Here is a 109579-nt window from a genome sequence, read left to right on the forward strand (position 1 = left end):
GTTGATAGGCCGGATCTGGAAGCACGGTAACGTGTGGAGGTGACCGGTACTAATAGGCCGAGGGCTTGTCCTCAGTTGCTCGCGTCCACTGTGTTGGTTCTGAAACCACGAACAGCCCCATGTGCCACACATGGTTCGGTTGTCAGTTTCATAGTGTTTCGGTGGTCATAGCGTGAGGGAAACGCCCGGTTACATTCCGAACCCGGAAGCTAAGCCTTACAGCGCCGATGGTACTGCAGGGGGGACCCTGTGGGAGAGTAGGACACCGCCGAACAATTCTTGAGAAAACCCCCGTACCGTTTATTCGGTACGGGGGTTTTCTGCGTTCGGCTACTGTGGCCGTCATGAACTACGTAATCCGCTCCATACGTGCCGACGAGTGGCCCGCCGCGAAGGAACTGCGGCTGGCCGCGCTGCAGGACCCCGTCGCGCACCTCGCCTTTCTGGAGACCTACGAGGAGGCCGCGGCCCGGCCTGATTCGTTTTGGCAGGAGCGGGCTGCCGGAGCCTGTGAAGGGGCCGACAAGGCGCAGACGATCATCGCCGAGGGGCCGGACGGGCGGTGGGTCGGGACGGTGACCGTGCTTCTGGAGGAGCCGGGGACGACCGACTGGGCCGGGTTTCCGGTGGAGCGGAAGCAGGGGCATGTCGTCGGTGTGTTCGTACGGCCCGAGGAGCGGGGCAGCGGGCTGACCGAGGTGCTCTTCGATGCCGCCCTGGAGTGGGCCTGGGGGCGGGGTGCCGAGCGGGCGCGGCTCATCGTGCATGAGGACAACGGGCGGGCGTCGCGGTTCTACCGCAAGGTGGGATTCGTGCCGAGTGGCCTTGTCGTGCCGCTGGAGGCGAAGCCGGACGAGAAGGAGCTGGAGTTCGTCTTCGAGCGGCCGTAGCGTGCGGGCCGGTTGACCGGTCGGCCTATACCGGCAGTTCGTCGTGCGGCCAGCGGGAGCGGGCCTGTTCCCGAGACCGGAGCAGGGCCAGGGTCGGCATACCCCGGTCCGCTCCGGTGGCCAGCAGCTCCGGGAGCTGGGGAAGCGGAGCCACGGCGGCGACGTCGTCCAGGACGAGCGTCAGTGGTGGGTCGAGGCGACCGGAGGATGACCGTTCGGCCATGCGCCGGCCGCGCTCGACCACGCTTGCGGCGAGGGCCGTCAGGAGTGGCATGGCGCCCGGATTGGCTCGGGGGTCCTCGATGGACTCACCCACTAGATAAAGCGTGCCCCCTTCATGGACGAAGGAATCCAAGGCGAGGGCATCAGTTCGGTTTGGAGTGCAGGCCTCTCGGACGTTGACGGTGTGGAGGGCGGAGAGGGCCCTGGTGGTCAACTCCTGGGCCATGTCACGGCGTTCGGGGTGGGCCGTGAGGGCTGCTTCGAGTTCGCCTGCCGCGCCTGGGGCCGCCTTCGGGTTCGTACGGAGGATGCGTACGGCGTCCTGGACCTGGGTGCCCTGGGACCAGCGGTGGACGTGGCGGATGGTGCGGCCGTCGATGGCAGCGGCGTGGAGGTAGCTGCGCAGGAGCGTTTCGGCTACCGCCGCGAGGGCCTGGTCCAGTGTGGAGGTCGGGCGGACCGGGGCGAGGAGGGCGGCCGCTCGGTCCATTGCTGTTTTCTTGTCCTCGCAGCCCGCTGTGGGGGACCAGTGGAGGCGGGCCGGGGTGTCGCAGAGGTGGGTGGGGTCGTAGAGGTGGATCGGGCCCAGTTTGGCTCTGGCGTCTTTGGTTTCCTGCCAGAGGGCCGGGTTCGAGGTGACTACCAGGGTGGGGCCTTCCGCGTCGCGCACTGCTCGGGTGGCGGTTTGTTGGCGGCTTTCCCTTGGGGCCACGAGGATCTTTTCCCACCCGCTCACCGGTTCGGCGAGCAGCGGGCCGTGGGACCCCGTCTCCGGCACCGCCCCCTCGCTGCGTCCCGTCGCCCCCGCCACCGTCGTCGGTCGGCCCGCGTCGGGACGTACCGCCTGCGGCCGGTACCCGCCCTGCCAGGCCCCCGGCGCCTGCCCCTCCGTCCGCGGCGCAGGCACCTCGCCCTGGGCGGGCGCCGGACCGGGGCCAGTGCCGGCGGCGCCGGCGGCTGCGGCCTCAGTGGCCGAGCCCCACGTGCTCGCGGCTCCAGCGGCGGCGGCTCCGGCAGTGGAGCCCCAAGCCTCCGCCGGCCCACTGCCAGCGGATCCCTCAGACCCCACCGGGTCCCCCGCACCCCCGGTCTTCCCGGCACGCCGCCCCGCCCGGACCGCGCGCCATCTCGCCACCGTCCCCAGGACGAACACGGTGAGGACGACCAGCACCATGCACTGGCCGATGAACAGGCCCCAGAACAGCCCGTAGCCCGAGAGCTGGTCCGTCGGGGTGTCCGGCCAGGCGCCGGGGATGTCGTGGGGCTTGGCGATCAGGTGGCGCATGGCGAGGGGGGTGCGGGTGAAGGTGACCCCGGACGGCCAGGTGCCGTGGGCGAACAACGCTGCCAGGCCCGTCGCCGTCCAGACCAGCAGCGTCATGCCGAGGAGGAAGGCGAGTATGCCGATCAGCAGGCCGTCGGGGATGCCTCCCTGGCTGCCTCGGCCTTCCCGGATGTCCCGGTGCCCGCGGTGGTCGTCCGGTCTCACGTTGCCTGCTCCCTTACGCCACCGTCGATTCGGAGTCGCCCAGGTGTTGCTCCACGAAGGCCGCCGCCCGCTCCTCCGCCTCCAGTTCGGCGGCGCGCAGAGCGTCGTCGGCGAGGTGGTCGCTCGACGATTCGGTCATCGCGCGGTCGGTGAAGACCAGGGGGCGTTCGGTCTCGGTGACCAGGTGTTTGACGACCTGGACGTTGCCGTTGACGTCCCACACCGCGATGCCGGGAGTCAGGGTCGGGATGATCTCCACCGCCCAGCGGGGGAGGCCCAGGACGCGGCCCGTCGCTCTCGCCTCGTCGGCCTTCTGGGCGTAGATCGTCCGTGTCGAGGCCATCTTGAGGATCGCGGCCGCCTCCTTTGCCGCCGCTCCGTCCACGACGTCCGACAGGTGGTGGACCACGGCCACGAAGGACAGACCCAGCCGGCGGCCGAACTTCAGCAGGCGCTGGAACAGCTGGGCCACGAACGGGCTGTTGATGATGTGCCAGGCCTCCTCGACCAGGAAGATGCGCTTCTTCCGGTCGGGGCGGATCCAGGTGTGCTCCAGCCAGACGCCGACGATCGCCATCAGGATCGGCATGGCGATGGAGTTGCGGTCGATGTGGGACAAATCGAACACAATGAGCGGCGCGTCGAGGTCGATGCCGACCGTCGTCGGGCCGTCGAACATGCCGCGCAGGTCACCGTCGACCAGACGGTCCAGCACCAGCGCCACGTCCAGGCCCCACGCCCGTACGTCGTCTATGGCGACGTTCATCGCCTCGGCCGACTCCGGCTCTGGGTGTCGTAGCTGCTCGACGATGTCGGTCAGGACCGGTTGGCGTTCGATGATGGTCTCGTTGACGTAGGCGTGCGCGACCTTCAGGGCGAAGCCGGAGCGCTCGTCGAGGCCGTGGCCCATCGCGACCTCGATGATGGTCCTCAGGAGCGCCAGCTGGCCCGTCGTCGTGATCGCGGGGTCGAGCGGGTTGAGGCGGATGCCGTGGTCCAGGGCCGCCGTCGGGTCCAGGCGGATCGGCGTTATCCCCAGCTCCTGGGCGATGAGGTTCCATTCGCCGACCCCGTCCTCGCCCTGGGCGTCCAGGACGACGACCTGGCGGTCGCGGAAGCGCAGTTGCCGTAGGACGTAGGTCTTCTCCAGGGCCGACTTGCCGTTGCCGGACTCGCCGAGGACCAGCCAGTGCGGGGCCGGGAGCTGCTGGCCGTACAGCTGGAAGGGGTCGTAGATGTAGCCCTTCCCGGAGTACACCTCGCGGCCGATGATGACGCCCGAGTCGCCGAGGCCGGGGGCGGCGGTCGGGAGGTAGACCGCCTGGGCCTGGCCCGTCGACGTGCGCACCGGCAGCCGGGTTGTCTCGACCTTCCCGAAGAGGAAGGACGTGAAGGCGTCGGTGAGGACGGACAGCGGGTCCCGCATCAGGTCCTACCTCCGAATGCCGGTGGCGAAGGGGAGTGTGTTGACGAATGCCCGGTGGTGCTCGCGGTCGCACCATTCCAGCTTCAGATACGACTTTCCGGCGGACGCCCGGATGGTCCGCTTGTCGCGGGCCAGGGCCTCGGGGGTACGGGAGGAGACGGTGATGTAGCCGACGAGGTTGACGCCGGCGGCTCCGCTGGCGAGGTCCTCGCCGCGCTGGTCGAGGCGGTTGTGGGCGGCGACGTCGCGGGGGTCGACGGTGCGGTTCATCTTGGCGGCGCGGCTGGCCTCGGCCTCGTCGTTGGTCTTCTCGGTCAGCATGCGCTCGATGGCGACCTCGGTGGGTTCGAGGTCCATCGTGACGGCGACCGTGCGGATGACGTCCGGGGTGTGGACGAGCAGGGGCGCCAGGAAGTTGACGCCCACCGGGGTCATCGGCCACTCCTTCACCCAGGCGGTGGCGTGGCACCAGGGGGCGCGGGTGGCGGACTCCCGGGTCTTGGCCTGGAGGAAATTGGGCTCCACGGCGTCCAGTTCGGCCGGCCAGGCGTTGCGCTTCGTCATCGCCTGGATGTGGTCGATCGGGTGGTCCGGGTCGTACATGGAGTGGATGAGGGAGGCCAGACGGCCCTGGCCCAGGGGCTGGCGGACGCGGATGTCCGCCTCCTGCAGGCGGGAGCAGATGTCGGTCAGCTCGCGTGCCATGACGACCGCGAGACCGGAGTCCCGGTCGACCTTGCCACCGTGCGGGCGGGCCGCGCGGGCCATCGCCATGGCCTCGGCGGCCAGTTCGCGGGTGTAGTGCATGCAGGCGACCAGGTAGGCGCGGTGCTGCTCGCTGCTCGTCGAGACCATCGACTGGAGTTGGTCGTACGACTGCTGCAGCCAGCCCGGGGCCCGGTCGTCGCCGCGTACGGCGACGTCCTTGGCGTGGGCGTCCGGGTCGGCGGGGAGGGTGCGGGCGAGCATCTGGAGCCGGGTCACGAAGCCGTCGCCGTTCGCGACGTGCTTGAGGAGGGTGCCGAAGCGGTCGACGAGGGCTTCCTGGTCCTCGGAGTCGCGCAGGCCGACGCCCGGGCCCTCGATCTCGATGGCCGCTGTGACGGTCCGGCGGTCGGCGTGGAGCAGTACGGCGATCTCGTCGGGGCCGAAGGGGGCGGCCAGCCAGGTGATGCGGCCGATGCCGGGCGGGGGGCCGACCTCGACCTCGCGGCCGTCCAGGTGTGTGCCGGCCTCCATGGCGCCGGAGCGGTAGGTCGTGCCCTGGCGGAGGGTGCGCTTGTAGCTGCGGTTGATCTCGAACCACTTGTAGAAGGTCCGGTGCTTGTACGGCACGTAGACCGCGGCCAGCGCGAGCAGCGGGAAGCCCATGAGCAGCACGATGCGCGCGGACAGGACGGGGACGAGAAGTCCGCACATCATGCCGAGGAACGCGCCCGTGATGATCAGCGCGATCTCGCCGGTCTCGCGGTTGCGGCCGACGATCGCGTTCGGCCGGGCGCGGCCGATCAGATATGTACGGCGGGGCGTGACCGGATGGGACACATGGGACTCGGTCGTCAACGCCCGTCACCTCCTGAACGAGTGCTGCTGTTGCGGGTGTTGCTGGCGTGGGGGGTGTTCACGGGGCTGCTCGAACGGGGTGCGGGTGCGGCGGAGGGGACAGATCCGCCGCCCCCGTTCGAGGAGCGCGAACTGTGCGCGGCGACGCCGCCGGAGGCGGGGTTCGAGGGGCGGGGAGAGCTCGACTGGCCTGAGCCGCCGTTGTTGTCCGCGCGGGAGCTGTGCGTCTTGATGCCCTGGGCGACGAGGGTCGCCGGGGAGCTGATCACGGCGGCGGCCTTGCTTTCGGCGCCGCGCATGATGCGGTTGTTGCGGGTGTTCGCGATTTCGTCGCCGAAGCCGGGGACGAAGCGGTAGATCATCGCCGAGGCGAAGATCGCGAGCAGGATGATGGCGAGGCCGGAGACCACGGCGGCGAGGGAGTCGGGGCCCTCTTCCGTGGCGAGGGCGCCGGCGAGGCCGAGGACGATGACGATCACGGGTTTGACCAGGATGACCGCGATCATGATGCCGGCCCAGCGGCGGACGTGGCCCCACAGGTCCTTGTCGACGAGGCCGGCGTAGACGACGACGCCGAGCAGGGCGCCGACGTACAGCAGTACGGCCCGCAGATACAGCTCCAGGTAGAGGACGCCCGCGGCGAGGATGGAGATCAGCGACACGAGGATCAGCATGATCGGGCCGCCGCCGATGTCGTTGCCCTTCTCGAGGGCCTCGGAGAACGTGCCGAAGAACGTGTCCGTCTGGTCGCCGGTGGCCTTCGCGAGGACGTCGCTGACGGCGTCGGTCGCGGAGACGACGGTGTAGAGGATGAGCGGTGTGAAGGCCGACGCCAGCACGGTCAGCCAGAGGAACCCGATGGCTTCCGACAGGGCCGTCGCGAACGGGACGCCCCGGACGGCCCTCTTGGCCACGGCGAGCAGCCAGAGGAGCAGCGTGAGGATCGCCGACGCCGCGAAGACCACGGCGTAGTGCTTCAGGAACGTGAGGTTCGTGAAGTCGACGGTCGCCGTCTCCTTCACGGCCTTGCTGAGCATGTCGACGGTCCAGGAGGCGGCGTCGGCACAGCCCTTGGCGAGGGAGGAGAGGGGGTCGAGGGTGGAGGTGGGGTCGGTCAGGGAGGGGCCGCCGGAGCGGGGGCCGGATCCGCCGTTGTCTTTTTCGCAGTAGTCCTTGGCGGGGCCGTGGATCAGGTCGCAGGGGTCGTTGCTCGCCGACGGGGTGGGCGTGGGCGCGGCGAAGGCGCGGGTGGCCATGAGGACGGCTGTCGTCTGTACAGCCGTGACGACAGCAGCCAGCTTGAGGGCGCGGCGGTTAGCGGGCATACGTGAACCCTCCGTACTCCTCGACGGCCTTCGCCATCTCGTCGGCGCTGGAGGCCCTGTCATCGCCGGGAACGGGCGCGGGGCCGTCCTTCTGAGAGTGAGTCACGATCTTCCAGTCACCGTCGGTCCATTCGAGCTTCATCGTGATGGTGAACCAGCTGTTGGTGACGGGGTTTGTCGAGTTCTCCCCGGCCAGGCCGAGGAGGCCGCTGCACCAGACCTCAACAGTTGCGTCGTTGGCGGTGGACTCGGTGATCTTGGTGCCGATCGGGCTCGTACGGGATACAAACGTGTACCCCGCCGGTGTCGAGCCGTCGTCGTTCAGGCCGACGTTCTTGTTGAATGCGGTGGTGTACGCCTGATCCAGCGTCGTCTCGAACTCGGAGACGCGGGAGGGCGTGATGATGGTCTGCAGGATGGCGTCACGCTTGAGCTTGTTGAACATGTCGGCGGAGCCCAACGCCACCGCATAGTTGGCGGCTGCACTCTCCGCCCCCTGCTGATCATGCGCAAACCCCGCCGGAATCCCCCCGTTCTTCCCCTGCACCGGCCGAGCCCCGCTCGCTGCCGTGGCCGCAGATTTCGGCTGGTTCTCGTCGCCCCCCGCGGAAGCGGAGCCGTCGCCTCCACGGTTCGCGAAGGCGATCGCTGCGATGAGGAGGGCCACCACGCCGACCACGGTGACCAGGCTCCGGGACGACGAGCGGCCGCCTCGCCGCGCGCCCCCGTACACGTCACCGCTGCTCTCGGGCAGCCGTGTGCGGGTCTGACCTGAGCCTCCGTAACCGCCGGAGGCATCCCGCTCGTCTCCGAGACTCATGCCGCGTACGCCCCCTCGACGTCGGACGAAAACACGTTGGAGTACGACGGTAGCCGTGCTGGTTCCCGCATGGGCGCGGTGTGGTGACTCGACATCAGGGAAACGCAACCTCAGCCGGTGGGCACGACGGGTGGGTGGGGGACGGGGAGACCGGGCGTGCCCGGGGCGGACGGAGGAGAGGGAACGGTCAAACGGCCATGCCGTACACGATGGTGAACAGCGTGCCCAGTGAGCCGATGATGAAGACGCCGGTCAGCCCCGCGATGATGAGGCCCTTGCCCTGTTCCGCGCTGAAGGTGTCGCGCAGGGCCGTCGCACCGATGCGCTGCTTCGCCGCGCCCCAGATGGCGATGCCGAGGCAGATCAGGATGGCCACCGCCATCACGACCTCGATCATCACCTTCGCCTCGTTGCCCAGGCTGCCGAAGGGGCCCCAGTCCGGAGCGATCCCGCCGATGATGGTGTTGATGTCGCCCTTATCGGCCGCAAAAAGCATGTAAGTCACCGCCCCTGTTGGGTAGTTCCGCAGTCCCCTGCGCTGCGCAGAGGTCAGGCCTCATTCTCGCCGACATTGTCGCCGTCGTATGTCGACTTGGCGTCATTGATGGGCGGGATTCGTACGAATACCTCGTACGGTCACTCTGTGTATCACGGCAGGTCACGCCGGGCAATGAGGCCTGAGCGGAACCTGTCGTGCGGTTGCGTCGTTAGGCCTCTTCACGCCGGGTGCCGCTTCTGACGGCCGGTCGGGTGAGCTGGGCGGGTGACGGTTCGTGTCGTTGTTCTCAGGGTGAAGGCTACCCGGCGCGGCCCGTGGGCCTCACGGCCTGTCGAGCGGGTCTGGTGACGGAGGGTCAGCCGATGGGGGCGGCCTCCGGCGCGCAGGCAGTCCTCCACGCTCATTCCGGCGGGCGGTTGGATGCGCGGTAGCGGATCGACTTCGTCGGCGATCTCTTCCCCGAACAGTCCGACGGTGAGCAGGTCGTCGATCCGTCGAACGGCCGTAGCGCCACGCGCGGGGTCGGGACCACGACCCTGAGGTAGGAAATCAAACCGGGACCGGGAGTCTCGGCGGTGTCGGAGAACGTGGAGCCGCTACGCGCGTACGCCGTCAGAAGATGGTCGATTTCGTAGAAGCGCTGCCCTGGCGGAAGTACCTGCCTCATAGTTCTCCAAGGGTTCATCAGGGCTCGGGAGGAGAGGTCAGTGAGCCTCTGGCCCGATTACCAGGGCAGTGGCTCCGGCCGCCGGTACCACCACCAGCCCAGCTGTCGCTGTCGCGCCTTCGCCCCGAGCAGGAGCCCGGCCAGCTCGCCCCCCTTGTCTTCCACGGTGAGCCCGGCATAGGCACTGTCCAATCGATGAAGCACACTCCACAGCTCACCTGCGATCGCTTCCGCAAGCCGAGGCGCGACACGTTCCAGGCCATCCCTCGCCTCGAGTCTGTCCCGGTACAGATCGGGAGGGCACCAGCCAGAGCCTGCCCATCCCGATGCCATGTGAGCCACCAGTTTCTCCCACGCTCCCAGGCGGGTCCACGCATCCCAGCCCGGGGCGCCCGAGACCGATTCCTGCGCCGAAAGCCGCTCGCGGAAGGTGTCGGTGAGCGGGGTGGGGATCTTCAGCTCCCCGACCACTTCCGCGATCCGCATGACGTGGGCTCCGGGCAGCCGCTGGAGCGGTTTCTCCACGGCATCGACGCGATACACGGGTTCTTCGTCGTCGGAGACGACTACCCGCGCCCGGGTGAAGCGCCCGTCAGGAGAGGCCACCCAGTAGGCGCTCGGAAGTTCTTCAGCAGCCGAGAAGAACACCAATTGTCCGATCAGAGCGGCAAGTTCCTTTGCCAGGGCCTCCTCTTTCGGCGGGTTCGAGACGAACTCCTGGGCATAGAGATCCAAGGCCCATGACAGGTCGCCGTGAAGTGCTGTGTATTCGCAGGACACGGCCGCGCCCCAGTTCCTTTGATCGGGATCACCGAATGCGTCGACCACGTCCACGTCGTGGACGGCGATATGAAAGGCCGTTGCCAGTGCGGCACGGAGCTTGGAGGGCGTCGCCGCGCCGGTGACGAGCAGGTTGTACATCATGGTGTGATCCCGTTGTAGATCTTCAGGGCCTTTTGCACGGCCTCCGGATGGTTGACGAACTTCGGGTCTCTCGTGAGCTGTGGTGCAGCCGAGAGGTCGCCCTTCGCTCGGGTCACTTGCTTCAGGGCCGCGTACTCGATCCTGTCGAGCTGCACAATGCCCGGCCCGCTGTCGGGGAACATCGTGCCGTTCTCCTCGACTCCGTAGGAACGTCCATCGACTTCGTAGCGGCTTGTTGAGGTGTTGAAATTGGCTCTTCCCGCAGCGATTTCCTCGATGTCTCGGGCCACTTCCTGCTCGCGACCGCGCATTATGACGCTGTTCCGTTCCTTGACCATGCCGCTGCCCGACCCCGAGACCGTGTGCCGGGAATTGGGGAAGCGCAACTGCTTGCCCCTGGCAGGTCCTTCGATATTGTCGCCAGCCTGCCATGGCCCCTTCCCCGGGACCGAGTCTGACGTCCCTCGGTTGGACTCTGACGGCACGCCGTCGCCGCCGATACCGCCCCCGTTCGAGGCACCCACCCCCATGAGGACGAGCCCGGCAGTGCCAAGGAGGCCGGCGTTGAGGACGGCCTCGGCGGTGAGGGCGCCAACCGCTCCGCGTCCAGGCCGAACCGGAGGACCGCCTCCAGCAGCCCGAACCCGGCCCCCAGGGCCGCGCCCACCACCACGAAGTCGGTCAGACCCCATTGGCGGCGAACCTTCAGGCTCAAACCAGCCAGCAGCAGCGGGGTGGCCTTGAGTAACTCCTCCACCCAGGGGGCCACCGTGTAGCTGGTGGTGTTCACGACCATCACCAGCGATTGCCCCGACTGCTCCGCGTAGAGGCGGGTGTAGGCGAGCTGGATCAACGCCGTCGCCACACCGCATCCGTACACGCCCGCCGCGAGGGCCAGCAACACGGTCGACAGGCGGACCGAGCGCGCCGGCCAGGAAATCGCGAACAGTTGCAGCACGCCCCAGAGGGCGGCCATCGCCATCATCAACGTCACGCCAGGCCCCCGATGCGCCGGAACCGCAGTTCGATTCGCGATGGTGACGGCGATGCTGGGCAGCCAGCTGGCGGTGCAGCAAGCGGGTTGTGAGACTTGCGGGATGGCGGCAAGAAGCATGTAAGGGCGCCCTGGCCGCGATCCCTGGCACTCCCGACGGAGGCCGCTGCCCTGGCAAGGGCGGTGGCGGCCCGCTCTGAGGAAGCTGGGCCGCGTCCATGGGCGTGGAGTACGGCTCGGTGCCTGGCCATTGGGCGCTAAGTCTCACCTTGGGCGGCAAAGTGCCTGGAATTCAAGGCTCTCCATTGAGACTGAACAGCCACGAGACGGTGGACCGCAGCCGCCGTACACCATGTCCGTGGACGCGACCGACGCCGGGCACGTCAATCCACGAAGTGGTCGAACTCGCCTGCCTGGACGCCGAGGACGAAGGCGTCCCACTTGCGGCGGTTGGTGGTGACCACGTTGTCCGGGTCGCTGGTCTCGCGGATGTAGACGGGCGCCTCGCCGTCGTCGCCCTCGCCGAAGGCGATCTCGATCCAGGGGCCGGGGCCGGTGGCGTCGGGTGGGGCGGCTCGTTCCCAGGTGAGGTTCGGGGGGATGTCAGGCATGGTGGGGGTCCTTCTTGAGGGTGGTGAGGAGGGCGGAGAAGGCGGCCGGGGTGGCCTTGAGTATCGCGCCGGTCGGGTCGCTGCTTTCGGTCAGGCGGATCGTTTCGGTGGCGGAGGCGACGTGGACGCAGGACTCGCCTTCGCCGCAGTACGAGGACTTCTGCCAGGGGGTGGTGGTCATGTTTGCCTCTCAGAGGGACCGGATGATGCTCTGAATCAGAGCGCGTGATTCCAGCTCGATCAGGCTGAGGGCCGTCAGGCGATCCAGGACCTTCCGGTACTTGTCGAGTTGAGCCTTCGCGTCCAGCAGGACGATGCCGTGCGACTGGTCGAGCTGGACGGTGTCCAGCTGCGGTACGGCTCCGTGGACGTAGTAGATGGGCTGGCCGGCTCCGGGGTAACCGCCTGCGTCGAACGGGATGACGTGGATCGAGATGTTGGGGTGCTCGCTCATCTTGAGCAGGTGCTTCAGCTGCTGTCTGGCGACGTCACGTCCGCCGAACCTCATGTGCAGGGCGGCCTCGTGGATGATCGCCCGGTATGGGACGGGGTCCTTCCGGAAGAGCACTGCCTGGCGCTTGAGCCGGAAGGAGGCGCGGTGCTCCACCTCGGGGGGTGAGAGTTCGGGCACGACCTGACGGAACACCTCACGAGCGTGGTCCAGCGTCTGGAGAAGGCCCGGGATGCCCGACGTGTGGGCGGTGCGCAGGGCGGTGCCGTGATACTCGAGTTCGGCGAGGTCGAGCAGCCCCGTGGGCAGGATCTCGCGGTACTCCTCCCACCAGCCCCGCTTGCGATCGGGCGTCATGGCGGCGAGTGCCTCGACGAGTTCCTCGTCCGGGCAGTCGTAGTGGCACGCGATGGTGCGGAGTCGGTCGGGACTCACGCCGTGGCGGCCGGCCTCGATGTTGCTGACCTGGTTCTGCTTGATTCCGAGAAGCTGCGCGGCCTGTGTCGAGGTGAGACCCGCGCGCTCACGCAGCTTGCGCAGCTCGGCAGTTACGGCTGCCGCCGGATCCCGGGGTGTGGCGCTACGCACACCTCACGCCGTGTCACCGGCACTCGGCCCACAGCAGCTTGCCTCCCTTCGAGCCACCCAGGCCCCGGGGCACAGAGACGCCGTAGTCGTCCGCGCAGGCCCGCACGAGGTGCAGGCCACGTCCGGTTTCCGCGTCATGCGGCGGTACGGCGACGGGTGCGGCGTCGGCCCCGCCGCACCCGAGATCCCACCCCTGCTGCTGGTCGTCTGCCAGGACCGGGCCACGGCCGAGTGGGCAGCCCGGCCCGTGCCCATCGGGCCCGCCCAGTGGCCCGCCCTCACCCTCCGTCCGCTCGTGGCGGGCCCGCACAACATGCCCGTGATCACCGATCCGGACGAGGCCCGCGTCGACCTGGCGCTGACCACGTTGTCCGCGATCACCCACGCGAAGGAACCGGTCGTCGATGGGATACTGAAGGCACTGTCCGCCGCTCTGCGGGACGTACCCGAAGCCGTCGCCGACCCCATCATCGAATTCACCGCACAAGGCATCGGCGGCAACCGCCGGGCCGCAGAACTCTGAAGGAATCTGGTGGCTGTGGACCTCTCCTTCTACAAGTCCTGGCTCTCGGAAGAAATCCGGGACGAAGGTCGTGAACAGGGCCGTGAACAGGGTCGTGCCGAGGGTCGTGCCGAGAGCCGTGCCGCGGACATCCTGCTGTTGCTGGACCGCCGTGGCATCGACGTCTCGGACGCCGACCGCGAGCGCATCACGTCCTGAGTTGATCTGGACACCCTGGGCCGATGGTTCGAGCGAGCCATCACGGACGAGTAGTCCGGTACACCAAGCGATCCGGATGAAATCCAGATGAAAAACGTGAACGGGTCGTGGCTGGGTGCCGCGGCCCGTTTCCGTGCAGCCCGACCGCCGTCAGCGCGGCCTGAGGCCGTGCAGCAGGTGATGTACCAGGTCCTCCACGCCCGCCAGTGCCGCCTCCGGCGTCAGCCAGCCCGCGGCGATGAAGCCGGCCACCCCATGGAGGGCGGCGCCTGTGACGAGGTTGAGGGCCTCGGGGTCGCCCTCGATGATCTCGCCGCGTTTCTGGGCGTCGGCGAGGACGCGTTCGAGGCTTCCGACCGTACGGTCTACGGCTGCTGCCATCTGCTCGGAGGCGTCAGGGTCGTGCTTGCGGGCGTACATGAGCTCCAGGAGCTCGGCGTTGTCGATGGCGAAGGTGAGGTAGGCCCGGGCCAGGGCGGTGAGGCGGGGCTCCAGGGGGAGTGCCGGGTCCTCGGCCGCGGTCAGTGTCTGGGCGAGCCGTTCGTATCCGGCCAGGGCCAGGGCGTTGAGCAGGGCCTGCTTGTCCTTGAAGTGCCGGCCGGGGGCGGCGTGGCTGACGCCGATCTCGCGGGCCAGTTCGCGCAGCGAGAGGGAGGCGGCGCCCTTCTCACGCAGGGTGCGTTCCGCGGCGGCCAGCAATGCGGCGCGCAGGTCTCCGTGGTGGTAGGGGCGGCTCTCAGGACTCGCGGGCATGAGCACCATCGTAGCTTGATGTTGGCGGTGCCATCTTTGTTGGCGCCGCCATCATTGTTGTCATTGACAGCATTGTTGGCGTCGCCTACATTCGGGTTGCATGGCTGACAACACGAAGCAGAAGAGCAAGACATGGGACGCGACCCGCCTCCCCGACCTCGCCGGCCGCACGGCCGTCGTCACCGGCGCCAACAGCGGCATCGGCCTCAGGGCCGCGGACGCGCTGGCCCGCGCGGGGGCGCACGTCGTGTTCGCCGTGCGGGACGTGGAGCGGGGCCGGGCGGCAGTGGCGACGGTCAACGGCAGCACCGAGGTGCGGCGCCTGGACCTGGCGGATCTGTCGTCCGTACGGGAGTTCGCGGACGCCTGGCAGGGGCGGCCCCTGGACCTGCTGATCAACAACGCGGGCGTGATGATGCTGCCGCGGCAGCGGACGGTGGACGGCTTCGAGATGCAGTTCGGCACGAATCATCTGGGCCACTTCGCCCTGACGAACCTGCTGCTGCCGTACGTCACCGACCGGGTGGTGACGGTGTCGTCCGGCGCCCACCGCTGGGGCAACGCGCGGATCCGCTTCGAGGACCTGAACTGGACGTCCGGCTACGACCCGAACCGCGCCTACGCCCAGTCCAAGCTGGCGAACCTGCTCTTCACCCTGGAACTCCAGCGCCGCCTGACGGCCTCCGGCTCCGGCGTCCGCGCCCTGGCCGCCCACCCCGGCTATGCCGCCACCAACCTGCAGAGCCATGCGGGCAGTGCGGTCATGCGCGGGCTCATGAAGATCGGCAACAGGTTCTTCGCCCAGGACGACAGCGCGGGTGCCCTGCCGACGCTGTACGCCGCGACCCAGGATCTGCCCGGCGCGAGCTACGTCGGCCCGGACGGGTTGGGCGAGATGCGGGGTGCGCCGACGCTGGTGGGGCGGTCGGCGGCGGCCAGTGACGCGGGGGTGGCGCGGCGGTTGTGGACGGTGTCGGAGGAACTGACGGGGGTGAGCTGGCCGTTGGAGCAGGTGGGCATCGGGTGACCCCGGCCCGGGCTCAATCGGCGGACAGCGCCTCCCGCAGGGCCTTCGCGGTGGCAGCCGGGTCGTAGTCCTCCGGGAGGCCCTCGACGAGGATGATGTCGCCCTCGATGTGCCGAGAGCGCAGGGGCGCGATCTCCTGGTAGGCGGGCGAGTCCCACCACGCCCTCGCCTCCGCGATGCCGGGGAAGCCGATCACCACGACGTGCCCGGGCCACCTGCCCTCCTTCGTCTCGTGCGGCGTGGCGTGCACGAGGAAGCGGCCGCCGTGCGGTTCGAAGGTGGCGGGGATGCGCTCGATGTACTCGGCGATGTCCGGGTGCGGGGCGGCGTCCCGGAGGTGGGCGATGGCGTAGGCGGGCATGACGTCCTTCCGTTCGTTTCGTTCGGTCGGGTCCTTGCGCTCACGATCGTGGCACGCGGTTTCGCCGGGATCGATGACCTGCCGGGTAATGCGATGCCGGGAACTTAACTGGGCGAAAGTGGTCGAACTCGCCTGCCTGTGCGCCGCGTACACGGTTTTCTCACCTTCGTCGGTCACAGTGGCCCCCGATGCCTCCGATGAAGCCCGCCTCGCGCCTGTCCCCCTACGCCGTCGCGCTGCTCCTCGCCCTCCCGTCGGCCTCCGTCGCGGCCGCGGACGGTGCCGGGCCTTTCGGAGTGACCGTCGTCGCGGCGGCGACGCCGCAGAGCGCGCGGGTCGGGCCCCTGTTCGCGGCCGATCGTCGGGACCGTCTGCGCGGCAGTCACTTCTGTACCGCTTCCGTCGTCCACAGCCGGCACCGGAACATCATCGTCACCGCCGCCCACTGCCTGACGGGAGGGACGGAAGAGCTCGTGTTCGTGCCCGGGTACCGGGACGGCGTGGCGCCGTACGGGATGTGGAGGGTCGGGAAGTGGTATCTGCCGGACGGGTGGGTCGAGGGGCGGGACGAGGACAGTGACGTGGCGTTCGGGGTGGTGGGGGACCGGGGAGGGGAGGGGATCGAGGATGTCGTCGGGGGGAATCGGTTCGTTGCCGGCATGGCCACCGGGGCCACCGCGGTGACCGTCACCGGGTATCCCAACTCCGGCGAAGCGCCGGTCAGGTGCAGCGACAAGCCCCGTCCTCACAGCCGTACGCAACAACGCATCTCGTGCCCCGGGTTCAGCAGCGGCACGAGCGGGAGTCCTTGGGTGAACGGGGACGGGCAGGTCGTCGGGGTGCTGGGCGGGCACGAGAGCGGCGGGACCACGGCCGACGTGTCGTACAGCGTGGTGTTCGGGTCGGAGGCGGCGGCGCTGTACTGCGAGAGCGCCGGTTGCGGCGAGTCCCAGGGGGGAAGCTCCTAGACTGGCGCGGGCGGACTCCCGGTGGGCGAGGGGCGGTTGACGGTGCGTAAGGCATGGATCGTGGCGGGTGCCGCTGTCGCGGCGGGCCTCAGCTTCGTGATGCTGCTCGTCGTCGGGGTCTACCTCGTTGCCGGGAACCTCGCGGGCGGGCTCGGTGGAGCGGCCAAGTCGCTGGCCAAGGGGGCCGTGCCGGCCGCGTACCGGGACCTCGTGCAGAAGTGGGGCAACCTGTGCCCGGCCATCAACCCCGCGCTGCTCGCCGCCCAGCTGTACCAGGAGAGCGGGTTCAACCCGAGGGCGCAGAGCGCGGCGGCGGCCCAGGGGATAGCGCAGTTCATCCCGGGGACGTGGGCCACGCACGGCATCGACGGAGACGGGGACGGCGACCGGGATGTGTGGGACCCGAACGACGCGATTCCCTCAGCCGCGAAGTACGACTGCACACTCGCCTCGTATGTGAAGGACGTGCCGGGCGACCCCACCAGGAACATGCTCGCGTCCTACAACGCCGGTGCCTATGCGGTCATCAAGTACGGGGGCGTCCCGCCGTACAAGGAGACCCAGAACTACGTGAAGACCATCACGACGCTGGAGGAGAGCTTCGCCGCGCCCGTCAACCGGGTGGATCCCAGCAAGCAGGCAGCCGGGGCCATTTACTACGCCCAGAAGAAGCTGGGCACGCCCTACCTGTGGGGTGGGGAGGGGACCGCCGAGGACGGTGGGCGGTTCGACTGTTCGGGGTTGACGCAGGCCGCGTACGAGAGTGTCGGGATCACGCTGCCGCGCGTCGCGAACGACCAGTACAACGCGGGGCCGCATCCGGCCAGGGACGAGCTGCTGCCCGGCGATCTGGTGTTCTTCTCGAAGGACCTCAGCAACTCCCGGGCCATCCACCATGTCGGGATTTATGTGGGTGGCGGGTACATGATCGATGCACCGAGAACGGGTGCTGTGATCCGGTTCGACCCGATCGACACCGGGGAGTACTTCGGAGCCACCCGGGTCACCGAAGATGGCGCGAAAGCGCTGCCCACGACGGTGTAGACGGAGCGTGAACCCTCCCCCTGAGCTGCGGCGATGGGTCTCTCTTCGGTAACGTCTGAGTGATCATTCAGTGGAGTGTGGAACGTATTCACGGGGGCCGTGCGTTCCTGGTGTCGTAGCCGGATCTACAACCACGGGGATCTACAACCACGGGGGTGGGCGGAGCGGCGTACGCAAGATCGCGCCGAAGAGACGATGAAGGGGCCGCGGCATCATGGCTGGACTCGCAGCATCCGGGTCGAACCCCGACGTCGAGCTGCTTTACGACATCAATGGCCTGGCCAAGGATGCCCCGCGCTGGTTCGACCGGGTCATGGAGTACGTGGGTGAGTACGGCGTGCTGCTCGCCATGATCCTGCTCGTGGTGTGGTGCTGGTGGTCCGTGCGGCGGCGGGGCGCGGAGGACGCCGCCTCCTCGGTGGCCGCGCTCGTGTGGACGCCGCTGGCCGCCGCGATCGCGGTGCTGGTGAACGTGCCGATACGAGGGTTCGTCGAGCGGCCCCGGCCCTTCAGAGATCACCAGGGGCTTGAAGTCCTGGTGAGCGGCAAGACCGACTTCTCGTTCGTGAGTGATCACGCGACGATCGCCATGGCCCTGGGGGTCGGGTTGTTCGTCGCGAACCGGAAGTTCGGGCTGATCGGGATCGGGCTCGCCCTGCTCGAAGGGTTCTGCCGGGTCTACATGGGCGTGCACTATCCGACCGACGTGGTCGGCGGGTTCGCGCTCGGCACCGCCGTCGCGCTGCTGCTGTCGCCGCTGGCCATGGCCCTGCTCACGCCCGTGATGTCCGCCGTCGAGCGGTCGCCGAGAGGCGGGTGGCTGATCAAGTCGCGGGGACGGTCCCGGGTGGGTGGGCAGGACGCGTTGATTCCGGGGGCTCGGAAGGAGACCGCGGGGGCTGAGGAGCGGGACCTGGCCGCGTAGCCCTCTGGAGGGCTACGGCTACGGCGGTCGGCGGTCTCGGCGGTCTGCGGCTTCGGCGGTCTGCGGCTCGGCGATCTGCGGTTTCGGGCGTCTGCGGTTTCGGACGGCTACAGCGCCTGCGGGTACGTGAAGAACCTCTCCGGGTCGTACTGCTTCTTCAGCCTCGTCAGGCGCGTCGCCGCATCCCCGTAGTACGCCTTGCGCCAGTCGCTCAGGCCAGGGTCGGAGTAGTTCTGGTACGCGGCGCCCGAGGCGTACGGCCGCATCGCGTCGTGGGCCGACTTCAGCCACGCCTGGGCCGCGGAGCCCGTCGTGCCGGCGCGCCAGGAGCCGATGTACTGGGCCAGCATGCGGGAACGGCGGTGCACGAAGGCCGTCGCGGTGGGGGAGACGCGGTTCACGGCTCCGCCGAGGGCGGTGAGGGCGATGCTGCCGGAGCCGCCGCGCACCGACTGGACCTGCTTCATCAGGGTCTGGATGCCTGCCGAGGAGAGCGAGCGGTCGAAGAAGTCCGACTTCGCGGCGTACGTCTCCCGGCCGAGCGCGCCCTGCGGGGAGCGGCCCGGGGTGGAGCCGGGGAGGTGGCACTGGGCGTCGGTCGAGAAGGAGGAGCAGCCCGCGTAGAGCTCCATCGACTCCTCGTACGAGCGGCGCCTGAGAGTGACGTTGCTCGCGGGGCCCGGGCCGCCGGGGCGGTCGGCCAGGCGGTCCACCGCGTTCTGGAGCTCGCGGTAGGTGCCCAGGGAGAACGCGGCGACGGAGATGGTGGGGGTGCCGCCGACGTGGTTCGCCAGGTGCAGGGACGACCAGATCTCGTCGGGCTGGGCCGGGCCCCACTCCTGCCACGCCTTGATCAGCGCGGCGGCCTTCGACCAGGGCCAGGTCATGTACGCCGTTACGGCCTGAGGGGCGGGGTGGGTCTTGAAGTGCAGTTCCGTCACGACGCCGAAATTGCCGTTGCCGGCGCCGCGCAGGGCCCAGAAGAGGTCCTTGTTGGTGGTGGCGTCGGCGGTGAGCTGCTTGCCGTCCGCGGTGATCAGGGTGGCCTGGGTGAGGCTGTCGCAGGTCAGGCCGTAGGCGCGGGAGGTCACGCCGTGGCCGCCGCCGAGGGTGAGGCCGGAGACGCCGACGGTGGGGCAGGAGCCGGCGGGGATGGTGACGCCCTTGGCGGCCAGGGCTCGGTAGACGTCTATGAGTTTGGCGCCGGCGCCTATCACCGCGGTGTTGCCCGAGGACCGGATGCGGTTGAGCTTGGAGACGTCGATGATCAGGCGGTTGTCGCCGGAGGACCAGCCGCCGTAGGAGTGGCCGCCGTTGCGGATGGCGACGTGGAGGTTGTGGGCTCGGGCGTAGGCGAGGGTGGTGCGGATGTCGTCGGGGTGGGCGACGTAGGCGACTGCGGCGGGCTTCAGGGCGTCGAAGCGGGTGTTGTAGAGCTGGTGGGCCGACTTCCAGGCGGCGTCGCCGGGGCGGATGAGGGGGCCGTCGAGGTCCCTTGCCAGGGCGGTCCAGTTGGCGGCGGCGGACTTGCTGGTGGCGGTGATTTCGGTGCGGGTGGCAGTGGTTGCTGTGCCTGTGCCCGTGCCCGTGGCTGTGTCCGTGCTGCCCTTGCAGGCGGTTGTTGCCAGGGCGGTGAGGGCTGCTGCTGCGCCGCCGCCGATGAAGGTACGCCGTTCCATGTCGCCTCCTGGGTTCGTGGAGGGAGACGGGGGTGCGGCGGGCGGGGTTCCATGGTGGCGGTGGTCTGTGGGGTGCGGGTGCGGAGGGTTCTCGCCCCCGCCGCCCCTACCCGTCCCATCCCCAGGGGCTCCGCCCCTTCGACCCCGCCAGGGGGCTCCGCCCCCTGGACCCCCGTCGGCCCCGAAAAGGCCTCGTCCTCAAACGCCGGACGGGCTGGATGGCGCGGGCCGGCGTTGAAGGGTGGCCGCTCATGACGGCTCTGTCCCCGGGGGTCGCCTGTTTAGCAACCAATGGTTGCGCATGCTGAGGGGGCGGTCTAAGGTGATGTGCAACCAAAGGTTGCGAAAGGGTGATGTGGATGGAGTACGGCAGCATCGAGCGGGAGATCTACATCGAAGCCACGCCCGAGGTGGTCTACGAGGTCGTCAGCAAGCCGGAGCACCTGCGGGAGTGGTGGCCGGACGAAGCGGAGCTCAAGCCGGTGCCGGGGGCCACCGGGGTCATCTCGTTCGGAGACGGGGCGGCGTCGGACGTGAAGGTCGTGCCGGTCACCGTGGTCGAGGCCGATCCGCCCCGTCGGTTCTCCTTCCGGTGGGTGTACGACGAGGGCGAGGCGGCCACCGTGGGCAACTCGCTGCTCGTCACCTTCGACCTGGTCCCTTCGGGCGCGGGCACGCTGCTGCGCTTCTCCGAGGCGGGGTTCCGGGAGAAGGGCTGGGAGGCCGCCGTGCTGGAGGAGCAGTACCGCGAGCACGTCACCGGGTGGGACTACTTCCTGCCCCGCCTCGTCACGTACATCGCCCGGCTGGTGTCGACGCCATGAGTGTCACCGTCGACGACGAGCTCTGGTCGGCGGTGGGGGACCCCATCCGGCGGCGGATGCTCGACCTGCTGCTGGCCGGAGGGGGCGGGACGGCGACCACGCTGAGCGAGCAGCTGCCGGTGACCCGGCAGGCGGTCGCCAAGCACCTCGGCGTACTCGGCCGGGTCGGGCTGGTCCACGTCACGCCGTCCGGACGCGAGCGCCTCTACCGGGTCGACGAGGCCCAGCTCGCCCGGGCCGTGGCGCAGCTGTCGTCGGTCGGGGCCGCCTGGGACGCCCGGCTCCAGCGCATCAAGCGGATCGCCGAGGCGATTCAGCGCAGGCAGAAGGACTGAACCGAGACACGAGAGAGAGGCATTGCCATGGTGGACATCCTGCACAGGATCGGAGCCACGGCGTCCCCCGAGGACGTCTACGCGGCCCTGACCACGATCGAAGGACTGTCGAGCTGGTGGACGCGGGACACGGACGGCGACGCGAACGTCGGAGGGGTGATCCGGTTCCGCTTCGAGCCCGGCGGGTTCGACATGAAGGTGCTGGAGGCGCAGCCGGCCGAGCGCGTGCGGTGGGAGGTCGTCGACGGGCCCGAGGAGTGGATCGGTACGCGGATTCGGTTCGAGCTCAAGCAGGAGGACGGCTTCACGATCGTGCTGTTCCGGCATGAGGGCTGGAAGGAGCCGGTGGAGTTCATGTACCACTGCAGCACCAAGTGGGCGACCTTCCTGATGAGCCTCAAGAAGCTGGTCGAAACGGGCAAGGGCGAGCCGGCGCCGGACGACGTCCGGATCAGCAACTGGCACTGACCCCGGTCCGGCCTCCGATCGACGACGAGCTCAACTCCCCGTGTGCGCCTGCGCATCCGCCCGCGCCAGACTCCGCGCGCGTCTTGCCGGGCCCCGCCAGCCGCAGGTGCAGCGGGCTGTGCAGAACGGCCCCTTCTCCACCGTCGTCGTGCGGTGCTCGTCGGGGCCGTGGTGTTTTCGGGGTCCCGCTGATCCGTCCTGCTGCGCCACGCTGACAACGTTACCCAGGGCAAGTAAGCGCAACGCCTCCGGGCGGCGTGACGGGGGCACCTACCCGTCGTTAACCGGAACGACAGGGGGCCCGTGACGGACGTACCGGCTGGGGGTAGGCAGGCGATGACGGAGCGGCAGCAGCACAGGCGGAGGCATGGGGCGGGCGTTGCGGCTGGGCTCTTGTGTATCTGTCTGGCAGGCAGCGGGTGTGCGCAGCGCGGGGCCGCGGTGGAGGATGCGCGGGGAGGCGATGCCGTGGATGTGGTGCAGCGGGCTGCCGACGCGCTCGTCGCCGCGCGCAGCTCCAAGGCCCGTACGTCCATGGAAATGGCCACCGGCGGCACCCGCGTCACCATCCGCGGCGAGGGCGTGTACGACTTCCGCAGGCGCGTGGGGCGGCTGAGGGTGTTGTTGCCGCAGGACCCCGCCGGCGCCACCGCGCATCGGCCGATCATGGAGCTGCTCGCCCCTGGGGCGCTGTACATGAAGAACCGCGGTGCCGGTGTGCCCGCCGACAAATGGGTGCGTGTCGATACGCGGTCGCTGTCGGACGGGAACCTCGTCACCGGCGGCGCCACCGATCCGTTCGCCGCGGCCGAGGTGCTGCGCGGCGCGCGGACTGCGACATATGTGGGGAAGAACGAGGTCGCCGGTGCGCCGGTGCGGCATTACCGGGGGACGGCCGACCTCGGGGCCGCCGCTCAGGACGCGTCCGGCGGGAACAAGGAAGCCCTGGCGGCAGCGGCGAAAGGGTTCGCCACGGAGCAGGTGCCGTTCGATGTGTATCTCGACGACGCCGGCCGGATCCGGAAGGTGCGGCATCGGTTCAGCTTCGTCAACGGGCAGCAGAGCGATGCCGTCGCCGTGGCCTCGACGACCTTGCTGTACGACTTCGGGGCCCCCGTCGACGTACGGCTGCCGGACGACGACGACATCTTCGCCGGCAAGATCGCCGAGGAGTGAGGGTCGGCGTATGCGTGCGTGACGGGCGTCAAGAACTAGCCCGTCCGTGCCATGCGCGGTGTGTAGGCCGCTCCCTACTCTAGGAAGTCGGTAACGGCAGAGAAGAGGTGATGCACGTGGCTCCGGTCGGCGGTACGGCAGTTCAGGACCACGTCGCCCTCGCCGAGATCGAGCTGTGCGGAGAGCTGATCATCGCGGCCTCGGCCGCCCGCGAGGACCGGCTCAGTCTGGAGAGCATCGACGAGGTGCTGAGAGTGGCGGAGGAGCGGGACGCCGAGCGGGAGTGAGTCTTCTCTCTCAGGTCCCCCGGGCAGGCCCGCCGAGTCTCCCGGTTGCCGTCGGTCTGCCCGTCCCGGCCTCCCGGGACTCCGTCAGGTTCGCAGCAGGCGGCCGATCGCCTTCGTCGCCTCCTCGACCTTCGCGTCGATCTCCGCGCCGCCCTTGAGGGCCGCGTCGGCCACGCAGTGGCGGAGGTGTTCCTCCAGGAGCTGGAGGGCGAAGGACTGCAGGGCCTTGGTGGAGGCGGAGACCTGCGTGAGTATGTCGATGCAGTAGACGTCCTCGTCGACCATGCGCTGCAGGCCCCGGATCTGGCCCTCGATGCGGCGCAGGCGCTTGAGGTGTTCGTCCTTCTGCTTGTGGTAGCCGTGGACGCCCCGGTCGTGGTCCGTCACGATGTCCGTGACGGCCGGTTCCACACCCTCTTCGGCGGCGGAGGGCGCACCCGCGCCGGCCTCGGTGGTCGTCATCGCGTCCTCCAGACGTAAACCGCTTCACATACCCCTACTGGGTATATCGTACCGAACTTTGCTGGGTATAGGGCCTGTGGCCGATGCCGCGGAGGGCCGTTGGACTGGACCACCGGGCAGCCCCCGTGCCGACCACTGTGCCCGATGGGCGACACTGGAGGACGGCCCATTAGCCGTGGCCGGATGATGCGCCTAGCATCAGCCTGACCGAAACCGATGCATCCTGAGGACCCCACGTGCGATTTCGTCTGACCCCCCGGGAGACGAGCTTCTACGACATGTTCGCCGCATCCGCGGACAACATCGTCACGGGCTCGAAACTCCTGATGGAACTGCTCGGGGCGGACACCGCCGGCCGGGCCGAGATCGCAGAACGGATGCGGGCCGCGGAACACGCAGGTGACGACGCCACGCACGCGATCTTCCACCAGCTGAACTCCTCGTTCATCACGCCGTTCGACCGCGAGGACATCTACTCCCTCGCCTCGTCCCTCGACGACATCATGGACTTCATGGAGGAGGCCGTCGACCTGGTCGTCCTCTACAACGTCGAGGAACTGCCCAAGGGCGTCGAGCAGCAGATCGAGGTGCTGGCGCGCGCGGCCGAGCTGACGGCCGAGGCGATGCCGAACCTGCGCACGATGGACAACCTCACCGAGTACTGGATCGAGGTCAACCGGCTCGAGAACCAGGCCGACCAGATACACCGCAAGCTCCTCGCCCACCTCTTCAACGGCAAGTACGACGCCATCGAGGTCCTCAAGCTCAAGCAGATCGTCGATGTGCTGGAGGAAGCGGCGGACGCGTTCGAGCACGTGGCGAACACCGTGGAGACCATCGCGGTCAAGGAGTCCTGAGGCCCGTCCATGGACACCTTCGCTCTGGTCGTGACCATCGCGGTCGCGCTCTTCTTCACGTACACCAACGGCTTCCACGACTCCGCGAACGCGATCGCCACGTCCGTGTCGACGCGGGCACTGACGCCGCGGGCCGCGCTGGCGATGGCCGCGGTGATGAATCTCGGCGGTGCCTTTCTCGGGTCCGGCGTCGCCAAGACCGTCAGTGAGGGCCTGATTCAGACACCCGAGGGCTCGAAGGGGATGGGCATCCTCTTCGCCGCTCTGGTGGGTGCGATCACCTGGAACCTCGTCACCTGGTACTTCGGCCTGCCCTCGTCCTCCTCGCATGCGCTGTTCGGCGGCATGGTGGGGGCGGCGCTCGCGGGTGGTACGACGGTGTACTGGGACGGGGTGCTGGAGAAGGTCGTCATCCCGATGTTCGTGTCGCCGCTCGTCGGGCTGTGTGCGGGCTATCTGGTGATGACGGCGATCATGTGGATCTTCCGTCGGGCCAATCCGCACAAGGCCAAGCGGGGCTTCCGTATCGCGCAGACCGTGTCGGCTGCCGGGATGGCGCTCGGGCACGGTCTTCAGGACGCGCAGAAGACGATGGGCATCGTGGTGATGGCGCTGGTCATCGCCGACGTCGAGGATTACGGCGATCCGATTCCGGTGTGGGTCAAGATCGTGTGTGCGGTGATGCTGTCGTTGGGGACGTATGCGGGTGGCTGGCGGATCATGCGGACGCTCGGGCGGAAGATCATCGAGCTGGATCCGCCGCAGGGGTTCGCTGCGGAGACGACCGGTGCGTCGATCATGTTCACCACGGCGTTTCTCTTCAAGGCGCCGATCTCCACGACGCATGTGATCACCTCGGCGATCATGGGTGTCGGGGCGACCAAGCGGGTGAATGCCGTGCGGTGGGGCGTGGCCAAGAACATCGTGCTCGGCTGGTTCATCACGATGCCGGCGGCTGCGGTGGTCGCGGCGTGCGCGTTCGGGGTCGTGCAGCTGGCGTTCCTGTAGGGGGTGACGGCGGTCCGCGGGTGCCGGGAGGTTTTGTCGCCCCCGCCGCCCCTACCCGTCCCATCCTGAAGGGGCTCCGCCCCTTCCACCCCGCCAGGGGGCTCCGCCCCCTGGACCCCCGTCGGCCCCGAAGGGGCCTCGTCCTCAAACGCCGGACGGGCTGAAATGCCTGGACCGGCGTTGAGGGTGCAGCCTCTTGCGGGTGGGTGGGGGGATTGGGACGGCTTTGCTCGTCCTCGAACGCCGGACGGGCTGTAAGTCGCGGCCGGCGCCGAGAGGCGGGCGTGGGCGCTGGGCGCACCCCCACCGAATCCGTACAGGCGCCGCAGGCATCAACGCGCACCCGGACCGAACCCGCACAGGCTGCCGTCGGGCTTCCGGGTCAACCGCTGGAGGCTGCCGCTGGGCTTCCGGTTCAACCGTCGGAGGCTGCCGCTGGGCCTCCGGTCCAACCGTCGGAGGTCGCCGCCGGGCTCCCGGCCCAACCGCCGGAGGCCGCCGTGCAGACACGGGCCCGCCCCCCGGGAGCCGGGGGGCGGGCCCTTTATCTGCCTCGCGGTGGCACCGCCATGCAGCACCGCGAGGGGTTTGGGGGTCAGCCGAAGCGGCCCGAGATGTAGTCCTCCGTGGCCTGGACCGACGGGTTGGAGAAGATGCGCTCCGTGTCGTCGATCTCGATCAGCTTGCCGGGCTGGCCCACGGCGGCGAGGTTGAAGAACGCCGTGCGGTCGGAGACGCGGGCCGCCTGCTGCATGTTGTGCGTCACGATGACGATCGTGAAGCGTTCCTTCAGCTCGCCGATCAGGTCCTCGATCGCCAGGGTGGAGATGGGGTCCAGGGCCGAGCAGGGCTCGTCCATGAGGAGGACCTTCGGTTCCACCGCGATCGCCCTTGCGATGCAGAGGCGCTGCTGCTGGCCGCCGGAGAGGCCCGAGCCCGGCTTGTTCAGACGGTCCTTGACCTCGTTCCAGAGGTTCGCGCCCCTCAGCGACTTCTCGACGACGTCCTGCAGCGCGCTCTTCTTGTAGTTGCCGTTCAGACGGAGGCCCGCCGCGACGTTGTCGAAGATCGACATCGTGGGGAACGGGTTCGGGCGCTGGAAGACCATGCCGATCTCACGGCGGACCGACACCGGGTCTATGCCCGCGCCGTACAGGTCCTCGTCGTCCAGCATCACCTTGCCCTCGACGCGGCCACCCGGCGTGACCTCGTGCATACGGTTCAGGGTGCGCAGGAACGTCGACTTGCCGCAGCCCGAGGGACCGATGAAGGCCGTCACCGAGCGGGGCTCGACCGTCATCGAGATGTCTTCGATCGCCTTGTGGGAGCCGTAGTAGGCGGTCAGACCGCTTACGTCGATTCGCTTGGCCATGTCTACTTCACTTCCAGAATCTTCGGTCGCTGTATGTGCCCCGCCCGGCGGAGCCGGAAATTGTCGCCTCAGCGACCGGTCTTCGGGGCCTTCCAGCGGGCGATCCCGCGGGCCACCAGGTTGAGGATCATCACGAAGGCGATCAGTGTCAGCGACGCCGCCCACGCGCGGTCGTACGCCGGGGCCTCGCCCGAACCGTACTGCTGGTAGATGTACAGCGGGAGCGACGCCTGCGCACCTTCGAAGGGGTTGGCGTTGATGAACTTGCTGCCGAACACCAGCAGCAGCACGGGCGCGGTCTCACCGGCGATGCGCGCGACGGACAGCATGATGCCGGTGGTGATGCCGCCGAGCGAGGTCGGCAGGACCACCTTCAGGATGGTGCGCCACTTGGGCACGCCGAGCGCCAGGGAGGCCTCGCGCAGCTCGTTCGGGACGAGCTTGAGCATCTCCTCGGTGGAGCGGACGACGACCGGCATCATCAGGATCGCGAGGGCGAGCGAGCCGGCGAAGCCGAAGGGCTGCATGTCGAACATCAGCATGAGGCTGAGGATGAACAGGCCGGCGACGATCGACGGAATGCCGGTCATGACGTCGACGAAGAAGGTGACGGCCCGGGCGAGGCTGCCGCGCCCGTACTCCACCAGGTAGATCGCGGTGAGCACGCCGATCGGCGCGGCGATCAGCGTGGCGAGGCCGACCTGCTCCAGCGTGCCGAGGATGGCGTGGTAGATGCCGCCGCCCGGCTCCGAGTCGGCGACCACGCCCATCGAGTGGCTCAGGAAGTAGCCGTCGAGGACCTTCACACCGCGCTGGACGGTCGACCACACCAGGGAGGCCAGCGGCACCACGGCGAGCACGAAGGCGACCCACACCAGCGCGGTGACCACGCGGTCCTTGGCCTGGCGGCGGTTCTCGACCCGGGCGGCGATGACATACGTGCCGAAGATGTAGAGAAGCGCGGCGATCAGTGCCCACTGGATGCTGCTGTGCAGACCGGCGGCGGCGCTGATGCCGAGTCCGAGCGCGACGGATCCGGCGGCGATGGCCCACGGAGCCCACTTGGGCAGGCGGGCGCCGCGCAGGGTGCTCGGGCCCTTCGGGGTGATGGTTGCGGTGCTCATGCGTTGGCCCCCGAGTACTCCTTGCGGCGGGCGATGATCGCGCGGGCCGCGCCGTTGACGATCAGGGTGATGACGAACAGGACCAGACCGGAGGCGATCAGCGCGTCACGGCCGAACTCGGTGGCCTCGCTGAACTTGCTGGCGATGTTCTGGGCGAAGGTGCCGCCGCCCGGGTCGAGCAGGCTGGCGTGGATCTGGAAGTCGGGGGAGAGCACGGTGGCGACGGCCATGGTCTCGCCGAGGGCGCGGCCGAGGCCGAGCATCGAGGCGGAGATCACGCCCGAGCGGCCGAAGGGGAGGACCGCCATGCGGATCACTTCCCAGCGGGTGGCGCCGAGGGCCAGCGCCGCCTCCTCGTGCATCTGCGGCACCTGGCGGAAGACCTCACGGCTCACGTTGGTGATGATCGGCAGGATCATGATCGCGAGCAGGATGCCGACCGTGAGCATGGAGCGGGCGGCGCCGCCCTGCCACTCGAAGATGCCGGTCCAGCCGAGGTAGTCGTTCAGCCAGCCGAACAGGCCGTTCAGGTGCGGCACCAGGATCAGGGCGCCCCACAGGCCGTAGACGATGGACGGCACGGCGGCGAGCAGGTCGATCACATAGGCGATCGGGCCGCTCAGCCGGCGCGGGGCGTAGTGGGTGAGGAACAGCGCGATGGCGACCGCGACCGGGACCGCGATGACCATGGCGATGATCGAGGACACGACCGTGCCGAAGGCCAGGACCGCGATGCCGAAGACCGGCGGGTTGACGCCGGTGTTCCACTCGAAGGTGGTCAGGAAGTTGCCGTCGTCCTTGCTGATGGCCAGGGCGGCGCGGTAGGTGAGGAAGCCGGCGATCGCGGCCATGATCACCAGCAGCAGAATGCCCGACCCACGAGAGAGACCGAGGAAGATGCGGTCTCCGGGCCGGGTGGCGCCACGGGCCGCGCGCTTCTGCTCGCCTGTGGACGGCTGGGGGAGGGGGGGAGGCGTGTCAGTTATCTGTGTTGTGTCCATCGGGTTCTCCGGTCTGCGGAGCAGTACGCCGGGTACGGCTCCTGGCGGCGGTGCACCGGACGGTGCGGTCCGGTCCCGCGGGGAGACCGGACCGCACTCTCAGATCAGCTCAGGCTCTCGACGGTGGTACGGACCTTGGCGATGATGTCGTCGGGCATCGGCGCGTAGTCGTTCTCGGCGAGGATCTTCTGGCCGTCCTCGGAGGCGGCGTAGCGCAGGAACGCCTTGACCGCGGGCAGGGTCTCGGCCTTGTTGCCCTTGTCGCAGACGATCTCGTACGTCACCAGGACCATCGGGTAGGCACCCTCGGCCTTGGTGTTGTAGTTGAGCTTCAGGGCGAGGTCACTGCCGGTGCCCACGACCTTGGCGTCCGCGATGGCCTTGGTGGCGTTGTCGACGGTGGCCTCGACCGGGGCGGAGGCACCGGTGTTGATCTGGGCGGCCTTGATGCCGTCCTTGGCGTACGACAGCTCGAAGTAGCCGATCGCGCCGGCGGTCTGCTTGACCTGCGCGGCCACGCCGGAGGACTGCGGAGCGGACTGGCCGCCCTTGGCCTGCCAGGCCTTGCCGCCCTCGTAGGGGAAGTCGCTCTTGGCGGTGGCGATCAGGTACTTGGTGAAGTTGTCCGTGGTGCCGGACTCGTCGGAGCGGTGGAAGGCCTGGATCTTCAGGTTGGGCAGCTTGGCGTCGGGGTTCAGCTTCGCGATCGCCGGGTCGTTCCAGTTCTTGATCTTGTCGTTGAAGATCTTGGCGATCGTCGGGGCGTCGAGGACGAGGCTGTCCACACCCGGGACGTTGTAGCCGAGAGCGATCGGGCCGCCGACCATCGGCAGGTCGATGCCCTGGCCGCCGGAGCAGACCTTCTTGGAGGCCTCGACCTCTTCGGGCTTCAGCGCCGAGTCCGAACCGGCCCAGGGGATCTGGCCCTGCGTGAACGCGGTGACACCGGCACCGGAACCGCCGGCCTTGTAGTTGATCTCCACCTTGCAGGCGGACGAGAACTGCTTGACCCACGCGTCGACCGCGTTCTTCTGCGCGGAGGAGCCGTCGGAGAGCAGCTGGCCGGAGGCGTCGTCACACTTGATGTTGCTGGCGTTGGCGGGGGCGGAAGCGTCGCCGCCGTTGCTGTTGCCGGTGTCGTCCGAGCCGCACGCCGTGAGGGCCAGGGCGCCGGAGACGGCGAGAGCGCCGAGAGCGAGTGCCCGCCGGTTCTTGCGCTGAAGCTTCACTTGAGGGAGTTCCTTCCGAGAGCCGCCGTCCTGAATTCGGCGGCGTGCGAAGACTGGGTGATGCGACCACGTCCCCCCGGGGCGCGGTCCGTCATCGTGCAAGGCTGAAATTAGGCAGAACAGGTGAAGGCGCCGATGGACGTAAATGAACGCGGGGTGAACCCCTGGGGACGGTGCGGTGAGGTAACGGAACGCTCACGTTGAGGACACGGGTGTATTCCGAGAATTTGTGCGGGTTGCTTCGGGCTATGCCGGGCGGAGCGACTCCAGCAACGCGTCCACGAGGGAGCGGTCCCTCGGCTGGGTCAGGCGGCTCCGGGCGGCCGTGGGGGAGAGCCACAGCAGGCGGTCCACCTCGGTGCCCGGGGTGAAGGTGCCGGATCCCGCCTCGGCCGCCCAGTAGCGGACCTCCTTGGGGCGGCCGTTCGCCAGGTACCGCAGCGTGGGGAGCCGGGCGCCGGGCCGAGCGGAGTGCCCCGTCTCCTCCGCCACCTCGCGCAGGGCGCCGGCGAGAGCGTCCTCTCCGCGTTTCAGCTTGCCCTTCGGGTGGGACCAGTCGTCGTACTTCGGTCGGTGGATCAGGCATATCTCCAGCTCACCGTCTACCGGTGAGCGGCGCCACAGGACACAGCCGGCCGCATGGACGGTGAGGTCGTTCGCTTGAGTCACCGGGTGTGCCTCCTTCGGGAGTGCCCAAGGGGTGCTTGGGTGCCTGAGGGCGCCTGGGGTGTCTAAGGGGTGCCTACCGTCCGCATCTGCCAGGACTGCTGGAACGCGAACCGCGCCGCCTCCACCTCGTGCCGCTGGTCGGCGTGCAGCACGCCGAGGGCGTACGCCGTCGCCGGGGCGATGCGCGGGGTGCGGGCCGCCTGGGCCGCGGCCGCGGCCGCCTCCGAGGCGTCGCGGTGCCGGTTCAGGGCCTGGCCGGACGCCAGCAGCCGTACGTCCACCGGGTGGTCGTCGCCGTACAGGACCTCGCGCGCATAGCGGTGCAGGCGCAGCAGCAGGCGGACCTGGTGCCAGGGGGCGTCCTGCGGATGCGGGGCCGGGTCCGGGGACAGGCCGTGGATCAGGGCCTCCGCGTTGTAGGGGTGGCCGGCGGTGAGCAGCGGCAGCGCCGTCACGGCGTCGGTGAGCCGCTCCTCGGCGGCCGCCGCGAGGGGGCGCAGGTCGGCGGTGGCCGCGGCGGGGGTGAGGGGGACCTCGCTGGCCAGTACGGCGATGGTGTCGGCCACGGCGTGAAAGCGGCTGCTGCCGAGGGCCTGGAGCGCGCTGGAGTGGGCTCGGGTCCGGGCGAGGGTGAGCTGGCGTTCCAGCAGGGCGCCCGCTTTGGCCGCGCCCACGGTGAGGTTGCCGCGCTCGAGGGTGGCCGCGGGGTGGGCCGCCGGGCCGGTGCTACCGGGTGCCGCTTTCTGCGGGACGGGCGTCACCCCGGCGGCACGAGTGCCCGCGGCTACGCCCGTACGGCTGCCCGCGGCTGCCGCGGCCGAGCCACTGCCCGCGCCCGCACCGGACACGCCACCCGAACCTGATCCGGCACCCGCGCCCGATCCGGCACCCGCACCGGACAGGCCCCCTGCCCCCGCACCCGGCAGGCCCGCCGCCCCGGGCTGCGTCGGCAGTGCGGTCGCCCCCGACAGGCGGTGGAGTGCCAGGAGCAGGCGTTCCAGACGGGCCGCGTAGGCGTGTTCCAGGGCCAGCGTTCCGGAGAGCCAGGCCAGTTCCGGGCGGATGGACTCCGACCAGTCGGCGTCCAGCAGGGGGCGGAACGTGTGCAGGCTGGCGCTGATGCGGCGGGCCGAGCGGCGTAGCGCGCGGGCCGCGTCGACGGACTCCTCCGAGCCGCCCGCCGCACCCGCACCGGTCTCCCGGTGCAGACGCAGGGCTCGGAGGAACTCCGTGGCCTGGGTGCGCAGGTAGCCCGCGAGGGCATCCCCCGTGATCACCCCGGCCGTGGGGTCCGTCGGATCAAGGTGTTGCTGTGCCACGCCGGCGCCTCCGGGCGTCTATGAGCATCTCCTGGACGTTGCGCAGGGGCTGGCCGTCCCCGTCCGTCGCATGCCGGGTCCACTCACCGTCCGGCCCGAGGTGCCAGGACGCGGTGGTGTCCGACATACCGGTCTCCATGAGCCGGTTCAGCGCGGCACGGTGGGCCGGGTCGGTGACCCTGACCAGGGCCTCTATACGGCGGTCGAGGTTGCGGTGCATCATGTCGGCGCTGCCGATCCACACCTCGGGTTCGCCGCCGTTGCCGAAGGCGAAGACCCGGGAGTGTTCGAGGAAGCGGCCGAGGACCGAGCGGACGCGGATGTTCTCCGACAGTCCCGCCACACCCGGGCGGACCGCGCAGATGCCGCGCACCCAGATGTCGACCGGCACGCCCGCCTGGGACGCGCGGTAGCAGGCGTCGATGAGCGCCTCGTCGACGATCGAGTTCACCTTGATGCGGACATAGGCGGGACGTCCGGCACGGTGGTGCTGGACCTCCTTGTTGATCCGCGAGACCAGGCCGTCGCGCAGGGACTTGGGGGCCACCAGAAGGCGGCGGTACGTCTCCCGGCGGGAGTAGCCGGAGAGGCGGTTGAACAGGTCCGAGAGGTCCGCGCCCACCTGCGGGTCGGCCGTCAGCAGCCCCAGGTCCTCGTAGAGCCGCGCCGTCTTCGGGTGGTAGTTGCCGGTGCCGACGTGGCTGTAGCGCCGTAGCGTCTCGCCCTCCTGGCGGACCACCAGCGACAGCTTGCAGTGGGTCTTCAGACCGACGAGGCCGTAGACCACGTGGCAGCCGGCCTCCTCCAGCTTGCGCGCCCACTTGATGTTGGCGTGCTCGTCGAAGCGGGCCTTGATCTCGACCAGGACGAGGACCTGCTTGCCGGCCTCGGCCGCGTCGATGAGCGCGTTGACTATGGGCGAGTCGCCGGAGGTCCGGTACAGGGTCTGCTTGATCGCGAGGACGTCCGGGTCGTCGGCCGCCTGCTCCAGGAACGCCTGCACGGACGTGGAGAAGGAGTCGTACGGGTGGTGGAGGAGGACGTCCCGGTTGCGCAGGGCCGCGAAGATGTCCGGCGCGGACGCCGACTCGACCTCGGCGAGATCGCGATGGGTGCCCGCGACGAACTTCGGGTACTTCAGCTCGGGCCGGTCGATGGAGGCGATGCGGAACAGGCCCGTGAGGTCCAGGGGGCCGGTCAGCGGGTACACCTCGGCCTCGCTGATCTTCAGCTCGCGCACCAGCAGGTCCAGGACCTCCTGGTTGATGTTCTCCTCGACCTCCAGGCGCACCGGCGGCCCGAAGCGGCGCCGCATGAGCTCCTTCTCCAGGGCCTGGAGCAGGTTCTCGGCGTCGTCCTCCTCGACCTCCAGGTCCTCGTTGCGGGTGACCCGGAAGGCGTGGTGCTCCAGGACCTCCATGCCCGGGAACAACTCCTCCAGGTGGGCCGCGATGACGTCCTCCAGCGGGACGAACCGGCCGGGAGAGGCCTCCAGGAAGCGGGAGAGCAGCGGCGGCACCTTGACGCGGGCGAAGTGCGGGGTGCCGGTGACGGGATTGCGTACGCGCACGGCCAGGTTCAGGGACAGGCCGGAGATGTACGGGAAGGGGTGCGCCGGGTCGACCGCCAGCGGGGTCAGCACCGGGAAGATCTGGTGCCGGAACAGGGTGAAGAGGCGGGCCTGCTCCTTCTCCGTCAGCTCGTTCCAGCGGACCAGGTGGATGCCCTCCTCCGCGAGCGCGGGGGCGACGTCCTCGTGGTAGCAGGCGGCGTGCCGGGCCATCAGCTCGCGGGAGCGGGCCCAGATCATCTCCAGGACCTCGCGCGGCTGCAGGCCGGACGCGGACCGGGTGGCGACACCGGTCGCGATACGGCGCTTCAGACCGGCCACCCGGACCATGAAGAACTCGTCCAGGTTGCTGGCGAAGATCGCCAGGAAGTTCGCCCGCTCCAGGAGCGGGGTGTTCGGGTCCTCGGCGAGTTCGAGGACGCGCTCGTTGAACGCGAGCCAGCTGCGCTCCCGGTCCAGGAACCGGCCCTGGGGCAGCTGGACTCCGTCGATCTCGGAGACCTCGTAGGCGTCGAGGTCGGCGTCGATGTCGGGTTCCAGTTCGGAGACGACCGCCGCCGAGGTGACCGTGTGCGGGCGGTGCGCCGCTATGGAGCCCACGGAGGGCTGCGCGTGCTGGACCGTGGCCTGGGCGTTTGTGGACTGGCTCATATGCCCATTGTTCCGCGCGTCGAGGCTTACAGGCGCGTCGGAGAGCGCGGGTGGGAGCGTGGCGGGGAGGCGTCGTGCGTCCCCGTTCCTCGCGCTCCCCCCGGGGGGCGGCGAAGGCTCTGGCACGGCGGTGGTCATTGGCCGAGGGTCGCAAGTCCGTCTGAACCAATGGTTACGGAGACATGGCGTGCGGGATAGCGGGGAGCGGCTCACGGGCGTCCACGTCTCCCGCCGAGTGCCCCGGGCATATGCCCGAGCCGCACGTCCCTCCCCCCGTGGAGGGACGTGCGGTGGTCTTGAGGGGGCGGTGGCCTTTTACGGCGTACGGCGGCGCAGCACCCAGAAGGCGGCGGCCGTCGCGGCGGCGGCCACGGCGAGAAGGATGCCGGTCTCGACGTACTGGAGCGGCCAGAAGTGGGACCGGGGGTGGAAGGTCGCGCTGGTGGACAGCGGGGTGTCCTCCCCGGGGTGCCGGCCCCAGACGGCGTCCCAGTGCGTCTGCCAGGCCGACCGGGGCAGCTCGAACTGGCCCTTCTCGGTGCGGGTGACCGTCGGCCAGAGGTCCTCGCGGTAACGGTCCAGCGTGCCGTAGAGGACGAGGGCGGCCGCGAGGCCCACCCCGGCGGCGGGCAGCGCCCGGCGCAGCAGCAGCCCGGCGAGTGCGCCGAGGGCGAGCCCGGCGAGGGCGTAGGCGATGGTCACCGGGCCGGTGCCGGCGAACTGGTCGGGTCCGTACCAGTCCCCGACGAGGTTCGGGTTGTCGTCCCCGCGGGCCCAGATGTTCAGCAGCAGGACGGTGCCGGTACCGGCCGTGAGCAGGGCGGCCGGCACGGCGAGCTTGGTGGCCAGCCAGCGGACCGGGGTGACCGACTGGGTCCAGGCGAGCCGGGCGGTGCCGTTCTCCAGCTCGCGCCCGATGAGCGCGCCGCCCGCCCAGGCGGCCACGGGGAAGATCACGTAGCACAGGGCCGTGGTGACGAGGGCGATCCCGTTGGCGTACGTCTCGTCGGCGGTGATCGCCTCGATCGCCGAGCACGAGGGGAGGTCGTCCGTCGGCGGTTCGGCGCATCCGCCGTAGGCCGGGCGGGCCTCGTCCCCGATCGCGTACATCCAGATCAGGAGGGCCGTGGCGGCGATCAGAGCCAGTCCCCAGAAGATCAGGGCCGTGCGGTGCGTCCGCAGGACGACCCACACCAGCCCGCGCGGGCCGCGCGGGACGCGTGTGGCAGGGGCGGCGGTCATGGAGAGAGTGGTCATACGGCGGCTCCGGTACGGCGGCTCAGCAGCCGGAAGGCGATCAGGACCGCCAGGGCCGCGACGGCGAGGACGATGCCGCTCTCCACGAGCTGGAGGGGCCAGAAGTGGGAGGACGGGTGGTAGTCGCGGTAGAACCCGACGATGTCGTGCTCGGCGAGGCACTTGGTGTCGTCTACGCAGATGGGGTCCGCGACCCGGGCTCCGGTGGAGGTGAGGGCGCCCTCGCCGACGACCATGCCGATGTACGGCGGGTACACGTCCTTGTCCGTGAGTGTCTCGACCGGCCACAGGTACGGGCGCCACGCGGCGAGCCCGTACATCAGGGCCAGCAGGCCGACGACCGCCGTGCCGAGCGCGGGCAGGGCCCGGCGCTGGAGCAGGCCCGCGAGGACGCCGACGGCGAGGCCGAGGAGGGCGTAGGCGGTGGCGAGGGTGCCGTTGGCCACGTAGATGTTGCTCTCGTGCCACTCCCAGGTGCCCATGGCCCGCCACAGGTCGCGGTTCGCCGTCCACGTCAGGCGGTGCAGCAGGGTGAGCAGGGCGACCCCGCAGCCGAGCAGGGCGGCCGGGACGGCGAGCTTGGCGGCCAGCCAGCGGGCCGGGGAGACCGACTGGGTCCAGGCGAGGGCGGCCGTGCCGCTCTCCAGTTCCCGGCCGATCAGCGAGGCGCCCGCCCAGGCGGCGGCGAGGAGCGGCGCAAGGTTGACGAGGCCGGAACCGACGGCGACGGCGACGCCGTACCGCCCGTACAGGGAGCCGGTGTAGTCGCACAGGTTCGGGCTCTCCCGGTCGCAGCCCATCGCCCGGTACTCGGCCCACGCGGCGTCCGCCCCCGGACCGTAAGCCCACAGCAGCACTCCCGCACCGACGGCCACCAGCAGCACCCAGAACCACAGCGCCCAGCGGTGCAGCCGCAGCATCGCCCAGAGCAGTCCGCGGGGCCCCCGGGAGGGCGCGGCGACGGCAGCGGACCTCTCGACGGTCACGGCGGTCATACGGCGGCCTCCTGCGCGGTGTCGCAGCGCAGTTCCGGCGCCTCGGGGGCGCGCAGGTGGGCGAGGACCAGCTCCTCCAGGGTCGGGGCGGTGCTCTGCCAGCCGTCGCCGAGAGGGCCGCTCGGCCGTACGAGCGCGGTGAGCTGACGGCCCGTCGTGCGGGACTCGACCACTGTGTGCGGGTCCAGGGACGCGTCCGCCCGGCCCGTGACGAGCCGGTGGGCGTCGAGCAGGTCGTCCAGGGGGCCCGCGAGCCGGACGCGGCCGGCGCCGAGCAGCAGGAGGTGGTCGCAGGCGCCGTCCAGTTCGGCGACGACGTGCGAGGACATGACAGCCGTGGTGCCGCGGTCGGCCGCGTCGGCCATGAGCGTGGCCATCAGCTGGTGCCGGGCGAGCGGGTCGAGGTCGGCCATCGGCTCGTCCAGGAGCAGGACTTCGGGGCGCTTGCCGAGGGCGAGGGCGAGCGCGACGCGGGTGCGCTGGCCGCCGGAGAGCGTGCGGACCTTGGCGCCCGGGTCGAGGTCGCCCTCGGCGACGATCCGCTCGGCGACGGCGGCGTCCCAGCGGCGGGGGTTGAGTTCCCGCCCCAGTCGCAGGGTGGCGGCGACGGTGAGCTGGGGGTGCAGGGGCTTGTCCTGGGCGACGTACGCGAGTCGCTCGCGCGCGGCCGCAGGGGCCTGGCCGAGGACGGTGATCGTGCCGTCGGTGGGGCGCAGCAGTCCGGCGGCGAGGGAGAGCAGCGTCGACTTGCCGGCGCCGTTCGGGCCGACGACGGCGCAGATCCGGCCTGCCGGGAGCCGGAAGGCGCAGCCGTCCAGCGCCTGCTTGCGGCGCCGCCCGAAGCTCTTGCTCAGCGCGGCCGCCTCGATGGCGGTCTCGGTCATGCGTCGTCCCCCTTGAAGTGCGTGTCCAGTACGGAAGTGAAGAGAGCGTCCACGTCGTCGCGGTCCAGCCCGGCCTCGCGCGCCCGAACGGCCCATGCGTCCAGTTCGGTGCGCAGGGGCGAGTCGGCCGGGGCGGTGCCCAGTCCGCGCCGTACGAACGTGCCGAGTCCCCGCCGCGCCTCGACCAGGCCCTCGCGCTCCAGTTCGCGGTAGGCCTTGAGGACGGTGTTGGGGTTGATGGCGGTGGCCTCGACGACCTCACGGGCCGTGGGGAGTTTGTCGCCCGGCTCCAGCAGGCCGAGGCGCAGGGCCTGTTTGGTCTGCTGGACGATCTGCACGTAGGTGGCGACGCCGGAGCGCCGGTCGATGCGGTACTCGACCATCCGTTCCACCACCCTTTCACTAATTGAGTAGTGAAAGGGTGGTGGAAGGAGATCAGGAAGTCAAGCGGGGAGGGGCGGGAGGCGCGGGAGGTGTACGCGGAGGTGTACGAGAGGGGGAGGAGCGCGCGATCATGCCGGACATGAGGGTGGTAGCCGTCGACGTGGGTTCCGTGCGGACCGGCTCCTTCGCCTGGGCGGCCGTCGATGTGCCGGATGACGGACCGGTGCCGGAGGCGCTCGCGGGCTGTGGGAGCGACCCGGCCACGGCAGCTCGGGCTGTCACCGGGGCGCTGACCGGGGGCGGGAGTGCGGTGCTCGCACTGGAGGCGCCGATGGCGGTGCCCGTGCCGGGCGACTGGACGCTGCTGGGCAAGGGGCGTGCCGGGGAGGGGAACCGGCCGTGGTCCGCGAGCGCGGGGGCCGGGGCGCTGGGGACGGGGCTCGTGCAGGGCGCGTGGATGCTGTCCGAGCTGGGCCGGGCGGTGCCGGGGGTGGCGGTCACGACGCAGTTGTCGCGTTGGGCAGGCGGTGCTGCCGCGCCCCGAAGGGGCGCGGGGCGGTATCCAACATGCGGCTTCCGCCGCGCGGGCGCGACCGGCCACAACGAACCCGCGGACGCGCGACGGCGCATCGCGGCACTTCAGCGGAGCGCTCCGCTGCTGCTCGTGGAGGCGTTCGTGTCGGGGGCCGGGAAGCCGGTGCCAACCGTCCTCGGCCAGCACGCCGCCGACGCCGAGGCTGCGGCCCGAGCGGTGGCGGAGCGACTGGCGGGCGGCGGCGAGACCGATGTGCTGTGCGCACCGCACCGGGCGTTCAACCTGCTGGCGGCCGGGGCGATGTGGGCGGGGCTTGAGATCGCCGGCGACGAACTCGGGATGGACGTGCTGGTGGTGCGGGCCCGACCGGTCGGCAGAGCGTAGCGCTCAGGGGGCGCCGCGATCGGCCGTCGGGCGTCTGCGGGTGCATTGCGGCCGGTCGCGCCCACGCGGCGGAGCCGCATGTCCCGATACGGCCCCGCGCCCCCTATGGGCGCTCCCGGACCCGGCGTTCTCAGGTCTCCGTGCGGTACATCAAGTCCGTCTCGTACGTCACGAACCCCAGCCGCTCGTACACCGACACCGCCGCCTTGTTGTCGGCATCGACGTACAGCATCGCCGTAGGCAGTCCCTGCGCCGCCAGGTGCCGCAGCCCGATCGTCGTCAGGGCCTTGCCCAGGCCGCCGCCCTGGGTGCCCGGGCGGACGCCGAGGACGTACACCTCGCCGAGCCCCTCCGCCGCGTGGACCTTCGTCCAGTGGAAGCCGACGAGTTCGCCGTCCCGTTCCGCCAGGAAGAACCCCGCCGGGTCGAACCACGGCTCGGACTTGCGGTCGTCGAGGTCGCGCTGGGTGAGGGAGCCCTGCTCGGGGTGGTGGGCGAAGGCCTCGGCGTTCACCGCGAGCCAGGCGGCGTCGTCCTGGCCGGGCACGTAGGTGCGGACCGTCACGCCCTGGGGGAGTACGGGGTCCGCCAGCTGAAGGTCCGCCAGTGAGCGGCGCATCTGGCGCAGTTCGCGGAAGAGGGTGAGGCCGAGCACCTGGGAGAGGTGCCGGGCGGCGGCGTGGCCCCCGTGGGCCCACACCCGCAGCCGCTTGCCGGACGCGGCGAGGAGGGCGGAGCCCAGCGCGCGGCCGTGGCCGTGGCCGCGGTGCGAGGGGTGGACCACCAGCTCGGCGGCCGGGGCCTCCACCGGGTCGGTGTCCTCCAGCTGGGCGTAGCCGACGAGTTCGCCGGCGATGGTGAGCAGCAGATGCGAGACGCCCTCGCGCGCGCCGCCGCGCAGTTGCAGCCGGCCCTGCTCGGACACCGCCTGCTGCCCGTCGTTCCGGGCGGCCTCCGCCAGCAGTTCGAGTACGGCCTCGGTCTGCTCCGGGGAGAGCGCGGAGTGGGTCTCGATGGAACGGGAGGGGAGAGGGGGTGCGGTGTCGTCGCTGGTCATGCGTACGAGGGTAAGGGGAGCGCCCGGCAATGTGGCGGCAAAGGGCCAGGCAAAGGGAAACCAGAAAGTAACCGTGAACCCTCTGTCGCGCTACGCGCGTTGACTCTAGGCTGCGGCCCGACGGGGCCATGTCACTTTCGAGCCACAGGGGGGCTTATGCCAGCCGAGTCGCAGGCGCGCCAGCGCCGCAGACGCCGTACTCACCTTCTCCTCGCCGGAGCCGCCGGTCTCGCCACCGCGGGCGCGCTGGCCGCGGCGCTCCCCGCGACGGCGACGGCGGAGGAGAGCTCCGCCCGGCACGGCGGCGGATACACCTACAGCCGCTACCAGGACGTCCAGCTGCTGTCCTTCAACGACCTGCACGGCAACCTGGAGCCGCCGGCCGGTTCCTCCGGACGGGTCACCGAGCTCCAGGCGGACGGCACGACGAAGACCATCGACGCCGGCGGTGTGGAGTACCTGGCCACCCATCTGCGTAAGGCCCGCGAAGGCAAGAAGTACTCCATCACCGCCGCCGGCGGTGACATGGTCGGCGCCTCCCCGCTGATCTCGGGCCTCTTCCACGACGAGCCCACCATCGAGGCGCTGAACAAGCTCGACCTGGACGTCACCTCGGTCGGCAACCACGAGTTCGACGAGGGCGCCAGGGAACTGGGCCGCCTGCAGAAGGGCGGCTGCCACCCGACGGCCGGCTGCTACGTCGAGGGCGAGGAGTTCGAGGGCGCCGACTTCCCGTACCTCGCCGCGAACGTCCTCGACGAGAAGACGAACAGGCCGATCCTCAAGCCCTACTGGGTGTGGAAGAAGAAGGACGTCAAGGTCGGCTTCATCGGCGTGACCCTGGAGGACACTCCGGGCGTCGTCTCCGCCGACGGCGTCAAGGGCCTGAAGTTCAAGGACGAGGTCGAGACGATCAACAAGTACGCGCGCGTGCTCCAGGCACAGGGCGTGAAGTCGATCGTGGCGCTCATCCACGAGGGCGGTCTGCCCGCCTCCGGCGCGTACAACTACAACTGCGACTCCCCTGGCGCGGGCGACGGCATCTCCGGCCCGATCGTCGACATCGCCAAGAACATCACGCCGCAGGTGGACGCGCTGGTCACCGGCCACACCCACGCGGCGTACGTCTGCACGATCCCCGACCCGTCGGGCAAGCCCCGCATGGTCACCTCGGCCGCGTCCTTCGGCCGCCTCTACACGGACACGACGCTGACGTACGACCGCTTCACCGGCGACATCGCCCGTACGGCCGTGAAGTCGGCGAACCACGTGGTCACCCGGGACGTCGCCAAGGCGCCCGACATGACCGAGCTGATCAGCAAGTGGAACACCCTCGCGGCGCCGATCGGCAACCGCGCCATCGGGTACATCTCCGCGGACATCCCCAACGCCGGTACCGAGTCCCCGATGGGTGACCTGATCGCGGACGCGCAGCTCGCGCACGGCAAGGAGCTGGACCCGGAGACGGACCTGGCGCTGATGAACCCGGGCGGCATCCGGGCACCGCTGACCTATGCGGCCAAGGGCAGCGAGGGTGACGGTGTGGTGACGTACGCCGAGGGCTTCACCGTGCAGCCGTTCTCCAACACGGTGAACCTCCAGGACTTCACCGGCGCGCAGCTGATCCAGGTCCTCAAGGAGCAGGTGAGCGGGACGAACGCCGCCGCGCCGAAGATCCTGCAGGTCTCGTCCGGTCTGACGTACACCCTGGATCTGACGAAGACGGGCGCCGACCGGGTGGTGACCGACTCGGTCAGGCTGAACGGCGAGGCGATCAACCCGACGGCCACCTACCGCGTCGCGACGAACAGCTTCCTCGCGGGCGGCGGCGACGGCTTCCCGACGCTGGGTCAGGGCACCAACGACCTGGTCGGCTCCGACGACTTGGCGGCGCTGGAGAAGTACCTGACGGCCAACTCCTCGGCCACGAACCCGATCACGCCGCCGGCGGCGAACCGGATCACGGTCGTGCGCTAGACAGCACGCACGCGTCACGCGCGGGCGGGGCGGGGTCGGTACGCACGGTCGGCCGGATCGACGCGTACCGACCCCTCGCCGGACTCCGGCCGCATTGGTGCAATCGCAGTCCCCTCCTCCTACGGAACGCGTATCCCGGCCTGGTCACCGGGGCGTTTCGGTCGAAACCCCGGCACCGACAGGCGTGTTCGCGGGCACCATGAGTGACCCGCCGACAGCGTTTGGTCAAGGCGACCGGAGTCTGAACGGCGGCTTGGGGGAGGGGGGAACACATGCTGCTGCCCGACAACCCGATTTCGGGGCCGGACGGAGATCATTTCGGATTCAGCACCCATGCCAAGGTGCTCTGCGACGCCATCGCGACCGCGGAGGGCCTGCCGTTGACCATCGGGGTCTTCGGGCCCTGGGGGATGGGCAAGTCGAGTTTCATGAAGGTCTGCGAGGGTCTGCTGAAGGCCCGCGACATCCGGACCGTCTGGTTCAACCCCTGGAAGTACGACCAGAAGGACGAGATCTGGCACGCGCTCATCCAGACCGTACTCACCGAGATCGCCCAGGACCTCGACAGCCGGCGGGAGTCCGGCGAGGAGACACTGCAGGAGCGGCTCAGCGCAGCCCTGGAGACGGTGAAGCGGCTGAGCCAGGCAGCGGCCTGGCTGCTCGCGCGCAGGACGGCGGGCCCCCTCACGGCGGGTTTCCTGGCCCCCGAGGACGTCGACGCCGTCCAGAGCGCGCTCACCGCACCGGGCGTGGAGACGTATCTGCACGTCAACCGCTTTGAACAGGACTTCAAGAGCGTCGTCAGCACATACGCCGACGGCGGTCGGCTCGTCCTGTTCATCGACGACCTGGACCGCTGCCACGAGGACGCGGCGATCACCGTGCTCGACTCCCTGAAACTCTTCATGGGCGAGGGCTCGTGTGTCTTCGTCCTCGCCATGGACTATCAGGTCGTCGCGGACGCGGCGGCCAGACGGTTCGACAGCGAACGCACGGACGGCGCGCGCGGACGTCAGTACCTGGAGAAGCTGATCCACTTTCCGTTCCACCTGCCCGTGATCCCGTTCGAGTCACTGCAACTGCACCTTCAGGACGAGGTCACGGACCCGGCGCTGACGGGCTCACGCGAGCTCTGGGAGCTCATCGAGGTCGCCTTCACGGCCAACCCGCGACGCGTGCGCCGCTTCGTCAACGGCCTGAACCACACGGCCCTGACGCTGCACGAGCACAACGACCCGCCCGGGCGGGAGCGGCTGCTGCACGCGGGCACCCTCCTCGCGTTCCAGATCATGCACCCCGACTTCTACTCCGCCCTGCAGCGCGATCCCGGCGTCTGGGCGCGGTTCGACGAGGCCGAGTTCGCCAAGACCGAACTCGGTGGGCAGGACGCGGAGCTCGCCAGAAGGAACCCTGGGGTACGGCGGCTGATCGCGGCGGTCTCGTCGCGGCGCACGGGTTTCGACTTCCCCCCGCCGCCGACGGCCACCGTGATCAGACTGCTGACCGAGGTGTTGACGGTCGCCGGCGGATCGGCCGCGGCCGAGGGGGTGGCCCGTGGCGCGTGACACCGAATCCGACGTCGGGTATGCGGTCGGCCTGGACCTGGGAGACGGGGAGAGCTCCCTGTGTTGGCTGCCGACGCACGGCCGGAGCAAAGCGCGGGTCTACACCAGGGGAACCGACGGCGCCGCCATCGTGACGGCCCTGGGGCGCGAGCGCCTGGACCAGGGCGGATACCGGTACGTCATCGGCGAAGCGGCCGTGATGGCGCAGAACGTCCTGCACTTCAGCGTCAACTTCAAGTCCCGGCCGGACCCGCAGGACCTGGCCGTCCCGGAAGCCGTCCAGTTCGCCCAGATCCTCCTCACCGAGTTCTTGTCCCGGCACCCCGAGGTCAGGGGGGACTGCGTGGTGTACGTCGGTCACCCCACGGGCTGGGACGACGTATCGGTGGCGACGTACGCACGGCACTTTTCGTCGATGAACGTTCCCGTGCGGCTCGTGGCGGAGTCCCAGTCAGCGCTCGTGCACGTCAGGGACCGAAGAGGCGGACGGCGGGAGGAACGCCGGCTCGACCGGGTCCTGGTCGTCGACATCGGCTCCTCCACGACCGACTTCACGTTCGTGGAGGACCTGATCCCGAGGAACCTTCCGGTGGGCTCCGATCTGGGTTGTGCCGTGATCGACCGGGAGCTTGCCAGGATGGTGCGGGAGGCGTTCGCGGGGGACGAAAAGTTCACCAGGGCTCTGGGCCGGGACGATTCGGGGGAGCAGATGCTGCTGCTCGCATGCCGCCGGGCGAAGGAAGCACAGTTCACCGGGACGGATGTCCGTCTCCAGGATCTCCAGGTCGGCTGTGACCCCCGGTTCAGCCCCTTCCTGGGCCCCACTTTGGGCTGGCTCAGGGGCGTGGACGTTCCAGGGCGCGTCGTGCGTGGGCCGGGCGGCTGGGCCGAGGCCTTCGCGGACGTGCTGACGGAGGTGCGGGGCCTGCTCGGCGCGACCCAGCCCGAGCTGGTGGTGATCACCGGAGGCGGATCGCGTATGCCCGTGGCACGCCGGCTGTGTCTCGACGCGTTCCCGGAGGCCACCGTCGAGAGCGACACCGACCCTTCCCAGTCCGTGACCCGGGGGCTCGCCAGCGTCGGGCGGCACCGAGTCAACGTGGCACGGTTCCGGCACGACATCCATGCGCTCAAGGACCGGCCGGACTTCGAGGAGAAGATCCGCGCCGGCCTGCTCGACGCGTTCGACCAGGCAAGGAACACCCTTCTGACCCGCCTGCTGGAAAGGGCCGATGACGGCAACGCCGATGCCGAGGACGAACAGGACATCGACGCACTCATCCGAAGGCTCACCGGGATGGACCAGGTGCTCGCTCGCCTGCGCGTACGCCTCAACGCCGAACTCACTCCCATGGCCCTGGAAATCTGCCGCAAATACGACATCAGGGATGACCAGTTCATGCTGGAGCTCGTCCTGCCCGGGGTCATCGGCACCGCCATCAGCGCGCGGATCCGTCCCATGTGGCGCACGTTGCGCGGTGCCCAGTCCGTGCTCAAGACGATCGGAAGCATGGGAGGGCTCGGCCTCTACGCGTTGAGGTTTGCGACCAAGAACGCGAAGCATGTCGCGCAGCTGGGCGCGATGGGAGCCATCGCCGGCGGCGTGCTGGCTCTCCCGAAGGCGACGGAGATGGCCGCCCGCAGACTCATCCGTACGACACTGGAGAACGCGCAGCTCGATCCCACCGAGGTGGCCAGCGTGGTCACCCACGTGGCCGAGCAGATCACCGAGCAGATGGACCGCCGCGCCCAGGAGGTCGAGCGCTTCGTCTCCGACACGACCCAGCCCTGAGGCTGGGCCGTAGTGACGTGAGTCGCAGACTCCTGGTACAGGTTGCGAGTGAGGGGCGTGTGCATGATCGGATGGATCGATGCGTACCCCCCACCGCATAACCACGCAGCCCTACACAAACCCCTACGAGGAGCTCGCCGCACTGGACGACGGTCCGCTGGACGAGTTCCTCCACGAGGACATACCGGAAGAGCGGGACGAGGCGGCGGCCCAGGACGATCCCTGGGCCCCGCCCAATCACCGCCGGGGCAGCCGCCACCGTCGCCGCGGTCGCTTCGCGGGGCTCCCCCTCGCGCTGAAGGCGGTCGTCGGCCTCGTCGTGCTCGCCGCCTTCCTCACCCTCGCCGACCGCTGGGCCCTGCTGTACGCCGAACGCAGAGCGGCGGACACCCTCAAGGACCGCATGCATCTGGCGGCGGCCCCCGAAGTCGAGATCGACGGCTTCCCCTTCCTCACCCAACTCGCCGACGAGCGGCTGGACTCGGTCAAGGTGACCGTCCCCGACGTGGCCGCCGACCGGGTCTCGCTCGCGCAGGTCACGGCGACGGCACGGAACGTACGACTGGACACCGACGGCCTCGCCTCGGTGCGCGGCGCCGACGTGCCCGAACTGGAGGGCGACGTCCTGCTCTCCTTCGCCGATCTGAACCGTGAACTCGGCGCGTCCCAGGTGACGTTCACGGGCGAGGGCCACGACCGGGTCCGGGCGCGCGGCACCCTGCCGGTCGCCGGACACGACCTCCGCCTGCGCGCCGAGGCCCAGATCGTGCGCGAGGGCGACCGCGGCATCGCCACGCACATCGGCGGAATGCGCCTGGACGTCGGCGACCTGGCCACGTACCGCCCGGGCGTCCGCGCCTCCGAGGGCCTGCACCTCAGCCGCCGCTCGGTGGCCCGTCTCGCCCAGGAGAGCCGCAAGGCGAAGGCGCTGCTGTCGATCCCGTCGGTCGTACGGCGTCTCGGGGTCCCCGACTCCGTCGTGCGCGAGGCCCTGCGCAACGAGTCCAAGCTCACCGAACTGACGGGCACCCCGCGCTTCGCCCACCGCGCCATGAAGCTCAACCTCATCGACCTGGCCCTGGACCACCCCGGGCTGCTCAAGCGCCTCGGCTTCGACCCCGCCCTCCTCGACGCCCTGCCCCGCCTCACCCGCCCGGTCCTCGCCGACCAGCTCTCCCTCGGCTTCCGCCTGCCCGAGCCGCCGAGCGGACAGCTGCGGCTCAGGGACGTGCGGGTGGAGAAGGACGGGATCAGGGTGCGGCTGGAGGGGGCGGGGCTGGCGGTCGGCCGGAAATAGAGGGAGGACGCGCGGCGTCAGGCGACCCGGTGGACGCGCTGCGTGTCGAGCTCGTAGCGGGCGCCGACGATGGCCAGCCTGCCCTCGTTCACCTTGGCGGCGAGGTCGGGCTCCGCGGCCAGGCGGGCGCGGACGGCCCGTACGTTGGCGTCGATGGTGGAGTCGACGCGGGCGTCGCCCTCCTTGGTGCGGTCGATGTTCGGCGCGATCTGGTCGGCGATGTACTGGATGTGCGCCGGCAGCGGCTCGCCGGTCAGGTCCGCCTGGACCGCGGCCTTCACGGCGCCGCACGACTGGTGCCCGAGCACCAGGACCAGCGGGATGTCCAGTTCGAGCACACCGTAGGCGACGCTGCCGAGCACGGCCTCGTCCAGGACCTCACCGGCGGAGCGCACGGTCATGAGGTCACCGAGGCCCTGGTCGAAGACCAGCTCCGGAGGCACGCGGGAGTCGATGCAGCCGAGGACGACGGCGAACGGGTGCTGACCCGACGTCAGGCTCTGCCGCACGGCGGGCGACTCGTCCGGGTGCCGCTCCCGGTAGGTGCGCCAGCGCAGGTTGCCCGCGGCGAGTTCACGCAGGGCTTCCTCGGGAGTGCCGGGCCGATGACGCAGCGGGGCGGCCGGAGCGGCGGAGGCGGGGGTGGCGGCGAGGGTGGCCGCGGCGCCCAGGGCCGCCGCCCCCGTCAGCCCGGTGCGAAGGAGTGCGCGCCGGGCGAAGGTGGATATGGCCGGCTTGGAGCCGGCACCTCTGTCGGAGTTCACGGGGTGGAACGTATGCCCGAATCCGGTAGAGAACGCTTGCGTTACCGATTCATGGCCGGGCGCGGGAGACTTCTGGGCTGACATTGGTCCGCCCTTGACGATCTCCCGCGCCTTTCTTGACCTTTCAAGGAGTTGGAGGGGTATCGGGGAGTCGTAGGCGTCGTCAGGAGGCCGTGGGCGTCCAGCCCCCGAGCCAGTCGCCGACCTCCTGCCCGGCGGCCTCAGCGTCGGTCAGCTGCGGCCGCTCGCTGCTCGCGCCGCCCGCACCCGCGCCGCTGTTCCTGTACTCGGCGAACCGGTCGTCCTTCCAGGAGAAGCCGCCCATGTCGGACCACGGGGTGGCCTTGATCGCGGCGCTCAGGGTCGTGTTGCGGACCGTGGTCTGCGGGTCGAGGGACGCGTCACCGCCGGCGTGCCAGTTGCGGCCGAGGAAGAAGGAACGGTCGGACACGTCGCCGTTGACCGTGGAGTTGGCGATCAGGATGCCCTTGCGGTTCGCGGCGGTCGACGGGGCGGTGACGTACCCCGCCGACGTGCCGGCCCAGCGCTTCTTCAGCGTGATGACGGACCGGTCGATCACCGCGGTCGCGCGGCCGAAGATGAAGTCGACGTTGCCGACGACGTAGGAGTTCGTCATGTAGACGCGGCCGAGCCTGTCCTTGGACGCGGTGTCCACGAGCAGGGTGTCCTGGTCGCCGCCGACGATGACGCCGTCGAGGAAGACCTTGTCGGCGGCAGTGCGCAGGGCGACGGCCTGGTGGCCGTTCAGGCTCTGGTTGGCCTTCTCGTCGAAGTCGTTGTTGATCGTCAGGTTGCGGGCCTGGAAGTCGTCGGCCTCGACGGCGACGGTGGCGCTGCCGCCCGTGCCGTAGGTGCCGCCGCCCGGCTTGGGCGTGCCGGCCGCGTTGTTGTGGACGATCACCGTGTCCCTACGGCTGCCGCCCGTGCCCTGGATGGTGACGTGCGGCCTGTCGGAGGGGACCTTGACCGTCTCCCGGTACGTGCCCGGCTTGACGGCGATCACGACGCGCGAGGCGTTGTTCGCCGGTACGGCGTTCACGGCGGCCTGCACGGTCGTGTACTGCCCGCTGCCGTCCTTGGCGACGGTGAGGGTGGTGGCGGCGGCCTTCGTCGTGCCGGAGGCGGTGGCCGTCGTACCTATGGAACTCCGCGGACCCGACCCGGACTTGAGCAGCGCCGGCACATCGGCGGCCTTGTCGAGCGTGTACGAGTAGTAGCTCCTCGGGTCGAAGGCCGTACCGCCGCTCTCGTTGCGCCCGCTGGTCCCGGAGAAGACGCTGCCGCGCTGGACGAGCGTCGCGGTGCTGTCCTTGATGACAGGGTTGTTGACGCCCTGGAAGTACGAGTTCTCCAGCACCATCTTCGTCTTGCCGCGCGAGTAGTTGCCGTACGACGACTTGATGTCCGTGTTGGGGACATCCTCGAGGAAGTTGTTGTAGAGGTGCGCATGGGCGGCGTTGTCGGTGGACGGGTTGCGCTGCTCGGTCTCCCGCACCCAGGTGTGGTGGACGGTGATGTCGGTGACGACGTTGTCCGTCCACCCGATACCGAAGGCCTTGTTGTCGTTGCTCAGCTTGTTCCAGGACACGGTCACGTACGTGCTGTCCTTGCGGACGTCGATGAGCCCGTCGGCCATGTGCCGCAGATCGTTGTGATCGATCCAGACATGATGGGCACCGTCCATCTGGATGGCGTCGAAGTCGTGGTCCTTGTCGTTCCAGATGCCCTGGTAGGTGTCCCGGATGGTGAGGTTCCGGATGATCACGTTGTGGACGCCGGAGCCGAGGAAGAACCCACCGCCGACGATCTGCCCGGAGGTCCCGGACCCGACGATGGTCTTGTTGCTCTGAACCTTGATCTCCTTCCCGACGGGGGAGATGTCGATGGTCCCGGCCACGACGATGACGTACGGCTCGGCGGCCGTGGCGTACTTCTCCAGATCGGCCTGCGTCTTCACGGTGACGATCTGTCCGTCCCGGCCGCCGTACGTGCCGTTCTGGCCGAGGGCGTTGACGGAGGCGAACCCGTCGGCGGTGGCGGTCGCCCAGGCGGGGGCGGCGGAGGTCGCGGCGGCGGCCCTTTGCTGGGTGCCTTCGCCGAGGAGGCCGAGATCCGTGCCGTAGGCCAGAGTTCCGGCGGCGGTCAGGGCCAGCGGGACCCCGACGGCCAGGGCCTTGCGGCTTCTGCGGTGGCGGGCCTTGCTGTGCTGCTCGCTCATACGGTGATCCGTTCCGTGCGGGGAATGGTCTGACGACCGGTCGCCGCACGGAACGGGAAGGTTGCCGCCCTCAGGGCCCTGTCCGCAGCCTTGTGGTGCCTCGGCCGAACGTCAGAGGGCGACCAGGTCGATGACGTTGATCACGACGTGGCGGTTGGACACGACGTCGCTGATGGTTACCCCGGCATCGTCCCCGTCCGAGACAGCAAGAACCCTGACGACGGCCAAGTACTCGTCTTCGGGGCAACCCCGTGGGCGTCCTTCCTGGCCGGGATCAAGAGCTAGGCGCCGCGGTCACGTCGTCGTCCGCCGCCGGGGCGTTGCGGTTCTGCCGGCTCAGGTGGACGGCGTGGAGCAGGGTGCCGACCGCTGCGGCGCCGCTCAGCAGGGAGCCGAAGGCCGCGATCAGGGAGCCGGCGCCGTCGCCACCGCCCGGGGGCACCGCGACGACAGTGTGGGTCACGACGGTCCCCGGGGTCGGGAGTTCGCTCGGGCCTGTGGGCGTATAGGGCGGCCCGGTCGGTGGGGCGGTCCATCCAGCGGTCGGTTCCTCGGTCGCTCCGTCGCCCCCTCCGTCGGTCGGCTCCGGAGTCCCTCCCTGGCCGGGGTCCGTAGGTTCCGTCGGCTCCACGGTGTACCAACTGGTCGAGGCGGACCCTCCCGAGCGCGGCCCCTCATCCGACCCTGACACCACAGCCAGGACGAGGAGCGAGACAGTACCGGCCGTGAACACGAGGCCCAGGGTGATCCACAGGGCGATCTTCGGTAGCGAGTTCTTCAACATGGCTCCCCCTCGTCTCAAGCGTAGGGGGAAGTGACCGGGAAGTGGATCTCCTTCCCGGCCGCTTTGGGTGAGCAACTCCGCCAAGCCGCAGTCGAATTGGGGCCGCGCCTACTGCTGCGGCTCCGCGGGCGGAGGCGTGGGCGCCCCCGGCAGCCGTACCGTCGCCACCGTGCCGCCGCCCTCCGCGCGGGCCAGCGTGACCTCCCCGCCCGCCTGCGCGACCGTACGGGCGACGATCGACAGGCCCAGCCCCGAGCCCGGCAGGGCCCGTGCGCTCGGTGAGCGCCAGAAGCGGTCGAAGACGTGGGGGAGTTCGTCTGCGGGGATGCCGGGGCCGTGGTCGCGGACGGTGAGGACGCCGTCGGCGAGTCGCACCTCGATCGTGCCGCCCTCCGGGCTGAACTTCACCGCGTTGTCGAGGACGTTGACCACCGCGCGCTCCAGGGCCGCCGGTTCCGCGCGGACGTACCAGGGCTGCAGGTCGGCGTTGATCGTCAGCTCGGGGCCACGCAGCCGTGCCCGGCGCAGTGCGGCCTCGACGGTCTCCTCCAGCGAGATCACCTGGACGCGCTCACCGCGCTGGCCCTCCGAGCGGGACAGTTCCTGCAAGTCGCCGATGAGGGAGGCCAGTTCGGTCACCTGGGCCTTCACCGAGGCGAGGAGGGCCTTGCGGTCCGCCTCGGGGATCGGGCGGCCCGTCTCCTCGCTGCGGGTGAGCAGTTCGATGTTGGTGCGCAACGACGTCAGCGGCGTCCGGAGTTCATGGCCCGCGTCCGCGATGAGCTGTTGCTGGAGTTCGCGGGAGCTGGCCAGGGCCGACGTCATGGAGTTGAAGGAGCGGGACAGGCGGGCCACCTCGTCCTCGGAGTCGTCCTCGACGGGGATGCGGATGTTCAGGTCCTCCGTGCGGGCCACGTGCTCCACGGCGTCGGTGAGCTTGTCGACGGGGCGGAGACCGGCGCGGGCCACCGCGAGACCGGCGGCTCCGGCGCCGATCACTCCGACGCCGGAGACGAGGAGGAGGATCAGGGCGAGGTCGTTCAGGGTCGAATGGGTGTTCTTGAGCGGGATCGCGATGAGGAGGGCCGTGTCGGGATACAGCTGCGGCGGTCCGGCCGGGCCCTCGACGATCAGCGGCACGGTGAGCACACGTACGGCATTGCCGTTCGTGTCGGTGCCGTTGCGCTTCACCCCGTCGAGGGTCTTCGTGTCGAAGGGGGTCCCGGGATTCGCGTTCTTGACCACCTCCTCGTCGGCGCCGGTGACCTTCACCGTGCCCGCCGAGTTCGCGGAGACGCAGGGTGTCCCGTCCGCCTTGACCAGCTGGAGGTAGTTGGGCTGCGTCCGCAGCTCGCGCTCGCTGTTGCCGGTCTGGTCGGTCGGCACGGTCTGCGGGCAGGCCTGGAGCAGCCTCACGACCTGGCTGTACGGCTGCGGCTCCGACGCCAGCCTCTTGAGGTCGGCGTCGACCTGGTCGTACAGCTTCCCCTGCACGATGAACCAACAGGTCACCGAAACCGCGGCCACCGCGAACGCCACCGCCGCCGCCACCAGCAGCGCCAGCCGCGACCGGATCGGCAGCGACCGGAACCGGCGCAGAACCTTGCTCACTCGGCCCCGCCCTGCCGCAGCACATACCCCACGCCCCGCACCGTGTGCACGAGCCGCGGCTCGCCGCCCGCCTCGGTCTTGCGGCGCAGGTACATGACGTACACATCGAGGGAGTTGGACGAGGGCTCGAAGTCGAAGCCCCAGACCGCCTTCAGGATCTGCTCACGCGTCAGCACCTGGCGCGGGTGCGCCATGAACATCTCCAGCAGCGTGAACTCCGTACGGGTCAGCTCCACCGGCCGCCCGCCCCGCGTGACCTCCCGCGTCGCCAGGTTCATGCGCAGGTCCGCGAAGGCCAGCGCCTCGTCGTCCTGCGCCGGGCCCGCACCGGCCGCCGCCGCGTACGAGCTGCGCCGCAGCAGGGCCCGGACCCGGGCGAACAGTTCGTCCAGTTCGAAGGGCTTGACCAGGTAGTCGTCCGCCCCCGCGTCCAGCCCCGTCACCCGGTCGCCCACCGTGTCGCGGGCCGTCAGCATCAGGATCGGCGTCGTGTCGCCCGCGCCGCGGATACGGCGGGCCGCGGTCAGGCCGTCCATGCGGGGCATCTGGATGTCGAGGACCACCAGGTCGGGCCGGTAGGCCGTCGCCTTCTCCAGGGCGTCGGCGCCGTCGACCGCGACCTCGGTGTCGTACCCCTCGAAGGCGAGGCTGCGCTGAAGTGCTTCGCGCACCGCCGGCTCGTCGTCGACGATCAGGATGCGCTGGGGGTCACGGTCGCCATCGGCGGGGCTCATGGGCTCGGGATCCTCGGGTGTGATGGGGACAGGGGGCTGAGCGGCTCGACGCCTCAACGCCTTCAGCCTCGCATGACTCTCGGCCTTCTCGGGCTTCTCGGCCTGCTCGGCGTTCGCGGCATTCTCAGCCCCGTACGGTACGGCGGCGGCCGCGGGCCGCGGCGGTCCTGCGGCCGGTGCCGAGCCCGGCGGTGGTCGCCAGTTCCGGAGCCCGCGAGGGCGGGGCCGTCGGCGGGTGCAGGGCGCCGGCGACCGCGAGGGCCAGGGCGAAGTCGGCCGCGCCGAAGCCAGTCGTGGTGTGCTCAACCTGCTGGATCATGACGTACTCCTACGGCTCGGGCTTCGGTGAAGTCAGTGCTGCCGTGAAGTCAGTTCTGCGAACCCGACCGCAGCTTCGCCAGGTCGGACTTGACGGTGTTGATCGGGATGGCGAAGCCGAGGCCCACGCTGCCCGCGTCGGACGAACCCGAGCCGGCGGCCGAGTACATCGCGGAGTTGATGCCGATGATGTTGCCGTTCATGTCGATCAGCGCGCCGCCGGAGTTGCCGGGGTTCAGGGACGCGTCGGTCTGGATCGCCTTGTACGTCGTCGTCGACGAACCGGTGTCGCCGTTGAACTGCTGACCGCCGAACTCGAACGGCCATCCGCCGTCCGGCTGCTGTTGCTGCTGCCCCTCGTTCGTCGAGACGGTCACGTCCCGGTCGAGGGCGGAGACGATGCCGCTGGTGACCGTGCCGGTCAGGCCCTCGGGGGAGCCGATCGCCACGACCTCGTCGCCGACCTGGACGCCGTCGGAGTTGCCGAGCGTGGCCGGCGTCAGCCCGGAGGCGTCGTGCAGCTTGATCAGCGCGAGGTCCTTGCTGCTGTCGGTGCCGACGACCTCGGCGGTGTACTGCTTGCCGTCGCTGGTCCTCACCTTGACCGACGAGGCACCGGCCACCACGTGGTTGTTGGTGACGATCTCGCCGTCGCTGGTGATGATCACGCCGGAACCGGTGGAGGACCCGGCGTTGGACTGGGCGTTGATCTCGACGATGCTCGGGCTGACCGCCTTGGCCACCCCGGACACCGTGCCCTTCTGACTGGACGGGACGACGTTGGTGGTGGTGGAGCCGGCTGCGGCGACGGTGTCGTTGCCGGTCAGCTCCTGGATGCCGTACGCCGTCCCGCCCCCGATCGCCGCGGCGACGATCGCCACGGCGGCGAGCAGAGCGACGGGACCGCGATTGCGGCGCCGTGCCTTCGGCGCCTGGGCCACGGGCTCGGCGAGGAGAGCGGTGGGGGCTCCGCCGCCGCCCGCCCGGACCGTCGGCTCGTGCGCCGGCGGGGGCGGCCACTCGGGGTTCACCGGGGAGGAGGAGGCGTGCTGCTGGGCGCCCTGGTAGGGGTTCGCGTACTGCTCGTACTCGCCGTCGCGGCGGAAGCTCTCGGTCATGCCACTGAGCTTGTCGCCCGACCATGAGAGCTCCCTGAGTGCTCCCTGAGAAGCCCGGCAGAACCTCGTATGCCCGATATAAAGCCCCCCACTGGGAAAGCCAACGGGACTGCGACGCCCCTGGGGGCGCGGGGAACTGCGCGAGAAATTACAGACGACCGGCAGCCGCGAAAGGACAGAACCACCCGAGCTGTCAGGCGCACCCGCAAGACCGTCGGACGACAAGCCGCGACGGAAACACCTTCAGCCGCTCACGCCGCGACCCCGCCACCCGCAACCCGTCATCGAGCACCAGATCCACCGCGGCCCGAGCCATGGCCGACCGGTCGGACGCGACAGTGGTCAGCGGAGGATCCGCCAACGCCGCTTCCTTGATGTCGTCGAACCCGGCGACGGCCAACTCCCCCGGCACATCCAGGCGAAGCTCCCGCGCCGCCCGCAGCACACCGATGGCCTGGTCGTCGGTGGAACAGAAGATCGCCGGCGGCCGGCCGGGGCCGGAGAGAATGCCGAGCGCCACCTGATACGCGTCGTAGCGGTTGTACGGCGCCTCGAACAGCCGCCCCTCCGTCGGGATCCCGGCCTCGGCCATCGCCCGCCGCCAGCCCTCGACGTGATCGGAGACCGGGTCGCCGACCGCCGGCGTCTCCGCGGTGCCGCCCATACAGGCGACGTACGCGTAGCCGTGCTCCAGGAGGTGGCGTACGGCGAGCTGGGCGCCGCCCAGGTCGTCCGTGACGACGGCGACGTCGTCTATGGCTTCCGGTCGCTCGTGCAGCAGCACCACCCGGGCGTCCCAGGCCTCGATCTCGGCGGCGGCCAGGTCGTTCAGGGCGTGGGAGACGAGGATGAGCCCCGACACCCGCATGCCGAGGAAGGCCCGCAGATAGTGGACCTCGCGCTCGCCGACGTAGTCGGAGTTGCCGACGAGGACCATTTTCCCGCGCTCGGCCGCGGCCCACTCGACCGCGTGCGCCATCTCCCCGAAGAAGGGCTGGCGCGCGTCCGGGACGATCAGGCCTATGAGATCCGTGCGCCGCGAGGCCATCGCCTGGGCGACCCGGTCGGGCCGGTACCCCAGTTCCTTGATCGCGGCGAGGACACGCTCGCGCGTGGCCGGGGCGACCGGCCGGGGTCCGTTGTTGATGACGTAGCTGACGACGGCAGTGGAGGTCCCTGCCAGCCGCGCCACGTCATCCCGAGTCACCTTGGCCACGCGCGGAGTCTACGCGGATGGACCCGCTCTGGGCAGGGCGTGAAGGAGCTTCCCTGTCGCCCGGCTGTCACTCCGCTGTGCGAACGCGACGCCGGTGAGCCCTGTCGGAACGGCCGCGCCTTCCTTTCTATGCCTCGGCCCGCATCTCGACGCCGTCGAGGGCGGCCGTCTCGTCCGGATCTTCCGATTTCGGCCGGTCGGCCTTGGCCTTGGCCTCCTCGGCGGCCCGGTCGACCTTCTCCGGAGTAACGAATCGATAACCGACGTTCCGGACGGTCCCGATGAGCGACTCGTGCTCGGGGCCGAGCTTGGCGCGCAGCCGTCGTACGTGGACGTCGACGGTCCGTGTGCCACCGAAGTAGTCGTAGCCCCAGACCTCCTGGAGGAGCTGCGCGCGCGTGAAGACGCGGCCCGGGTGCTGGGCGAGGTACTTCAGGAGCTCGAACTCCTTGAAGGTCAGGTCGAGGACCCGGCCCTTGAGCTTGGCGCTGTACGTCGCCTCGTCGACCGACAGGTCGCCGTTGCGGATCTCCATGGGGGAGTCGTCGGCGACGATCTGCTGACGGCCCATGGCGAGCCGGAGACGGGCCTCGACCTCCGCCGGGCCGGCGGTGTCGAGGAGTACGTCGTCGATGCCCCAGTCGGCGGTGACGGCGGCGAGGCCGCCCTCGGTCACGACGAGGACGAGGGGGCAGCCGGGGCCGGTGGAGCGCAGCAGCTGGCAGAGGCTGCGGACCTGAGGAAGGTCGCGCCGGCCGTCGATGAGGATGACGTCGGCGCCCGGGGTGTCGACGAGGGCGGGTCCTTCCGCCGGTGCCACGCGCACGTTGTGCAGCAGCAGGCCGAGGGCCGGGAGCACCTCCGTCGACGGCTGGAGGGCGTTGGTCAGGAGCAGCAGAGAACTCATACGTCTGGTTCCTCCTCGGTCCCTGCGAGGACATGTGCGGTACGGAACTGCTCTGCGATCCCGAAGGCCCGTACACCTGCGGTTTCCCGCGTCGTATACAACGCTTCCGAAAGCACAAAAGGACCCGGGGGCTACGCTGCCCGAGTCCTCTGCCCAGCAGAATAGCCCACATGAGCAACGGTCCGGCAGGTCATGTGGCACGATCGACGATTCGTCCGAACTCTGAGACATCCAGACGTACACCTTTGCGGACGTTTCTGCACACGGACGACGGCGTGACGATCGATTCCGTATACGACCCGGGTGCGGTCGTATACGACTCCTCCCGTCCATCTGCCGGTGACCTGGCGTTCGTCGTCGCCCACGGCTTCACGGGGGACGTGGACCGGCCACATGTGCGACGGGTGGCGGAGGCCTTCACGCGGCACGGGGCCGTCGTCACCTTCTCCTTCCGGGGGCACGGCGCGTCCGGCGGGCGGTCGACGGTCGGGGACCGCGAGGTGCTCGACCTGGCGGCCGCGGTGCGGTGGGCCCGCGAACTCGGGCACGCGCGCGTGGTGACCGTCGGGTTCTCCATGGGCGGCTCGGTGGCGCTGCGGCATGCGGCGCTGTACGGCGAGAACCGCAGGGACGGTGGGGAGACGGAGGAGTGCGGGGCACATACGGACGCGGTGGTGTCCGTGAGTGCGCCGGCGCGCTGGTACTACCGGGGTACGCCCCCCATGCGCCGTCTGCACTGGCTGGTGACCCGGCCCGAGGGACGTCTGGTGAGCCGCTACGGATTCCGTACCCGGATCCACCACCGTCAGTGGAACCCGGTACCGATGTCCCCGGTGGAGTCGGTCCCGCTCATCGCGCCGGCCCCGTTGCTGATCGTGCACGGCGACCGGGACGGCTACTTTCCGCTCGACCACCCGCGCACGCTGGCCGAGGCGGCGGGTGACCACGGTGAACTGTGGCTGGAGCCGGGCATGGGGCATGCCGAGCACGCGGCCACCGACGAGCTGCTGGACCGCATCGGGGCCTGGGCCGGCGCGTAAGGCCCTGTCGTCACATTCCCGCCTGCCCGGCGGCGTCTGGCACGCACGCTCGCCGCGTTGCCGAACCGCCCACGTGGCTCCGCCACGAGGGCGCTCCGGCGCCTTGCTATCGCACGCACCAGACGCCGTCGGGCCCGCCCTGCGGGCGGACGACGGGAATGTGACGACAGGGCCTAACCTGGCGGAGTACACAGCCGATCGATTGAGGGACCGGATGCCAAAGGTCACGGTGCGCTACTGGGCCGCCGCGAAGGCCGCGGCCGGGATCGCCGAGGAGCCGTTCGACGCCGCCACGCTCGCCGAGGCGCTCGACGCTGCGCGGGAGCGACACCCCGGGGAACTGACGCGCGTACTGCGGCGATGCTCGTTCCTCGTCGACGGTGACCCCGTGGGCACCCGCGCACATGAGACGGTACGGCTGGCCGACGGCGGCACGGTCGAGGTGCTCCCGCCGTTCGCAGGAGGGTGACGATGACCGACCAGCCGTATCAGGGACACCAGGGTCAGGGATACGACGGGTACGACCCGTATCAGCAGTCCGCGCCGACACCGGCACCGCAGGCGTGGCCCGGGCAGCAGCCGCACGACGATCAGCAGGCCGCCCAGCAGTACACGCAGCAGTGGCAGGGGCAGACCTGGGAGACGCAGGTGCAGCCCCCGGTGCCGTCGGCCTCGGCGGCGGAGACCTCGTATCTGCCGTCGCAGGGGGCGGGGGCGGCGTATGCGGGGTACCAGGGCGGCGAGTCGTCCGGGTACCGGACGGGGGGCTGGGACGGTGTGGCGCAGGGCCGGCAGGCCCAGACCCAGCAGGCCCAGGCCCAGGCCCAGGCCCAGGCCCAGGGCCATGCCCAGTTCCAGGCACCCGCACAGCCGCGGAGCCACACGCAGACTCCCGCCCCCCAGCCCGAGGCGGAAGCAGAGCCGGGCGACGGCCCCGCCTACGGCCCCGCGACCGTTTCCGGCAACGCCCGGATCACGGACGCCCAGCGGGCCCGGCTGGAGGGCCGTTCGCCGATCATCGAGCCGGGGATGCAGCCGGCCGCCCTCACGGCACTGCTGGGGCTGCTGCTCTCGGCGACGGCGGCGGTCGGGTCGTACGCCCTCCTGGTACCCCTCGTCGCCCTGCAGGCGGTGACCGCGGCGGGCTGGTTCCGGCTGAACGGCATGTGGCCCGCCCGGCAGGGCATCGCGCTGGCCTTCGCGGGCGCGCTGACGGCGGACGTGGCGCTGCTGGCGGCCGACGGTGCGCCGGCGGCGATCCTCGGGACGCTGGGTGTGTGGGTGCTGCTGGCGCTGGTTCTGCAGCTCCGTTCGCACGCCGAACCGGACGAGCGGATGTACGGCCTGATGGCGACGGTCGCCTCGGCGGCGCTGTCGGTCCTCGCGGCCGGGTACCTCGCGGCCGACGCGGATGCGGTGACCGTGGGTGCGTTGGCGGTCGCGGTCGCCGTCCTGGCGCGGGCGCTGCCGCTGCCGACGCCGGCGTCTGTGGTGGTCGCGTTGCTTGCGGCGGCCGGGGCGGGGGTCGCGGGGGGCGCGATGACCGGGGTGGGGGCCGGTGGGGCGCTGCTCGGGGCGGGGGCGGCTGTGTGCGCCCTGATCGGGCACCGGGTGGCCGCCTACGACTATCCGTCGAGGTTCGTCCACTTCACGGCGGGGGTCGCCCTGCCGCTGTCGGCTGCGGCGCCGGCGGTGTACGTGCTGGGGCGGGCGCTGCTCTGAGACAACCGGGGGTTTTGCATCGCCCCAAGGGGCGCGGGGAACTGCGCGACCGGCCCCCGACAGCCGTTGGTCGCGCAACCCGCACCAGCACCAAGGCGCGCCGAGCAAGCCGGCCTGTCACAGGTGATCGACAATCTGCCGGTCTTTCCCCCACCGCAGGGTTACCCTCGCGCTGGACGGCCACCCGGTCGTCCTGACCGTCGTGACCGTGACGGTCGTCTTCGATGACCGCCCAGGTGGGGGGAACACCACAACATGCGCGCCCTGCGGATACTGCTGATCGTCGCCGTCATACTCGGCGGCCTCTTCGTGCTGGCCGACCGGCTCGCCGTCGGGTTCGCCGAGGACGAGGCGGCCGGCAAGCTCCAGGCCAACGAGAACCTCGCCGCCGCCCCGGACGTGTCGATCAAGGGCTTCCCCTTCCTGACCCAGGTCGTCAGCGGCACGCTGGACGACGTCGAGGTCGGCATCAAGGACTACGAGGCGACCGCCGGCACCGACGGCAGGACGATCCGGATCGACGACCTCAAGGCGAACATGAAGGGCGTCGAGTTCTCCGGCGACTACAGCTCCGCCACCGCGGCCACCGCGACCGGCACCGCGTCCATCACCTACGCCGAGCTGCTGAAGACCGCCAAGTCCGAGCCCACCCAGGTCGCCCCCGGCGTCACCGCCAACGTCATCGGCCTCTCCGACGGCGGCAACGGCAAGATCAAGGTCGCCGTCGAGGGCACCGTCCTCGGCAAGAAGCTGCCCGAGCCGGTCTACGTCCTCAGCTCCGTCACCGCCCAGGGATCCACCGTGAAGGTGCACGCCGACACCCTGCCCGAGTTCGGTGGGGCCGCCATCGCCGAGGCCCGGGTCCGTGCGATCACCGACTTCGAGCAGAAGATCGACGGCCTCCCCGGCGGCATCCAGCTGGACAAGGTCCAGGCGGCGAAGAGCGGCGTCGAGATCACGGTGAAGGGTTCGAACGTCCGCCTCGCCGGGTAGTACGGGGTCCGGAACGATCCGTATGGAGCGCATGAGAGCCCTACGGATCGCCGTCGGATCGCCGTCGGACCGCCGTGTCCGACTGGCGAGACGGCACCGTCCGCACCGTAGATGGGACCGTGACTGCATGGGCCCGCGGGCCGTGCGGATACGCCCTCCCGGGTGATTCATTCCCACATCCCGGACGATCGCGTCTCGATATATGACACCCCGGTGACACGCCCGCCTGTCCGTCCCTACGATCGAGCCCATGAAGCGACAGGCGGATCTCACGAAGCGGCGGGCAGTAGACCTGTGCCGCGTTGCCGCCATGCTCTGTCGCCCCTTCTGAGCGGAAGCTTCGACTTCTGCGTTTCCCCCCGCCCTGACCAGGGCACAGGTGCGCCGTCTCGGCACGAGCGCGCGCACCTCACGCACTCGCACGTCCCGCCGCCGCAACTGCCCCGGAGGAGAGAAGAGCATGAGCCGCAGCGACGTCCTCGTTGACGCCGACTGGGTCCAGGAGAACCTGGACAACCCCAACATCGCGATCGTGGAGGTGGACGAAGACACGTCCGCCTACGAGAAGAACCACATCCGCAACGCGATCCGCATCGACTGGACGAAGGACCTGCAGGACCCGGTCCGCCGTGACTTCATCGACCAGGAGGGCTTCGAGAAGCTCCTGTCGGCGAAGGGCATCGCCAACGACACGCTGGTGATCCTCTACGGCGGCAACAACAACTGGTTCGCGTCCTACGCCTACTGGTACTTCAAGCTCTACGGCCACGAGAACGTCAAGCTTCTCGACGGCGGCCGCAAGAAGTGGGAGCTGGACGCCCGCGAGCTGGTCGAGGAGGTGCCCGAGCGCCCGACGACCGAGTACAAGGCGAAGGCCCAGGACACCTCCATCCGTGCCTTCCGTGACGACGTCGTCGCCGCGATCGGCTCGAACAACCTGGTCGACGTCCGTTCGCCCGACGAGTTCAGCGGGAAGCTCCTGGCACCCGCCCACCTGCCGCAGGAGCAGTCGCAGCGTCCGGGTCACGTCCCGACCGCCCGCAACATCCCGTGGTCGAAGAACGCCAACGACGACGGCACCTTCAAGTCGGACGACGAGCTCAAGGAGCTCTACGCCGAGGAGCAGGTGGACCTGTCCAAGGACACCATCGCCTACTGCCGTATCGGTGAGCGCTCCGCGCTGACGTGGTTCGTGCTGCACGAGCTGCTCGGTGTGGAGAACGTCAAGAACTACGACGGCTCCTGGACCGAGTACGGCTCCCTCGTCGGCGTTCCGATCGAGCTCGGCGCCAACAAGTAAGACCCAACCCGCTCGTAACCCCCGACCGGCCTTCCTTCCGGTCAGACCCCTCTTGGAGAAAGACATGTGTGGAGCGAAGGCCGGCGGCCCCGACGCCTCGACGATCAAGCCCGGTGAGACCACGATCCAGGGTCAGGTGACCCGCGACGGCGAGCCGGTGACGGGCTACGTCCGTCTGCTCGACTCGACCGGCGAGTTCACCGCGGAGGTCCCCACCTCCGCCACGGGCCAGTTCCGCTTCTACGCGGCCGAGGGCACCTGGACCGTACGCGCCCTGGTTCCCGGCGCCACCGCCGACCGCACGGTCGTCGTCGCCGAGAAGGGCGCCCTCGCCGAGGTCGCGATCGCGGTCTGAGCGACCCAGCAGCCGAAGGGCCGCACCCCACGGGTTGGACACCCGGGGTGCGGCCCTTTGCCGTGCCCGGGCGCCCCGGCAGGAGGGACCTACTCTGGACGTATGTACGCACGGCGACGTCACATCTACTTCGCCATGATGGGGACGTGCATCGCGCTCTTCGTCCTGGCCTGGGGTGTCGTGCGCCTCTGGTCGGTCCCGGTGGCCGTGGGAATGTGCGTCGTCGCCATGGTCATCCCGCCGCTCGCCGCGATGGTCGCCAACCGGCGGGGGCCGGAGGACCGCTGGTGGGACGACCCGTCCGGCGACCCGCAGTCCGACGAGTGGTGGGACGAGCTGGACGGCAAGAAGCGCCCCCACTAGAGGGATTGCTCCCCTGAGGACGCCGGTGTCCTCGACCGAGGAGTCACCGGTGAAGAAGGGCAGGCCGCCCGGGCGCCCTCGGCGTCGCCGACACCGAGAGGCGGCTCACCCGTCCCGGCCGTCTCAGTAGACGAGCGCCTGCGTCTCGTCCCCCAGCGCCTCCTGCACGAACACCTGCGCGCCCGCGATCCGTACGCCCTCGATGACGTCCTTCTCCGTGATGTCCCGGCGGGCCGCGCACTGCGTGCACAGGGTCACGCGTCCGCCCGCCAGCAGCGAGTCGAGCAGGTCGGGCAGCGGGGCGGCGTGCGGCAGCTCGAATTCGGCGGCGCGGCCCGGCAGGGCGAACCAGGCGGACTCGCCCGTCAGCCACAGGGACACCTCGACGCCGCTGGCCACGGCCACCGCGGCCACCGTGAAGGCCTGGGAGCAGCGTTCGGGGGCGTCGGCCCCCGCCGTCACCTTGATCACGAGCTTCTTCGCCATGGCCGAATCGTAATCAACTCCTTTGCGGCTCCGCGCAACCCCGAGCCTTGGCCATGAGTCTCCTGTGCGCGCGTCATACGGAACGCGCGCTTCACTTTCGTGGGGGACCTCTTGGAAGTACCCGAAGAAGTCGATGTCGATGGTGATGTGGAAGTCGACACACCGCGCCCGCGCCGCCGTGGGCGTACGGCGCTGCTCATCGCCGCCGCCGCGGTGCTCGGTGTCCTGGCAGGCACCTGTACCGGCTACCTGATCCAGGCCGACCGCGAGCCGACGAAGCTGCCGCCGCTGTCCCAGCCCGTGATCGGCCGGGCCGAGGGAGAGCCCGAGCTGCTGTCGGCCGCCCGGGACCGCCGGGTGAAGACGGACGGCGACCTGCGGAAGCTGCTGGTGGAGCGGCCCAAGGGAGCGAAGGACACCGACAACGAAGCCGGCTCCGACGGCTGGGTCGGTCTCGCCGAGTACGCGGATCTCTACCGCGGGCCGTCCGGCACCTTCAGCAGGCTCGCCAGTGACGAGTTCCGCCGGGCGGCCACGGTCTCGTGGAAGGTCGGCGAGACATACATCGCCGAGTCGTTCCTGGTGCAGTTCCACCAGGAGGACAAGCTGTCGGCCGCCGGATGGGCCGAGAACGGCACCCACTGGGCCGAGAAGGAGGACGACACCCGCAGCTGGCACCTCCCGGGCACCGGAGAGGACAACGGGACGGTGTTCGTCCACGACACCCCCGAGCGCAAGCCCGGCTACCTCCCGCTGTACTCGGCCGAGGCGTACGCCTGGCGCGGTGACATCTGCATGGAGATCCGGATCTGGGACAGCAAGCCGATTCCCAAGGCCAAGATCATGAACCTGGCCCGGCAGCAGATGGAGAAGCTGTGAGCGACCACAAGGAGGCCACCGACAACAAGCCGGTGCGTCGTCGCCGTATCGCCGCCGTCGCCGGAACCGCACTGCTGGCCGCCGCCCTCGTCGCGGGTGTCGGCCACACCGTCGTGACCGTGCGGAACGCCGACCGCGACCCGGGCAAGCCGACCTGGGAGCAGCCGAAGGTCGCCAAGGAGGAGGCCGCGGGCGAGCCGAAGGCGGGATCGCTGAGCGCCCTCTTCGTGCCGTTCGACGCCACCGGCTACAAGCGCGGCCCCGACATCGGGCGGCATGGCGCCGACGTCGAGTTCGACGAGCAGCAGGCCGTCGCCGTGCGCAAGGAGCCGTTGAAGGACCTGCCCCGCTCCACGCGCAAGGTCTTGGAGAAGGAGGTCGACAAGCAGCGCGTCGAGGGCATGGCGATGCGCAGTTACCTGCTCCTCGACGGTTACGCGTTCGACGAGCAGGCCCCTTTCACGGCCCAGGTCACGCTGACGCGGATGGCCAACCGTGACGCCGTACGCAGGCTCTCGACGTCGTTCAACTCCTTCTTCGCGGCCAACGACCTCTTCCGCAAGGGGCCGACGGTCAAGGGGCACAAGGAGGCGCGGTGCTTCCTGACACCCGAGGCCGACGACGAGCAGGACCTGGACCGCCTGTTCTGCTCGGCATACGTCGGTGACGTGCTGGTCAGCGTCAGCGCCAGCGGCCCGAGCCCGCTGGACACCAAGGCCGTGGCCACCTTCCTGACCGCACAACTCGACCGCATCGACGACCCGGGGCAGGCCGTATGACCGAGCAGACCGAGACCCAGGCAGAGAGCCGGGCGGAGACCCCGCCACCGGCGGTGTCGGACGCCCCCGCCCCACCCCCCGCCCGGAAGAACCGCCGTGTCCTGCGTGCCGTCGGCCGCTGGACCGCCGCGGTCACCGTCTTCGGCGTGCTCGGTGCCGGTACGGCATACGGGATCACGCGGATGGAGCGGACGGACGTCCCCGGCCTCGCCACCGAGTCCGACGGGCGCTGGGCCTACCCGGAGCTCACCCGGCCGCCGCTGCCCGCCGGCCGCCCGGCACCGCTCGCGGTGGACAACCATGCCAATGCCCACTACGCGGATCTGCGCGCACTGCTGCTCCCGGCGCCCGAGCGGGCCACCGAGGACAAGGCGCTGCGCGGCGACGACGGCTGGCTCGCCACGAAGGACTTCCTGGCGGTGTACGCGACGGGCAAGGACCGCAGCGAGGCCGGCCAGAGGCTGACCGACTTCGGTCTGCGGCACGTCGCGGCCCGCGGCTGGACCACCCCGGACGGCACCCGTACCGGTGTCTACCTGCTCCAGTTCGACACCGGTGAGGTCGCCGACGTGATCTTCGATGACTTCACCGAGTACGACGCCCCGGTGTACGCGCTGCGGGGCGCCGCCGAGGCGGAGTACGACAAGGGGTTCCCGGCCGCCGCCTCGCTGGAGGGCGTGCGCCGCTTCGCCTACGACGAGTCGAAGCCGTACGGGCCCGAGCAGGTCCGGCAGGCCTACATCGTCTGCGGGGACGTGGTGGCCCTGGTCGTGCAGTCCCGCAAGGGCACCGCCGCGGCCGTCCCCTTCCAGCAGACGGTGATGTCGCAGAGCCTGCTCCTGGGCTGAGCCACCTGGGGGACCCCCCGAGGGCACACCTCACACGGAGGACCGGGTCCCGGCCGCGTAAGCTGGGGCCCGGCCCTGTGCAGTACCCGCATACCCCGCTCAACCGAGGAGCACCCCGTGGAGATCTTCTTCGAAACCCTGCTGGTCCTGGTCTGCGTCGGCGTGCTCGCCTTCGCGGGGCTGACCGTGAAGAAGCTGTACCAGGGCCAGCGCTGACCGACCACGTCCAGGAACTTCCGCTGATGATCGAGATCCCGTCCGACCTCCACAAGGACCTCGTCCCCCTCGCCTTTCTGCTCGGCAACTGGGCCGGCGCGGGTGTGCACGACTTCCCCGGCTCCGAGAAGTGCAACTTCGGTCAGGAGGTCGCCTTCACGCACGACGGCCGGGACTTCCTGGAGTACCGGTCCCACACCTGGGTGCTGGACAACGACGGCAACAAGGTCAGGCCGCTGGAGTCCGAGCACGGCTTCTGGCGCATCGATGCCCAGCGCAAGGTCGAGGTGACGATGACCCGCGACGACGGCGTCATCGAGATCTGGTACGGCGAGCTGGCCGACAAGAAGCCGCAGATCGACCTGGTCACCGACGCGGTGGCCCGCACGGCCGCCTCCCAGCCCTACACCGGCGGCAAGCGGCTGTACGGCTACGTCAAGAGCGACCTGATGTGGGTCGGCGAGAAGCAGACCCCCGAGGTCGAGCTGCGCCCCTACATGTCGGCGCACCTGAAGAAGGTCGTCACCCCGGAGGAGGTCGAGCGCTGGGCCAAGGCCCTGCCGGACGACCTGCCGGACGACGGGATCGCTTTCTTCAAGTAGGCCTTCTCCAAGTAGGCCTACTTCGAGCAGGCAGCCGTTCGAGTAGTTCTAGACTCGTCGGTGTGGTGAGCACCGACTGGAAGAGCGACCTCAGGCAGCGCGGCTACCGGCTGACGCCGCAGCGGCAACTCGTGCTCGAAGCCGTGGACACCCTTGAGCACGCGACCCCCGACGACATCCTCGTGGAAGTGAGGAAGACGGCGTCGGGGGTCAACATTTCCACCGTGTACCGGACCCTGGAGCTTCTGGAGGAGCTCGGGCTGGTCAGCCATGCCCATCTCGGGCACGGAGCGCCGACGTATCACCTGGCGGACCGGCACCACCACATCCACCTCGTGTGCCGTGACTGCTCGAACGTGATCGAGGCCGATGTGTCGGTGGCCGCCGAGTTCACGGCGAAGCTGCGTGCGACCTTCGGGTTCGACACGGACATGAAGCACTTCGCGATCTTCGGCCGGTGCAAGGACTGTGCACGGAAAGTCACGAACGGCAAGACTTCAACTACCGAGTCGTAGGCTTAGCGTATGAAGAGCCCTCTGCTGTCCCTGCCCGGCGCCGTACCCGCCGAGGGCGTGGACGAAGGCGTCGCCGCCCACTACGGCGATCTGTTCCGCGAGCAGCGTGCCCTCGCCGAGGGCACCGGATTCGTCGACCTCTCGCACCGCGGAGTCGTCACCGTCTCCGGCGAGGACCGGCTGAGCTGGCTGCATCTGCTGCTCACCCAGCACGTCAGCGACCTGCCGACGGGCGAGGCCACCGAGGCCCTGATCCTCTCCGCGCACGGCCACATCGAGCACGCGCTGTACCTGGTGGACGACGGCGCGACGGTCTGGGCCCACGTCGAGCCCGGCACCCAGGACGCGCTGATCGCCTACCTGGAGTCGATGAAGTTCTTCTACCGGGTGGAAGTCGCCGACCGGACGGCCGAGTTCGCGGTCGTGCACCTGCCCGCCGGCTCCATCGCCGAGGTGCCGGAGGGCGTCGCCGTACGCGAGACGCCGTACGGCCGCGACCTGTTCCTCCCGCGGGCGGACCTGGAGTCCTACGCCGGGAAGGCGGGCCCGGCGGCCGGGCTCCTGGCGTACGAATCCCTCCGCGTCGAGCACCACCGCCCGCGCCTCGGCTTCGAGACCGACCACCGCACCATCCCGCACGAGCTGGGCTGGATCGGCACCGCCGTGCATCTGCAGAAGGGCTGTTACCGCGGCCAGGAGACGGTGGCGCGGGTCCAGAACCTGGGCAAGCCTCCGCGCCGCCTGGTCTTTCTCCACCTCGACGGCAGCGAGGTCCATCTCCCCCCGCACGGCACGGAGATCCGGCTGGCCGACGAGAGCCCCGACGGCCGCAAGATCGGCTTCATCACGACATCCGTCCGCCACCACGAACTCGGCCCGGTCGCCCTCGCCCTGGTGAAGCGGAACGTGCCGGTGGACGCACGGCTGGTGGCGGGGGACACGGCGGCGGCCCAGGAAGTCGTCGTGGAGGCCTAGATCTCCAGCAGCACGGTGAACGGGCCGTCGTTCGTCAGCGAGACCCGCATCTTCGCGCCGAACCGGCCCGTCGCCACGGTCGCGCCCAGAGCCCGGAGCTGGGCGACGACCTCGTCGACGAGGGGCTCGGCGATGTCGCCGGGCGCGGCGGCGTTCCAGGTGGGGCGGCGGCCCTTGCGCGCATCGCCGTAGAGGGTGAACTGGCTGATGACGAGGAGCGGGGCGTCGATGTCGCTGCAGGACTTCTCGTCGTGCAGCATGCGGATCGACCAGAGTTTGCGGGCGAGTTGGGCCGCCTTCTCCTTGGTGTCCTCGTGCGTGACCCCGACGAGCACGCACAGTCCCTCGCCGGAGATCTCCCCGACGGTCTCGCCGTCCACGACGACACTCGCGCCGTCCACTCTCTGCACCACAGCTCGCATGCCGCCATCATGCCGTGTGCGCGAAGGTGCCAGGTGAGGAGCTTGGGGGAGACCTCTTTGGGGGCCTCTTTTTGGCTGCTTAACCCCCCATCTGGGGCTGTTCGTGGGCACTCGGTCACATAGCGGCCACTTGGGATGGCACCATGCTTCCACGCGCCGGTCGAGGGGACGGTAGAGGCACATGAGCACACCGAGTACCGGGCAGCCACCTGGGGCTGTCGTGTTGACCCACGGGGATCAGCCGGTCGGCATCCGGCCGCCCACGCAGCGTACCGCCGACGATCCGGGCCCCCAGCCGGGGCCGCGGCTGCCCGCGGAGCCGCCCGAGCAGGACCTGACCCTGCTCAGCCTGCCCGAGCTGCGCACCCTGCGCCGGGACGCCCACCGCGACGAGGCGGACCTGAGTTATGTACGGCGGCTGCTGCAGGGCCGGATCGACATCCTCCGCGCGGAACTGGCGCGGCGCTCCCCGGCAGGCGCGGCCTCCGTCGTCGATCGCCTCCCGGAGATCCTCACCGACGCCCCCGCCCGCCAACGCTCCTCGGCCCGCCATGTCACGCTGAGCACCCCGCAGAGCGAGGAGTACCGGCGGCTGGCCGCCGAGATGCTCGCCGAGGTGGAGCTGTCGGACCTGGAGGCACGTACGGATGCGGAGCTGAACACCGCGATGGGCCGGCTCGTGCGGTACGAGCAGCAGGTGTCGGGGCGTCGTCAGCGGTTGCAGCGGACGGCGGACGACTGCAGCGCGGAGATCGCGCGGCGGTACCGGGACGGGGAGGCACAGGTGGAGGATCTGCTGACGTAGTCGATGTGTAAGGGCTTCGCTCGCGCCGTGGTGGTTGACGCCGAGTGCGCGACGGACGGTCGGTGGGGGCTGGTCGCGCGGTTCCCCGCGCCCCTTGGGGCGATGCCGGCCCGCATCATCCAGCCCGTCCGGCGTTTGAGGACGAGGCCCCTTCAGGGCCGAAGCGGGGCAAGGATGGGACGGGTAGGGGCGGCGGGGGCGAGAAAACTCGGGCGACACCCCGCTCCCGCCCACCTACCGTGGGCCCCATGAGCCGCCCCGAACCCCCCATCGACGTCCGCCCCATCACCGAGGCCGACCTCCCCGACTGGACCCGGGCCCTGAACACCGGCTTCCTCCGCACCCCCGACGTCTCCGACCAGGAGATCGCCGACCGCGCGTCGTACGTCATCCCGCCCCGCACCCTGGGGGCCTTCGACACCGGCCGCTGCGTCGCGACCTTCCGTTCCTTCCCGCAGGAGCTCACCGCCGTGGGCGGCACCCCGGTCCCCGCCGACGCCATCTCGAACGTCACCGTCACCCCCACCCACCGCCGCCGCGGCCTCCTCACCCGGATGATGGCCCACGACCTGGCGGCCGCGAAGGCCCGCGGCGACGTCGTCGCCACCCTGATCGCCGCAGAGTTCCCGATCTACGGCCGCTACGGCTTCGGCCCCGCGACCTGGTCGGCCGAGTGGACCGTCGACGTCCCCCGCACCGGCCTGGACCCCCGATGGTCCGGCCCCGACGACGGCGGCCGTATCGACATCGTGGACGGCGCGGACGTCCGCAAGATCGGCCCGGAGCTGTTCGAGCGGATGCGCCACATCCAGCCGGGCACCGTCGACCGGGACGAGCGCTGGTGGCAGGTCAACACCGGTGTGCTGCGCCTGGACAGGGAGCCGTGGACCGAGCCCTTCTTCGCCGTGTACCGCTCGGCGGCCGGCGACGTCGAGGGATTGGTGTCGTACACGGCGGACGACCGCTGGGGCGACGGCATGCGGCCGCAGAACACGGCCACCGTGAACTGGCTGATCGCGACGGCACCGGACGCCGAGCGCGCCCTGTGGCGCTACCTGTGCTCGATCGACTGGATCATGACGGTGAAGAGCGGCAGGCGGTCCCCCGACGACCTGCTGCCCCTCTGCCTGCCCGATCCGCGGGCCGCCCGGATCACGACGCTGGCGGACGGGTTGTGGGTGCGGATCCTGGATGTCGTACGGGCTCTGGAGGCCCGGACGTACGACGGGCAGGGCACGCTCGTGCTGGAGGTCGTGGACGGAGCCGGGTTCACCGGTGGGCGGTATCGCCTGGAGGCGTCCGCGGACGGGGCGTCCTGCACGCCGACCACCGCTGCCGCCGAACTCACCCTGGACGTCGCCGATTTGGCGTGCCTCTGGCTCGGCGACGAGTCCGCCGTAAGGCTGGCCGCGCTGGGACGGGTGCAGGAACAGCGAGCGGGCGCCGCCCGGGTGGCCGACGCCCTGCTGCGTACGTCCAGGCGGCCTTGGTGCCCGGACATCTTCTGAGGTCCCCTCTCTGCCGGTGACAGGTCTGCTCATCCGTAGCGAGCTGTTCGGTTGTGGTTGTTGTGCGTATGCGGTTGGTGTTCGGTTGTGGCTGTGCCGTCGATGTTCGGTTGTCGGTGTTCAGTTGTGGCTGTGCTGACCGACCGGGCTCCCGGCTCCCCTCCGGAAGGGAGCCCGGCCAGCCGAACCTGGTCCCTACTGGGCCAACAGCATGACGAGGATCACCGCGCCGATGCCGCCGATCATGGTGTTCCTGGCCTTGATGCCGATGGACAGTGCGAGGAAGGCGACGATGCCCATCGGCCCGTATTTCCACTGCACGAGCTGCTCGAATCCGATGGCCAGAGCAGCGACGGCGACGTAGAGGAACGGCATGTGGCCAACCTTCCTGAAGTTTGACCATGTTGCTTAAGTTGGCGACCAACTTCACTGTAGTTATGACCGCTTGGAAGCGTCTCATAACCACCTTCCCTGGAACTGCCTAAAGATGGCGGGAAGTTGTAGTGTTTGGTCGTGGAGCCGAAACACGCCTCCGTCAATGGACGGAAGAGGTCGCAGCGGCCACAGAAGTCACATCGGGAGGTGGCCGACGAGCTGCGCGCCCGGATCACCTCGGGCGAGCTCAGGCCCGGCCAGCGCATGCCCACCCAGGCCAAGCTGGCCGACGAGTTCGGCGTCGAACGGGGAGCCGTACGGCAGGCCCTGCGCATCCTGCAGTCGGAGCACCTGCTGACCAACGTGTCCAAAGGGGCGCCGGCGACCGTCGCCCCCGACCTGGGCAAGGCGCTGACCGGCCCGGGAGCCCCTCCGCAGCCCACCATGGTGGCGCTCGCCCCGCGCATCGCCGCCGCCTTCGCCGCCCCGCACGTCGAGATCGACGCCCTGTGCCTGACATCGGTCTCCCTCACGCTCGCCATGGGCGAGCCGCTCCGCCAGATCCACGCCGGACAGCTGAAACCGGCCAAGGTCGACGTCCGCGTCCTGCTGCCGAGCCGGGACATCGATCTCGCCTTCCCGACGCCGGTGGACGCCTCGGCCGACGACGTCGACGAGGAGCTACGCCGCCGCTGGCTCGCCCAGCGCAACGCCCAGGGCCAGGTGCTCCAGCACAACCTGCTGGCGCTGCGTGCCACGCACGGCATCGATGTGCGGGTCAGCTTCCGTGCGCTGCCGTTCACTCCGCCGGTGAAGCTGTACCTGCTCAACAGCACGGAGGCGCTCTTCGCCTACTACACCCTGACGCGCCGCGAGGTGGAGATCGACCACCAGCAGCTGGAGATGTACGACGCCCCGGGCATCCAGTCGATGCTGTTCGCCTTCGAGCAGGGGGCCGGGCTGCGGGACACGACGTTCGTGGAGCAGTCGCACGTGTGGTTCAACGCGCTGTGGGAGACGATCAGTTCGGAGCTGGTGCTCACGAGCTGATCGTCCCCCACTGCGTGTGACCTGTGTGTTCGTGTGCTGTGGCGCGGTGGTGCGCATGGCTCATAGGGCGGGCCCCGAGACCAGGACGGCGAGGACGACGGCCCCGATCGAACTGACTGCCGGGCTCTTGGCCTTGATGCCTATGGTGAGCAGCAGCAGGCCGACGATGCCGGTGGCTCCGTACTTCCACTGGAGGGTCTGCTCGACGCCGACGACGAAGACGGCGGAGAGGAGTGCGAGAACGGGCATCGGTGTTTCCTCCTTCGGGCTTCCGGGGATGGAAGGATTACTTCCGCCAACTCAACCAACTTGACGCCAACTCTGACTAAGTTGTCCCCACTTGGCCCCTACTTTGAAACAAGCCGCAAACAACTCCCCGTAGATGGGGCAAAGTTGTAGCGTTTGGTCGTGACTCAGGAGAACGTGGCAGTGAACGGCAGCAGGAGACTCTCTCCCCAGGAGATCGCCGACATCCTGCGGGAACGGATCCGCGTCGGCGACCTCAAGGCGGGCGACCGCCTCCCCACCCAGGCCGAGCTGGCCGAGGAGTTCGGCGTGGAGCGAGGCACCGTACGCCAGGCCCTGCGCGCGCTCCAGGAGGACGGCCTGCTCACCAACGTGAGCAGGGGCAGCCCGCCGCGGATCGCCGAGTCGTCGCCGGGGCGGGAGGGGCCGCAGCCGACGATGGTCGGGCTCGCGCCACGGCTGACCGAGGCGTTCTCGGCCCCGCACGTGCGCATCGATGCCGCCTGTCTCACGGCCGAGAGCCTGATGCTCGCCCTGGGTGAGCCCATCCGCCTGATCCATGAGGGCACCCTCCACCCCGAGTCGATCGACGTGCGCATCCTGCTGCCCTCCCGGGACATCGATCTCGCCTTCCCGGTCCCGGTCGAGGGCGGCGAGGGCGACCTGGTCCACCAGCGCTGGCTGGCGATGCGCAACGCCCAGGCGCAGGTGCTGCGGTACAACCTGCAGGCCGTGCGCTCCACCCACGGCATCGACGTCCGCGTCACCTTCCGCGCGCTGCCCTTCACCCCGCCGGTGAAGCTGTACCTCCTCAACGAGGAGGAAGCGCTGATCGGCTACTACGTGCTCACCGAGCGGCAGGAGGAGTACGAGAGCGAGACGCTGGACATGTACGACGCCCTGGGCTCGAAGTCCGTCCTGTTCTCCTTCCTGAGGCGGGCCGGGGGGCGCGACGCCGCGTTCGTGGAGGAATCCCAGAAGTGGTTCGACGCCCTCTGGGAAACCATCACCACTGACCTGACACTCTCCTAGTGACTTCTGATACGAAGCAGCAGACTGAACCGGTGACCGCAGAGACCGAGAACGACACGGAGCAGCTCCGGGAACTGATCAGGCACGCCCGCGTCGTGCTCTGGGACTTCGACGGGCCGATCTGCCGGCTGTTCGCCGGGCACTCGGCGGAGCGGGTGGCCACCGACCTGGTGGAGTGGCTCGAGGGGCGGGGGCTGCACGGGCTGCTGGCAGAGGACGAACGAGAGTCCCTGGACCCGCACGTCGTCCTGCGCGCCGTCGACCGTCGGCACCCCGGCAGTGACCTGGTGGCGGAGCTGGAGGAACGTCTCACCCAGGAAGAACTGCGGGCGACGTCCTCCGCGATGCCCACCGCGTACGCCGACCCGTTGATACGCACCTGGACGGCGGTCGGATCCCGGCTGGCCATCACCACGAACAACTCGCCCCGAGTGGTCCGCACCTATCTGAACGGCCGGGGGCTGCTCCCCTGCTTCAGCCCTCACGTCTACGGCCGCACCCAGGATCTCCATCACCTGAAGCCGGACCCGCACTGCCTCAACCGGGCCCTGAGCGCCATGGGGGCGGCTCCCTCGTCCGCCCTGATGATCGGTGACACGCCCTCCGACCTCGTGGCCGCGAACAGCGCCGGCGTCCCGTTCCTCGGCTACGCGCGTAACGCACGCAAGGACAAGCTGCTGCGGGAGGCCGGAGCCACCTCCGTCGTGGACTCGCTGTGGTCGGTGCTGACACTGGTCCGGGCTCAGGCCTGAATCATCAGCCACGCGAACAGGACGGCGGCCCCCACGGCCAGACCGGCCCGCCGCGCCCGCATGCCGACGCCCATCGCCAGCAGGAGCAGCACGCCGACGACTCCCAGCTTCGTCTGCGCCTGTATGCCCAGGACGAGCTCTAAGAGCCCCCGGGTGACTTGTAGCAGGAGCATCTCCCCACCCACCTTCCGCTTTCCTGCAACTCTTCAACCAGCCGTCCAATTGGACTGGTTGGCCTGAAGGTGGTCTGCCCTACTCGGTAGATCCCTTAACCAACTGGTCCACTTGGTGGCCGAGTTGCCTGGCGGCTGGTTTGCCGGTGGACCGAAAGCGGTACGGTCCGCATGTGGAGGCACAGCAGACCGGCGACAGCGGCGGCAGGGAATTCCAGCGGGTTGCCGACGACTTGCGCGCGCGGATGACCGACGGGGTGTACACGCTGGGCTCCTTCCTGCCGTCCCAGCGTGACCTCGCGGAGGAGTTCGAGGTCTCCCGGGACACCGTCCAGCGAGCACTGCGGGAACTGGTCGACGAAGGCTGGATCGAGTCGCGGCAGGGCAGCGGCTCCAAGGTGATCAAGATCCAGCGCATACAGTCCCCGACGCCCAAGGCCACCAGGTCGCGCCGGGGCATCACGCTGGAGTCCCTCATCAGCGAGGCCTTCGAGCAGCCCGAAGTGACCTTGGACGTCTATACGTTGACGTCGGAGTCGTTGTACTGGCGCATCCAGCAGCAGGCCGACCGGATCCGCGGTCGCTCCATCAGCCCTCGGCGCATCACCCTGCGCATGCTTCTTCCCACCGAGAAGCACCCTCTCCCTTATCCGCGCGTCAAGGACGACGAGGACGACCCGCGCCTGCGTGAGCGACTGCACGACATCACCCAGCGCCACACCAAATCGCTGCGTGAGTCGCTGGGGGCCCTCAAGACCGAGGGGTGGGTGCCGTCGGTGGACGTCGAGATCCGCCGGGCACCGCTGACTCCGGCCTTCAAGCTCTACCTGTTCAACGGCGCCGAAGCGCTGCACGGACCGTACGAGGTGATCGAGCGGAAGATCGAACTGGAACCCGGTGAGGAGATCACCGCCCTCGACGTGCTGGGCCTGGGTGCGACGCTCACGCATCACGTCAAGGACGACGACCCGAACTCCTCGGGGACGGTCTTCGTGGAGAGCATGCAGAAGTGGTTCGACTCGGTCTGGGAGCTGTTGTCCGAGTGATGCGGACCGGTCACAGGAGTTACCCAGGGGACCTGACGGAGCCCCCAGCGGGGTGCTGTAGCATGCGCGCACCGATTGAGCAACCGTTCTCGTGCGTGCGTAAGGGATGGCGAACAGGCCAAGCCTCGAGCGGCCTCGCAGAGACTTCGTGCAGAAGAGTGGCGCACCACCCGTAGCGGCCACTCCCGTCTCACTATGTCGTGCGGGGCAGAACCCCTCGTGTTTACCGTTTGGCATACCGTCCTCGTCCTTACTCGGAGCGGCCAGTGGGCGCACCTCCCCTTCCCCGGCCCTTGCGCGGGGAGCGCGCCACGCCCGACGAGATCATCGAGGAGTTCGTGGGGCTGGCCGAGAAGCTGGGCCAGGCGAGCAGCGGACATCACAACCGGAACTACGTGCTGCCGCTCACGGATTCCATGGCCTCGCTGCTCCGACTCGAGGCCGGTACGTCGGTGACCGTCCGGGTCCGGCGTTCCGAGGCACTGCCCGTTGTGATCAGGACCTGGGACGACGAGTCGCAGATCCTCGATGCCATCAGAGGAGTCCTGCCCCACGCACCCAGGTGCCTGCTCAAGACGGACACCTTCTCGATCCACAGCTATGTGGAAGGCATGCCGCTGTCCAGTGTCTGCGGGAACGGCAAGCCCGTGGACACCCTGCTCGTGACGGCGCTGGCCGGCCTGCTCGCCCAGATGGCCCAGGTGCGACGGGTCGCGCTGCCGCCTCTGCCGGCGGTCTGGCCACGCAACGACATGGACAGCCAGGGGTTCCTGCAGACGCTGGCGCACCTCGCCGACCGGCAGGTCCGGCAGCCCAATTGGCGGGCTTTCGGGGGGCTGTTCGCGGCGCTCGGCATTCCCGAGGACGCCCTGATCCGGCTTGCCGAGCGGGTGCCCGCGATGGCCCGGCGGCCGTTCAGCCTGCTGCACGCGGATCTGCACCGGGACAACGTGATCGTGTCCTACGACGGTGACCCGCCCCTCATCTGTGTCGACTGGGAGCTGGCAACCTACGGCGATCCCCTGCACGACCTGGCGACGCACCTGGTGCGGATGCAGTACCCGTCTCACCAGTGGGCCGAAGTGATCGACGCCTGGGCTCAGGCCATGCAGCAGATCCGTCCGGCGGCGGTCAACGGCTCGGGCAAGGATCTACGCCGCTACGTCGCCTTCGAGCGCGCGCAGTCCGTCTATCCGGACATCATGCGTGCCGCGCGGTCCCTGGAGGAGCCGTTCACCCAGAAGAGGCTCGACGAGGCCACCAGGGAGGTCCAGCGGGCTCTGGAGGCGGCGGCGGAACCGCTCCGGCTGGGGACCGTACCGCGCGAGAGCGAGATCGAAAGAGCCCTTTTCCGGTGGCTGGCATCAAGAAGTCACGGCGGGATCAACGGGCGGGCGTGGGTCAGGAAGGCCTTCACTTGGACGCCCGACCGGCGGCTTCCCGCACGACTCGACTTCCCCGCCTCAGCTGTGCGGAAGGCTTTGCTGGTGGAGGGCGCCGCCCCGGCGGACCGGGTCTTCAAGGGGACCGCGCACCTCAACTCGGTCGTCTCGGTGCCGGGCGTCGACTTCCCCGTGATCGTGCGGCGCAGGCTGCCGGGCGTCTGCCGTCGGGAACCCAGCTTTCTCAGCGAGCATTCCGTGCTCCGCGCGATCGAGGAGGCACCCGTCGAGGTGGCGGCGCCGAGGGTTCTCGCGCTGGGAGAGAGCTACCCGAGCGACCCGTTCGCCATTCACACCTACGTCGGGTCGCGCGACAAGCCTCCCAGCCACCCGGTGCACGGATTGCTCCCTCATGAGGCCGACGGCCTCGTCGACCAGCTCTCCGCTCTGACGCAGGTGGATTACAAGCAAGTCGATCCGGCCGCCGGAGAAGGCGGATTCTTCGAGTGGCTGCGAAGCCAACTCGTGGAATTGATCAGGGACTTGCCCAAGGAGTCGCAGCAGCTGGCCCGCTTCCTCGGGCTCCCCGCCGCGGACCGTCTGCAGCTGATCCTGTCCCGCCACCAGGTGAGCGACCGCAAGCCGTCCCTGCTGCACGGTGACCTGAACCCGTGGAACCTCGTGCGTCGTGACGACCACCTCGCTCTGACCATCATCGACTGGGAGATGGCGGTGGTCGGCGACCCCCTCTACGACCTGGTCCGGCACATGCACCTCACTCCGACCCGGCCGGAGATCCGGGAGCGGATGTTCCGGCGCTGGGAGCGCGGGCTGCCGGGTGAGTGCACCAGGAACTGGCGGCGGGACTGGTCGGTCTACCGGGGTATCGAGACCGTTCGCTCCGCGTACGTGGACCTCGACCGCCTGGTCACCGGCGCGAGCCTGGACGCTCCCAACGTACGTCGGGCGGTGGACTCGTACCCGATGACCCTGGCCGCCGCCACCGCCTTTCTCGGCCTGCCCGCCCGTCCGACGGCGAACCCCTATCTTGCCCGCGCCCTGGCGTAGGGGCACCATGACTTCACCCAAAGGCGGTACGTCCGCAGGCATATGACGGTCCCTCGGGCGTCGCGGCGCGGAGGTGAGTCGGGCATGCCCGAGCGGGGGAACGGGTCGGCCGAGGGCGGGATGGGGCAGCGGCTGAGGCAGTATCAGGACCGTTTCGAGCCGGTGGTGACCCGTGTCCTGCTGATCGCCGTCTTCGTCACCGGACTGACCGCCCAGTTCGTCAAGCCGGTCGGTGACGCCTTGGAGGGCAAGGCGTTCCTCGGTGGCGCCCTGCTCAGTCTGGTCGGCTATGTGCTGTACGACGCGGTGCGGGAGCTGTCCTCGTCGGTCCGCACGCCGTCGCGCGCTCTGGTGAACTCAAGTCAGCTGGGCGGCTTCGTCAGCGAGGCCTTCCAGGCCCGGCGGGTGGAGATCAGCTTCCTCGGCTACACGGGCGAAACCCTCTACAACGAGCTGTACCACCGCTTGGAGGGCCTCTTCGACAATCCGGGTCCCACCCGGAAGGTCTCGGTGCGCATGCTGGTGCCGGACTTCGGGCAGCCGATGACCGTGCCCTCGAAGGTGGGCGAGGACGCCCGCCCGGTGGACGATCCCGCCTTCCGGTTGCGCATGATCCGGCGCTGTCAGGAGTACGACGACATCCTGTCGGACCTCGCCGGGCGGCTCACCGCCACCGGCAGGCTGACCGTCGAGTGCGAATACCGCTGCTACCCCGGCATACCGCGGGACAAGATCTGTATCTTCAACCGGGTTCAGGTCCTGCACGGCCTGTACGACGTGTCGGCGCGGATGCGTCTGCACGAGATGGGGCCGGAGTTCTACGACCCCAAGGGCTACCGGACCGACCTCCACGTGTGGTCACGGGAGGGCACGGCTGCCGCCGAGGCGGCCGTTTCCACCTGGATCAAGCACTTCGACGATCTCTGGTCACTCGCGAAGCGACCGGACTGGCCACAGCGGGCGGCTGCCTGAGCTCACCGTCTGCCGTCCGGCCGAGCGTAGGCTCACCGGCATGAGCGAGATCGGCCTGCGCGAACGCAAGAGGCAGCGGATGTACCAGACGGTGTCGGACACCGCCATCCGTCTCTTCCTGGAGAAGGGCTTCGACGCCGTCTCCGTCGCCGAGGTGGCCGCCGCCGCCGAGATCTCCAAGCCGACGCTGTTCCGGTACTTCCCGGCGAAGGAGGACCTCGTCCTGTACCGGATCGCCGATCACGAGCAGGAGGCCGCGCGCGTGGTGGCGGAGGCGGAGGGGGCGCCCCTCGGTGCGCTGCGGCGGCATTTTCTGGCCGGGCTGGAGCGGTGCGACCCCGTCACCGGCCTGAACGACGACCCCCGCGTGCTCGCCTTCCACTCGCTGCTCTACGGGACTCCGGCCCTCGTCGCCCGCGTGTACGCCTATCAGCAGCGGTCGGAGGCCGCGCTCGCCGAGGCCCTCGGCGGGGACCTCGACGCGCGGCTGGCCGCCGGGCAGATCATCGTCGTCCTGCGGATCCTGGCGAACGAGAACTGGCGGCGGATCGCGAGCGGGGAGTCGGTGGAGGAGGTGCGAAAGGACGCGGTGGCCGCGGCGGAGCGGGCGTTCGGGTGGCTGGAGCGGGGATTGCCGCAACTGGCTCCCGGGTGAGTGAGGCTGAGTAAAAAATTTAACTCGGTTACGTTATTTCGGGTACGCTCCGTGGAATGACGTCACCCGAACCCGCCCTCCACCACGCCCTCGTCCAGGAACGCGCCCACCACGACCGCTGCCGCGCCGCCCTCGCCGCCATGGTCGACGGAGCCCAGGAGCACGTCGTCACCGGCGAGGACGTCTCCGCCTCCGGTGCCGATGCCGAGGTGCTGGGCTACCGGCTGCGCAGCCGGGCGAAGGAGATGCGGGAGCTGCCCCCAGGGCCGCTGTTCTTCGGGCGGTTGGACACGGCCGAACAGTCCCTGCACATCGGGCGGCTGCGGATCGGCGAACGTCCGGCCGATCCGCCCCTCGTCGTCGACTGGCGCGCCCCCGTCTCCCGCGCCTTCTACCAGGCCACCGCCCGTGATCCCCAGGGCGTCGCCGTACGGCGGCGGTTCGGCTGGTCCCCGGGCAGCCGCGGGGACTCAGCCGACCTCACCGGGCTGGAGGACGAGCACCTCGACCGGGGTGAGTCGCACGTCAGCGACATCGTCGCCCGGGAGATCGAGCGGCCCCGCGTCGGCCCGATGCGGGACATCGCGGCCACCATCCAGCCCGAGCAGGACGATCTCGTCCGCGGGGATCTCACCGAGTCGGTGTGCGTGCAGGGCGCGCCCGGCACCGGCAAGACCGCCGTCGGCCTGCACCGCGCCGCGTACCTGCTCTACACCCATCCACAGCGCATCCGGCGCGGCGGCCTGCTGATCCTCGGACCCAACCGGACCTTCCTGTCGTACATCTCCCAGGTCCTCCCGGCCCTCGGCGAGACGGGCGTGCGGCAGTCGACGCTGGTGGAGGAGATCGCGGGGCCCGCGGTCGGCGGGGAGGACGGTGAGCGGACGGCCGTCGTCAAGCATGACGTCCGGATGGCGGAGGTACTGCGGCGGGCGCTGTACATGAGGGTCGGCGCCGAAAGGGCCACGGGGGCTGCGGGGGCCGCCTCCCTGACCGTGCCCGACGGGTCGTATCGGTGGCGGGTCTCCGAGGGCGAGCTCGGGCGGATCGTCGCCGGGGTGCGGGCCGAGGAGCCGCCGTACGCCGTCGGGCGGGAGCGGGTGCGGACCCGGGTGGTGCGGCGCATCCAGGAGCAGGCCGAGCGGCGGGCCGGGCCGCAGAGCAACGCCTGGGTGCGGAAGATCTCGGGCGCGCGGGCGGTCGGGGTGTACGTCGACGCCGTATGGCCGCGGGTGAGGCCCGAGGAGGTCGTGGCGCAGCTGCTCGGCGATCCGGCGGTGCTGGAGGCCGCCGCCGACGGGCTGCTGGACGCCGCCGAGCAGAAGGCGCTGCTGTGGGCGAAGCCGCCGCGGTCGTGGAAGTCGGCGCGCTGGTCCGCCGCCGACCTCGTGCTGCTCGACGAGGTGGCCGGGCTCATCGAGCATCCGAAGGGATACGGCCATGTCGTCGTCGACGAGGCGCAGGACCTGTCACCGATGGAGTGCCGGGCGATCGCGCGCCGGGCGGCCTTCGGGTCGCTGACCGTGCTGGGGGATCTGGCGCAGGGGACGACGCCGTGGGCCGCGCGGTCGTGGGAGACCGTACTGCGGCACCTGGGCAAGCCGGACGCGGTGGTCGTACCGCTCACCACCGGGTTCCGGGTGCCCGGGGCGGTCCTGGCGCTGGCCGACCGGCTGCTGGAGCGGCTTGATGTGGAGGTCCCGGCGGCTCGCTCGCTGCGGGGCGACGGAGAGGTGCGGGTCCGGGAGGCAGGCGGGGATCTGCCGGGGGCGGTCGTGGGGGCCGTACGGGATGCGCTGGGCCGGGAGGGTTCGGTCGGGGTCGTCGCGGCCGACGGGGACGTACCGCGGGTGCGGGAGGCGCTGGCCGCGGCCGGGATCGAGGCGGGGGGTGCGGACGAGCTGGGGGCGCGGGTGGCCGTCGTGCCGGCGAGCGTGGTGAAGGGGCTGGAGTACGACCATGTCGTCGCCGTCGAGCCGGCGGCGATCGTGGAGGCGGAGGCGCGGGGCCTGCACCGGCTGTACGTGGTGCTGACGCGGGCGGTGGCGGGGCTGGAGGTCGTGCACGGGAGGCCGCTGCCCTTCTGAGCGGTCACGGCGTGACGCAGGTCCTCGACGAGGGCGGCGATGCGCTCGTGCTCCTCCCGGAGGCGGGCCAGGGTGGCGCCGCCCTCGGTCATCTCCTCCCGGATCAGGGCGAGTTCGCGGCGCTCGGTGTTCTCCTGGTACGCCGCCCAGACCGGATCCGCCTCCACGGCCCGTGCGAGCACTCAGAGGCCGGGCAACACCCAACTCGCTCACGACACAAGGCCGACCCGGCAGTCATGAGCACGGCGGTAACTTTGCCGCCATGACCAACGCGACGGAATTTCAGGACAGCCCGTTCCGGGGCATCCCCACCACCACGCTCGCCGACCTGCTGGGCCGTGAGCAGGTGATGGACATCGGCATACGGCCGCTGTGGAACCCGGTGCCGCGCATCGCCGGGCCGGCGTTCACCGTGCAGTGCCCGCCGGGGGACAACCTCATGCTGCACGCGGCGATCCACCGCGCGGAGCCCGGATCGGTCGTCGTGGTGGAGTCGGGGGACCTGGACTACGCGCTGGCCGGCGGGAACGTCTGCGCCGTCGCCCACCGCCGGGGCATCGCCGGTTTCGTCGCCGACGGGCTGATCCGGGACCTGGCGGAGGTGCGGGAGATGGGCTTCCCGGTGTTCGCACGGGGCGTCATCCCGATCCCGGGCGGCAAGTCGGTCGTACGGCCGCTGAACGAGCGGGTGCGGTGCGGGGGTGTCCCGGTCGACGCGGGGGACGTCGTGGTGGCCGACGAGGAGGGCGTCGTGGTCGTGCCGGGCGCCCGCCGCGAGGAGGTGCTGACGGCTGCCCGGGCCAAGCTGGCCAAGGAGGCGGACGAGACCCTCGACGCCTGGGAGGAGGCGCACCGGGCGCGCATCGACAAGATCCTCGCGGAGAAGGGGTTCGAGGGCTGAGCGGCTGAAGGCCGGACGGTTCTTCCCGGGCCGTACGGCTCTCTGCGCGCCGTACGGCTCTTTGCGTACGGCCCTCAGGGGGCCGATGCTGTTCCCCGATGCTCCTCTTCCTCGACGTCGACGGAACGCTGATCCCCTTCGGGGCGGAGCGGCCGTACCCGTGCTACGAGCCGCCCCGGCCCCTGCCCGAGGCGGCCGCCCACCCCCTGCTCACCCGGGTCGACCCGGCACTCGGCACCCGTCTGCGGCGGCTCGCCGCGCTCGGCTGCGAGCTCGTGTGGGCCACGACCTGGATGGATGACGCGAACGCCGCGCTCGCCCCCTGGCTCGGCCTGCCCCCGCTGCCGGTCGTCGACTGGCCGGACGACGGCGCGGAACCCCACCTCGGGGCGCATGGCCTGCACTGGAAGACCCGGCCCCTGGTGGCCCGGGCCGCCGGCCACCCCTTCGTCTGGGTCGACGACGAGATCACCGACGCCGACCGGGCCTGGGTGGCCGGCCACCATCCTTCGGCCGCGCTCCTCCACCGCGTCGACCCCCGCCAGGGCCTCACCGACCGGGACTTCACCGTCCTGGAGGAGTGGCTCACCGCAGGTGGCGGCCCAGCCGCATCCGGGGGCGAGTGATCGGACGTGGTCAGACCCCGGGCCGGCGAGCCTGCTTCACCTCGCGGGCGACCGCCCAGGCGTCGCCGACCGGACCCACGTGCCCGAGCTTGTCGGGGTTCTGCACGGAGCGGATCGTCTGGATCCGCCCGTCGAGGACGTCGAGGGCCAGGGTGTTGAGCACCTTGCCGTCCCGGTCGCGGAGGACCGCGCCCGGCTGGCCGTTGACCTCGTGCGGCTCCAGCGTCGCGTCGATCCGCATGAGCAGGGGGAAGTTCGCGGCGAGCACCCGGGCCACGTTGTCGGCGCCGAAGACGGACCGGGCCAGCTGCGGTGCCTTGCCGCCGCCGTCGCCGACCATCTGGACGTCGGCGGCGAGCAGCTCCCGCAGGCCGTCGACGTCGCCTTCCCTGAGCGCGTCGAAGAACCGCGCCGCGAGTTCCTCCCGCTCCCGGCGGTCCGCCTCGAACCGGGGGCGCCCCGCCTCCATGTGGCGCCGCGCCCGCGTCGCGAGCTGGCGGCACGCCGCCTCCGAACGCCCCACCGAGGAGGCGACCTCGGGGAAACCGAACCCGAACACCTCGCGCAGCACGAACACCGCACGCTCCAGCGGGCTGAGCCGCTCCAGCAGCAACAGGGCCGCCATCGACACTGAGTCGGCCAGCTCCGCCGACCGTGCCGGGTCCTCGTAGGGGTCGGTGAGCAGGGGCTCGGGGAGCCAGGCCCCGACGTACGTCTCCCGCCGGACGCGGGCCGAGCGCAGCACGTCGATCGAGATCCGGGTCACCACGGCCGAGAGGAAGGCCTTGGGCGAGGCGGGCCGGGTCGGGGACGCCTCGTAACGCAGCCAGGCCTCCTGGACCGCGTCCTCGGCCTCGCTCACACTGCCGAGGATGCGGTAGGCGATCGCGGACAGCAGCGGCCGTAGCTCTTCGAACTCTTCGGTGCGGCTCACGGCCTCGCCCTCCTGGGTCCGGCCCACGGCTTCGGCCCTCTGTTCCGGCTCACGTTCTCGGACTCCTCCCGTCCTGGTCACGCCAGTTCCTCCTTGAAGCCCTGGCGCCACGAGGGGTAGCGCAGCTCCCAGCCGAGCTCCCGCCTGGTCCTGGCGTTGGAGAAACCGCGGCCCTCGGTCATCAGGGTCACCGCGAACTCCCCCGCCAGCAGCCGGGCCAGCCACCTGGGAATCCGCATCGGCTGCTTCGCCCCCGCGCAGGCCGCCAGGTACGGCAGCCAGTCGCGGACCTGGGCGGGCTCGTCGTCGACGATGTTGAACACGCCCCTCGCCTGCTGCTCCACGACCAGGACGGTGGCGCTCGCCGCGTCGTCGAGGTGCACCCACGAGTTCCAGCCGGTGCCGTCCCCCACGAGCGGGAACTTCCGCTTGCGCACGAACGAGACGACGTCGTCACTGGCGCCCGGCCCGTAGAACCCGCCGTAACGCAGGACCGTGCCGCCGGACTTGGCCACCACGTCCTGGATGTGCAGGACCCCTGCCGAGATCCTGCGTGCCATCGTCCCCGTGCCCGGGTCGATCGGGTCCTCCTCGGTCAGCAGCCCTTCGCCGGGCCCGTAGCTCTGCGCGAAGCTCTGCACGACGACGTGGGGTACGCCGGTCGCCTCGGCGGCGGCCAGCAGGTGGTCCGTGCCCTCGATGCGCAGCCGGTTGGTGGTGGCGAACGCCCGGTCGGGATGCCGCATGTCGGTCTTGCCGGAGATCGCCGTCATCTCGTGCAGGATCGCGTCCGGCCGCGCCGCGGCCACCGCCTCACCGACCGACATCCCGTCCAGCCCGTCCATCACGACACCCTGCGCGCCCAGCTGCTCCAGCAGCCCCAGCTTGGCCGCGCTCGTCGTCGTGGCCGTCACCTGGTGCCCACGCGCCACCAGCTGCGGCACCAGCCGCCGCCCCAGAGCTCCGGTTCCCCCTGCCACGAACACCCGCATGATCCTCACCTTCCCGACTCCGAATCCGTCTCTGCACCTGGGACGAGACAGCCCGGGCGTCTGTGACATCGCCTGCGGTGCAGCGTCGGGGGGCGGCCTACGACCGGGGCGGCATCACTCCATCGACTCCAGAATGCGGTCGAGTGTCCGGCGCCCCATCCTGCTCATCGTCGGATTGCTCTCGGCGTAGTACCAGACGACACCCATCGCCTGTTCGAACGCCCATGCCTTGCCGCGCTCCCACTCCAGGTCGTCACAGGCCAGTACCTGCCGGAGCACTTCCCGCGGGCCCGGCTGCAACAGGTGCCAGGCACCGACCAGATCCAGCGCGGGGTCGGCCGGGCCGAAGCCGCCGGTGTCGAGTACGCCGCCGAGCCGGTCTCCCTCGACCAGTACATTGCCGGGAATCAAGTCACCGTGGCTCATCACGTCGGCGCCCGTGCGGGGCAACTCGCGGAAGTGGCTCCACACCCGGCGCAGCCGGGGCACGTCGAGCAGCCCCTCACTCTCCGCGAAGCACTTCGCCATCCAGTCGTCGTGGTGAGCGAGAACGCCACCACGATTGTCGCCGCTGAACAGCCGCCCCCGCGTCTCGGCGTCCCGCAGGGCCGCGATGAAGGCCGCGAGGTCCTCGGCGAATGCGTCCGACCCACTCGGGTCGGCATCGAAGGCGACCGTTCCCGGCAGCCATGTCTGGACCGACCACGGCATGGGGTAACCCGCTCCGGGCTTTCCCAGGGCGACGGGTTCCGGGACGGGGAACCGGGACACCTGCGCCAGCTCCGCGCTCGCCCGGGCTTCCCGCTCCAGAACCGCCAGCGCCTCGGCGGCATCGGCCAGACGCAGGGGGAAACGCGCGGAGAGGTCGTTCCCGATGCGGAAGATGGCGTGGACCGTCCCGGTCGACGCCAGGGGCCGGATCGCCTTGCCGCTCCACTGCGGGAACTGTTCCCGGATCAGGCTCGCAACGATGTCCGTGGTCACGTCGACCTGGTCATCGTGCATGGTCATCCTCGCGGGCCTTCCACTAGTCCGATCAGTCCCCTGCGAAACGCCGGGGAGCAGACCGGATCGACGGGGACGACAGCCAGTATTCATGCGCCGGGGTGCAGATCAACCGGGATTTTTTCGGCCACTCGGATGTCTCAACTCGTCGGCATGACAGTCGGCGTGACGAGGCACCCGTGCTCCGTCGCAGTGGCGTGGCGCACTTTTGCAAGCGGGTGCTTGCAAAAGTTAGCGACGGTGGGGCAAGGTGGAGGCATGGCATCGCTCAACGTCGGCAATCTCGGCGAGTATCTGCGCGAGCAGCGGCGCACCGCGCAGCTGTCGCTGCGGCAACTCGCCGATGCCGCCGGGGTGTCCAATCCGTACCTGAGCCAGATCGAGCGCGGGCTGCGCAAGCCGAGCGCGGAGGTGCTGCAGCAGGTCGCCAAGGCGCTGCGGATCTCCGCGGAGACGCTGTACGTCCGGGCCGGCATCCTCGACGCCGAGCGGGACCGGGACGAGGTGGAGACGCGCGCCGTCATCCTCGCCGATCCCACGCTGAACGAGCGGCAGAAGCAGGTGCTGCTCCAGATCTACGAATCCTTCCGCAAGGAGAACGGGTTCGGGATATCCCCCGAGGCGGGCGAGGTCGCCGAGGCGATCGTGGCCCTCGGCTCGGATCCGGACTCCGCGCAGAGCGACGGCCACGCCGACGGCGCGGCGGACGCCCAGGGCGGTGACGCCGCCGTACGCCGCAGCCGTACGCCCCGCACGAACAGCACGGCCGACGGCGGCCGCAAGTCCGCCGGGCGCCGTACTCGCAACTCCGGTACCGCCGGTACCACCCGCGACACCGGCAGGACCCGAAAGACCCGCACGACCCGTACGTCCGACGGCAGCGACGCCGACCCGGAAAACCCGATCAACCCGCAGCAGTCGGCCGGCTGACCGAGTTCTGCCGTACGCGCGCCCCACACCGGCGCGCCTCGACACGACCCGGCGAGCAGCCGTCCGGTCGCCCGCGGGATCCAAAACCCTCATCTGAAAGCAACCCGGGAGGACCATCACCATGGCCATCGCCGACGACCTGCGTAAGACCTTCAGCGACCCGACCCCGCTCTACTTCGCCGCCGGCACCGCCGACCTGGCCCTCCAGCAGGCCAAGAAGGTGCCCGGCCTGGTGGAGCAGCTGCGCACCGAGGCGCCGGCCCGGTTCGAGGCCGTTCGCAACACCGACCCCAAGGCCGTCCAGGAGAAGGCCACCGCCCGCGCCAAGGAGGCCGGTGCCAAGGCCAAGGAGGCGCAGGAGACCCTCCAGGCCAAGGTCAACGAGTTCATCAGCACCCTGGACGCCGACGTCAAGAAGTTCGGCAGCAACCTGGACGCGGACTTCAAGAAGCTCGGCAGCACCCTCGACGCCGACCTGAAGAAGCTCGGCGAGACCGCTCAGGACCTCGCGCTGCGCGGTGTCGGCGTCGCCGCCGAGTACGCCGTGAAGGCCCGTGAGACCTACGAGAAGGTCGCCGAGCACGGCGAGCAGGCGGTGAAGCACTGGCGCGGCGAGGCGGCCGAGGAGATCGAGGAGCTCGCCGTGGCCGTCGAGCCGAAGGCCGAGCCGGTCGAGGTCAAGGAGGACAAGGCCGAGTCGGAGTCCGCCGAGACCAAGCCCGCCGCGGAGGCCGCCCCGGCGAAGAAGACCACCGCGAAGAAGACCACGGCACGCAAGACCACCGCCAAGAAGACGACCCCGCCTGCCAAGTAACACCCTCGGCAAGCGACATCCCCCAACTAACACCTACGGGTGAAGAGGGGCCGTTCGACACGGGCCGGGCACTTACCGAGTGCTCGGCCCGTTGTTCGGGTAGCGGTCCGTCGGTTGCGGGTACGGTGACCGCGTAGGTACGAGCCGAATCAGGTGGTGGACGTTGTGCTGATGCAGGGCTTCGCGGGGTTCATGTGGCTGCTGAGCATGGCCCTGATCCTTTTCAGCGGCTTCGCGCTGATCGACGCGGCCTTCCGCCGGGAAGACGCCTACCGTGCGGCCGACAAGCAGACCAAGCCGTTCTGGATGATCATCCTCGGCATCGCCTTCGTGGTGAACCTGCTCTTCCCGATCCTGTCGTTCCTGCCGATCATCGGCCTCATCGCGACGATCGTGTACATGGTGGACGTCCGGCCGGCGATCAAGAGCCTGCCGGGCGGCGGCCGCAGCAGAAGGGGCTCCAGCAGCGACGGGCCGTACGGGCCGTGGAACGGCGGACGGTGACGCCCCAGTCCCGGGGCGCGGGGATCAGACCCCTCGGTCGAGCAGCAGCACAGCCACGTCGTCCGTCAGCTCACCGCCGTTGAGATCCCGAACCTCATTGACGGCCGCCCGCAGCAACGCCTCGCCCCGCAGCCCCTCGGCCAGCTGTCGGCGCACCATCTCCACCATGCCGTCCTGGCCGAGCCGCTCCCGGCCCTCACCGACACGTCCCTCGATCAAGCCGTCGGTGTAGAGCATCAGACTCCACTCCGCCCCCAGCTTCACTTCCATCCGGGGCCAGCGAGCCCCGGGCAGCAGACCGAGCGCAGGCCCGTTGTTGTCGTACGGCAGCAGCTGTGCCGGCCGGCCGGGCCGGGCGATCAGCGGTGACGGGTGTCCGGCGAGGCACAGCCCGGCGCGCCGTCCGTCCGGCGCGATGTCCACCGTGCACAGCGTCGCGAAGATCTCGTCGTCGGACCGCTCATGCTCAAGGACCTCCTGAAGCGTCCCCAGCAGCGCGTCCCCGCACAGCCCGGCCAAGGTCAGCGCCCGCCAGGCGATGCGCAGCTCCACACCGAGCGCGGCCTCGTCGGGCCCATGCCCGCAGACGTCACCGATCATGGCGTGCACGGTCCCGTCCGCGGTGCGCACGACGTCGTAGAAGTCACCGCCCAGCAGGGCACGCGAACGCCCGGGCCGGTACCGCGCGGCGAACCGCAGCGACGACCCCTCCAGCAGCGGCGTCGGCAGCAGACCGCGCTCCAGACGACGGTTCTCCTGAGCCCGCATCCGGCCTTCGGCAAGCCGCCGCTCGGCCGTGTCGGAACGTTTCCGCTCCACGGCGTACCGGATCGCCCGGCTCAGCAGCCGCCCGTCCAGCTCGTCCCGGAAGAGGTAGTCCTGCGCACCGACGCGCACGGCCTCCGCACCGCGCTCGGCGTCGCCGGAGGCGGTGAGCGCGAGGACGGCGTGCCGGGGGGCGAGCTCCAGGACGTGCCGGAGTACGGCCAGCTCGTCATCGCCGGCCCGGCCGGGCGCCGGGAGCGCGAGGTCGAGCAGGATGCAGTGGACGTCGTCGGTGAGCAGCCGCTCGGCCTCGGTGAGGTTGCGGGCGGTGCGCACACGGATCGGCTTGCCGGCCGAGTCGAGCAACTCGGGCACGAGCGCGGACCCGCCGGGATCGTCCTCGATCAGCAGCAGGGTCAGGTTGGTGTGGGTGGTGTTCTCGACCGTCTCTTCCTTACGCGGGGCCTCTTCGCTGGAGGTGCCGCCGCCTGGGGACGCGGCCTGCGCCTGACCACTCTCCGCGGCCGGGATCGCTCTCTGCCGCGGTATGGGTACGGGCATCGTCTTGAGTTCCTTCCCTCCCCCCGAGGGCTGGTGGGAACGAGGGACCTCGATCCACCGACGGGGACCATAGCGGGTGTCGGCGCCGCAATGGAATGGTGTGAGACACGCCGCGTTGACGCTGGCCGCTGTCATATGCCGCGTTCCGTACCGCAGTTGGACAGGGCGGAAGAGGGGCAGGGATGACGAACGTCACGTCGGCCGGCGGTTTCACGGCGAACTGGCGTGGGGTGGGTCACGTGGCGGGGGTCACGAACGCTCCTGCCTCACCCGTCAAAAGCCCCCTCAACCCTCACGCATCGGGCCGAACCACCCCGAGAATCGGCATCGATCCGGCCCCCGCGACCGTCACCGTCCGCCCGGGCCGCGGGGCGTGGATGATGGCGCCGTCGCCGATGTACATGGCCACATGGCTGGCGTCGCCGTTGTAGATGATGAGGTCGCCGGGGCGCATGTCCTCGATGGCGATGCGCTTCAGCTGCTTCCACTGCTCCTGCGAGGTCCGTGGAATCCCCTGCCCGGCGCTCGCCCAGGCCTGTGACGTGAGCCCTGAGCAGTCGTACGACTTCGGCCCCTCGGCGCCCCATTCATATGGTTTGCCCAATTGCTTCGTCGCATACTCGACGGCCTTGCGCCCCTCTTCGGATGCCTTGCCCTTGATGTCCTTGAGGATCCCGGAGTCCAGCCAGGCGGTCTGCGCCTTGTAGGCGGCCTCCTTCTCCAGTTCGGCGAGGCGCTCCTTCTCCTTCTTCTCCAGCCGGGATTCGAGCTGTTCGGCCGCCTTGATCTGCTGCTCGATCTTCTTCTGGGCGGCCGCCTTGGCCTTGCGCCCGGCCTCCAGCTTCTGCCACTGGGCGGAGGCGTCCTTGGCGTACTGCTCCAAGTCCTCCTGGGTGCGGGTCATTTCGGCCAGCAGCCCTTTGGTGGCGCGCTCGCCCTGCAGCACTCGCCCGGCGCCGTCGAGGAAGGCCCCCGGATCGTCGCTGAGCATCAGTTTGGCCTCGTCGGGCAGCCCGCCGGACCGGTACTGGGCGGCGGCCGCGGCGCCGGCCCGCTTCTTCAGCTCGGTCAGCCTCTCCTGGCCTTTGACGATCTTCTTCGCCAGCGCGACGATCTCGGCGGACCGCTGCTCGGCCGCCTCCTCGGCGGCGTTGTACTCGTCGGTGGCGACGGCCGCGGCGTGGTAGAGCTTGTCGAGCTTCTCGCGTACGGCCTCAAGGTCCTTGTTCGACACGGGGGTCGGGGACGACGAGGGTGACGGCGTGGGGGAAGGTACCGCGAACGCCGTACCGGGCGCCGCCAGCACGGTGACCGCGCAGACCACGGTCAAGGCCACGAGGACGCTGCGCTTGCCCGGCGAGAGGGCGCGCTTGCCCGGTCCCATACCTCTGCCCCCAAACCTGATTTACCGTCAGTAACTTACTGGCGCTTGGGGGATCGTGCCACGACGACGCGCAAAGCGACAGAGGCAGTCGGAAGACGTATTTCCCCCCTCTCCCGCCCCCATGACGATCTCCCCGCCAATGTGACGAACGACTCGCGGAGATCGTTCCCTTCGCTCGCGGGTCAGGACCGCGGCGCCAACGCCTCCCACCGCACCGTCACTTCGCCCTGCCGCCACCGCACCGGCCCGTCCGCCACCGGCCAGTCGCCCGCAAGGTCCCGCACGGCCCGCATCCACCGCTGCCGGGCGCCGTACGACGCATAGGGCGCGGCGGCGGCCCAGGCGCGGTCGAAGTCACGCAGAAAGGCATGCACCGCCTCGCCGGGCACATTGCGGTGAATGAGGGCCTTCGGCAGCCGTTCGGCGAGATCCGACGGCCGCTCCAGCGACCCCAGCCGGGTCGCGAAGGTCACCGTGCGCGGCCCCTCCGGCCCGAGCGCCACCCACACATGCCGGCGCCCGATCTCGTCGCAGGTCCCCTCGACGAGCAGCCCGCCCCGGGACCCGCCCCCCGGATCGGCCGGCGCGAGCCGCGCACAAATCCGCTCCCAGACCCCGGCGACCTCGCCCTCCTCGTACTGCCGCAGCACATTCGCCGCACGCACCAAGAGGGGCCGCTGCGGGATCGGAACCTCGAACCCGCCGTGCCGGAAGACGAGCCCTTCCCGCTCGTACGCCTGGGCGGCCGCGACCCGCGCCGGTTCGATCTCCACACCGACGACCCGCACGCGGGGCGCTGCCGCGCGGAGCCGGGTGAGGAGCTCGACGGCCGTCCATGGGGCGGCGCCGTATCCGAGGTCAACCGCAACGGGATCCCCGGCACGCCGCAGCTCGGCGCCGTGCGTGTGGGCGATCCAGCGGTCCATCCGGCGGAGCCGATTCGGATGGGTGGTCCCGCGAGTCACCGTTCCCACGATGGGGGTCCCCGCGCTCGAGCGAAGCCGAGCGTGGGGGAGGGCGGTGGCGCGGGCAGTCATGCGTATGAGGGTAAGGGCCCGGCCACCAGGCGACGCGCCTTCCCGGCACTCGGCGTCGGTGTGGGCCTTGCGGGGGGCTGAATGACGCGGGCCGGCGCCGAGAGGCGGGGTCCACCACGCCCACCGAACCCGCACAGGCCGCCGCAGGCGCCCTGCCCCACCGCCGGAGGCCAACGCCCCCGACCCCCGAACAGTTGACCGACCCCCGGTAATACCTCGGCAAAAACCACCCCACCAGGAATGGGAACCCCTTCCTCCGCTGTTGCACCCCCTTGGAGGGCCCCACACCCTCCACCCGGCATGCCCGCAGCCAAGGAGGAACGCCACGTGAGCCAGTACGTCAGCAGGCTCGGGCGTCGCTCTCCGGCGGCGCACCCGCGGCTCAGGCTCCACCGCCGCCCCCGCCGCGTCGCCATGCTCTCCGTGCACACCTCACCGCTCCACCAGCCCGGCACCGGCGACGCCGGCGGCATGAACGTCTACATCGTGGAGCTCGCGCAGCGCCTCGCCGCGATCAACATCGAGGTGGAGATCTTCACGCGCACGACGGCCGCGGACCTCCCGCCGACCGTCCAGCTCGCCCCCGGCGTCCTCGTCCGCCACATCGACGCGGGCCCCTACGAGGGCCTCAACAAGGAGGACCTCCCCGCCCAGCTGTGCGCCTTCACCCACGGCGTGATGCAGGCGTGGGCCGGCCACCGCCCCGGCCACTACGACCTGGTCCACTCCCACTACTGGCTCTCCGGCCACGTCGGCTGGCTGGCCGCCCAGCGCTGGGGCGCCCCCCTGGTGCACGCGATGCACACGATGGCCAAGGTCAAGAACGCCAACCTCGCCGACGGCGACACCCCCGAGCCCGCGGCCCGGGTCATCGGCGAGACCCAGATCGTGGAGGCCGCCGACCGACTCATCGCCAACACGGCCGAGGAGTCCGACGAACTCGTACGGCACTACGCGGCCGACCCCGCCAAGGTCGCCGTGGTCCACCCCGGCGTGAACCTCACCCGCTTCACGCCCGCCGACGGCCGGGCCGCCGCCCGCGCCCGCCTGGGCCTCCCGCAGGACGCCCTGATCCCCCTGTTCGCGGGCCGCATCCAGCCCCTGAAGGCTCCGGACGTCCTGTTGCGCGCCGTGGCCGTCCTCCTGGACGAGCATCCCGACCTCCGCTCCCGCATCGTCGTCCCGGTCGTCGGCGGCCCCAGCGGCAGCGGCCTCGCCAAGCCCGAGGGCCTGCAGAAGCTGGCCGCCCGCCTGGGCATCGCGGACGTCGTACGGTTCCGCCCGCCCGTCGGCCAGGAGCAGCTCGCGGACTGGTTCCGTGCGGCATCGGTGCTGGTCATGCCGTCGTACAGCGAATCCTTCGGCCTGGTGGCCATCGAGGCGCAGGCGGCGGGCACCCCCGTGCTGGCGGCAGCGGTGGGCGGCCTGCCGGTCGCGGTCCGCGACGGCCGTACCGGCTTCCTGGTCCAGGGCCACGATCCCGGCGACTACGCGCGCGTGCTGCACGCCTTCGCCCAGGACCCGCACATCTCCTCCCGTATGGGCGAGGCCGCGGCCCGGCACGCGCAGTCCTTCGGCTGGGACGCCGCTGCCGCCGCCACGGCGGACGTCTACATGGCCGCGGCCCAGGCCCACCGCCGTCGCGTACGCTCCCACCATGGCTGACGCACAGAAGACGGCGCAGGTCGTCGAGGGAGCCCTGAAGGACGCCGAACTGGAGTGGGAGAGCCCCGCCTCCGGCAACTACGTCGTCAAGCTCCCCGGCACCCGCAAGCTCTCGACGACCGTCTCCCTCCTCGTCGGCCGCCACTCCCTGTCGCTCAACGCCTTCGTCATCCGCCACCCCGACGAGAACGAGCCCGGCGTCCACCGCTGGCTTTTGGAGCGCAACCTCAAGCTCTACGGCGTGAGTTACGCCGTGGACCGCCTCGGCGACATCTACGTCACCGCCAAGCTCCCCCTCTCCGCCGTCACCCCCGACGAGATCGACCGCCTCCTCGGCCAGGTCCTGGAGGCGGCGGACGGCGCCTTCAACACCCTCCTGGAACTCGGGTTCGCCTCCGCGATCCGCAAGGAGTACGAGTGGCGGGTGGCCCGCGGCGAGTCCACACGGAACCTGGACGCGTTCAGCCACCTGACTCAGCGCTCGGCGGACTGATGCCGTCGAGGGCCTGACCGCCCCATCCGCACCACGCTCAGCGTGCGCTGCTGCGGTAGCGCCCCGGCGGCACCCCCACCAACTTCCGGAAGTGCCGGGTGAGATGGGACTGGTCGTAGAAGCCGGTCGCGGTGGCCACCTCGGCCGGCGGCCGGCCCTCCAGCAGCAGCCGGCGGGCGCGGTCGACGCGGCGGGACATCAGGTACTGGTGCGGCGCGATGCCGTACGCGGTGCTGAACGACCGTACGAGATGCGCGGGATGGGCCTGGACGAGCGCGGCGGCCTCGTCGAGGGCGACGCCCTCGACGACCCGTTCGTCGAGGAGTTCGCGCAGCCGGCGGGCGAGCGCGGGATCGCGGCGCGGGGCGCCGGTGACGGTCTTCGGCCGCAGGTGCGCGCGCAGCCGGTCGCCGATGAGGGTGAGCCTGCTGTCCGCCTCCAGCTCGTCGCCGGGCTGCGCGAGGGCGCTGTGCAACTGGCCCACGCGCAGCCTCAGCACGGGGTCCCGCAGGTCGGGGGAGTCCACCGCCGGGCCGATCAGGTCCTCGCCCAGCCGGGTGCCGTCCAGGTACAGGACGCGCTTGCGGAAGCCGTGCGGGGTGGCGGGGGAGCCGTTGTGGGGGACGTGCGGCGGGAGGAGGGAGACCGTGTCGTGCGGGGTGCCGTGCTCGTGCCGGTCGAGGTCGTACCGTACGGCGCCGTCGTCCACGATGAGCAGCGTCCACGCCTCGTGGACGTGCATCGGATAGGCGTACTCCGTGAAGTGGGCGTGGAAGACCTCGGTGACGCCCGGCACGGAGGGGCGCCACGCGGAGACCTCCTGGCGATTCCGGGCGGCGGCCATGCAAAGAACGTACAAGACGACGTCGTACGGCGGTCGGCAGTCTCGCCGTATGAGCGATACGACCCGTACCACGGAGACCCCCACCCCTGATGAGGCACCTGTCCGCTTCGACACGAAGATCGCCGTGCTGCTGCGCGAGGACCTGGAGCCGTGGCAGCGCCTGAACGTCACGGCCTTCCTGGTCAGCGGCCTGGGTACGCAGGTGCCCGAGGTGATCGGGGAGCCGTACGAGGACGGGGACGGCGTCCGCTACCTGCCGATGTTCCGTCAGCCGGTCCTGGTCTTCGAGGGCACGAAGGAGACGCTGACGACGGCCCACGCGCGCGTGCTCTCCCGGTCCCTCCCGCGCGCGGTGTTCACCTCCGACCTCTTCGCGACGGGCAACGACCGGGACAACCGTGCGGCGGTGCGGGCCGTGCCGACGGGGGAGCTGGATCTGGTCGGGCTGGCGGTGTACGGGCCGCGGAATGCCGTGGACAAGGTGGTGAAGGGGGCGCGGATGCATCCGTGACGACGGTCGGCGAACCCCGGGGACGATCCCCGGGTGGTCGCCGTCAGGCGGGGCTGACCTCGCTCTTCGCGGCGGCCGGGGTGTCGTCGGCGGCCGGCTTCTCCGTCGGCAGCCCCCGCATCAGCATCCCGTACCCGATCGCCGCCGCCGTCCCGACGACCGCGCACAGCCCCCACAGCCACTCGGCGCCGTAGTGGTCGATGACGAAGCCGGACATCAGGGGGGCGACCAGCGCGGCCACGGACCAGGACAGGGTGTACATGCCCTGGTACCGCCCCCGCCCCTGGGCCGGGGAGAGCCGGACGACGAGCCCGGTCTGGGTGGGCGCGTTGAGCATCTCGCCCAGCGTCCACACGCACACCGTCAGCGCGAAGACGCCGACCGAGCCGGCGAACGCGGTGAGCCCGAAGCCGTACCCGGCGAGCAGGGACGAGACGACGAGGATCCGCCCCGTGTCCCGGCGCTCGATGAACCGCGTGACCGGCATCTGCAGCGCGACGATCAGGACACCGTTGACGGCGATCGCGAGGCCGTAGTCGGCAGGCGAGAACCCGGCGTCGCCCATCGCCACCGGCAGCCCCACCGAGCCCTGCTGGAAGATGAGGGCGACGAGAAAGGACAGTCCGACGACGCTCATGAAGCGCCCGTCGCGCAGCACGGTCCCGAGCCCGACCTCCTCGGCTGCCTGGTCCGCCTTCGTCCGCTCGGGCCGCGACTCGGGCAGCTTGACGAACACCACGACCGCGCAGACGGCCGTCATCCCCGCCTCGATCAGGAACCCGGCGAGGTAACTGACCTCCGCGATGAACCCGGCGGCCATGGAGGAGATGGCGAATCCGAGGTTGATGGCCCAGTAGTTGAGCGAGAAGGCGCGCACCCGGTCCTCGGGCCGGACGATGTCGGCCATCATCGCCTGCACGGCGGGCCGGGAGGCGTTGGAGGCGGCGCCGACGAGGAAGGCGACGGCGGCGATGGCGACGGGGTGGTGCACACATCCCAGCAGGGCGACGGAGAGGGCGGTGGACACCTGGGCGATGAGGAGGGTGGGCCGCCGCCCGAGCCGGTCGGTCATCACGCCGGCGCCGATCGACGAGACGACCCCGCCGAGGCCGTGCAGCGAGGCGACGAGACCGGCGTAGGAGGCGGAGTACCCGCGGTCGAGCGTGAGGTACAGGGCCATGAACGTGGCGACGAAGGCCCCGAGCCGGTTCACCAGGGTGCTGGTCCACAGCCACCAGAACTCGCGGGGGAGCCCGGAGACGGTCTCTCGGGTGGCACGTCTCAGGGCGGCGAGCGACATGGAGATCCCCCAGGTGTGGCGAGGCCAGGTAGGGCAAAGCCAGGAACGGTGCGGTCGATGTAAGCGGCTCATGCGCTAGGCACAACTTACGAGCGCGGACTTGTCGGGGGCCACTCAATTAACAGATCCCGTCAACAGTCCGCCCATCGAGAGGCGGGCGCACCCGGTCGGAGCCTTGGATTACGCTCATCGCATGGCCGACGCACCGTACAAGCTGATCCTCCTCCGCCACGGCGAGAGCGAGTGGAACGCGAAGAACCTGTTCACCGGCTGGGTGGACGTCAACCTGAACGAGAAGGGCGAGAAGGAGGCAGTCCGCGGCGGCGAGCTCCTGAAGGACGCCGACCTCCTGCCCGACGTGGTCCACACGTCCCTCCAGAAGCGCGCGATCCGCACGGCGCAGCTGGCCCTCGAGGCCGCGGACCGCCACTGGATCCCCGTCCACCGCTCGTGGCGCCTGAACGAGCGCCACTACGGCGCCCTCCAGGGCAAGGACAAGGCCCAGACCCTCGCCGAGTTCGGCGAGGAGCAGTTCATGCTGTGGCGCCGCTCGTACGACACCCCGCCGCCCCCGCTCGAGGACGGCACGGAGTTCTCCCAGTCGGACGACCCGCGCTACGCGACGATCCCCCCGGAGCTGCGCCCCCGCACGGAGTGCCTGAAGGACGTCGTCGTCCGCATGCTCCCGTACTGGTACGACGGCATCGTCCCCGACCTCCTGGCCGGCCGCACGGTCCTGGTCGCCGCCCACGGCAACTCGCTGCGCGCCCTGGTCAAGCACCTGGACGGCATCTCCGACGCCGACATCGCCGGCCTGAACATCCCGACCGGCATCCCCCTGTACTACGAGCTCGACGCCGACTTCAAGCCGGTGACCCCGGGCGGCAGGTACCTGGACCCGGAGGCGGCCGCGGCGGCCATCGAGGCGGTCAAGAACCAGGGCAAGAAGAAGTAACTTCCCTGATCGCGCCCCCGACCTGCGCTGATGGCGCGGATCGGGGGCATTTTCACAGCCTGGCTCCTGCTCAGACCGACAGCGGAACCGGATGGATCTCGTCGGCCTTGTGCCCGGCGCGTTCGTGGATGCGCTGGACCGCGTCGGCCGAGGGGGCCTCGGAGAGGCAGTAGACGACGCCCGAGTCGGGGTCGGCCCATGCCCGCTCGAAGTGCACGCGCTCGTCCTTCTCTATGGCGAGGTCCGCGTTGTGGGCCTCCCGAAGCTGGTCGGCCGTGATGCCCTTCATGTTGTGGTGTACGTCCATGTACTGAGCCATGCTCGCACCTCCTGCTCTCCTTTCCATGCTGCGCCCGTCCGGCACGAGGAGCACGACGAGCAGCACGGTGAGCAACACGACGAGCGTCACGACGGACAAGGGCCCCGGCAGGTGCACCGGGGCCCTTGTCCGTCGTATGAGACCCTCACCCGCACTGGCAAGGGTTCCCCGACTGGCATCCGCACCCACAGCCCGAGCCGCAGCCGCAGGCGCCGACGAGCGGGAGGCTCCTGATGTCGGCGGGCTGCTCGGTCGGGCGTTCCTGGGTGGGGTCGGGTGTCGTGCCGGGGGTGCTGGGGGATTCGGCCATGGTCCCTCCTCGAGGCTGGAGCCTGTGCCCATTCCATGCCCGCCCCGCTGGGCGCATCAACGGCGCACTGAGGCTTGCGTACGCCCCGAACAGCCCTCCACAAGCCCGCGTACGAGAGAGGCCTACGCCCCTTCCGCCCCCGAGACCGGCTGGATCTCCGGCTGGACGTCGGCCTGAAGCTCGTCCGCGTGCTCACCCGTCACCAGGTACACCACACGCTTGGCCACGGCCACCGCATGGTCGGCGTACCGCTCGTAGTAGCGGCCGAGCAGCGTCACGTCCACGGCCGTCTCGATGCCGTGCTTCCAGCGCTCGTCCATCAGGTGCTGGAAGAGCGTGCGGTGCAGGAGGTCCATCGCGTCGTCGTCCTGCTCCAGCTGCAGCGCGAGGTCGACGTCCTTGGTGACGATCACCTCGGCCGCCTTCGCCATCAGGCGCTGCGCGAGCTGGCCCATCTCCAGGATGGTGGCGTGCAGGTCCTGCGGGATCGCGCGCTCGGGGTAGCGCAGCCGCGTGAGCTTGGCCACGTGCTGGGCGAGGTCGCCCGAGCGCTCCAGGTCCGCCGACATGCGCAGCGACGTCACGACGATGCGGAGGTCCGTCGCCACCGGCTGCTGGCGGGCGAGCAGCGCTATGGCCCGCGCCTCCAGGTCGTGCTGGAGGTCGTCGACCTTCTGGTCGGCCTCGATCACGCTCTCGGCCAGCTTCAGGTCGGCGTCGAGGATCGCCGTCGTGGCGCGCCCGATCGCCGACCCGGCCATCCGGGCCATCTCGACCAGGCTGTCGCCGATCGAGTCCAGTTCCTCGTGGTACGCGTCCCGCATCAGGGGTCCCTCTCTTACGTCTGCCTCGGGGGTTCCGGGGCCAGGAGACTGCTGTCGAGCCGTCGGCCTTGTCGTCCGAACCGACAGTCTTCTCGTCAACAAACCGGTCAAACCGTCGAGAGGACAGTCTTACGGTCATGACCTCCGACAGTAAGACCGTCCCGAAAACGCCAGTCGGACTGTCGTGAAACCGCCAGTGTGATCTCCACGCTAAACCGCCAGGGCGAACCCGACGCTCCCACGATCCGGCCCCAACGCGTCCGTTTCCGCCACCCCAAATGAACCACTACTGGCTCCAAGGTGAACTCTGAGCGACGAGTGTTCGAGCTCGCCCTCCGACGGCTGTGGCCACCGCCTGGCCCATGCCTAACCTGGATGCATGGACGTGAACGCGGCGGTCGCCGCAGCGGCAGCGATCGCCGGGGTGCTCACCGGCGTCATCGCCATGCTGGCGTTCCGCTGGAGCGAACGCGACCTGAAGCGACCCACCCGAACCTCTCTGCACACCGACCCGGTCCTGCCGCCCGGCGTGGACACGGTCCTGTCGGTGCTGCGCTCCTCCGCCGTCGTCCTCGACGAGGGGGACGCCGTGGTCAAGGCCAGCTCGGCGGCGTACGCCCTCGGTCTCGTGCGCGGCGGCAAGCTCTCCGTCGAGCCCATGCTCCAGATGGCCCGGGACACCAGACGGGACGGCGAGATACGGCAGGTCGAGCTGGACCTGCCGCGGCGCGGCACCGGACGTGGCGAGGCCCTCGCCGTGTCCGCGCGCGTCGCGCCCCTCGGCTCCCGCCTCGTCCTGCTCCTCGTCGAGGACCTCACCGAGGCCCGGCGGATAGAGGCGGTGCGGCGCGACTTCGTCGCGAACGTCAGCCATGAGCTGAAGACGCCCGTCGGCGCACTCTCCCTCCTCTCCGAGGCGGTCATGGACGCCTCCGACGACCCCGAGGCCGTCCAGCGCTTCGCCGGGCGCATGCAGATCGAGGCGACCCGGCTCACCAGCCTGGTGCAGGAGCTCATCGACCTCTCCCGGGTCCAGAACGACGACCCGCTGGAGGACGCCGAGCCCGTCCGCGTCGACGAGCTCGTCGCCGAGGCCATGGACCGCTGCCGGCACGCCGCCGGGACGAAGCAGATCACCATGGCCGCCGGCGGTACCCAGGAACTGAGCATCTGGGGCAACCGGGGCCAGCTCGCCGCCGCTCTCGGCAACCTCGTCGAGAACGCCGTCAACTACTCGCCCGCCCGCACCCGCGTCGGCATCGCCGCCCGCCGGGTGACCAGCCCTGGCGGCGACCTGATCGAGATCGCCGTCACCGACCAGGGCATCGGCATCTCGGACAAGGACAAGGAGCGCATCTTCGAGCGCTTCTACCGCGTCGACCCGGCCCGTTCCCGTGCCACCGGTGGCACCGGCCTCGGTCTCGCGATCGTCAAGCACGTGGCCGCCTCGCACGGCGGGGAGGTCACGGTGTGGAGCTCGGAGGGACAGGGCTCCACGTTCACCCTGCGGCTGCCGGAGGCCGGCGCCGCGCGCGACCGCGCACAGCAGCCCCCGGACCTCGACGACGAGGCCGGGCACTCCGCCCGCTCATCCGCCGAATCCCCCGATTCAACCGCGTACGAAACGCTTTCCGCCCCGGAGGTCCTTCCGTGACCCGTGTGCTCGTCGTCGAGGACGAGGAGTCCTTCTCCGACGCCCTGTCGTACATGCTCCGCAAGGAGGGCTTCGAGGTCGCCGTCGCGACCACCGGGCCCGACGGACTCGACGAGTTCGAGCGCAACGGCGCCGACCTCGTCCTCCTCGACCTGATGCTGCCGGGTCTGCCCGGTACGGAGGTGTGCCGTCAGCTGCGCGGCCGCTCCAATGTCCCGGTGATCATGGTGACCGCCAAGGACAGTGAGATCGACAAGGTCGTCGGCCTGGAAATAGGAGCCGACGACTACGTCACCAAGCCGTTCTCCTCGCGCGAGCTGGTCGCCCGCATCCGCGCCGTCCTGCGCCGCCGCGGCGAGCCGGAGGAGGTGACCCCGGCCGCCCTGGAGGCGGGCCCCGTCCGCATGGACGTGGACCGCCACGTGGTCACGGTCTCCGGCTCCAAGGTCGACCTCCCCCTCAAGGAGTTCGACCTCCTGGAGATGCTCCTGCGCAACGCCGGCCGCGTCCTGACCCGTATGCAGCTCATCGACCGCGTCTGGGGCGCCGACTACGTCGGCGACACCAAGACCCTCGACGTCCACGTCAAGCGCCTGCGCGCCAAGATCGAGCCGGACCCGGGCGCGCCGCGGTACCTGGTGACGGTGCGCGGCCTCGGCTACAAGTTCGAGCCGTAAGAAGCACTGGACACGTCGAAGGGCGGGACCCCGGTCGTACGGGGTCCCGCCCTTCTTCTACGGCTGTGCGGAGGTCGTACGGCTACTCAGTGCCGTACGAAGGCTCAGTGACCGGCCGTCGTCTGCGAGGCGCTGTCGGACGGGGTCGCCGCGCCGCCCGTGCCGCTGCCGGCCTCGGATCCGGCCTCGGCGCCCTCGGTCGGCGTCCCGCTCGCGGAGGCCTCGCCGGTCGGGGTGCCGCTCGCGGCGGGCTTCGACGGGGAGGCGGACGCGCCCGGCGTCTTCGGGACCTCGCTCGGGCCCCAGCTCTCGAAGTAGTGCTCGGACGGGACGACGAACGCCCGCAGGCTCACGTCGCCGGTCTTGCTGAAGGTGAAGGTGATCGCCTGGGCGTTGCCGTCCTGGATGCCGTCACGGCCCTTGGCCAGGACGGCGGAGGCGTTGCCCGCGCCGCCGATGACGAGCGAGCCGCCGGCCGGGACGGTCAGGCTGCCACCCTTGGCGGGCTTGAGCTCGGCGGTCTCGCCGGAGTCGTCCACCTTGATCGCGTCCAGCGTCTGGGCCGTCTTCCCCGAGTTGAACAGGGTCGCGGAGATGGCGGCCGGGCCGGTCGACTCCAGGTCGGGCTGGGTGATGACGACGGCGTTCTGGACCTTGATGTCGCCGACGGTGGTGGCAGCGTTGTCCGGCTTGATCTCCAGCGTCTGGCTGTTGTTGCCGGCGCCGCACGCGGCGAGCGACGTGATAGAGAACGCGATGGCGGCAGCGGCGAGGGCGCCGCGTCGAAGGCTGCTGCTCACGGCGGCGGCAACTCCTTGACTCGAACGGGGCGGGCGCGTAAAGCCGCCCTAAGTGTCTGTCAGCGGCCTTAGGTTACCGAGCCGTTCCCGCGCGACCGCACCCGACCCTCCCCTGAGCGGCCGAAGTACCGCCGAAGCACCTCTTCGTACGCCTTCCGTGATCCGTCCCGTCACCCACAAGTGACCCAGCAGCCACATTGCCCGCACACTCGTCCTGCATTCACATAAGCCCCTCCCGAGCGGCGGCGCAAAATTTCCGTGAAGGAATGCGCGACCTTCCCGGAATTGATCACCGGCTGTGCTCCCGGCCCGGGGCAGTGATCAATTCCGGATTCGTCCGGTACCCGACTCCGGGCACCGAACGGAGTAGCGGAAGTCGCACACTTGGAAGCGGACATATGCGGACGTTCGGCCGCTCGGACGTGCCTCCGGATGTGTGTAACGTGCGCGTTTCACCTCACCCGCAGAGCGGCTCCGACCTGCGAATACCTTCTTCCGATCGGCCCGCGAAGCACGTTCCTGTCGGAGTTGTCAAGCCCCGAGATATGCCCTGACCTGCGAAAACGCCATTCAGAAGACGCCGTATCCGTGTTACCCTGGATAGCCACGGAAGGGGTACCTGTCACATGACGTTCAAGGTTGGCGACACCGTGGTCTATCCCCATCACGGGGCCGCGCTGATCGAGGCCATCGAAACTCGCCAGATCAAAGGCGTGGACAAGACCTACTTGGTGCTGAAGGTCGCCCAGGGTGACCTGACGGTGCGTGTGCCAGCGGACAATGCGGAGTTCGTCGGCGTACGTGATGTGGTCGGTCAGGACGGGCTGGACCGGGTCTTCGAGGTGCTGCGCGCGCCGTACGCCGAGGAGCCCACGAACTGGTCTCGTCGTTACAAGGCAAATCTGGAGAAGCTCGCCTCCGGCGATGTCATCAAGGTCGCGGAAGTCGTGCGTGACCTGTGGCGTCGTGAGCGTGAGCGTGGACTCTCCGCCGGTGAGAAGCGCATGCTCGCCAAGGCTCGCCAGATCCTGGTGAGCGAGCTCGCCCTCGCGGAGAACACCAACGAGGACAAGGCTGAGGCCCTGCTCGACGAGGTTCTCGCGTCCTGACGCGGTCCATCCGCCTCAGTTCAGCACAGTGCTGAATTTCTCAAAGAAGTGCCGCGGTGCCCGATGACGTTTTGATGTCGCCGGGCGCTGCGGCATGTGCGCTCACAGACGCTGTACGTCTCTGTGCGGTACGTCTGTGTCGGGGGCGCCCCCGATACTGGACGTGCCGGGCCCGGGCAGCTGGCTCGACCGACTGTCACGGAAGGGTCCGTCAAGGCGTCGCGCCCGGCACGCTGAGGCCATACCCAAGTAGGCCGAGCACACAAACCTGACAGGAACCGATGTCTGACGTTTCGCGCCCTTCGCCCTCGGAAGCCCGCGGTGGGACGGCCGCCGGCACCCGTACGGCCGTCGTGATCCCGGCCGCCGGCCGGGGCGTACGCCTTGGTCCGGGCGCCCCCAAGGCGCTCCGCGCGCTGAACGGCACGCCCATGCTGATCCACGCCGTACGTGCGATGGCCGCATCCCGCGCCGTCTCCCTGGTGGTCGTCGTGGCCCCGCCCGACGGCGCCGCCGAGGTCAAGAGCATGCTCGACGCGCACGCCCTGCCCGAGCGCACCGACTTCCTGGTGGTCCCCGGCGGTGAGTCCCGCCAGGAGTCCGTGAAGCTCGGCCTGGACGCGCTGCCGCCGGACTACGACATCGTGCTGGTGCACGACGCGGCGCGCCCGCTGGTCCCGGTGGACACGGTCGACGCGGTGATCGAGGCGGTCCGCGACGGAGCGCCGGCCGTCGTGCCCGCGCTGCCGCTCGCGGACACGGTCAAGGAGGTCGAGCCGGCCGCGGCCGCGGGCGACCCCGAACCGGTCGTCGCCACCCCGCAGCGCGCCCGCCTCCGTGCCGTACAGACCCCCCAGGGCTTCGACCGCGCCACGCTGATCCGTGCGCACGAGACGGTGACCGGCGACGTCACCGACGACGCGAGCATGGTCGAGCGGCTCGGTCTGACGGTCGTGGTCGTCCCCGGCCACGAGGAGGCCTTCAAGGTCACCCGCCCGCTGGACCTGGTCCTGGCCGAGGCGGTCCTGGCGCGCCGGAGGCTCAACGATGGCTTCTGAGCAGCTCCCGGTGCTGCCCCAGGTGGGCATCGGCACCGACATCCACGCCTTCGAGGAGGGCCGCGAGCTGTGGTGCGCGGGCCTGAAGTGGGAGGGCGAGGGCCCGGGCCTCGCCGGCCACTCCGACGCGGACGTCGTCGCACACGCCGCCTGCAACGCCCTGTTCTCGGCGGCCGGCCTCGGCGACCTGGGGCAGCACTTCGGCACGGGGCGGCCTCAGTGGTCGGGAGCCCCCGGAGTCGTACTCCTCACCGAGGCGGCCCGGATCGTCCGCGAGGCGGGCTTCCGTATCGGCAACATCGCGGTCCAGGTCGTCGGGCCGCGCCCGAAGATCGGCAAGCGGCGCGACGAGGCGCAGAAGATCCTTTCGGAGGCGGCGGGCGCACCGGTGTCCGTGTCGGGAGCGACGACGGACGGGCTGGGCTTCCCGGGCCGCGACGAGGGCCTGATGGCGGTGGCGACGGCGCTGGTGGTGCGGGCCGGCTGAGGCACCGGCAGGTGATTTCCGCCCGCCCGGGGACGGACTTGCACCCAAGCGTCGGATCCACCATCCTCCGCCCACTACCCTGGTGTCGTGACTATTCGCCTGTACGACACCAGCGCCCGGCAGATCCGTGACTTCACCCCGCTCCAGCCGGGCTGTGTCTCGATCTACCTCTGTGGCGCCACCGTGCAGGCCGCGCCGCACATCGGGCACATCCGCTCGGGGCTGAACTTCGACATCATGCGCCGCTGGTTCGCATACCGCGGCTATGAGGTGACGTTCATCAGGAACGTCACGGACATCGACGACAAGATCATCGCCAAGTCCGTCGACCAGAACCGCCCCTGGTGGTCGATCGGCTACGAGAACGAGCGCGCCTTCACCGACGGCTACACCGCCCTCGGCTGCCTCCCGCCGACCTACGAGCCCCGGGCCACCGGCCATGTCACCGAGATGGTCGAGATGATGCGCGGGCTCATCGAGCGCGGACACGCCTACGAGGCGGACGGCAGCGTCTACTTCGACGTCCGGTCCTGGCCCTCCTACCTGGAGCTGTCCCGGCAGGACCTCGACGAGATGCGCCAGCCCGCCGAGGAGGGCATCACCGGCAAGCGGGACCCGCGCGACTTCGCGATGTGGAAGGCCGCCAAGCCCGGCGAGCCCGACTGGGAGACGCCGTGGGGCCGGGGCCGTCCGGGCTGGCACCTGGAGTGCTCGGCGATGGCGCACAGGTACCTCGGCTCCGCCTTCGACATCCACGGCGGCGGACTCGACCTGATCTTCCCGCACCACGAGAACGAGATCGCCCAGGCCAAGGCCTACGGCGACGAGTTCGCGCAGTACTGGGTGCACAACGCCTGGGTCACCATGAGCGGCGAGAAGATGTCGAAGTCGCTCGGCAACAGCGTGCTCGTGTCCGAGATGGTCAAGCAGTGGCGCCCCATCGTCCTGCGCTACTACCTGGGCACCCCGCACTACCGCTCGACGATCGAGTACAGCGAAGAGGCCCTGCGCGAGGCCGAGTCGGCGTTCGCGCGCATCGAGGGCTTCGTGCAGCGCGTGGTGGAGAAGGCGGGCGTCGTCGAGCCGTCCGCCGAGGTGCCGCTCGCCTTCGCCGAGGCGATGGACGACGACCTGGGCGTCCCGCAGGCGCTCGCCGTCGTGCACACCACCGTCCGACAGGGCAACAGCGCACTGGCCGCCGACGACAAGGAAGCGGCCGTGGCCCGCCTCGCCGAGGTGCGCGCCATGCTCGGCGTCCTCGGCCTGGACCCGCTCGACGAGCACTGGGCCGGCGAGACCGACCGTGGCGAGGACCTTCACGGCGTGGTCGACACCCTGGTCCGCATGGTCCTGGACCAGCGTGAGGCGGCCCGCTCCCGCAAGGACTGGGCCACCGCGGACGCCATCCGCGACCAGCTCAACCAGTCGGGCCTCGTCATCGAGGACGGCCCGCAGGGCCCGCGCTGGAGCCTCGGCCCGCGCTGACCGGGCCGGCGCCCGGGAAGATCGATTGTGCCGTCCGGGCCTCCGGGCGGCACACTTCATAGACGCACTAGACGTACGTACGAACGCTTCACGACAGAACAGGTAGGTCATGGCCGCGAACAACCGCCGCATGTCCGGCAAGAAGGGCGCGCAGGTCGGCAGCGGCGGCAAGCGGCGCCGGGGCCTGGAAGGCAAGGGGCCGACGCCTCCGGCCGAGATGCGCAAGGGACACAAGAAGAACCGCATCGCCACCGCCAAGGCCAAGCAGGCCCAGCGGCGTCCCGCAGCCCGCGGGCGCGGCGGCAAGGGCACTTCCGAGCTGGTCGTCGGCCGCAACCCGGTCGTCGAGGCGCTGCGCGAGGGTGTCCCGGCCTCCACCCTCTACGTCCAGCAGTTCATCGACAACGACGAGCGCGTCCGCGAGGCCCTCCAGCTCGCCGCCGAGCGCGGCGGCATCAACCTCATGGAGGCCCCGCGCCCCGAGCTGGACCGCATGACGAACGGCCTCAACCACCAGGGCCTCGTCCTCCAGGTCCCGCCCTACGAGTACGCCCACCCCGAGGACCTCGCCGACGCCGCAGCCGACGAGGGCGAGGACCCGCTCATCGTCGCCCTCGACGGCGTGACGGACCCGCGCAACCTGGGTGCCGTGGTCCGCTCGGTCTCGGCCTTCGGCGGCCACGGCGTCGTCGTACCCGAGCGCCGCGCTGCCGGTATGACGGCCGGCGCCTGGAAGACGTCCGCCGGCACGGCGGCCCGCACCCCCGTCGCCCGCGCCACTAACCTCACCCGCGCCCTGGAGGCGTACAAGAAGGCGGGCATCGTGGTCGTCGGCCTCGCCGCCGACGGCGAGGTCGAACTCGGTGAGCTGGAGGCCCTGGAGGGCCCGGTCGTCATCGTCGTCGGCAGTGAGGGCAAGGGCCTGTCCCGGCTGGTCGGCGAGACGTGCGACTTCCGCGTCCGCATCCCCATGCCCGGCGGCGCGGAGTCGCTGAACGCCGGTGTGGCGGCAGGCATCGTGCTGTACGAGGCGGCCCGCCGACGCGGCTGAACAGACATCCGTGGCGTCACCCGTGCGGGTTAATTCTGGTGACAGTGGTGCGACCTGCGCATCTTTGACGGGGTCCGGACAGATCGGACCGGTCAAAGCAGTGTCCTAACCTCACGTCACTCGGTTAGTTGAGTGTGGACACCAGAACACCCCGCACACCCACGGGGGACCGCTCGTCGGGATTCGACGACGCTCCCGCGCTGAGCATGGTGAAGGTGCCGAGCGATCCGGCGCAGATCATCGTCAATCACGCGAGCTTCCGCGTGTTGTTGGGCGCGTCGACCGGGCGCACCAAATCTTCGCGCATCGCACGGCACCTGAGCGCCACCGAGGACACCGCCCGCATCCCCGTCGTCAACGCGGCAGGCAGAGCAGGCGCGGCCCCCGGCGCCCGCCGCCGAGTCGCCGTCTGGAACGGCACGTCCGCGCCGGACGACACCGGCGCCCACCGCCTGCTCCAGGCAGTGCGGGACGGCAGCGTCCGCCACGGCGACGAACCGGTCCCCGCGGGGGCCACCCAGGTCATCCCGCGCGTAGGGGTCGGCGGCTACGACGACGGCTACGAAGACGAGTTGACGCGGACCGTCGAGACGCCGATCGTCGGCGCCCAGCGCACGCCCGAGTCGGTGGAGACCCGGCTGCTGCCCCACATGCGCACGGTGGAGAGCGCCTACGACGAGGAACTCCCCTATGAGGCCGAGGACTTCGAGGAACCGGACGGCCCGGACGAGACGACCGATACGCCGCCCAAGCGCCTCGGCGACGACCCGGCGCGGCACGCCTACTACCCCGGCCGCCGCATGAACCTGGGCGTCGTTCTCCTCCCCCTCCGCGTCTTCCTCGGCTTCATCTCCATCTACGCCGGCATGGGCAAGCTCTGCGACCCCGTCTACTTCGACGGCGGCAAGCGCGGCTCGATGGTGAAGTGGCTCAACACCCTGCACCCCTGGGAAGTCGCCGAGCCCCTCCGCCAGTTCGCCCTGGAGCACCCGGTCGGCTCCGGCCTGGTCATCGCCTTCTTCCAGGTCATCGTGGGCGTCCTCACGGTCCTGGGCTGCTGGCAGCGGGTGGCCGCGGTCGTCGGCGCCCTGCTGTCCGCCGCGCTCCTGCTCACGGTCAGCTGGAAGAGCGTCCCGGTCTACGACGCCCCCGACATCATCTACCTCGCCGCCTGGTCCCCGCTGATCATCGCCGGCGCCCCCGTCTACTCCATCGACGGCCGCCTCGCCGGCATGGCCTGGCGCCGCCTGGGCCCCCGCTCCGACATCTGGGAGCTGCGCAACTACGTTCTCCGCCGCGGCGCCCTGGTCACCGCGATCGTCAGCGGCCTCACCCTGCTCATCGGCTCCCTCCTCGGCGGCGCCGTCCGCGACGCCGACCGGGTGGTCGTCCCCGGCCCCGGTGAGGCCCCGCGCAACGAACTGCCGGGCTCCCCGTTCCCGCAGGAGCCGGGCGGGCACAAGAAGACGCCGTCCGCCTCCAACTCCCCGACCCAGGGAGCCACGTCGGGGGCGGCCACGCCGTCGGGTGCGGCCACGCCGGGCGCCACCAGCGACACGGGCGCGACCGGCGCGGCGCCGAGCCAGACGCAGGGCACGACGGGGCAGGCCCCGCCCCAGCAGTCCACGCCGGCCGACCAGGCCCCCAGCACCAGCACCGGTCCGACCTCCGGAGGCCCCACCTCCGGCGGCGGCTCGACCGGCGGCTCCGGCAACGGAGGCTCCACCTCCGGCGAACCGGGCCTGGTGGGCGGCCTGTTGGGATAGACGCCGAGCAACGCAGCGAAGGGCCCCGGACGCGGCGACGTCCGGGGCCCTTCGCCGTAGACGCTGTAGGCACCCGTGCCGCCCCGGCGGCACGACTGCCCGCAGCCATGTCGGCGACGGGCGCAGCCGCCAAGGCCGGCGTGGGCGCGCCGGACGGGCTGATTGATGCGGACCGGCACCGAGAGGCGGGCTCACGCGCGCCCCACTCACCCCGCACGGGCCGCCGCAGGCCCCCGGCCCAACCGCCGGAGGCTAACGGCCCAGCGCCGCCAGTTCCTTCGCTGCCTCCGTCAGGTCCTTCGCCGTGTCGATGGCGCGCCAGTACGCCCCCTGAGGGATCGGGAAACCGGCCAGCCGGCGTTCCCGGGCCAGGTGAGGGAATGTGGTGCGCTCGTGGTCGCCGCGTTCGGGGAGGAGGCCGGCGAACTCGGGGGAGAAGACGTAGACACCCGCGTTGATCTCGAAGGTCGACGGCGGTGCCTCGATGAAGTCGGTGATGTGACCGAAGCCGTCCGTCTTCACCGCGCCCCACGGGATCCGGGGACGCGCGAGCGCCAGCGTCGCGACGGCGTCGCGCTCGGTGTGGAAGCCGGCCATGTCGCGCAGCGAGAAGCGCGTCCAGATGTCGCCGTTGGTGGCGTACCACGGCTGGTCGGGATGCGGCAGATGTGCGGCCGCGTACTTCAGACCGCCGCCGCGGCCGAGCGGCTCGGTCTCGACGACGGTCGTGACGCGCACCGGAAGATCGGCCGACTTGAGCCAGTCCTGCAGCACCTCCGCGAGGTGACCGCAACTGACCACCACGTCCGTCACACCTTCTTCGGCGAGCCAGGCGAGCTGGTGGCCGATGATCGGCGTCCCCGTACCGGGGATCTCGACCATCGGCTTGGGCCGGTCGTCGGTGTACGGACGCAGCCGGGACCCCTGGCCACCGGCCAGGACGACGGCTTGAACGGGGCGGGACGCGGCATTCGGATCAGTCATGACCGAACTGTACGCGGCGCCCCGCTCGCGGCATTCGCCGGCAACCGTTCCTTAATCAGCCGTTACCATCC

Annotated in this window: 114 protein-coding genes, 2 rRNA genes and 1 pseudogene; 62 read left to right on the forward strand and 55 right to left on the reverse strand. The window is 70.1% G+C overall.

Going from position 1 to position 109579, the window contains the following annotated elements; genetic code table 11:
- From ACIBU0_RS16965 to ACIBU0_RS16975, 3 genes are all read left to right on the forward strand, one after another.
- Window positions 1-73 (forward strand): 23S ribosomal RNA (locus ACIBU0_RS16965); the annotation flags it as partial.
- Between the two features lie 84 nt (window positions 74-157).
- Window positions 158-274, forward strand: a 5S ribosomal RNA gene (gene rrf, locus ACIBU0_RS16970).
- A 70-nt stretch (window positions 275-344) separates the two neighbouring features.
- The gene (locus ACIBU0_RS16975) at window positions 345-890 is read left to right on the forward strand and encodes a GNAT family N-acetyltransferase (protein ID WP_398818324.1); all 546 of its coding nucleotides are present in this window, start codon (window positions 345-347) and stop codon (window positions 888-890) included.
- A 25-nt stretch (window positions 891-915) separates the two neighbouring features.
- Here the strand turns inward: ACIBU0_RS16975 and ACIBU0_RS16980 are convergent, their stop codons facing one another.
- From ACIBU0_RS16980 to ACIBU0_RS17035, 12 genes are all read right to left on the reverse strand, one after another.
- Window positions 916-2601 carry a type IV secretory system conjugative DNA transfer family protein gene (locus ACIBU0_RS16980; RefSeq protein ID WP_398818326.1) on the reverse strand — a complete coding sequence of 562 codons (1686 nt, stop codon included), beginning with the start codon at window positions 2599-2601 and terminating at the stop codon, window positions 916-918.
- Window positions 2602-2614: 13 nt separating this feature from the next.
- Window positions 2615-4027, reverse strand: coding sequence for an ATP-binding protein (locus tag ACIBU0_RS16985; protein WP_398818329.1), 1413 nt, complete (start codon window positions 4025-4027; stop codon window positions 2615-2617).
- A 6-nt stretch (window positions 4028-4033) separates the two neighbouring features.
- A complete protein-coding gene (locus tag ACIBU0_RS16990) occupies window positions 4034-5590 on the reverse strand; it encodes an SCO6880 family protein (RefSeq protein ID WP_398818332.1) in 1557 nt (518 codons plus the stop codon).
- Window positions 5587-6915, reverse strand: a complete 1329-nt coding sequence (locus ACIBU0_RS16995; protein ID WP_398818335.1) for a hypothetical protein — start codon at window positions 6913-6915, stop codon at window positions 5587-5589. Before ACIBU0_RS16995 ends, ACIBU0_RS16990 begins: the two co-directional genes overlap by 4 nt.
- Window positions 6905-7735: a hypothetical protein gene (locus tag ACIBU0_RS17000; RefSeq protein ID WP_398818338.1), complete on the reverse strand. Its 831-nt coding sequence runs from the start codon at window positions 7733-7735 to the stop codon at window positions 6905-6907. Before ACIBU0_RS17000 ends, ACIBU0_RS16995 begins: the two co-directional genes overlap by 11 nt.
- A 187-nt stretch (window positions 7736-7922) precedes the next feature.
- A complete protein-coding gene (locus ACIBU0_RS17005) occupies window positions 7923-8231 on the reverse strand; it encodes a hypothetical protein (protein WP_004000049.1) in 309 nt (102 codons plus the stop codon).
- A 727-nt stretch (window positions 8232-8958) separates the two neighbouring features.
- A complete protein-coding gene (locus ACIBU0_RS17010) occupies window positions 8959-9825 on the reverse strand; it encodes a hypothetical protein (RefSeq protein ID WP_398818342.1) in 867 nt (288 codons plus the stop codon).
- A complete protein-coding gene (locus ACIBU0_RS17015; RefSeq protein ID WP_398818345.1) occupies window positions 9822-10136 on the reverse strand; it encodes a hypothetical protein in 315 nt (104 codons plus the stop codon). Before ACIBU0_RS17015 ends, ACIBU0_RS17010 begins: the two co-directional genes overlap by 4 nt.
- On the reverse strand, window positions 10136-10810 hold the full coding sequence (locus ACIBU0_RS17020) for a PrsW family glutamic-type intramembrane protease (protein WP_398819612.1): 675 nt from the start codon (window positions 10808-10810) through the stop codon (window positions 10136-10138). Before ACIBU0_RS17020 ends, ACIBU0_RS17015 begins: the two co-directional genes overlap by 1 nt.
- A gap of 392 nt (window positions 10811-11202) precedes the next feature.
- Window positions 11203-11430, reverse strand: a complete 228-nt coding sequence (locus tag ACIBU0_RS17025; protein ID WP_398818348.1) for a DUF397 domain-containing protein — start codon at window positions 11428-11430, stop codon at window positions 11203-11205.
- Entirely contained in the window at window positions 11423-11611 is a 189-nt protein-coding gene (locus ACIBU0_RS17030; protein WP_398818350.1) for a DUF397 domain-containing protein, read from the reverse strand. Before ACIBU0_RS17030 ends, ACIBU0_RS17025 begins: the two co-directional genes overlap by 8 nt.
- A gap of 9 nt (window positions 11612-11620) precedes the next feature.
- Window positions 11621-12469, reverse strand: a complete 849-nt coding sequence (locus ACIBU0_RS17035; RefSeq protein WP_398818353.1) for a helix-turn-helix domain-containing protein — start codon at window positions 12467-12469, stop codon at window positions 11621-11623.
- 184 nt (window positions 12470-12653) lie between these two features.
- Between ACIBU0_RS17035 and ACIBU0_RS17040 the strand changes: the two are divergent.
- Window positions 12654-13187 (forward strand): annotated as a pseudogene (locus tag ACIBU0_RS17040) (hypothetical protein); the annotation flags it as partial.
- A 153-nt stretch (window positions 13188-13340) separates the two neighbouring features.
- On the opposite strand, the gene ACIBU0_RS17045 reads toward ACIBU0_RS17040, so the two are convergent.
- On the reverse strand, window positions 13341-13943 hold the full coding sequence (locus tag ACIBU0_RS17045; RefSeq protein ID WP_398818355.1) for a TetR/AcrR family transcriptional regulator: 603 nt from the start codon (window positions 13941-13943) through the stop codon (window positions 13341-13343).
- Window positions 13944-14043: 100 nt separating this feature from the next.
- Between ACIBU0_RS17045 and ACIBU0_RS17050 the strand changes: the two genes are divergently transcribed.
- Window positions 14044-14970, forward strand: a complete 927-nt coding sequence (locus tag ACIBU0_RS17050) for an oxidoreductase (protein ID WP_398818358.1) — start codon at window positions 14044-14046, stop codon at window positions 14968-14970.
- Between the two features lie 13 nt (window positions 14971-14983).
- On the opposite strand, the gene ACIBU0_RS17055 is transcribed toward ACIBU0_RS17050, so the two are convergent.
- A complete protein-coding gene (locus tag ACIBU0_RS17055; protein WP_398818361.1) occupies window positions 14984-15331 on the reverse strand; it encodes a DUF1330 domain-containing protein in 348 nt (115 codons plus the stop codon).
- A 197-nt stretch (window positions 15332-15528) separates the two neighbouring features.
- On the opposite strand from ACIBU0_RS17055, the gene ACIBU0_RS17060 reads away from it, so the two are divergent.
- From ACIBU0_RS17060 to ACIBU0_RS17070, 3 genes are all read left to right on the forward strand, one after another.
- A complete protein-coding gene (locus tag ACIBU0_RS17060) occupies window positions 15529-16299 on the forward strand; it encodes a trypsin-like peptidase domain-containing protein (protein WP_398819614.1) in 771 nt (256 codons plus the stop codon).
- 36 nt (window positions 16300-16335) lie between these two features.
- A complete protein-coding gene (locus ACIBU0_RS17065) occupies window positions 16336-17343 on the forward strand; it encodes an NlpC/P60 family protein (protein ID WP_398818363.1) in 1008 nt (335 codons plus the stop codon).
- A 214-nt stretch (window positions 17344-17557) separates the two neighbouring features.
- Entirely contained in the window at window positions 17558-18268 is a 711-nt protein-coding gene (locus tag ACIBU0_RS17070) for a phosphatase PAP2 family protein (protein WP_398818366.1), read from the forward strand.
- 107 nt (window positions 18269-18375) lie between these two features.
- On the opposite strand, the gene ACIBU0_RS17075 is transcribed toward ACIBU0_RS17070, so the two are convergent.
- A complete protein-coding gene (locus ACIBU0_RS17075; RefSeq protein ID WP_398818369.1) occupies window positions 18376-19947 on the reverse strand; it encodes an FAD-binding oxidoreductase in 1572 nt (523 codons plus the stop codon).
- A gap of 359 nt (window positions 19948-20306) precedes the next feature.
- Here ACIBU0_RS17075 and ACIBU0_RS17080 point away from each other — a divergent pair, with 359 nt between their 5' ends.
- The 3 genes from ACIBU0_RS17080 to ACIBU0_RS17090 are packed head-to-tail and all read left to right on the forward strand — an operon-like array spanning window position 20307 to window position 21574.
- Window positions 20307-20771 carry an SRPBCC domain-containing protein gene (locus tag ACIBU0_RS17080; protein ID WP_398818372.1) on the forward strand — a complete coding sequence of 155 codons (465 nt, stop codon included), beginning with the start codon at window positions 20307-20309 and terminating at the stop codon, window positions 20769-20771.
- Window positions 20768-21106: an ArsR/SmtB family transcription factor gene (locus tag ACIBU0_RS17085; RefSeq protein WP_398818375.1), complete on the forward strand. Its 339-nt coding sequence runs from the start codon at window positions 20768-20770 to the stop codon at window positions 21104-21106. The genes ACIBU0_RS17080 and ACIBU0_RS17085 overlap by 4 nt, the downstream gene beginning before the upstream one ends.
- A 27-nt stretch (window positions 21107-21133) precedes the next feature.
- Window positions 21134-21574: an SRPBCC domain-containing protein gene (locus tag ACIBU0_RS17090; protein ID WP_398818378.1), complete on the forward strand. Its 441-nt coding sequence runs from the start codon at window positions 21134-21136 to the stop codon at window positions 21572-21574.
- Window positions 21575-21604: 30 nt separating this feature from the next.
- Here the strand turns inward: ACIBU0_RS17090 and ACIBU0_RS17095 are convergent, their stop codons facing one another.
- Window positions 21605-21784 carry a hypothetical protein gene (locus ACIBU0_RS17095; protein ID WP_398818381.1) on the reverse strand — a complete coding sequence of 60 codons (180 nt, stop codon included), beginning with the start codon at window positions 21782-21784 and terminating at the stop codon, window positions 21605-21607.
- Window positions 21785-21910: 126 nt separating this feature from the next.
- Here ACIBU0_RS17095 and ACIBU0_RS17100 point away from each other — a divergent pair, with 126 nt between their 5' ends.
- Together ACIBU0_RS17100 and ACIBU0_RS17105 are read left to right on the forward strand one after the other, a co-directional pair.
- The gene (locus tag ACIBU0_RS17100) at window positions 21911-22750 is read left to right on the forward strand and encodes a hypothetical protein (RefSeq protein ID WP_398818384.1); all 840 of its coding nucleotides are present in this window, start codon (window positions 21911-21913) and stop codon (window positions 22748-22750) included.
- Between the two features lie 110 nt (window positions 22751-22860).
- Complete coding sequence (locus ACIBU0_RS17105) at window positions 22861-23037, forward strand: hypothetical protein (RefSeq protein WP_398818386.1); 177 nt, start codon at window positions 22861-22863, stop codon at window positions 23035-23037.
- Between the two features lie 84 nt (window positions 23038-23121).
- Here the strand turns inward: ACIBU0_RS17105 and ACIBU0_RS17110 are convergent, their stop codons facing one another.
- Complete coding sequence (locus ACIBU0_RS17110) at window positions 23122-23499, reverse strand: metal-sensitive transcriptional regulator (RefSeq protein WP_398818388.1); 378 nt, start codon at window positions 23497-23499, stop codon at window positions 23122-23124.
- A 236-nt stretch (window positions 23500-23735) separates the two neighbouring features.
- On the opposite strand from ACIBU0_RS17110, the gene ACIBU0_RS17115 reads away from it, so the two are divergent.
- Both ACIBU0_RS17115 and ACIBU0_RS17120 read left to right on the forward strand, forming a co-directional pair.
- Window positions 23736-24356 carry a DUF47 domain-containing protein gene (locus ACIBU0_RS17115; protein ID WP_015659485.1) on the forward strand — a complete coding sequence of 207 codons (621 nt, stop codon included), beginning with the start codon at window positions 23736-23738 and terminating at the stop codon, window positions 24354-24356.
- A 9-nt stretch (window positions 24357-24365) separates the two neighbouring features.
- Window positions 24366-25364: an anion permease gene (locus ACIBU0_RS17120; protein WP_398818392.1), complete on the forward strand. Its 999-nt coding sequence runs from the start codon at window positions 24366-24368 to the stop codon at window positions 25362-25364.
- Between the two features lie 595 nt (window positions 25365-25959).
- On the opposite strand, the gene pstB is transcribed toward ACIBU0_RS17120, so the two are convergent.
- From pstB to ACIBU0_RS17175, 11 genes are all read right to left on the reverse strand, one after another.
- Window positions 25960-26736, reverse strand: coding sequence for a phosphate ABC transporter ATP-binding protein PstB (gene pstB, locus ACIBU0_RS17125; protein ID WP_398818395.1), 777 nt, complete (start codon window positions 26734-26736; stop codon window positions 25960-25962).
- A 68-nt stretch (window positions 26737-26804) separates the two neighbouring features.
- Window positions 26805-27860, reverse strand: coding sequence for a phosphate ABC transporter permease PstA (gene pstA / locus ACIBU0_RS17130; protein ID WP_398818398.1), 1056 nt, complete (start codon window positions 27858-27860; stop codon window positions 26805-26807).
- Window positions 27857-28861, reverse strand: a complete 1005-nt coding sequence (gene pstC, locus ACIBU0_RS17135; RefSeq protein ID WP_398818401.1) for a phosphate ABC transporter permease subunit PstC — start codon at window positions 28859-28861, stop codon at window positions 27857-27859. Before pstC ends, pstA begins: the two co-directional genes overlap by 4 nt.
- Window positions 28862-28965: 104 nt before the next feature.
- Window positions 28966-30090, reverse strand: coding sequence for a phosphate ABC transporter substrate-binding protein PstS (gene pstS, locus ACIBU0_RS17140; RefSeq protein ID WP_398818404.1), 1125 nt, complete (start codon window positions 30088-30090; stop codon window positions 28966-28968).
- Window positions 30091-30336: 246 nt separating this feature from the next.
- Window positions 30337-30759 carry an NUDIX hydrolase gene (locus tag ACIBU0_RS17145; RefSeq protein ID WP_398818407.1) on the reverse strand — a complete coding sequence of 141 codons (423 nt, stop codon included), beginning with the start codon at window positions 30757-30759 and terminating at the stop codon, window positions 30337-30339.
- A 62-nt stretch (window positions 30760-30821) separates the two neighbouring features.
- Complete coding sequence (locus ACIBU0_RS17150; RefSeq protein ID WP_398818409.1) at window positions 30822-32078, reverse strand: CHAD domain-containing protein; 1257 nt, start codon at window positions 32076-32078, stop codon at window positions 30822-30824.
- The gene (locus ACIBU0_RS17155; protein ID WP_398818412.1) at window positions 32059-34437 is read right to left on the reverse strand and encodes an RNA degradosome polyphosphate kinase; all 2379 of its coding nucleotides are present in this window, start codon (window positions 34435-34437) and stop codon (window positions 32059-32061) included. Before ACIBU0_RS17155 ends, ACIBU0_RS17150 begins: the two co-directional genes overlap by 20 nt.
- A gap of 177 nt (window positions 34438-34614) precedes the next feature.
- Window positions 34615-35556, reverse strand: coding sequence for a hypothetical protein (locus tag ACIBU0_RS17160; RefSeq protein WP_398818415.1), 942 nt, complete (start codon window positions 35554-35556; stop codon window positions 34615-34617).
- On the reverse strand, window positions 35553-36551 hold the full coding sequence (locus tag ACIBU0_RS17165) for an ABC transporter permease (RefSeq protein WP_398818417.1): 999 nt from the start codon (window positions 36549-36551) through the stop codon (window positions 35553-35555). The genes ACIBU0_RS17160 and ACIBU0_RS17165 overlap by 4 nt, the downstream gene beginning before the upstream one ends.
- Complete coding sequence (locus ACIBU0_RS17170) at window positions 36548-37435, reverse strand: ABC transporter ATP-binding protein (RefSeq protein WP_398818420.1); 888 nt, start codon at window positions 37433-37435, stop codon at window positions 36548-36550. The genes ACIBU0_RS17165 and ACIBU0_RS17170 overlap by 4 nt, the downstream gene beginning before the upstream one ends.
- Window positions 37432-37818 carry a GntR family transcriptional regulator gene (locus tag ACIBU0_RS17175; protein WP_398818422.1) on the reverse strand — a complete coding sequence of 129 codons (387 nt, stop codon included), beginning with the start codon at window positions 37816-37818 and terminating at the stop codon, window positions 37432-37434. The genes ACIBU0_RS17170 and ACIBU0_RS17175 overlap by 4 nt, the downstream gene beginning before the upstream one ends.
- 140 nt (window positions 37819-37958) lie before the next feature.
- Here ACIBU0_RS17175 and ACIBU0_RS17180 point away from each other — a divergent pair, with 140 nt between their 5' ends.
- The gene (locus tag ACIBU0_RS17180; RefSeq protein ID WP_398818425.1) at window positions 37959-38738 is read left to right on the forward strand and encodes a hypothetical protein; all 780 of its coding nucleotides are present in this window, start codon (window positions 37959-37961) and stop codon (window positions 38736-38738) included.
- A 130-nt stretch (window positions 38739-38868) separates the two neighbouring features.
- Here ACIBU0_RS17180 and mshD read toward each other — a convergent pair whose 3' ends face one another.
- Window positions 38869-39795: a mycothiol synthase gene (gene mshD / locus ACIBU0_RS17185; RefSeq protein ID WP_398818428.1), complete on the reverse strand. Its 927-nt coding sequence runs from the start codon at window positions 39793-39795 to the stop codon at window positions 38869-38871.
- 156 nt (window positions 39796-39951) lie between these two features.
- Between mshD and ACIBU0_RS17190 the strand changes: the two genes are divergently transcribed.
- The 4 genes from ACIBU0_RS17190 to ACIBU0_RS17205 all read left to right on the forward strand — a co-directional run bounded on the left by ACIBU0_RS17190 (window position 39952) and on the right by ACIBU0_RS17205 (window position 46426).
- Window positions 39952-41772 carry a bifunctional metallophosphatase/5'-nucleotidase gene (locus tag ACIBU0_RS17190; protein WP_398818430.1) on the forward strand — a complete coding sequence of 607 codons (1821 nt, stop codon included), beginning with the start codon at window positions 39952-39954 and terminating at the stop codon, window positions 41770-41772.
- A gap of 272 nt (window positions 41773-42044) precedes the next feature.
- On the forward strand, window positions 42045-43337 hold the full coding sequence (locus ACIBU0_RS17195; RefSeq protein WP_398818433.1) for a P-loop NTPase fold protein: 1293 nt from the start codon (window positions 42045-42047) through the stop codon (window positions 43335-43337).
- Window positions 43327-45129 (forward strand): Hsp70 family protein, encoded by a 1803-nt coding sequence (locus ACIBU0_RS17200; RefSeq protein WP_398818436.1) that lies wholly within the window; start codon window positions 43327-43329, stop codon window positions 45127-45129. Before ACIBU0_RS17195 ends, ACIBU0_RS17200 begins: the two co-directional genes overlap by 11 nt.
- A gap of 79 nt (window positions 45130-45208) precedes the next feature.
- On the forward strand, window positions 45209-46426 hold the full coding sequence (locus tag ACIBU0_RS17205) for a DUF2993 domain-containing protein (protein WP_398818438.1): 1218 nt from the start codon (window positions 45209-45211) through the stop codon (window positions 46424-46426).
- A 17-nt stretch (window positions 46427-46443) separates the two neighbouring features.
- On the opposite strand, the gene ACIBU0_RS17210 is transcribed toward ACIBU0_RS17205, so the two are convergent.
- On the reverse strand, window positions 46444-47190 hold the full coding sequence (locus tag ACIBU0_RS17210) for a carbonic anhydrase (protein ID WP_398818441.1): 747 nt from the start codon (window positions 47188-47190) through the stop codon (window positions 46444-46446).
- Between the two features lie 163 nt (window positions 47191-47353).
- A complete protein-coding gene (locus tag ACIBU0_RS17215) occupies window positions 47354-49429 on the reverse strand; it encodes a pectinesterase family protein (protein WP_398818444.1) in 2076 nt (691 codons plus the stop codon).
- A gap of 186 nt (window positions 49430-49615) precedes the next feature.
- On the opposite strand from ACIBU0_RS17215, the gene ACIBU0_RS17220 reads away from it, so the two are divergent.
- Window positions 49616-49714 (forward strand): DUF397 domain-containing protein, encoded by a 99-nt coding sequence (locus tag ACIBU0_RS17220; protein ID WP_398819617.1) that lies wholly within the window; start codon window positions 49616-49618, stop codon window positions 49712-49714.
- On the opposite strand, the gene ACIBU0_RS17225 is transcribed toward ACIBU0_RS17220, so the two are convergent.
- The 7 genes from ACIBU0_RS17225 to ACIBU0_RS17255 all read right to left on the reverse strand — a co-directional run bounded on the left by ACIBU0_RS17225 (window position 49704) and on the right by ACIBU0_RS17255 (window position 56117).
- Complete coding sequence (locus ACIBU0_RS17225) at window positions 49704-49892, reverse strand: hypothetical protein (RefSeq protein ID WP_398818447.1); 189 nt, start codon at window positions 49890-49892, stop codon at window positions 49704-49706. The genes ACIBU0_RS17220 and ACIBU0_RS17225 overlap by 11 nt on opposite strands.
- A gap of 429 nt (window positions 49893-50321) precedes the next feature.
- Window positions 50322-51824, reverse strand: coding sequence for a sensor histidine kinase (locus tag ACIBU0_RS17230; RefSeq protein WP_398818449.1), 1503 nt, complete (start codon window positions 51822-51824; stop codon window positions 50322-50324).
- Window positions 51821-52558 (reverse strand): response regulator transcription factor, encoded by a 738-nt coding sequence (locus tag ACIBU0_RS17235; RefSeq protein ID WP_398818452.1) that lies wholly within the window; start codon window positions 52556-52558, stop codon window positions 51821-51823. Before ACIBU0_RS17235 ends, ACIBU0_RS17230 begins: the two co-directional genes overlap by 4 nt.
- A gap of 124 nt (window positions 52559-52682) precedes the next feature.
- Window positions 52683-52877 (reverse strand): hypothetical protein, encoded by a 195-nt coding sequence (locus ACIBU0_RS17240; protein WP_398818454.1) that lies wholly within the window; start codon window positions 52875-52877, stop codon window positions 52683-52685.
- 49 nt (window positions 52878-52926) lie between these two features.
- Window positions 52927-53994, reverse strand: a complete 1068-nt coding sequence (locus tag ACIBU0_RS17245; protein ID WP_398818456.1) for a S1C family serine protease — start codon at window positions 53992-53994, stop codon at window positions 52927-52929.
- A gap of 193 nt (window positions 53995-54187) precedes the next feature.
- A complete protein-coding gene (locus tag ACIBU0_RS17250; protein WP_398818459.1) occupies window positions 54188-55210 on the reverse strand; it encodes a LacI family DNA-binding transcriptional regulator in 1023 nt (340 codons plus the stop codon).
- A gap of 127 nt (window positions 55211-55337) precedes the next feature.
- Window positions 55338-56117 (reverse strand): winged-helix domain-containing protein, encoded by a 780-nt coding sequence (locus ACIBU0_RS17255; RefSeq protein WP_398818462.1) that lies wholly within the window; start codon window positions 56115-56117, stop codon window positions 55338-55340.
- Window positions 56118-56287: 170 nt separating this feature from the next.
- Between ACIBU0_RS17255 and ACIBU0_RS17260 the strand changes: the two genes are divergently transcribed.
- From ACIBU0_RS17260 to ACIBU0_RS17295, 8 genes are all read left to right on the forward strand, one after another.
- Window positions 56288-57157: an alpha/beta hydrolase gene (locus ACIBU0_RS17260; RefSeq protein ID WP_398818465.1), complete on the forward strand. Its 870-nt coding sequence runs from the start codon at window positions 56288-56290 to the stop codon at window positions 57155-57157.
- A gap of 214 nt (window positions 57158-57371) precedes the next feature.
- The gene (locus ACIBU0_RS17265; RefSeq protein WP_398818468.1) at window positions 57372-57626 is read left to right on the forward strand and encodes a MoaD/ThiS family protein; all 255 of its coding nucleotides are present in this window, start codon (window positions 57372-57374) and stop codon (window positions 57624-57626) included.
- Window positions 57627-57628: 2 nt separating this feature from the next.
- Window positions 57629-58879 carry a hypothetical protein gene (locus ACIBU0_RS17270; RefSeq protein WP_398818471.1) on the forward strand — a complete coding sequence of 417 codons (1251 nt, stop codon included), beginning with the start codon at window positions 57629-57631 and terminating at the stop codon, window positions 58877-58879.
- 255 nt (window positions 58880-59134) lie between these two features.
- Complete coding sequence (locus ACIBU0_RS17275; RefSeq protein ID WP_398818474.1) at window positions 59135-59872, forward strand: DUF2993 domain-containing protein; 738 nt, start codon at window positions 59135-59137, stop codon at window positions 59870-59872.
- Between the two features lie 250 nt (window positions 59873-60122).
- Window positions 60123-60203 carry an Ms5788A family Cys-rich leader peptide gene (locus ACIBU0_RS17280; RefSeq protein WP_350751515.1) on the forward strand — a complete coding sequence of 27 codons (81 nt, stop codon included), beginning with the start codon at window positions 60123-60125 and terminating at the stop codon, window positions 60201-60203.
- 129 nt (window positions 60204-60332) lie between these two features.
- A complete protein-coding gene (locus ACIBU0_RS17285) occupies window positions 60333-61172 on the forward strand; it encodes a sulfurtransferase (protein ID WP_398818477.1) in 840 nt (279 codons plus the stop codon).
- 64 nt (window positions 61173-61236) lie between these two features.
- The gene (locus tag ACIBU0_RS17290) at window positions 61237-61527 is read left to right on the forward strand and encodes a DUF1416 domain-containing protein (RefSeq protein WP_004000115.1); all 291 of its coding nucleotides are present in this window, start codon (window positions 61237-61239) and stop codon (window positions 61525-61527) included.
- A 102-nt stretch (window positions 61528-61629) separates the two neighbouring features.
- The gene (locus ACIBU0_RS17295) at window positions 61630-61890 is read left to right on the forward strand and encodes a DUF3099 domain-containing protein (RefSeq protein WP_398818480.1); all 261 of its coding nucleotides are present in this window, start codon (window positions 61630-61632) and stop codon (window positions 61888-61890) included.
- A 123-nt stretch (window positions 61891-62013) separates the two neighbouring features.
- Here ACIBU0_RS17295 and ACIBU0_RS17300 read toward each other — a convergent pair whose 3' ends face one another.
- Complete coding sequence (locus ACIBU0_RS17300; protein WP_004000117.1) at window positions 62014-62376, reverse strand: DsrE family protein; 363 nt, start codon at window positions 62374-62376, stop codon at window positions 62014-62016.
- A 147-nt stretch (window positions 62377-62523) separates the two neighbouring features.
- Between ACIBU0_RS17300 and ACIBU0_RS17305 the strand changes: the two genes are divergently transcribed.
- From ACIBU0_RS17305 to ACIBU0_RS17330, 6 genes are all read left to right on the forward strand, one after another.
- Entirely contained in the window at window positions 62524-63255 is a 732-nt protein-coding gene (locus tag ACIBU0_RS17305) for a hypothetical protein (protein WP_398818483.1), read from the forward strand.
- Window positions 63252-64034, forward strand: coding sequence for a hypothetical protein (locus ACIBU0_RS17310; RefSeq protein ID WP_398818486.1), 783 nt, complete (start codon window positions 63252-63254; stop codon window positions 64032-64034). The genes ACIBU0_RS17305 and ACIBU0_RS17310 overlap by 4 nt, the downstream gene beginning before the upstream one ends.
- Window positions 64031-64882, forward strand: a complete 852-nt coding sequence (locus ACIBU0_RS17315) for a hypothetical protein (RefSeq protein ID WP_398818489.1) — start codon at window positions 64031-64033, stop codon at window positions 64880-64882. Before ACIBU0_RS17310 ends, ACIBU0_RS17315 begins: the two co-directional genes overlap by 4 nt.
- A gap of 242 nt (window positions 64883-65124) precedes the next feature.
- Window positions 65125-65700: an FABP family protein gene (locus ACIBU0_RS17320; protein WP_398818492.1), complete on the forward strand. Its 576-nt coding sequence runs from the start codon at window positions 65125-65127 to the stop codon at window positions 65698-65700.
- A gap of 62 nt (window positions 65701-65762) precedes the next feature.
- The gene (locus tag ACIBU0_RS17325) at window positions 65763-66215 is read left to right on the forward strand and encodes a Fur family transcriptional regulator (protein WP_398818495.1); all 453 of its coding nucleotides are present in this window, start codon (window positions 65763-65765) and stop codon (window positions 66213-66215) included.
- A gap of 9 nt (window positions 66216-66224) precedes the next feature.
- Complete coding sequence (locus ACIBU0_RS17330; protein ID WP_398818498.1) at window positions 66225-67190, forward strand: YgfZ/GcvT domain-containing protein; 966 nt, start codon at window positions 66225-66227, stop codon at window positions 67188-67190.
- Here the strand turns inward: ACIBU0_RS17330 and dtd are convergent.
- Window positions 67187-67612, reverse strand: a complete 426-nt coding sequence (dtd, locus tag ACIBU0_RS17335; protein WP_398818501.1) for a D-aminoacyl-tRNA deacylase — start codon at window positions 67610-67612, stop codon at window positions 67187-67189. The genes ACIBU0_RS17330 and dtd overlap by 4 nt on opposite strands.
- A 181-nt stretch (window positions 67613-67793) precedes the next feature.
- Between dtd and ACIBU0_RS17340 the strand changes: the two genes are divergently transcribed.
- Window positions 67794-68417 (forward strand): aerial mycelium formation protein, encoded by a 624-nt coding sequence (locus ACIBU0_RS17340; protein WP_398818504.1) that lies wholly within the window; start codon window positions 67794-67796, stop codon window positions 68415-68417.
- 248 nt (window positions 68418-68665) lie between these two features.
- Window positions 68666-69925, forward strand: coding sequence for a GNAT family N-acetyltransferase (locus ACIBU0_RS17345; protein ID WP_398818507.1), 1260 nt, complete (start codon window positions 68666-68668; stop codon window positions 69923-69925).
- 195 nt (window positions 69926-70120) lie between these two features.
- Here ACIBU0_RS17345 and ACIBU0_RS17350 read toward each other — a convergent pair whose 3' ends face one another.
- Window positions 70121-70300: a hypothetical protein gene (locus ACIBU0_RS17350; protein WP_398818510.1), complete on the reverse strand. Its 180-nt coding sequence runs from the start codon at window positions 70298-70300 to the stop codon at window positions 70121-70123.
- Between the two features lie 132 nt (window positions 70301-70432).
- Here ACIBU0_RS17350 and ACIBU0_RS17355 point away from each other — a divergent pair, with 132 nt between their 5' ends.
- The gene (locus ACIBU0_RS17355) at window positions 70433-71350 is read left to right on the forward strand and encodes a GntR family transcriptional regulator (protein WP_398818513.1); all 918 of its coding nucleotides are present in this window, start codon (window positions 70433-70435) and stop codon (window positions 71348-71350) included.
- Window positions 71351-71410: 60 nt separating this feature from the next.
- Here the strand turns inward: ACIBU0_RS17355 and ACIBU0_RS17360 are convergent, their stop codons facing one another.
- Window positions 71411-71599, reverse strand: coding sequence for a hypothetical protein (locus ACIBU0_RS17360; RefSeq protein WP_398818516.1), 189 nt, complete (start codon window positions 71597-71599; stop codon window positions 71411-71413).
- Window positions 71600-71752: 153 nt separating this feature from the next.
- On the opposite strand from ACIBU0_RS17360, the gene ACIBU0_RS17365 reads away from it, so the two are divergent.
- Window positions 71753-72628 (forward strand): GntR family transcriptional regulator, encoded by an 876-nt coding sequence (locus tag ACIBU0_RS17365; RefSeq protein ID WP_398818519.1) that lies wholly within the window; start codon window positions 71753-71755, stop codon window positions 72626-72628.
- A gap of 32 nt (window positions 72629-72660) precedes the next feature.
- Window positions 72661-73380, forward strand: a complete 720-nt coding sequence (locus ACIBU0_RS17370; protein ID WP_398818522.1) for an HAD family hydrolase — start codon at window positions 72661-72663, stop codon at window positions 73378-73380.
- Here the strand turns inward: ACIBU0_RS17370 and ACIBU0_RS17375 are convergent.
- A complete protein-coding gene (locus tag ACIBU0_RS17375) occupies window positions 73371-73553 on the reverse strand; it encodes a hypothetical protein (protein WP_398818525.1) in 183 nt (60 codons plus the stop codon). The genes ACIBU0_RS17370 and ACIBU0_RS17375 overlap by 10 nt on opposite strands.
- A gap of 173 nt (window positions 73554-73726) precedes the next feature.
- Between ACIBU0_RS17375 and ACIBU0_RS17380 the strand changes: the two genes are divergently transcribed.
- The 7 genes from ACIBU0_RS17380 to ACIBU0_RS17410 all read left to right on the forward strand — a co-directional run bounded on the left by ACIBU0_RS17380 (window position 73727) and on the right by ACIBU0_RS17410 (window position 82290).
- Window positions 73727-74599: a GntR family transcriptional regulator gene (locus tag ACIBU0_RS17380; protein WP_398818528.1), complete on the forward strand. Its 873-nt coding sequence runs from the start codon at window positions 73727-73729 to the stop codon at window positions 74597-74599.
- A gap of 266 nt (window positions 74600-74865) precedes the next feature.
- Window positions 74866-77049: a phosphotransferase gene (locus tag ACIBU0_RS17385; protein WP_398818532.1), complete on the forward strand. Its 2184-nt coding sequence runs from the start codon at window positions 74866-74868 to the stop codon at window positions 77047-77049.
- 84 nt (window positions 77050-77133) lie between these two features.
- On the forward strand, window positions 77134-78021 hold the full coding sequence (locus ACIBU0_RS17390) for a hypothetical protein (protein WP_398818535.1): 888 nt from the start codon (window positions 77134-77136) through the stop codon (window positions 78019-78021).
- A gap of 40 nt (window positions 78022-78061) precedes the next feature.
- Entirely contained in the window at window positions 78062-78676 is a 615-nt protein-coding gene (locus ACIBU0_RS17395) for a TetR/AcrR family transcriptional regulator (protein WP_398818538.1), read from the forward strand.
- A gap of 56 nt (window positions 78677-78732) precedes the next feature.
- Window positions 78733-80763 carry a HelD family protein gene (locus ACIBU0_RS17400; RefSeq protein ID WP_398818541.1) on the forward strand — a complete coding sequence of 677 codons (2031 nt, stop codon included), beginning with the start codon at window positions 78733-78735 and terminating at the stop codon, window positions 80761-80763.
- A gap of 262 nt (window positions 80764-81025) precedes the next feature.
- Window positions 81026-81664, forward strand: coding sequence for an RraA family protein (locus tag ACIBU0_RS17405; RefSeq protein WP_398818544.1), 639 nt, complete (start codon window positions 81026-81028; stop codon window positions 81662-81664).
- Between the two features lie 98 nt (window positions 81665-81762).
- Window positions 81763-82290: an HAD domain-containing protein gene (locus tag ACIBU0_RS17410; protein ID WP_398818547.1), complete on the forward strand. Its 528-nt coding sequence runs from the start codon at window positions 81763-81765 to the stop codon at window positions 82288-82290.
- A 10-nt stretch (window positions 82291-82300) separates the two neighbouring features.
- On the opposite strand, the gene ACIBU0_RS17415 is transcribed toward ACIBU0_RS17410, so the two are convergent.
- The 3 genes from ACIBU0_RS17415 to ACIBU0_RS17425 form a co-directional block, all read right to left on the reverse strand.
- Entirely contained in the window at window positions 82301-83224 is a 924-nt protein-coding gene (locus tag ACIBU0_RS17415; protein ID WP_398818550.1) for an RNA polymerase sigma-70 factor, read from the reverse strand.
- 77 nt (window positions 83225-83301) lie between these two features.
- Window positions 83302-84216, reverse strand: coding sequence for an NAD-dependent epimerase/dehydratase family protein (locus tag ACIBU0_RS17420; RefSeq protein WP_398818553.1), 915 nt, complete (start codon window positions 84214-84216; stop codon window positions 83302-83304).
- Window positions 84217-84330: 114 nt separating this feature from the next.
- A complete protein-coding gene (locus tag ACIBU0_RS17425) occupies window positions 84331-85227 on the reverse strand; it encodes an aminoglycoside phosphotransferase family protein (protein WP_398818556.1) in 897 nt (298 codons plus the stop codon).
- A gap of 252 nt (window positions 85228-85479) precedes the next feature.
- On the opposite strand from ACIBU0_RS17425, the gene ACIBU0_RS17430 reads away from it, so the two are divergent.
- The 3 genes from ACIBU0_RS17430 to ACIBU0_RS17440 all read left to right on the forward strand — a co-directional run bounded on the left by ACIBU0_RS17430 (window position 85480) and on the right by ACIBU0_RS17440 (window position 87469).
- Window positions 85480-86151, forward strand: a complete 672-nt coding sequence (locus tag ACIBU0_RS17430) for a helix-turn-helix domain-containing protein (protein ID WP_398818559.1) — start codon at window positions 85480-85482, stop codon at window positions 86149-86151.
- Window positions 86152-86272: 121 nt separating this feature from the next.
- Entirely contained in the window at window positions 86273-86965 is a 693-nt protein-coding gene (locus tag ACIBU0_RS17435) for a hypothetical protein (protein WP_398818562.1), read from the forward strand.
- A gap of 171 nt (window positions 86966-87136) precedes the next feature.
- Complete coding sequence (locus tag ACIBU0_RS17440; protein WP_398819620.1) at window positions 87137-87469, forward strand: DUF2516 family protein; 333 nt, start codon at window positions 87137-87139, stop codon at window positions 87467-87469.
- Window positions 87470-87493: 24 nt separating this feature from the next.
- Here ACIBU0_RS17440 and ACIBU0_RS17445 read toward each other — a convergent pair whose 3' ends face one another.
- The 3 genes from ACIBU0_RS17445 to ACIBU0_RS17455 all read right to left on the reverse strand — a co-directional run bounded on the left by ACIBU0_RS17445 (window position 87494) and on the right by ACIBU0_RS17455 (window position 91153).
- A complete protein-coding gene (locus ACIBU0_RS17445) occupies window positions 87494-88795 on the reverse strand; it encodes a PP2C family protein-serine/threonine phosphatase (protein WP_398818565.1) in 1302 nt (433 codons plus the stop codon).
- A gap of 292 nt (window positions 88796-89087) precedes the next feature.
- Window positions 89088-90179 (reverse strand): C40 family peptidase, encoded by a 1092-nt coding sequence (locus ACIBU0_RS17450; RefSeq protein WP_398818568.1) that lies wholly within the window; start codon window positions 90177-90179, stop codon window positions 89088-89090.
- A gap of 182 nt (window positions 90180-90361) precedes the next feature.
- Entirely contained in the window at window positions 90362-91153 is a 792-nt protein-coding gene (locus ACIBU0_RS17455; RefSeq protein WP_398818570.1) for a class I SAM-dependent methyltransferase, read from the reverse strand.
- Between the two features lie 390 nt (window positions 91154-91543).
- Here ACIBU0_RS17455 and mshA point away from each other — a divergent pair, with 390 nt between their 5' ends.
- A complete protein-coding gene (gene mshA, locus ACIBU0_RS17460) occupies window positions 91544-92881 on the forward strand; it encodes a D-inositol-3-phosphate glycosyltransferase (RefSeq protein ID WP_398819623.1) in 1338 nt (445 codons plus the stop codon).
- Window positions 92874-93374: a YbjN domain-containing protein gene (locus tag ACIBU0_RS17465; protein ID WP_398818573.1), complete on the forward strand. Its 501-nt coding sequence runs from the start codon at window positions 92874-92876 to the stop codon at window positions 93372-93374. Before mshA ends, ACIBU0_RS17465 begins: the two co-directional genes overlap by 8 nt.
- A gap of 37 nt (window positions 93375-93411) precedes the next feature.
- On the opposite strand, the gene ACIBU0_RS17470 is transcribed toward ACIBU0_RS17465, so the two are convergent.
- Window positions 93412-94218: a helix-turn-helix domain-containing protein gene (locus ACIBU0_RS17470; protein WP_398818576.1), complete on the reverse strand. Its 807-nt coding sequence runs from the start codon at window positions 94216-94218 to the stop codon at window positions 93412-93414.
- Between the two features lie 49 nt (window positions 94219-94267).
- Here ACIBU0_RS17470 and ACIBU0_RS17475 point away from each other — a divergent pair, with 49 nt between their 5' ends.
- A complete protein-coding gene (locus ACIBU0_RS17475) occupies window positions 94268-94729 on the forward strand; it encodes a DUF2000 family protein (protein WP_398818578.1) in 462 nt (153 codons plus the stop codon).
- A 43-nt stretch (window positions 94730-94772) separates the two neighbouring features.
- Here the strand turns inward: ACIBU0_RS17475 and ACIBU0_RS17480 are convergent, their stop codons facing one another.
- The gene (locus ACIBU0_RS17480) at window positions 94773-96029 is read right to left on the reverse strand and encodes an MDR family MFS transporter (RefSeq protein WP_398818581.1); all 1257 of its coding nucleotides are present in this window, start codon (window positions 96027-96029) and stop codon (window positions 94773-94775) included.
- Between the two features lie 193 nt (window positions 96030-96222).
- Between ACIBU0_RS17480 and ACIBU0_RS17485 the strand changes: the two genes are divergently transcribed.
- On the forward strand, window positions 96223-96984 hold the full coding sequence (locus ACIBU0_RS17485; RefSeq protein ID WP_398818584.1) for a phosphoglyceromutase: 762 nt from the start codon (window positions 96223-96225) through the stop codon (window positions 96982-96984).
- Window positions 96985-97054: 70 nt separating this feature from the next.
- Here ACIBU0_RS17485 and ACIBU0_RS17490 read toward each other — a convergent pair whose 3' ends face one another.
- On the reverse strand, window positions 97055-97303 hold the full coding sequence (locus ACIBU0_RS17490) for an SCO4226 family nickel-binding protein (protein ID WP_398818587.1): 249 nt from the start codon (window positions 97301-97303) through the stop codon (window positions 97055-97057).
- A 432-nt stretch (window positions 97304-97735) separates the two neighbouring features.
- A complete protein-coding gene (gene phoU / locus ACIBU0_RS17495) occupies window positions 97736-98437 on the reverse strand; it encodes a phosphate signaling complex protein PhoU (RefSeq protein WP_398818589.1) in 702 nt (233 codons plus the stop codon).
- A gap of 379 nt (window positions 98438-98816) precedes the next feature.
- Here phoU and ACIBU0_RS17500 point away from each other — a divergent pair, with 379 nt between their 5' ends.
- The gene (locus ACIBU0_RS17500) at window positions 98817-100091 is read left to right on the forward strand and encodes a sensor histidine kinase (protein WP_398818592.1); all 1275 of its coding nucleotides are present in this window, start codon (window positions 98817-98819) and stop codon (window positions 100089-100091) included.
- A complete protein-coding gene (locus ACIBU0_RS17505) occupies window positions 100088-100768 on the forward strand; it encodes a response regulator transcription factor (RefSeq protein WP_015659563.1) in 681 nt (226 codons plus the stop codon). The genes ACIBU0_RS17500 and ACIBU0_RS17505 overlap by 4 nt, the downstream gene beginning before the upstream one ends.
- A 104-nt stretch (window positions 100769-100872) precedes the next feature.
- Here the strand turns inward: ACIBU0_RS17505 and ACIBU0_RS17510 are convergent, their stop codons facing one another.
- Window positions 100873-101568 carry a DUF461 domain-containing protein gene (locus ACIBU0_RS17510; protein WP_398818597.1) on the reverse strand — a complete coding sequence of 232 codons (696 nt, stop codon included), beginning with the start codon at window positions 101566-101568 and terminating at the stop codon, window positions 100873-100875.
- A 626-nt stretch (window positions 101569-102194) separates the two neighbouring features.
- Between ACIBU0_RS17510 and ACIBU0_RS17515 the strand changes: the two genes are divergently transcribed.
- The 6 genes from ACIBU0_RS17515 (at window position 102195) to ACIBU0_RS17540 (ending at window position 108524) form a co-directional block, all read left to right on the forward strand.
- On the forward strand, window positions 102195-102677 hold the full coding sequence (locus ACIBU0_RS17515; protein WP_003953493.1) for a CarD family transcriptional regulator: 483 nt from the start codon (window positions 102195-102197) through the stop codon (window positions 102675-102677).
- 281 nt (window positions 102678-102958) lie between these two features.
- On the forward strand, window positions 102959-103735 hold the full coding sequence (gene ispD, locus ACIBU0_RS17520) for a 2-C-methyl-D-erythritol 4-phosphate cytidylyltransferase (RefSeq protein WP_398818600.1): 777 nt from the start codon (window positions 102959-102961) through the stop codon (window positions 103733-103735).
- Window positions 103725-104222, forward strand: coding sequence for a 2-C-methyl-D-erythritol 2,4-cyclodiphosphate synthase (gene ispF / locus ACIBU0_RS17525; RefSeq protein ID WP_398818603.1), 498 nt, complete (start codon window positions 103725-103727; stop codon window positions 104220-104222). Before ispD ends, ispF begins: the two co-directional genes overlap by 11 nt.
- Before the next feature lie 87 nt (window positions 104223-104309).
- Window positions 104310-105707, forward strand: a complete 1398-nt coding sequence (gene cysS / locus ACIBU0_RS17530) for a cysteine--tRNA ligase (protein ID WP_398818606.1) — start codon at window positions 104310-104312, stop codon at window positions 105705-105707.
- Window positions 105708-105816: 109 nt separating this feature from the next.
- Window positions 105817-106758, forward strand: coding sequence for a 23S rRNA (guanosine(2251)-2'-O)-methyltransferase RlmB (gene rlmB, locus ACIBU0_RS17535; protein WP_398818609.1), 942 nt, complete (start codon window positions 105817-105819; stop codon window positions 106756-106758).
- A gap of 134 nt (window positions 106759-106892) precedes the next feature.
- Complete coding sequence (locus tag ACIBU0_RS17540) at window positions 106893-108524, forward strand: DoxX family membrane protein (RefSeq protein ID WP_398819626.1); 1632 nt, start codon at window positions 106893-106895, stop codon at window positions 108522-108524.
- 252 nt (window positions 108525-108776) lie between these two features.
- Here the strand turns inward: ACIBU0_RS17540 and ACIBU0_RS17545 are convergent, their stop codons facing one another.
- The gene (locus ACIBU0_RS17545; protein ID WP_398818611.1) at window positions 108777-109508 is read right to left on the reverse strand and encodes an NDP-sugar synthase; all 732 of its coding nucleotides are present in this window, start codon (window positions 109506-109508) and stop codon (window positions 108777-108779) included.
- Window positions 109509-109579: the final 71 nt, after the last annotated feature.

This window comes from Streptomyces sp. NPDC049627, assembly GCF_044465645.1.
In the GTDB taxonomy this organism is placed as follows: domain Bacteria; phylum Actinomycetota; class Actinomycetes; order Streptomycetales; family Streptomycetaceae; genus Streptomyces.

Bases quoted from the DNA above. Each gene is read 5' to 3' on its own strand.
- ACIBU0_RS16975 (WP_398818324.1), top strand. From the start codon at position 345: ATGAACTACGTAATCCGCTCCATACGTGCCGACGAGTGGCCCGCCGCG.
- ACIBU0_RS16985 (WP_398818329.1), bottom strand. From the start codon at position 4,027: ATGCGGGACCCGCTGTCCGTCCTCACCGACGCCTTCACGTCCTTCCTC.
- ACIBU0_RS16995 (WP_398818335.1), bottom strand. From the start codon at position 6,915: ATGCCCGCTAACCGCCGCGCCCTCAAGCTGGCTGCTGTCGTCACGGCT.
- ACIBU0_RS17000 (WP_398818338.1), bottom strand. From the start codon at position 7,735: ATGAGTCTCGGAGACGAGCGGGATGCCTCCGGCGGTTACGGAGGCTCA.
- ACIBU0_RS17005 (WP_004000049.1), bottom strand. From the start codon at position 8,231: ATGCTTTTTGCGGCCGATAAGGGCGACATCAACACCATCATCGGCGGG.
- ACIBU0_RS17010 (WP_398818342.1), bottom strand. From the start codon at position 9,825: ATGATGTACAACCTGCTCGTCACCGGCGCGGCGACGCCCTCCAAGCTC.
- ACIBU0_RS17015 (WP_398818345.1), bottom strand. From the start codon at position 10,136: ATGCGCGGTCGCGAGCAGGAAGTGGCCCGAGACATCGAGGAAATCGCT.
- ACIBU0_RS17020 (WP_398819612.1), bottom strand. From the start codon at position 10,810: ATGATGGCGATGGCCGCCCTCTGGGGCGTGCTGCAACTGTTCGCGATT.
- ACIBU0_RS17025 (WP_398818348.1), bottom strand. From the start codon at position 11,430: ATGCCTGACATCCCCCCGAACCTCACCTGGGAACGAGCCGCCCCACCC.
- ACIBU0_RS17030 (WP_398818350.1), bottom strand. From the start codon at position 11,611: ATGACCACCACCCCCTGGCAGAAGTCCTCGTACTGCGGCGAAGGCGAG.
- ACIBU0_RS17045 (WP_398818355.1), bottom strand. From the start codon at position 13,943: ATGCCCGCGAGTCCTGAGAGCCGCCCCTACCACCACGGAGACCTGCGC.
- ACIBU0_RS17050 (WP_398818358.1), top strand. From the start codon at position 14,044: ATGGCTGACAACACGAAGCAGAAGAGCAAGACATGGGACGCGACCCGC.
- ACIBU0_RS17055 (WP_398818361.1), bottom strand. From the start codon at position 15,331: ATGCCCGCCTACGCCATCGCCCACCTCCGGGACGCCGCCCCGCACCCG.
- ACIBU0_RS17060 (WP_398819614.1), top strand. From the start codon at position 15,529: ATGAAGCCCGCCTCGCGCCTGTCCCCCTACGCCGTCGCGCTGCTCCTC.
- ACIBU0_RS17070 (WP_398818366.1), top strand. From the start codon at position 17,558: ATGGCTGGACTCGCAGCATCCGGGTCGAACCCCGACGTCGAGCTGCTT.
- ACIBU0_RS17075 (WP_398818369.1), bottom strand. From the start codon at position 19,947: ATGGAACGGCGTACCTTCATCGGCGGCGGCGCAGCAGCAGCCCTCACC.
- ACIBU0_RS17080 (WP_398818372.1), top strand. From the start codon at position 20,307: ATGGAGTACGGCAGCATCGAGCGGGAGATCTACATCGAAGCCACGCCC.
- ACIBU0_RS17085 (WP_398818375.1), top strand. From the start codon at position 20,768: ATGAGTGTCACCGTCGACGACGAGCTCTGGTCGGCGGTGGGGGACCCC.
- ACIBU0_RS17090 (WP_398818378.1), top strand. From the start codon at position 21,134: ATGGTGGACATCCTGCACAGGATCGGAGCCACGGCGTCCCCCGAGGAC.
- ACIBU0_RS17100 (WP_398818384.1), top strand. From the start codon at position 21,911: ATGACGGAGCGGCAGCAGCACAGGCGGAGGCATGGGGCGGGCGTTGCG.
- ACIBU0_RS17105 (WP_398818386.1), top strand. From the start codon at position 22,861: ATGCACGTGGCTCCGGTCGGCGGTACGGCAGTTCAGGACCACGTCGCC.
- ACIBU0_RS17110 (WP_398818388.1), bottom strand. From the start codon at position 23,499: ATGACGACCACCGAGGCCGGCGCGGGTGCGCCCTCCGCCGCCGAAGAG.
- ACIBU0_RS17120 (WP_398818392.1), top strand. From the start codon at position 24,366: ATGGACACCTTCGCTCTGGTCGTGACCATCGCGGTCGCGCTCTTCTTC.
- pstB (WP_398818395.1), bottom strand. From the start codon at position 26,736: ATGGCCAAGCGAATCGACGTAAGCGGTCTGACCGCCTACTACGGCTCC.
- pstA (WP_398818398.1), bottom strand. From the start codon at position 27,860: ATGAGCACCGCAACCATCACCCCGAAGGGCCCGAGCACCCTGCGCGGC.
- pstC (WP_398818401.1), bottom strand. From the start codon at position 28,861: ATGGACACAACACAGATAACTGACACGCCTCCCCCCCTCCCCCAGCCG.
- ACIBU0_RS17155 (WP_398818412.1), bottom strand. From the start codon at position 34,437: ATGACCACCGCCGTGCCAGAGCCTTCGCCGCCCCCCGGGGGGAGCGCG.
- ACIBU0_RS17160 (WP_398818415.1), bottom strand. From the start codon at position 35,556: ATGACCACTCTCTCCATGACCGCCGCCCCTGCCACACGCGTCCCGCGC.
- ACIBU0_RS17165 (WP_398818417.1), bottom strand. From the start codon at position 36,551: ATGACCGCCGTGACCGTCGAGAGGTCCGCTGCCGTCGCCGCGCCCTCC.
- ACIBU0_RS17170 (WP_398818420.1), bottom strand. From the start codon at position 37,435: ATGACCGAGACCGCCATCGAGGCGGCCGCGCTGAGCAAGAGCTTCGGG.
- ACIBU0_RS17175 (WP_398818422.1), bottom strand. From the start codon at position 37,818: ATGGTCGAGTACCGCATCGACCGGCGCTCCGGCGTCGCCACCTACGTG.
- ACIBU0_RS17180 (WP_398818425.1), top strand. From the start codon at position 37,959: ATGAGGGTGGTAGCCGTCGACGTGGGTTCCGTGCGGACCGGCTCCTTC.
- mshD (WP_398818428.1), bottom strand. From the start codon at position 39,795: ATGACCAGCGACGACACCGCACCCCCTCTCCCCTCCCGTTCCATCGAG.
- ACIBU0_RS17190 (WP_398818430.1), top strand. From the start codon at position 39,952: ATGCCAGCCGAGTCGCAGGCGCGCCAGCGCCGCAGACGCCGTACTCAC.
- ACIBU0_RS17195 (WP_398818433.1), top strand. From the start codon at position 42,045: ATGCTGCTGCCCGACAACCCGATTTCGGGGCCGGACGGAGATCATTTC.
- ACIBU0_RS17205 (WP_398818438.1), top strand. From the start codon at position 45,209: ATGCGTACCCCCCACCGCATAACCACGCAGCCCTACACAAACCCCTAC.
- ACIBU0_RS17215 (WP_398818444.1), bottom strand. From the start codon at position 49,429: ATGAGCGAGCAGCACAGCAAGGCCCGCCACCGCAGAAGCCGCAAGGCC.
- ACIBU0_RS17235 (WP_398818452.1), bottom strand. From the start codon at position 52,558: ATGAGCCCCGCCGATGGCGACCGTGACCCCCAGCGCATCCTGATCGTC.
- ACIBU0_RS17240 (WP_398818454.1), bottom strand. From the start codon at position 52,877: ATGATCCAGCAGGTTGAGCACACCACGACTGGCTTCGGCGCGGCCGAC.
- ACIBU0_RS17245 (WP_398818456.1), bottom strand. From the start codon at position 53,994: ATGACCGAGAGCTTCCGCCGCGACGGCGAGTACGAGCAGTACGCGAAC.
- ACIBU0_RS17255 (WP_398818462.1), bottom strand. From the start codon at position 56,117: ATGAGTTCTCTGCTGCTCCTGACCAACGCCCTCCAGCCGTCGACGGAG.
- ACIBU0_RS17260 (WP_398818465.1), top strand. From the start codon at position 56,288: ATGAGCAACGGTCCGGCAGGTCATGTGGCACGATCGACGATTCGTCCG.
- ACIBU0_RS17265 (WP_398818468.1), top strand. From the start codon at position 57,372: ATGCCAAAGGTCACGGTGCGCTACTGGGCCGCCGCGAAGGCCGCGGCC.
- ACIBU0_RS17270 (WP_398818471.1), top strand. From the start codon at position 57,629: ATGACCGACCAGCCGTATCAGGGACACCAGGGTCAGGGATACGACGGG.
- ACIBU0_RS17275 (WP_398818474.1), top strand. From the start codon at position 59,135: ATGCGCGCCCTGCGGATACTGCTGATCGTCGCCGTCATACTCGGCGGC.
- ACIBU0_RS17280 (WP_350751515.1), top strand. From the start codon at position 60,123: ATGAAGCGACAGGCGGATCTCACGAAGCGGCGGGCAGTAGACCTGTGC.
- ACIBU0_RS17285 (WP_398818477.1), top strand. From the start codon at position 60,333: ATGAGCCGCAGCGACGTCCTCGTTGACGCCGACTGGGTCCAGGAGAAC.
- ACIBU0_RS17290 (WP_004000115.1), top strand. From the start codon at position 61,237: ATGTGTGGAGCGAAGGCCGGCGGCCCCGACGCCTCGACGATCAAGCCC.
- ACIBU0_RS17295 (WP_398818480.1), top strand. From the start codon at position 61,630: ATGTACGCACGGCGACGTCACATCTACTTCGCCATGATGGGGACGTGC.
- ACIBU0_RS17300 (WP_004000117.1), bottom strand. From the start codon at position 62,376: ATGGCGAAGAAGCTCGTGATCAAGGTGACGGCGGGGGCCGACGCCCCC.
- ACIBU0_RS17315 (WP_398818489.1), top strand. From the start codon at position 64,031: ATGACCGAGCAGACCGAGACCCAGGCAGAGAGCCGGGCGGAGACCCCG.
- ACIBU0_RS17320 (WP_398818492.1), top strand. From the start codon at position 65,125: ATGATCGAGATCCCGTCCGACCTCCACAAGGACCTCGTCCCCCTCGCC.
- ACIBU0_RS17330 (WP_398818498.1), top strand. From the start codon at position 66,225: ATGAAGAGCCCTCTGCTGTCCCTGCCCGGCGCCGTACCCGCCGAGGGC.
- dtd (WP_398818501.1), bottom strand. From the start codon at position 67,612: ATGCGAGCTGTGGTGCAGAGAGTGGACGGCGCGAGTGTCGTCGTGGAC.
- ACIBU0_RS17340 (WP_398818504.1), top strand. From the start codon at position 67,794: ATGAGCACACCGAGTACCGGGCAGCCACCTGGGGCTGTCGTGTTGACC.
- ACIBU0_RS17345 (WP_398818507.1), top strand. From the start codon at position 68,666: ATGAGCCGCCCCGAACCCCCCATCGACGTCCGCCCCATCACCGAGGCC.
- ACIBU0_RS17350 (WP_398818510.1), bottom strand. From the start codon at position 70,300: ATGCCGTTCCTCTACGTCGCCGTCGCTGCTCTGGCCATCGGATTCGAG.
- ACIBU0_RS17360 (WP_398818516.1), bottom strand. From the start codon at position 71,599: ATGCCCGTTCTCGCACTCCTCTCCGCCGTCTTCGTCGTCGGCGTCGAG.
- ACIBU0_RS17375 (WP_398818525.1), bottom strand. From the start codon at position 73,553: ATGCTCCTGCTACAAGTCACCCGGGGGCTCTTAGAGCTCGTCCTGGGC.
- ACIBU0_RS17390 (WP_398818535.1), top strand. From the start codon at position 77,134: ATGCCCGAGCGGGGGAACGGGTCGGCCGAGGGCGGGATGGGGCAGCGG.
- ACIBU0_RS17395 (WP_398818538.1), top strand. From the start codon at position 78,062: ATGAGCGAGATCGGCCTGCGCGAACGCAAGAGGCAGCGGATGTACCAG.
- ACIBU0_RS17400 (WP_398818541.1), top strand. From the start codon at position 78,733: ATGACGTCACCCGAACCCGCCCTCCACCACGCCCTCGTCCAGGAACGC.
- ACIBU0_RS17405 (WP_398818544.1), top strand. From the start codon at position 81,026: ATGACCAACGCGACGGAATTTCAGGACAGCCCGTTCCGGGGCATCCCC.
- ACIBU0_RS17410 (WP_398818547.1), top strand. From the start codon at position 81,763: ATGCTCCTCTTCCTCGACGTCGACGGAACGCTGATCCCCTTCGGGGCG.
- ACIBU0_RS17420 (WP_398818553.1), bottom strand. From the start codon at position 84,216: ATGCGGGTGTTCGTGGCAGGGGGAACCGGAGCTCTGGGGCGGCGGCTG.
- ACIBU0_RS17425 (WP_398818556.1), bottom strand. From the start codon at position 85,227: ATGACCATGCACGATGACCAGGTCGACGTGACCACGGACATCGTTGCG.
- ACIBU0_RS17430 (WP_398818559.1), top strand. From the start codon at position 85,480: ATGGCATCGCTCAACGTCGGCAATCTCGGCGAGTATCTGCGCGAGCAG.
- ACIBU0_RS17435 (WP_398818562.1), top strand. From the start codon at position 86,273: ATGGCCATCGCCGACGACCTGCGTAAGACCTTCAGCGACCCGACCCCG.
- ACIBU0_RS17440 (WP_398819620.1), top strand. From the start codon at position 87,137: ATGCAGGGCTTCGCGGGGTTCATGTGGCTGCTGAGCATGGCCCTGATC.
- ACIBU0_RS17445 (WP_398818565.1), bottom strand. From the start codon at position 88,795: ATGCCCGTACCCATACCGCGGCAGAGAGCGATCCCGGCCGCGGAGAGT.
- ACIBU0_RS17450 (WP_398818568.1), bottom strand. From the start codon at position 90,179: ATGGGACCGGGCAAGCGCGCCCTCTCGCCGGGCAAGCGCAGCGTCCTC.
- ACIBU0_RS17465 (WP_398818573.1), top strand. From the start codon at position 92,874: ATGGCTGACGCACAGAAGACGGCGCAGGTCGTCGAGGGAGCCCTGAAG.
- ACIBU0_RS17470 (WP_398818576.1), bottom strand. From the start codon at position 94,218: ATGGCCGCCGCCCGGAATCGCCAGGAGGTCTCCGCGTGGCGCCCCTCC.
- ACIBU0_RS17475 (WP_398818578.1), top strand. From the start codon at position 94,268: ATGAGCGATACGACCCGTACCACGGAGACCCCCACCCCTGATGAGGCA.
- ACIBU0_RS17480 (WP_398818581.1), bottom strand. From the start codon at position 96,029: ATGTCGCTCGCCGCCCTGAGACGTGCCACCCGAGAGACCGTCTCCGGG.
- ACIBU0_RS17485 (WP_398818584.1), top strand. From the start codon at position 96,223: ATGGCCGACGCACCGTACAAGCTGATCCTCCTCCGCCACGGCGAGAGC.
- ACIBU0_RS17490 (WP_398818587.1), bottom strand. From the start codon at position 97,303: ATGGCTCAGTACATGGACGTACACCACAACATGAAGGGCATCACGGCC.
- phoU (WP_398818589.1), bottom strand. From the start codon at position 98,437: ATGCGGGACGCGTACCACGAGGAACTGGACTCGATCGGCGACAGCCTG.
- ACIBU0_RS17500 (WP_398818592.1), top strand. From the start codon at position 98,817: ATGGACGTGAACGCGGCGGTCGCCGCAGCGGCAGCGATCGCCGGGGTG.
- ACIBU0_RS17515 (WP_003953493.1), top strand. From the start codon at position 102,195: ATGACGTTCAAGGTTGGCGACACCGTGGTCTATCCCCATCACGGGGCC.
- ispD (WP_398818600.1), top strand. From the start codon at position 102,959: ATGTCTGACGTTTCGCGCCCTTCGCCCTCGGAAGCCCGCGGTGGGACG.
- ispF (WP_398818603.1), top strand. From the start codon at position 103,725: ATGGCTTCTGAGCAGCTCCCGGTGCTGCCCCAGGTGGGCATCGGCACC.
- rlmB (WP_398818609.1), top strand. From the start codon at position 105,817: ATGGCCGCGAACAACCGCCGCATGTCCGGCAAGAAGGGCGCGCAGGTC.
- ACIBU0_RS17545 (WP_398818611.1), bottom strand. From the start codon at position 109,508: ATGACTGATCCGAATGCCGCGTCCCGCCCCGTTCAAGCCGTCGTCCTG.